Source organism: Ancylomarina euxina (assembly GCF_003863355.1).
Taxonomy (GTDB): Bacteria; Bacteroidota; Bacteroidia; order Bacteroidales; family Marinifilaceae; genus Ancylomarina; species Ancylomarina euxinus.
On sequence record NZ_QQWG01000004.1, the window covers coordinates 1 to 115,343 of the forward strand.

Annotated in this window: 93 protein-coding genes, 1 CRISPR repeat array and 1 riboswitch; of the genes, 48 read left to right on the forward strand and 45 right to left on the reverse strand. The window is 36.2% G+C overall.

Translation table 11 applies throughout. From position 1 onward, the window contains the following. From DWB61_RS05330 to cas2, 4 genes are all read left to right on the forward strand, one after another. A partial coding sequence (locus tag DWB61_RS05330) for a hypothetical protein (RefSeq protein ID WP_225423357.1) occupies positions 1-241 on the forward strand: 241 nt, incomplete at its 5' end. Positions 242-870: 629 nt separating this feature from the next. Then, positions 871-5,535, forward strand: a complete 4,665-nt coding sequence (gene cas9, locus DWB61_RS05335; RefSeq protein WP_125029863.1) for a type II CRISPR RNA-guided endonuclease Cas9 — start codon at positions 871-873, stop codon at positions 5,533-5,535. A gap of 14 nt (positions 5,536-5,549) precedes the next feature. After that, a complete protein-coding gene (gene cas1, locus DWB61_RS05340) occupies positions 5,550-6,476 on the forward strand; it encodes a type II CRISPR-associated endonuclease Cas1 (protein WP_125029864.1) in 927 nt (308 codons plus the stop codon). After that, positions 6,445-6,783 carry a CRISPR-associated endonuclease Cas2 gene (gene cas2 / locus DWB61_RS05345; protein ID WP_125029865.1) on the forward strand — a complete coding sequence of 113 codons (339 nt, stop codon included), beginning with the start codon at positions 6,445-6,447 and terminating at the stop codon, positions 6,781-6,783. The genes cas1 and cas2 overlap by 32 nt, the downstream gene beginning before the upstream one ends. A gap of 168 nt (positions 6,784-6,951) precedes the next feature. Next, positions 6,952-8,615: direct repeats of the CRISPR family, unit length 47 nt; unit sequence CTTGTGATTCCACACATCAAAGATACATTCTGTAAGCAAATCACAAC. Between the two features lie 65 nt (positions 8,616-8,680). Here the strand turns inward: cas2 and DWB61_RS05350 are convergent. Further along, on the reverse strand, positions 8,681-9,265 hold the full coding sequence (locus DWB61_RS05350) for a transposase (protein ID WP_125029866.1): 585 nt from the start codon (positions 9,263-9,265) through the stop codon (positions 8,681-8,683). A gap of 290 nt (positions 9,266-9,555) precedes the next feature. Between DWB61_RS05350 and DWB61_RS05355 the strand changes: the two genes are divergently transcribed. Beyond that, positions 9,556-9,972: a hypothetical protein gene (locus DWB61_RS05355; RefSeq protein ID WP_125029867.1), complete on the forward strand. Its 417-nt coding sequence runs from the start codon at positions 9,556-9,558 to the stop codon at positions 9,970-9,972. A gap of 400 nt (positions 9,973-10,372) precedes the next feature. Beyond that, entirely contained in the window at positions 10,373-12,499 is a 2,127-nt protein-coding gene (locus DWB61_RS05360) for a hypothetical protein (RefSeq protein ID WP_125029868.1), read from the forward strand. A gap of 236 nt (positions 12,500-12,735) precedes the next feature. Here DWB61_RS05360 and DWB61_RS05365 read toward each other — a convergent pair whose 3' ends face one another. The 11 genes from DWB61_RS05365 to DWB61_RS05415 all read right to left on the reverse strand — a co-directional run bounded on the left by DWB61_RS05365 (position 12,736) and on the right by DWB61_RS05415 (position 26,617). After that, on the reverse strand, positions 12,736-13,482 hold the full coding sequence (locus tag DWB61_RS05365) for an AAA family ATPase (RefSeq protein ID WP_125029869.1): 747 nt from the start codon (positions 13,480-13,482) through the stop codon (positions 12,736-12,738). A 360-nt stretch (positions 13,483-13,842) separates the two neighbouring features. Then, a complete protein-coding gene (gene bioD / locus DWB61_RS05370; RefSeq protein WP_125029870.1) occupies positions 13,843-14,523 on the reverse strand; it encodes a dethiobiotin synthase in 681 nt (226 codons plus the stop codon). A gap of 44 nt (positions 14,524-14,567) precedes the next feature. Beyond that, complete coding sequence (bioC, locus tag DWB61_RS05375; protein WP_156190157.1) at positions 14,568-15,338, reverse strand: malonyl-ACP O-methyltransferase BioC; 771 nt, start codon at positions 15,336-15,338, stop codon at positions 14,568-14,570. A gap of 35 nt (positions 15,339-15,373) precedes the next feature. Beyond that, positions 15,374-16,048: a pimeloyl-ACP methyl esterase BioG family protein gene (locus DWB61_RS05380; protein WP_125029872.1), complete on the reverse strand. Its 675-nt coding sequence runs from the start codon at positions 16,046-16,048 to the stop codon at positions 15,374-15,376. Positions 16,049-16,142: 94 nt separating this feature from the next. Next, the gene (locus tag DWB61_RS05385) at positions 16,143-17,267 is read right to left on the reverse strand and encodes an aminotransferase class I/II-fold pyridoxal phosphate-dependent enzyme (RefSeq protein ID WP_125029873.1); all 1,125 of its coding nucleotides are present in this window, start codon (positions 17,265-17,267) and stop codon (positions 16,143-16,145) included. A gap of 256 nt (positions 17,268-17,523) precedes the next feature. Further along, positions 17,524-18,810 carry an adenosylmethionine--8-amino-7-oxononanoate transaminase gene (bioA, locus tag DWB61_RS05390; protein WP_125029874.1) on the reverse strand — a complete coding sequence of 429 codons (1,287 nt, stop codon included), beginning with the start codon at positions 18,808-18,810 and terminating at the stop codon, positions 17,524-17,526. 91 nt (positions 18,811-18,901) lie between these two features. Next, positions 18,902-20,191, reverse strand: coding sequence for a dicarboxylate/amino acid:cation symporter (locus DWB61_RS05395; protein ID WP_125029875.1), 1,290 nt, complete (start codon positions 20,189-20,191; stop codon positions 18,902-18,904). Between the two features lie 147 nt (positions 20,192-20,338). After that, complete coding sequence (locus tag DWB61_RS05400; protein WP_125029876.1) at positions 20,339-21,067, reverse strand: pseudouridine synthase; 729 nt, start codon at positions 21,065-21,067, stop codon at positions 20,339-20,341. 480 nt (positions 21,068-21,547) lie between these two features. Beyond that, on the reverse strand, positions 21,548-23,464 hold the full coding sequence (locus DWB61_RS05405) for an LTA synthase family protein (RefSeq protein WP_125029877.1): 1,917 nt from the start codon (positions 23,462-23,464) through the stop codon (positions 21,548-21,550). A 407-nt stretch (positions 23,465-23,871) separates the two neighbouring features. Continuing rightward, positions 23,872-24,846 (reverse strand): cation diffusion facilitator family transporter, encoded by a 975-nt coding sequence (locus DWB61_RS05410; RefSeq protein WP_125029878.1) that lies wholly within the window; start codon positions 24,844-24,846, stop codon positions 23,872-23,874. A 157-nt stretch (positions 24,847-25,003) separates the two neighbouring features. Next, on the reverse strand, positions 25,004-26,617 hold the full coding sequence (locus tag DWB61_RS05415) for an ABC-F family ATP-binding cassette domain-containing protein (RefSeq protein WP_125029879.1): 1,614 nt from the start codon (positions 26,615-26,617) through the stop codon (positions 25,004-25,006). A 563-nt stretch (positions 26,618-27,180) separates the two neighbouring features. Here DWB61_RS05415 and fabG point away from each other — a divergent pair. Both fabG and DWB61_RS05425 read left to right on the forward strand, forming a co-directional pair. Beyond that, positions 27,181-27,927 (forward strand): 3-oxoacyl-[acyl-carrier-protein] reductase, encoded by a 747-nt coding sequence (gene fabG, locus DWB61_RS05420; protein WP_125029880.1) that lies wholly within the window; start codon positions 27,181-27,183, stop codon positions 27,925-27,927. A 97-nt stretch (positions 27,928-28,024) separates the two neighbouring features. Further along, positions 28,025-28,429 carry an acyl-CoA thioesterase gene (locus tag DWB61_RS05425; protein ID WP_125029881.1) on the forward strand — a complete coding sequence of 135 codons (405 nt, stop codon included), beginning with the start codon at positions 28,025-28,027 and terminating at the stop codon, positions 28,427-28,429. On the opposite strand, the gene DWB61_RS05430 is transcribed toward DWB61_RS05425, so the two are convergent. Continuing rightward, positions 28,426-28,968: a class I SAM-dependent methyltransferase gene (locus DWB61_RS05430; RefSeq protein ID WP_125029882.1), complete on the reverse strand. Its 543-nt coding sequence runs from the start codon at positions 28,966-28,968 to the stop codon at positions 28,426-28,428. The two genes, DWB61_RS05425 and DWB61_RS05430, sit on opposite strands and share 4 nt — an antisense overlap. Positions 28,969-29,164: 196 nt before the next feature. On the opposite strand from DWB61_RS05430, the gene DWB61_RS05435 reads away from it, so the two are divergent. The 11 genes from DWB61_RS05435 to DWB61_RS05485 all read left to right on the forward strand — a co-directional run bounded on the left by DWB61_RS05435 (position 29,165) and on the right by DWB61_RS05485 (position 44,914). Continuing rightward, positions 29,165-31,213, forward strand: a complete 2,049-nt coding sequence (locus DWB61_RS05435) for a TonB-dependent receptor plug domain-containing protein (protein ID WP_125029883.1) — start codon at positions 29,165-29,167, stop codon at positions 31,211-31,213. 177 nt (positions 31,214-31,390) lie between these two features. Beyond that, positions 31,391-32,617 carry an ABC transporter permease gene (locus tag DWB61_RS05440; RefSeq protein WP_125029884.1) on the forward strand — a complete coding sequence of 409 codons (1,227 nt, stop codon included), beginning with the start codon at positions 31,391-31,393 and terminating at the stop codon, positions 32,615-32,617. A 46-nt stretch (positions 32,618-32,663) separates the two neighbouring features. Then, on the forward strand, positions 32,664-33,923 hold the full coding sequence (locus DWB61_RS05445; protein WP_125029885.1) for an ABC transporter permease: 1,260 nt from the start codon (positions 32,664-32,666) through the stop codon (positions 33,921-33,923). Positions 33,924-35,488: 1,565 nt separating this feature from the next. Next, positions 35,489-35,923, forward strand: a complete 435-nt coding sequence (locus DWB61_RS05450; protein WP_125029886.1) for a helix-turn-helix transcriptional regulator — start codon at positions 35,489-35,491, stop codon at positions 35,921-35,923. 235 nt (positions 35,924-36,158) lie between these two features. Then, complete coding sequence (locus tag DWB61_RS05455) at positions 36,159-36,923, forward strand: dihydroorotate dehydrogenase electron transfer subunit (protein ID WP_125029887.1); 765 nt, start codon at positions 36,159-36,161, stop codon at positions 36,921-36,923. Continuing rightward, positions 36,917-37,831, forward strand: a complete 915-nt coding sequence (locus DWB61_RS05460) for a dihydroorotate dehydrogenase (RefSeq protein WP_125029888.1) — start codon at positions 36,917-36,919, stop codon at positions 37,829-37,831. The genes DWB61_RS05455 and DWB61_RS05460 overlap by 7 nt, the downstream gene beginning before the upstream one ends. 192 nt (positions 37,832-38,023) lie before the next feature. Next, positions 38,024-39,052 (forward strand): pyridoxal phosphate-dependent aminotransferase, encoded by a 1,029-nt coding sequence (locus DWB61_RS05465; protein ID WP_125029889.1) that lies wholly within the window; start codon positions 38,024-38,026, stop codon positions 39,050-39,052. Further along, complete coding sequence (cbiB, locus tag DWB61_RS05470) at positions 39,031-39,981, forward strand: adenosylcobinamide-phosphate synthase CbiB (RefSeq protein ID WP_125029890.1); 951 nt, start codon at positions 39,031-39,033, stop codon at positions 39,979-39,981. The genes DWB61_RS05465 and cbiB overlap by 22 nt, the downstream gene beginning before the upstream one ends. 67 nt (positions 39,982-40,048) lie before the next feature. Next, positions 40,049-40,558 (forward strand): bifunctional adenosylcobinamide kinase/adenosylcobinamide-phosphate guanylyltransferase, encoded by a 510-nt coding sequence (locus tag DWB61_RS05475; protein ID WP_125029891.1) that lies wholly within the window; start codon positions 40,049-40,051, stop codon positions 40,556-40,558. A gap of 137 nt (positions 40,559-40,695) precedes the next feature. Next, positions 40,696-43,590, forward strand: coding sequence for a VIT domain-containing protein (locus tag DWB61_RS05480; RefSeq protein ID WP_125029892.1), 2,895 nt, complete (start codon positions 40,696-40,698; stop codon positions 43,588-43,590). 166 nt (positions 43,591-43,756) lie between these two features. Further along, on the forward strand, positions 43,757-44,914 hold the full coding sequence (locus DWB61_RS05485; protein ID WP_125029893.1) for a BPL-N domain-containing protein: 1,158 nt from the start codon (positions 43,757-43,759) through the stop codon (positions 44,912-44,914). A gap of 148 nt (positions 44,915-45,062) precedes the next feature. Here DWB61_RS05485 and DWB61_RS05490 read toward each other — a convergent pair whose 3' ends face one another. Both DWB61_RS05490 and DWB61_RS05495 read right to left on the reverse strand, forming a co-directional pair. After that, positions 45,063-45,728, reverse strand: coding sequence for a S41 family peptidase (locus tag DWB61_RS05490; protein WP_262701603.1), 666 nt, complete (start codon positions 45,726-45,728; stop codon positions 45,063-45,065). After that, entirely contained in the window at positions 45,694-46,707 is a 1,014-nt protein-coding gene (locus tag DWB61_RS05495) for a hypothetical protein (RefSeq protein ID WP_125029895.1), read from the reverse strand. Before DWB61_RS05495 ends, DWB61_RS05490 begins: the two co-directional genes overlap by 35 nt. Positions 46,708-46,777: 70 nt before the next feature. Between DWB61_RS05495 and DWB61_RS05500 the strand changes: the two genes are divergently transcribed. From DWB61_RS05500 to DWB61_RS05510, 3 genes are all read left to right on the forward strand, one after another. Then, complete coding sequence (locus DWB61_RS05500; protein WP_125029896.1) at positions 46,778-47,062, forward strand: hypothetical protein; 285 nt, start codon at positions 46,778-46,780, stop codon at positions 47,060-47,062. Positions 47,063-47,315: 253 nt separating this feature from the next. After that, a complete protein-coding gene (locus tag DWB61_RS05505; protein WP_125029897.1) occupies positions 47,316-48,485 on the forward strand; it encodes a tetratricopeptide repeat protein in 1,170 nt (389 codons plus the stop codon). A 146-nt stretch (positions 48,486-48,631) separates the two neighbouring features. Beyond that, complete coding sequence (locus tag DWB61_RS05510) at positions 48,632-48,871, forward strand: hypothetical protein (protein ID WP_125029898.1); 240 nt, start codon at positions 48,632-48,634, stop codon at positions 48,869-48,871. Here the strand turns inward: DWB61_RS05510 and DWB61_RS05515 are convergent. Further along, a complete protein-coding gene (locus tag DWB61_RS05515; RefSeq protein WP_125029899.1) occupies positions 48,866-49,582 on the reverse strand; it encodes a pirin family protein in 717 nt (238 codons plus the stop codon). The two genes, DWB61_RS05510 and DWB61_RS05515, sit on opposite strands and share 6 nt — an antisense overlap. A gap of 334 nt (positions 49,583-49,916) precedes the next feature. Here DWB61_RS05515 and DWB61_RS05520 point away from each other — a divergent pair, with 334 nt between their 5' ends. From DWB61_RS05520 to DWB61_RS05540, 5 genes are all read left to right on the forward strand, one after another. After that, on the forward strand, positions 49,917-50,669 hold the full coding sequence (locus DWB61_RS05520) for a hypothetical protein (RefSeq protein WP_125029900.1): 753 nt from the start codon (positions 49,917-49,919) through the stop codon (positions 50,667-50,669). A gap of 595 nt (positions 50,670-51,264) precedes the next feature. Then, positions 51,265-51,891, forward strand: coding sequence for a transposase (locus DWB61_RS05525; RefSeq protein WP_125029901.1), 627 nt, complete (start codon positions 51,265-51,267; stop codon positions 51,889-51,891). A 144-nt stretch (positions 51,892-52,035) separates the two neighbouring features. Further along, on the forward strand, positions 52,036-53,088 hold the full coding sequence (gene cobT, locus DWB61_RS05530) for a nicotinate-nucleotide--dimethylbenzimidazole phosphoribosyltransferase (RefSeq protein WP_125029902.1): 1,053 nt from the start codon (positions 52,036-52,038) through the stop codon (positions 53,086-53,088). A 209-nt stretch (positions 53,089-53,297) separates the two neighbouring features. Next, positions 53,298-54,335 carry a nicotinate-nucleotide--dimethylbenzimidazole phosphoribosyltransferase gene (gene cobT / locus DWB61_RS05535; protein ID WP_125029903.1) on the forward strand — a complete coding sequence of 346 codons (1,038 nt, stop codon included), beginning with the start codon at positions 53,298-53,300 and terminating at the stop codon, positions 54,333-54,335. 91 nt (positions 54,336-54,426) lie between these two features. Further along, entirely contained in the window at positions 54,427-55,185 is a 759-nt protein-coding gene (locus tag DWB61_RS05540) for an adenosylcobinamide-GDP ribazoletransferase (RefSeq protein WP_125029904.1), read from the forward strand. 79 nt (positions 55,186-55,264) lie between these two features. Here the strand turns inward: DWB61_RS05540 and DWB61_RS05545 are convergent, their stop codons facing one another. Further along, positions 55,265-55,657, reverse strand: coding sequence for a hypothetical protein (locus DWB61_RS05545; RefSeq protein ID WP_125029905.1), 393 nt, complete (start codon positions 55,655-55,657; stop codon positions 55,265-55,267). Positions 55,658-55,667: 10 nt separating this feature from the next. Then, positions 55,668-56,426, reverse strand: coding sequence for a hypothetical protein (locus tag DWB61_RS05550; RefSeq protein ID WP_125029906.1), 759 nt, complete (start codon positions 56,424-56,426; stop codon positions 55,668-55,670). A 340-nt stretch (positions 56,427-56,766) separates the two neighbouring features. Between DWB61_RS05550 and cobC the strand changes: the two genes are divergently transcribed. Together cobC and DWB61_RS05560 are read left to right on the forward strand one after the other, a co-directional pair. Further along, positions 56,767-57,297, forward strand: coding sequence for an alpha-ribazole phosphatase (cobC, locus tag DWB61_RS05555; protein ID WP_125029907.1), 531 nt, complete (start codon positions 56,767-56,769; stop codon positions 57,295-57,297). Between the two features lie 256 nt (positions 57,298-57,553). After that, positions 57,554-58,285: a hypothetical protein gene (locus DWB61_RS05560; RefSeq protein ID WP_125029908.1), complete on the forward strand. Its 732-nt coding sequence runs from the start codon at positions 57,554-57,556 to the stop codon at positions 58,283-58,285. A gap of 97 nt (positions 58,286-58,382) precedes the next feature. On the opposite strand, the gene DWB61_RS05565 is transcribed toward DWB61_RS05560, so the two are convergent. Beyond that, a complete protein-coding gene (locus DWB61_RS05565; RefSeq protein ID WP_125029909.1) occupies positions 58,383-59,036 on the reverse strand; it encodes an aspartate kinase in 654 nt (217 codons plus the stop codon). 134 nt (positions 59,037-59,170) lie between these two features. Beyond that, positions 59,171-59,267: riboswitch (TPP riboswitch) on the forward strand. Positions 59,268-59,385: 118 nt separating this feature from the next. Between DWB61_RS05565 and thiD the strand changes: the two genes are divergently transcribed. After that, complete coding sequence (thiD, locus tag DWB61_RS05570) at positions 59,386-60,192, forward strand: bifunctional hydroxymethylpyrimidine kinase/phosphomethylpyrimidine kinase (RefSeq protein WP_125029910.1); 807 nt, start codon at positions 59,386-59,388, stop codon at positions 60,190-60,192. A 62-nt stretch (positions 60,193-60,254) separates the two neighbouring features. Next, positions 60,255-60,740, forward strand: coding sequence for a YciI family protein (locus DWB61_RS05575; protein WP_125029911.1), 486 nt, complete (start codon positions 60,255-60,257; stop codon positions 60,738-60,740). Between the two features lie 72 nt (positions 60,741-60,812). On the opposite strand, the gene DWB61_RS05580 is transcribed toward DWB61_RS05575, so the two are convergent. After that, positions 60,813-61,286 carry a superoxide dismutase [Ni] gene (locus DWB61_RS05580; protein WP_125029912.1) on the reverse strand — a complete coding sequence of 158 codons (474 nt, stop codon included), beginning with the start codon at positions 61,284-61,286 and terminating at the stop codon, positions 60,813-60,815. Positions 61,287-61,456: 170 nt separating this feature from the next. On the opposite strand from DWB61_RS05580, the gene DWB61_RS05585 reads away from it, so the two are divergent. Beyond that, complete coding sequence (locus DWB61_RS05585) at positions 61,457-62,629, forward strand: twitch domain-containing radical SAM protein (protein WP_125029913.1); 1,173 nt, start codon at positions 61,457-61,459, stop codon at positions 62,627-62,629. A gap of 238 nt (positions 62,630-62,867) precedes the next feature. Here the strand turns inward: DWB61_RS05585 and DWB61_RS05590 are convergent, their stop codons facing one another. The 8 genes from DWB61_RS05590 to DWB61_RS05625 all read right to left on the reverse strand — a co-directional run bounded on the left by DWB61_RS05590 (position 62,868) and on the right by DWB61_RS05625 (position 69,583). Continuing rightward, on the reverse strand, positions 62,868-63,881 hold the full coding sequence (locus DWB61_RS05590; RefSeq protein WP_125029914.1) for a tRNA dihydrouridine synthase: 1,014 nt from the start codon (positions 63,879-63,881) through the stop codon (positions 62,868-62,870). Positions 63,882-64,021: 140 nt separating this feature from the next. Further along, a complete protein-coding gene (locus DWB61_RS05595) occupies positions 64,022-64,618 on the reverse strand; it encodes a hypothetical protein (RefSeq protein ID WP_125029915.1) in 597 nt (198 codons plus the stop codon). Between the two features lie 37 nt (positions 64,619-64,655). Further along, the gene (locus tag DWB61_RS05600; protein WP_125029916.1) at positions 64,656-65,471 is read right to left on the reverse strand and encodes a metallophosphoesterase family protein; all 816 of its coding nucleotides are present in this window, start codon (positions 65,469-65,471) and stop codon (positions 64,656-64,658) included. A 220-nt stretch (positions 65,472-65,691) separates the two neighbouring features. After that, positions 65,692-65,892, reverse strand: coding sequence for a helix-turn-helix transcriptional regulator (locus DWB61_RS05605; protein WP_125029917.1), 201 nt, complete (start codon positions 65,890-65,892; stop codon positions 65,692-65,694). A 2-nt stretch (positions 65,893-65,894) separates the two neighbouring features. Then, positions 65,895-66,392 carry a hypothetical protein gene (locus DWB61_RS05610; RefSeq protein WP_125029918.1) on the reverse strand — a complete coding sequence of 166 codons (498 nt, stop codon included), beginning with the start codon at positions 66,390-66,392 and terminating at the stop codon, positions 65,895-65,897. Between the two features lie 146 nt (positions 66,393-66,538). Then, complete coding sequence (locus DWB61_RS05615) at positions 66,539-66,895, reverse strand: arsenate reductase family protein (RefSeq protein ID WP_125029919.1); 357 nt, start codon at positions 66,893-66,895, stop codon at positions 66,539-66,541. A gap of 116 nt (positions 66,896-67,011) precedes the next feature. Beyond that, positions 67,012-69,198: a M56 family metallopeptidase gene (locus DWB61_RS05620; protein ID WP_125029920.1), complete on the reverse strand. Its 2,187-nt coding sequence runs from the start codon at positions 69,196-69,198 to the stop codon at positions 67,012-67,014. Further along, positions 69,185-69,583, reverse strand: coding sequence for a BlaI/MecI/CopY family transcriptional regulator (locus tag DWB61_RS05625; protein ID WP_125029921.1), 399 nt, complete (start codon positions 69,581-69,583; stop codon positions 69,185-69,187). Before DWB61_RS05625 ends, DWB61_RS05620 begins: the two co-directional genes overlap by 14 nt. A 655-nt stretch (positions 69,584-70,238) precedes the next feature. Here DWB61_RS05625 and DWB61_RS05630 point away from each other — a divergent pair. After that, complete coding sequence (locus DWB61_RS05630; RefSeq protein WP_125029922.1) at positions 70,239-70,694, forward strand: hypothetical protein; 456 nt, start codon at positions 70,239-70,241, stop codon at positions 70,692-70,694. 429 nt (positions 70,695-71,123) lie between these two features. Here DWB61_RS05630 and DWB61_RS05635 read toward each other — a convergent pair whose 3' ends face one another. Next, positions 71,124-72,293, reverse strand: a complete 1,170-nt coding sequence (locus tag DWB61_RS05635; RefSeq protein WP_125029923.1) for a tetratricopeptide repeat protein — start codon at positions 72,291-72,293, stop codon at positions 71,124-71,126. Positions 72,294-72,452: 159 nt separating this feature from the next. Next, positions 72,453-75,062: a DNA gyrase subunit A gene (gene gyrA, locus DWB61_RS05640; RefSeq protein WP_125029924.1), complete on the reverse strand. Its 2,610-nt coding sequence runs from the start codon at positions 75,060-75,062 to the stop codon at positions 72,453-72,455. Between the two features lie 334 nt (positions 75,063-75,396). Here gyrA and DWB61_RS05645 point away from each other — a divergent pair, with 334 nt between their 5' ends. Together DWB61_RS05645 and tpx are read left to right on the forward strand one after the other, a co-directional pair. Further along, positions 75,397-77,895, forward strand: a complete 2,499-nt coding sequence (locus DWB61_RS05645; protein WP_125029925.1) for an ATP-dependent Clp protease ATP-binding subunit — start codon at positions 75,397-75,399, stop codon at positions 77,893-77,895. A 177-nt stretch (positions 77,896-78,072) separates the two neighbouring features. Further along, complete coding sequence (gene tpx, locus DWB61_RS05650; RefSeq protein WP_125029926.1) at positions 78,073-78,588, forward strand: thiol peroxidase; 516 nt, start codon at positions 78,073-78,075, stop codon at positions 78,586-78,588. Between the two features lie 135 nt (positions 78,589-78,723). On the opposite strand, the gene DWB61_RS05655 is transcribed toward tpx, so the two are convergent. From DWB61_RS05655 to DWB61_RS05690, 8 genes are all read right to left on the reverse strand, one after another. Next, positions 78,724-79,629: a bifunctional enoyl-CoA hydratase/phosphate acetyltransferase gene (locus DWB61_RS05655; protein ID WP_125029927.1), complete on the reverse strand. Its 906-nt coding sequence runs from the start codon at positions 79,627-79,629 to the stop codon at positions 78,724-78,726. Positions 79,630-79,910: 281 nt separating this feature from the next. Continuing rightward, positions 79,911-80,783 carry a formate/nitrite transporter family protein gene (locus DWB61_RS05660; protein ID WP_125029928.1) on the reverse strand — a complete coding sequence of 291 codons (873 nt, stop codon included), beginning with the start codon at positions 80,781-80,783 and terminating at the stop codon, positions 79,911-79,913. A 33-nt stretch (positions 80,784-80,816) separates the two neighbouring features. Beyond that, on the reverse strand, positions 80,817-81,542 hold the full coding sequence (gene pflA, locus DWB61_RS05665; RefSeq protein ID WP_125029929.1) for a pyruvate formate-lyase-activating protein: 726 nt from the start codon (positions 81,540-81,542) through the stop codon (positions 80,817-80,819). Positions 81,543-81,640: 98 nt separating this feature from the next. Further along, the gene (gene pflB, locus DWB61_RS05670; protein WP_191984766.1) at positions 81,641-83,866 is read right to left on the reverse strand and encodes a formate C-acetyltransferase; all 2,226 of its coding nucleotides are present in this window, start codon (positions 83,864-83,866) and stop codon (positions 81,641-81,643) included. A gap of 438 nt (positions 83,867-84,304) precedes the next feature. Continuing rightward, positions 84,305-87,340 carry a sensor histidine kinase gene (locus DWB61_RS05675; RefSeq protein WP_125029931.1) on the reverse strand — a complete coding sequence of 1,012 codons (3,036 nt, stop codon included), beginning with the start codon at positions 87,338-87,340 and terminating at the stop codon, positions 84,305-84,307. A 432-nt stretch (positions 87,341-87,772) separates the two neighbouring features. Continuing rightward, positions 87,773-89,272: an alpha/beta hydrolase family protein gene (locus DWB61_RS05680; protein WP_125029932.1), complete on the reverse strand. Its 1,500-nt coding sequence runs from the start codon at positions 89,270-89,272 to the stop codon at positions 87,773-87,775. 512 nt (positions 89,273-89,784) lie between these two features. Then, the gene (locus tag DWB61_RS05685) at positions 89,785-89,943 is read right to left on the reverse strand and encodes a lipocalin family protein (protein WP_125029933.1); all 159 of its coding nucleotides are present in this window, start codon (positions 89,941-89,943) and stop codon (positions 89,785-89,787) included. A 93-nt stretch (positions 89,944-90,036) separates the two neighbouring features. Next, positions 90,037-90,465, reverse strand: a complete 429-nt coding sequence (locus DWB61_RS05690; RefSeq protein ID WP_125029934.1) for a pyrimidine dimer DNA glycosylase/endonuclease V — start codon at positions 90,463-90,465, stop codon at positions 90,037-90,039. 227 nt (positions 90,466-90,692) lie between these two features. Here DWB61_RS05690 and DWB61_RS05695 point away from each other — a divergent pair, with 227 nt between their 5' ends. Then, positions 90,693-91,787 carry a gamma-glutamyl-gamma-aminobutyrate hydrolase family protein gene (locus tag DWB61_RS05695; protein ID WP_125029935.1) on the forward strand — a complete coding sequence of 365 codons (1,095 nt, stop codon included), beginning with the start codon at positions 90,693-90,695 and terminating at the stop codon, positions 91,785-91,787. Positions 91,788-91,884: 97 nt separating this feature from the next. Here DWB61_RS05695 and DWB61_RS05700 read toward each other — a convergent pair whose 3' ends face one another. Further along, positions 91,885-92,268 carry an ABC transporter permease gene (locus DWB61_RS05700; protein WP_125029936.1) on the reverse strand — a complete coding sequence of 128 codons (384 nt, stop codon included), beginning with the start codon at positions 92,266-92,268 and terminating at the stop codon, positions 91,885-91,887. 81 nt (positions 92,269-92,349) lie between these two features. Further along, on the reverse strand, positions 92,350-94,257 hold the full coding sequence (locus DWB61_RS05705) for an ABC transporter permease (protein ID WP_125029937.1): 1,908 nt from the start codon (positions 94,255-94,257) through the stop codon (positions 92,350-92,352). 418 nt (positions 94,258-94,675) lie between these two features. Between DWB61_RS05705 and DWB61_RS05710 the strand changes: the two genes are divergently transcribed. From DWB61_RS05710 to DWB61_RS05730, 5 genes are all read left to right on the forward strand, one after another. Continuing rightward, entirely contained in the window at positions 94,676-95,083 is a 408-nt protein-coding gene (locus DWB61_RS05710) for a hypothetical protein (RefSeq protein WP_125029938.1), read from the forward strand. Positions 95,084-95,381: 298 nt separating this feature from the next. Further along, positions 95,382-95,696 (forward strand): hypothetical protein, encoded by a 315-nt coding sequence (locus tag DWB61_RS05715; protein ID WP_125029939.1) that lies wholly within the window; start codon positions 95,382-95,384, stop codon positions 95,694-95,696. 148 nt (positions 95,697-95,844) lie between these two features. After that, complete coding sequence (locus DWB61_RS05720; protein ID WP_125029940.1) at positions 95,845-97,371, forward strand: efflux RND transporter periplasmic adaptor subunit; 1,527 nt, start codon at positions 95,845-95,847, stop codon at positions 97,369-97,371. Positions 97,372-97,472: 101 nt separating this feature from the next. Continuing rightward, on the forward strand, positions 97,473-100,562 hold the full coding sequence (locus DWB61_RS05725; RefSeq protein WP_125029941.1) for an efflux RND transporter permease subunit: 3,090 nt from the start codon (positions 97,473-97,475) through the stop codon (positions 100,560-100,562). Continuing rightward, a complete protein-coding gene (locus DWB61_RS05730) occupies positions 100,559-101,734 on the forward strand; it encodes a TolC family protein (RefSeq protein ID WP_125029942.1) in 1,176 nt (391 codons plus the stop codon). Before DWB61_RS05725 ends, DWB61_RS05730 begins: the two co-directional genes overlap by 4 nt. 227 nt (positions 101,735-101,961) lie before the next feature. On the opposite strand, the gene DWB61_RS05735 is transcribed toward DWB61_RS05730, so the two are convergent. The 5 genes from DWB61_RS05735 to DWB61_RS05755 form a co-directional block, all read right to left on the reverse strand. Then, the gene (locus tag DWB61_RS05735; RefSeq protein ID WP_125029943.1) at positions 101,962-102,681 is read right to left on the reverse strand and encodes a protein-L-isoaspartate(D-aspartate) O-methyltransferase; all 720 of its coding nucleotides are present in this window, start codon (positions 102,679-102,681) and stop codon (positions 101,962-101,964) included. Positions 102,682-102,944: 263 nt separating this feature from the next. Continuing rightward, positions 102,945-106,424: a hypothetical protein gene (locus DWB61_RS05740; protein WP_125029944.1), complete on the reverse strand. Its 3,480-nt coding sequence runs from the start codon at positions 106,422-106,424 to the stop codon at positions 102,945-102,947. A gap of 286 nt (positions 106,425-106,710) precedes the next feature. Beyond that, positions 106,711-107,097, reverse strand: coding sequence for a hypothetical protein (locus tag DWB61_RS05745; RefSeq protein WP_125029945.1), 387 nt, complete (start codon positions 107,095-107,097; stop codon positions 106,711-106,713). Positions 107,098-107,123: 26 nt separating this feature from the next. Next, on the reverse strand, positions 107,124-107,843 hold the full coding sequence (locus DWB61_RS05750) for a M48 family metallopeptidase (protein ID WP_125029946.1): 720 nt from the start codon (positions 107,841-107,843) through the stop codon (positions 107,124-107,126). Between the two features lie 60 nt (positions 107,844-107,903). Further along, positions 107,904-108,188: a hypothetical protein gene (locus tag DWB61_RS05755; protein ID WP_125029947.1), complete on the reverse strand. Its 285-nt coding sequence runs from the start codon at positions 108,186-108,188 to the stop codon at positions 107,904-107,906. Between the two features lie 639 nt (positions 108,189-108,827). On the opposite strand from DWB61_RS05755, the gene hisG reads away from it, so the two are divergent. Genes hisG through hisF form a run of 7 tightly spaced genes read left to right on the forward strand, consistent with a single transcriptional unit; the run spans position 108,828 to position 115,325 of the window. Further along, a complete protein-coding gene (hisG, locus tag DWB61_RS05760) occupies positions 108,828-109,688 on the forward strand; it encodes an ATP phosphoribosyltransferase (protein ID WP_125029948.1) in 861 nt (286 codons plus the stop codon). 18 nt (positions 109,689-109,706) lie between these two features. After that, positions 109,707-110,990 carry a histidinol dehydrogenase gene (hisD, locus tag DWB61_RS05765; protein ID WP_125029949.1) on the forward strand — a complete coding sequence of 428 codons (1,284 nt, stop codon included), beginning with the start codon at positions 109,707-109,709 and terminating at the stop codon, positions 110,988-110,990. A gap of 24 nt (positions 110,991-111,014) precedes the next feature. After that, on the forward strand, positions 111,015-112,058 hold the full coding sequence (gene hisC / locus DWB61_RS05770) for a histidinol-phosphate transaminase (protein WP_125029950.1): 1,044 nt from the start codon (positions 111,015-111,017) through the stop codon (positions 112,056-112,058). 33 nt (positions 112,059-112,091) lie between these two features. After that, on the forward strand, positions 112,092-113,231 hold the full coding sequence (hisB, locus tag DWB61_RS05775) for a bifunctional histidinol-phosphatase/imidazoleglycerol-phosphate dehydratase HisB (protein WP_125029951.1): 1,140 nt from the start codon (positions 112,092-112,094) through the stop codon (positions 113,229-113,231). A gap of 9 nt (positions 113,232-113,240) precedes the next feature. Continuing rightward, positions 113,241-113,831: an imidazole glycerol phosphate synthase subunit HisH gene (gene hisH, locus DWB61_RS05780; protein ID WP_125029952.1), complete on the forward strand. Its 591-nt coding sequence runs from the start codon at positions 113,241-113,243 to the stop codon at positions 113,829-113,831. A 3-nt stretch (positions 113,832-113,834) separates the two neighbouring features. Further along, positions 113,835-114,566: a 1-(5-phosphoribosyl)-5-[(5-phosphoribosylamino)methylideneamino]imidazole-4-carboxamide isomerase gene (gene hisA, locus DWB61_RS05785; RefSeq protein ID WP_125029953.1), complete on the forward strand. Its 732-nt coding sequence runs from the start codon at positions 113,835-113,837 to the stop codon at positions 114,564-114,566. A gap of 3 nt (positions 114,567-114,569) precedes the next feature. Next, complete coding sequence (gene hisF / locus DWB61_RS05790; protein WP_125029954.1) at positions 114,570-115,325, forward strand: imidazole glycerol phosphate synthase subunit HisF; 756 nt, start codon at positions 114,570-114,572, stop codon at positions 115,323-115,325. Positions 115,326-115,343: the final 18 nt, after the last annotated feature.

A 115,343-nucleotide genomic window follows, 5' to 3' on the forward strand; every position in this document is an offset into this window, starting at 1 on the left:
TTCAGATTGTAAAGCTGTGTCTTCAGATTGTAAAGCTATGTCTTCAGATTGTAAAGCTGTGTCTTCAGATTGTAAAGCTGTGTCTCCAGATTGTAAAGCTGTGTCTTCAGATTGTAAAGCTGTGTCTCCAGATTGTAAAGCTGTGTCTTCAGATTGTAAAGCTGTGTCTTCAGATTGTAAAGCTATGTCTCCAGATTGTAAAGGTTTTATTCCAGATCGTAAGATCTTGCAAATAGGGTAATTAAATAAGACCCTGATTGTAAGCTAAACAAAAACAATTCTTCTACTTGAAGAGTCGGCTATGTCGACTCTTTTTTATGCCCTGGTTTTAACAATTTTTTCTTATAAGGAAACAAAAAATATCAGGGCTGAGCTCAACCCCAAAGACTAGTGAGTGTGGCACTAAAAGACTAGAAGATCCCAAGTACAAAAAGGAGTGAGCTCCATTCTTGGTGATTCTAGTCTCTAATAGTGAGGCCTTAGAGTTTTTGGGAGAGAGTGATTAGGCTCTTTGGGATTTACATATTCCGGTCTTATATGTAAGTTAAAAATTTAAATCATCTTAGATTGAATCTAGATAGTAAGATACTTTTATTTTACTTAAGAATTAGAAACTGTTTGTAAGTTAGTTTTCATAAATTAGTCTTTGCTACATGACTAGTTCTTATGATATAGATTTATTAATGCTTTTTTTTAAGTTTTAATAGGGATGTGTGATTTTAAAAGGAGGAGTTCATGAAACATTCAGAGATGAAGAAAGCGACTGATTAGAGCCGCTTTAAATGTTTTCACAACGGAATAATCCTTATTGTGATTTGCTTACTGAATGTGATTCAAACTTAATAACAAAATATATAATATACAAGTGTTATGAAAAAGATTTTAGGACTTGATTTGGGAACCAACTCAATTGGTTGGGCTTTAGTAGAAAGTAATTTTGAAAATAAAGAAGGCCAAATACTCGGTATGGGATCTCGTATTATACCTATGTCGCAGGATATAATGGACAAGTTTGGTTCTGGTCAATCTATTTCACAAACAGCCGAACGCACTAGATATCGTGGTGTGCGGCGTTTAGTAGAAAGGGGTTTGTTGAGGAGAGAACGCTTACATCGTGTTTTAAATAGATTAAAATTCTTGCCTGAGCATTATGCTGATTCAATTGATTTCGAGAAGCATTTTGGACAATTTAAAAATGGTGTGGAAGTCAAGTTAAATTATAGAAAGAATAAAGATGGTAAGCATGAGTTTCTGTTTATGGATTCTTTTAAAGAGATGATTAATGAGTTTGGTGCAAGAGGACTGCAGACAAAAGTACCTTTGGATTGGACACTTTATTACCTTAGAAAAAAGGCATTAAGGGAAAAAATATCGAAAGAAGAATTGGCGTGGTTGCTTTTAAACTTTAACCAAAAGCGAGGATATTATCAGTTAAGAGGTGAGGAGGAAGAAGTCGCTGAAGGAAAGATAAAAGAGTTTGTTTCATTAAAAGTTAAAGAGGTTATAGATTCTGGGGACGTTATTAAGAAGACAGGAGATAAGCTTTATGATGTTGTTTTTGAAAATGGTTGGCAATACGATAGGCAAATAACCAAAACAGAGAATTGGATAGGAAAGACAAAAGAGTTTATTGTTACAACAACTACAACTAAAAATGGGGACTTAAAATATTCCTTTAAAGCTGTTGATTCAGAAAAAGACTGGATTGCTATAAAAACTAAAACGGAACAGGATATTCAGAAATCAGACAAAACAGTTGGTGAATATATTTTTGATACCTTACTAGAAAATCCTTCTCAAAAATTGAGGGGGAAGCTTGTGAAAACCATCGAACGTAAGTTTTACAAAGCAGAGTTAAATGCGATACTAAGTAAGCAAATAGAATGTCATCCCGAATTGCAAGACAGAGATTTATATAAGGCTTGTGTTGAAGAGTTGTATCCAATTAACGAATCGCATAGAAATGGGATTATGGAAAAAGGGTTTGGGTACTTATTTGTTGAGGATATTCTCTTTTATCAGCGCCCTTTAAAAAGTAAAAAATCGAGTATTGCAAATTGTCCTTACGAGAAAAAAACATTTGTTAAAGACGATGTTAGGCAAGAGGTTCCCATAAAATGTATTCCAAAATCAAATCCGTTGTTTCAGGAATTTCGATTATGGCAGTTCCTGAAAAATTTAAAAATATATCAGCGCGAAGCAATTGTAGGAAGTAAAAGTGAGATTGATGTTGACGTAACTTGTCAGTTTATAAAAACTGAAGATGACTGGGGTGATTTGTTTGATTTTCTTAATAACAGGAAGGAAATCGATCAGAAAGCTTTTTTGAGAAAATATAAACTAAATGAGAATGCATATAGATGGAACAATGTTGAGGATAGAAAATACCCCTGCAATGAAACACGAGCACAATTTATATCGCGATTAAAAAAAGTTAAAGACTCAAGTTATGAGGAATTTTTAACAACAAAGAATGAACAAGAACTTTGGCATTTGATTTATTCGGTAAAAGACAAGTTGGAGTATGCAAAGGCCTTGGGAACATTTGCCAATAGAAAAGAACTTGACGAAGCTACTTTTGTTGAAAGCTTTATTAAGTTTCCACCTTTTGATAGTGACTATGGTGCTTATTCCGAAAAAGCAATAAAAAAACTATTGCCACTCATGCGCAAAGGAAAGTATTGGAGTGATAGTTTAATAAACAAGGAGGTAAAAGGCCGAATTTTAAGTATTCAGGAACGCTTGGAAAGTATTGATTACGACGAAGAGGTTTTTGCAAAGGATAAAAACAATAAATTACAAACTATTGTAGATGACGATATTCCTAAACAATTATTGAAAAGCTTTCTCGATTATCCTAAAAACACAGCATTAAAGGGGTTAAACACCTATCAGGCTTGTTATGCCGTTTATCAACGTCACTCGGAGATAGGCGATATCCTTTGTTGGAAAAATCCCAAGGATATTGATGTTTATTTGCACGAGTTTAAACAACACAGTCTGCGGAATCCAATTGTAGAACAGGTGGTTACAGAAACACTGCGTGTTGTAAGGGATATCTGGCAATATCATGGTAGTGGTCAAGTTAATTTTTTTAATGAAATACATGTAGAGCTTGGACGGGATATGAAAAGCTCAAGCGATAAAAGAAAGTCTATTGCTGCCATTCAAAGTGAAAATGAGAATACCAATCAGCGAATTAAAGCTTTGTTGCAAGAGCTTAAAGAGGATAGTACTGTAAAAGATGATGTTCGGCCTTACTCACCATCGCACCAGGAGATATTAAAGATTTATGAAGAGGGTATTTTTAATCAATTTGAAGCGGATGATGATATTTTAAAGATTAGAAAAAATACATCACCAAGTAAAAAGGATATCGAACGCTATAAAATATGGCTCGAACAAGGTTATATTTCGCCTTATACAGGTAACCCGATACCCCTAAGTGGTCTTTTCTCTGAGCGTTACCAAATTGAACACATTATACCTCAATCGCGCTATTTCGATAATTCGTTGAGCAATAAAGTCATCTGTGAAAGCGAAGTGAATGAAGATAAAAGCAATAAAACAGCTTATGAATACATTAAAGAGAACAGTGGTAAAATACTAAATGGTTCTATTAAGTTGCTTACGATTAAAGCTTACGAAGACCATTGTAATAGAAGCTTTAAGAAATCGAGAACAAAACTAAAATATCTGTTAAGTGAAGATATTCCCGAAGGTTTTATTAACCGTCAATTAAACGATAGTCGCTACATCAGTAAAATAGTGAAAGCCTTGTTGAGTAATGTCGTGAGAGAAGAGGGTGAAAAAGAAGCGACTGCCAAAGGCTTAGTGCCTGTAACAGGTGCTATTACTTCGAAACTGAAACAAGATTGGGGATTGAATGATAAGTGGAACGAATTAATTACACCACGATTTAAACGACTGAACGAAATGACCAAGTCTAATGACTTTGGTTATTGGGACAAAGACATGAATAGGTTCCGCACGATGGTTCCGGACGAAATTGCAAAAGGCTTTAGTAAAAAACGAATTGATCATCGTCATCATGCTCTTGATGCTCTGATTATTGCTTGTGTAACGAAAGATCATACGAATTATATTACATCGTTAAATACCGAAAGGAAGAACCATAGTTTGGTTGCAAAGTTAAGGCAAATAGAGAAAAAACAAATTACAGATAAGCATACCCAAAAGCCAAAAACAATAGAGGTGGCAAAAGCATATCATCAGCCATGGTCTGGTTTTACCAGCGATGCAAAAACAGCACTAGAAAATATACTCATTAGTTTTAAACAGAACACAAGGGTTATTAATAAAACCAACAACAAATACCTCTCCTATAAAGACGAAGACGGGCAAATACGATTAGGTAAAGATGGTAAGCCTAAAAAAGAATTAACGAAGCAAGTAAAAGGAGACAGTTGGGCCATAAGAAAAGCGATGCATAAAGATACCGTTTCGGGTGCTGTTACCATTAAAAGAAAGAAAAAAGGCTTGGCAAACTTAACGGCGTATTTAGAGCAATGGCAACTGATTGTTGATAAGCCAATACGTAGAAAAGTACGTAACCTAAACGATTTGTTTAATGGTGATGTAAAGGCAATGCAGAAACACCTAAAATCGCACCCCATTACGATTAATGATGAAGCTGTTGTAAAAATTGAAGTATACGAAACGGTTGAAGCAACTGCAACAAGAGGAATAAGCACAGCCTTAACCGGGAATTTTACACGTAAGCAGTTGGAGGCTGTCACCGATTCGGGTATTCAGTTGATCTTTGAGAATCATATAAAGAACTATACCGAAGAGGATGGTAAAGAACGTTTTGATTTGGCTTTTAACACTGAAGGCTTAGAAGATTTAAATAATAATATAGCAAGTCTAAACAGAGGTAAGTTTCATAAGCCTATCTATAAAGTGCGTTTATACGAAGTTGGCAATCGTTTTGCTGTGGGGGAAACAGGCAATAAACAAGATAAGTTTGTGGAAGCCGCAAAAGGAACAAATCTCTTTTTTGCCATTTACTGGGATGAGGAAAAGCAAAAGAGAGTGTACGATACTGTGCCTTTAAATGAGGTGATTACGCATCAAAAACAAACAGCTCATGTTAAAGCTAAAGATAATACACCTATTGCCGTAAAAGCAGAAAAAGGACAATTCCTTTTCACTTTATCGCCCAACGATCTTGTTTATATTCCTACTAATGAGGAATTAGAAGATACCAGTTTAGTCGATTTTAATTGTTTGAATAAAGATCAGTTAGAGAGGGTTTATAAAATGGTTAGCACAACTCAAAATAAATTGCAATGCCAACCTGTTTATTATGCAAGTTCAATAATTGAAAAAGAAAATGGTAGTGGTAATAAAACTGAACGAATACTCAAATATTTTAATTCGAATGATGTTTTGGATCAAGGAGGTGAAGCTGTAATGATTAAAGAACGTTGTTGGAAATTAAAGGTTGATCGCTTAGGAAATGTAATAGAAGTGAAGAAACATGTCTCTGCACAATTGCAGACAGCATATTAACTAAATTTCGTGTTATGATTAAACGCACACTGTATTTTGGTAATCCAGCCTATTTGCGTCGGCAAGATGGGCAGTTGAAGGTTTTGCTGCCCAAAGAAAAAACCGAATTGGCTAGTATTCCCATTGAGGATATAGGAGTGATGGTTCTCGATCATCCTCAGGTAACGCTTAGCCAAGCGTTGTTGTCTTATCTTATATCAAGCAATGTGGCACTAATCTCTTGTAACGAAAAGCACCATCCGGTCGGTTTATTTTTACCACTGGATGGTAACTCGGTACAATCGGAGCGTTTTAAAGTACAGTTAGATGCCAGCGAACCTCTAAAAAAACAGCTTTGGGCACAAACCGTAGGGGCTAAGGTCGAAAACCAGGCTCGTTTGCTTGAGCGATTTGGACTGGATGCCAAACGCCTGCATGTCTTGATTCCCCAGATAAAATCGGGCGATAGCGAGAATGTGGAGGCTCGGGCGGCTAAGATCTATTGGGGAGCTTTGTTCGAGAATCACGATTTTGTACGCGAGCGATTTGGGGATGTGCCCAATCCGCAACTCAATTATGCTTATGCCATTATGCGGGCCTGTGTGGCTCGTGCTTTGGTCAGTTCGGGATTGCTGCCAACTCTGGGTATTTTTCATCGTAATAAGTACAACGCCTACTGTTTGGCTGACGATATTATGGAACCCTATCGCCCGTACTGCGACGAGGTGGTGATGCAAATGTTTTACGATGGAGAATTGGAAGATGACAAGTTGACTAAGGAACAAAAAGCGAAGATTTTATCAGTATTAACTACTGATGTGGTGTTTACTGGTAAAAAAAGCCCGCTTATGGTGGGTATAAGCCGAACCACCTCTTCGCTTTACGAATGTTTTGCAGGTGAGAGACGGAAAATAGTATATCCCGAGTTTTATGACACAGTATGCACGCAGTCAATACCGTAATATGTGGGTTTTGGTTTTTTTCGATTTACCTACCGAAACCAAGAAAGAGCGAAAGGAAGCATCGCGCTTTCGGAAAGAACTAATGAAAGATGGCTTTACCATGTTTCAGTTCTCTATTTATATGCGCACTTGCCCCAGTCGTGAAAATGCTGATGTGCATGCCAAACGAGTCAAATATTTATTGCCCGAACATGGGCATGTGGGCATACTTAAAATTACCGATAAACAGTTTGCCATGATGGAACTCTTCTATAGTCAGGAAGCTGCGGATAAACCCGGTGTGGTTCAGCAATTGCAACTGTTTTAATTATCCCTGTCATTGCGAGGAGGCACGACGAAGCAATCTCACGAAAGACTTATTGACTAGAATTAGAAATATGAACTTAAAGAATAAAAACGAAGCCCTGAGGCTTCGTTTTTTTTATTTCTGTTGTTTGGTACAAGTTGTTGACTGCTAGCTTGTAGTAGCCGACACCTTGTGATTCCACACATCAAAGATACATTCTGTAAGCAAATCACAACGGCTCTCTGCTTTTTAATTCTTTTTCAATACTTGTGATTCCACACATCAAAGATACATTCTGTAAGCAAATCACAACTCTACTAATGTAAAGATAGTATTTGTTTTGCTTGTGATTCCACACATCAAAGATACATTCTGTAAGCAAATCACAACACTCCTGCAAAAGCATTCGAGAAGCTTTCGCTTGTGATTCCACACATCAAAGATACATTCTGTAAGCAAATCACAACACAGTGGGAAGCTATTACCACCAAAGCTTACTTGTGATTCCACACATCAAAGATACATTCTGTAAGCAAATCACAACCCCCAAAAGCAGTCAACCCTACAAATTTACCTTGTGATTCCACACATCAAAGATACATTCTGTAAGCAAATCACAACTCCCACAACTCTTCATCGTGCATTCGGAGTCTTGTGATTCCACACATCAAAGATACATTCTGTAAGCAAATCACAACTCTCTTCGTTGAAATAGTATTTAAACAACACTTGTGATTCCACACATCAAAGATACATTCTGTAAGCAAATCACAACAAATTGTCATCGTTTAATCTTTTATTTGGGCTTGTGATTCCACACATCAAAGATACATTCTGTAAGCAAATCACAACAATGTGTAGGCCATTTTTGTTTTGGTTGTACTTGTGATTCCACACATCAAAGATACATTCTGTAAGCAAATCACAACAGCTGCTTTAATTAAAGGCTTTGCGGCTTTCTTGTGATTCCACACATCAAAGATACATTCTGTAAGCAAATCACAACTAGACCCGCCTCCGAGCTTTTTAACTTCGGCTTGTGATTCCACACATCAAAGATACATTCTGTAAGCAAATCACAACATTGAAAGGTTAATGATGTCACCTTCTTTACTTGTGATTCCACACATCAAAGATACATTCTGTAAGCAAATCACAACCCGTCAGGCTGGAGGCTTAATTTGTATGCCCTTGTGATTCCACACATCAAAGATACATTCTGTAAGCAAATCACAACAATAAATGGGGCTTCTTTTTTGAGTCAGGACTTGTGATTCCACACATCAAAGATACATTCTGTAAGCAAATCACAACAAAGCTACCCTTTATACAAGATTAGAGCGTCTTGTGATTCCACACATCAAAGATACATTCTGTAAGCAAATCACAACACAATTCTATCATCCATATAAAAAGGATGACTTGTGATTCCACACATCAAAGATACATTCTGTAAGCAAATCACAACAATGACGCCACGCGTAACGGGTGAACTTCCCTTGTGATTCCACACATCAAAGATACATTCTGTAAGCAAATCACAACTAGGTTACAGCCTAAGATATTTGGCGGACTCTTGTGATTCCACACATCAAAGATACATTCTGTAAGCAAATCACAACTCTTAATTGAATTAAACGCCCATGCGCCCACTTGTGATTCCACACATCAAAGATACATTCTGTAAGCAAATCACAACATTGAAATGGGGATTACTTTTTGATTGTAACTTGTGATTCCACACATCAAAGATACATTCTGTAAGCAAATCACAACGCATTTCCTCAGCTGATGCAGCTAAAGGAGCTTGTGATTCCACACATCAAAGATACATTCTGTAAGCAAATCACAACACTTAAAAAAATAGAGAGCTAAATTGTTGGATAATTTGTTCTATCATGTTTCTTAAAAAGCTTATTTATTCAATTTCCAACCATTTCTCTAATTGCATCGTTTCAACAGCTTTGTTGTGCATATATTTAAAGTTGGCTTCATCGTTGAACCAGTCTATTGTTTCATTGCGCTTCAATTTCGTTGGCTTATGACTAAGGCAAGTCAAATAGGAACTCCATCCATATTCAATAGGGTGAGAACAGAACCCATGGTGCACTGGGTTGTTGTGAATATAGAGAACCAATTGTTTAAAATAGCTTTCATCTTCAATCAGCTTTCGCTTAAAGGGACGCTCGAATAAAGCACCGTGGCGGTTGTTGCGTTTGTTATAAGCCTTGGTGTAAGCATTAAATAAGTTTGAAAAATATTGATGTGGTGGTTTCAGACCTGACAGGTCTATTTCATTAACATCCTTTAGCCTGACCAACAAATGAAAATGGTTTGGCATCAGTACCCACGCAAAGGTATCTGCTATCGGATCGATATACTTTTCGTACAAGTTTATGAAATAGTTGTAGTTATCTTCTTCAGTGAACAAATCGCAGCTATTTATTCCACGATTGTAGATGTGATAATATCTGCCGGTTTCAAGAGGATATATGGCTTGCATTTTAACAGGTCTTGCAGTATAAGTTTCGTTTTTTTTCTGATCGTAATACTCTTAAAATTAAATAATTATTATAGAATTCTGTTGATGCTCACTATTTATTCTATAAGCTTAATCCAGTTAAATAGCTTTATTGAAAAATATAAAGAGAATGCTTTAAGGAGATACTATTCTGTTAGTTTTGGTTTAACACTGATTTTTATTGCAGACTGAGGGTTGTTTACTTAGATGGGAATAAGGTGTAACTGGTATTGAATCGAAAGGTTTGATAAAATATATAAATGAAGAGTCAAATGAATTACAGCGAAATAGAAAACGGGTTAAAAGTGTCTAAAGACAGGTATTATACCTTATTAAAGGGGAGTCCTTCGGTATACCGCATGCGCTTGCTACTATTCTTTTTAAGGCTGCTCTTTGGTTCGGTGGCCATTGCTTCGGGCCTACTGCTTTTGTTTTCCTTATTTATGAATATTGGGCAGAGCATCGCCAATGTCTTTAATCTAACTGATGTGCCACTTTACGAAGAAGGGAAATTGAGTTTTTTAAGTATTACCTTAGGTATACTTATGGCTGTGTCACTATTTAGTTTGTGGCTAATTAAGCTGGTTCGTCGCAGAAACGATCACATGTCTGATTTGTATGAGCTATTGGATACCCACTTTGCAGAGGGCAAAAAGCTCTTGGATGAATACAGGCATACGATAAGCTAAAAGGGCGTTCTAACAGGTTCACAAGGAGACTAAAAATAAAGAGAGAAGAAAGACTTATGACTTATAGAGTAGGCCTACTGTTAATAATAAATGTTATCGAGCTTGTACAATAGATGTGATGGTGCTTGAATAAAAGGAGTGAATTATGTGCAATTTTTTATGAAGGAATGGCAGCTTGGACAATTTTGATCGGTTTAATAAGGCTAGTAAGGAATTATCTGATTTGTATTGTACTTATTAGGGTGGTGAGATTATAAATGTATGACAAATAGGTGTATAGTTATTTTTTTTCAAGTTGATAAGATCACACAAGCAAGCTCTTTTTGTCCTTGTAATTTGAAATAGATCTGTTTTTTTTGCTAAATTGGTATGTGTATTCATACATTTTAAAAAAGAGATTATGGACTTAGAAGAAATTCAATTAGTTGACATAAGAGATATGCTTTCAAATAGTGTATATAATATTTTGATTGATAATAATATCTTAACTGTTGGTGATGTTATGAATTTTTCTATTTCCTCCTTTGAAGCTATTGATGGTGTTGGACCACATAAGGGACACGATTATGAGCTATTTAAACTGTTGTTAAAGAAAAAGCCTGAAAAAGTAATTAAAAGATATAAAGAAACATTGCCTCGGGTAATACCTGATAATCTTTGTGCTATTGATATTGAATGCGTAGAACATTTAATGCACAAGTCTGTTTTTAAATTGCTTATTAGCAATGAATATAAAAAGCTGGGAGATCTTACTGGTCTGTCTGTTGAAAAGTTTTTGCATTTTAAGTCTTCATGTAGTATCAAGGCTGAAAAATATGCTGATTTTCTTGTTGTTGCTCTTAAAAAACCAGACTTGATAATTCAGGCTTATCAAGAGAGTTTACCTGTGATTATTCCATCTGAGTTTCATGTCGACGATTTTTTTAATGGATTTTCAATGTTTATTAATGAGTGCTACAAATTAAGAATTCGTCATGCTGTTTCATCTAAACAAAAGGGTATTATAGAAAGAAGTAAACGTATCGTTCAAAATCATTTTGCTGTCGCAAATGATAAGGCACAAAGTTGTATAGAAATATCTAAGCTGTTGAATGATTTATCTGTAGAGAGGGTAAGACAGCTTCTACATATTGAAATAGATTATTTTAAAAAACTATTTGCTGAAGGAAAAGATTCAGACAGTCGTATAATTATCTCAGAAGCTTTATTATCATTTTACACAGATTTAAAGGCGTGCTTATTTTCAAAGGTTTATGCAGAGGATCTGTTGTATAAAATAGTGAGCGATAATTTTTTTAATCTTAATTCGGATTCAAAACAGCATGGTTATTTGATGTTTATGCTGCGAATTTTAGGGTTTTATCTAGAAAGAAGCTGTCATGCTCTCTTAAGCCATGAATCTGTTTTCCTAAAATTATCAGAACTTAGAGATCCATTTAAAAAAAGATATTTTAATCTATCTGCACAAGTCTGTCGATTTTTAAATAACTATGTTTTATCTATTGATATTAATTCTCTTTTTGTAGAGATAAGTAAGACGCTTGATTGTTCTTTAGATGAGATTTTGTTGGTTTGTGAGAACAGTTCTTTTATTGATAATTTGTCTGTTAATGATGCTTACTTTTTTCAAATGAAATTCTCACGTTTATCCTCTTTAGAAAAAATGGCATATCGGGTATTAAAAGAAGGTGAAGAGAAGCCTATTTCCAGATATGAGCTTGCAAGAAAGATTAATGAAAGACTAGTTGAGACAGATAGACATGTAACAGCAGATAACTTAGTTGCTCAGTTAACTAGTCATAAAAGATTTAAGTGTCAGGGGAGAGAATATTGGGTGCTTAAAGAGTGGGATGTGAATGTTGATAAAATAAAAGATGTGTTGGCTAAGTGTTTTCGAATAGAAAAAAAGCCATTAAGTATTATTGAAATTCATGATATTCTATTACATGTCTTTAAAAGAGACAATATTAGTATTAAAACTGTGCGCCAGTACATGTATCGACCTCTTTTTTTTTCAATTACTAGTGATGATGAAAGGAAGTATATTTCTAAAGAATATGCTAATGTTTATTCTGCCTTTTCAGTTATAAAAAATAGCAATAAGCTTAATTGGAGATTAGTTTTAGATATTTTAAATAAATATCCAGACTTAAGTTTAAGGAATCTATTTACACATTGTCAGCGTGTTAATATAAACGTTAGTATGAGGATGTTATCAGAATATCTATCTAAAAAAGATTGGGTTAAAATAAGCTATGGACGTCCTAGAAAATACGCTGTTGTTTCTAATTATATTGAAATGTTTGAGGCTGAAGAACAAGCTAAACCAGTCAATAAGATAAAGTTTTCTATTTTGGAAAAATTAGATAGAAATGATAAAAAACCATTGTCTGATATAATTAAATTCTGTGAGCTAAAGCATAATATGAACAAGCCATCTGCATATAAGTTGGTAAGTAAAATGGAGGATGATATGGAGATTATTAAAAACGTTATTGACCATAAAACTTATGTGAGAAAATATTAAAGCTTAGTTTAATCAACAGAATCCAAATGTTTTTTAATGAAATTACAATTAAAAGACTGCATTAACAGATAAAGACACATGCATGGTTGATAAAATCGTAGACAGTGTTACTGTAAGCAAATCACAAGGCTATAAATTGGTCTAACTCATGCTTTTGAAATTATTGAATGATTGATCTGAAAAAAAAGTCGCTCCCGTGGGAAGCGACTTTTTATATTCGAGATTGCCTTTATCTATTAGTTAAGGCAAGGATCCGTTTCTTGCTTCTCTTTAAGCAAGTTCTCCTTTTTCTTAAGCTCCGATACGATGATGTTGTTCTTAACCGTTCTAAAGACAATATCCTGGGCTTCAGCAAAAGAAATATCGTAGATGCGATCCACCTGGCGATACTCTTCAGGGTATTTTGCCAGTAATTTATCGTAAAAACCATCCAGTAAATCATTGCTCGGGTTTCTGAATTCCAATTTCAACTCGAAACGACGAAGCAGAGCCGAATCAATCATATCAATTTGATTGGTCGCCGCAATGATAATGGAATGTTTCGGCAAGGTGTCAATCAGTTGAAGCATGGTGTTGACCACACGTTTCATCTCATTACTATCCGTGTTATCGTAGTCACGCTCTTTACCCAAAGAATCAAATTCATCGAAGAAAAGAACAGCCTCTTGAGATTCGACCAAGCGGAAAGCCGAAGCAATATTCGCAGAGGTTTCTCCCAGTTTTGAGGAAACAATACCACCCAGGTTAATCACCTTAATTTTCTTACCCAGCTTACGAGCAATGGCACGGGCTGTCATGGTTTTCCCACAACCACTTTTACCGTGGAGCAGGAGTTTATTACTAAGCGGGAGATTGTATTTTGATAAGATATCGCAATGCTCATACTCTCTTAAGAATTGATTGATTTCAGCACCTAGCTTTTCATCAAAAACGACATCTTCGAAAACGACATGACCCCTGTTGGGAACATATAATCTTTCCATTTCTTTAAAAATTTTGTGTTGTTGTGTTTAGACTGCAAACCTACATTTTTTTTGGAACAGATTTTCAGTTTAACAACATATTTTAACTTAAGGCTATTCCTATAGTCGGAAAAGTCAAAGGTCATAAGAGTTAAAAGGTCGAAAAGGTTATGAATTTAGACTCTGGCAACACTTTTGATTAATGCTGACTAATCAGATTATGACTTGTGCAGTTTGTTTATAGTCATAGCCTAATAGAGATATTATTCTGCGTCAATCTGCCTTATCAGCGGGAAACCATCGCTGATGTAAATCAGACCATGACATGTGCAGCAGCTTATAGTCATAGTCTGATGGGGTTGCGCTATCAGCGGGAATAATTTAAAGCTTAAAAAGAGGAGAGAAGTCTACTTCAGGTGATTCCCCAATCTTGAATTCTGGAATTTCTACCACAGGGCAGTCGTAGCCATACTTTTTCAGGTAGGTTTTAAAGACCTGAATGGAATCTTCAAGAATCACATCGCTATTGTTAGGATAATGGTTATAAATCAGACCATGAATAGGCAGTTTGCGGTTTGCTGCCAGTTCCAGAGTCATTAAAGTGTGGTTAATACTCCCCAGCTTGGATGATGTGATGAGAATAAGCGGGTGTTTTTTTTCTTCCAGATAATCCAAAAGAGAATAATCTAGAGTGATAGGTACATGAATACCGCCTACACCTTCAATTAAAAGGGTATCGTAAGCTGATTCCAGCTTCTCTGTTGAATCATTAATCACATTCACATCTATTTCCTCACCATCTATCTTAGCGGCTAAATGGGGCGAAGCCGGATAGGTGAAGACATAAGGACAAGTTGTTCCATCTTTGTCAACCTCATAGGGCTCTACACCCATAATCTCACGATGAGCAAGTATATCTTCTGAAATGCCGACACAGCCCGTTTGAGCAAACTTCTGTGTCATCACGTTCACATCCTTATCAAGAAGGTATTTAGCCATTAAACCTGTAGCAAAGGTTTTTCCAGCGTCTGTGTCAATTCCGCTTATAAAGTAAGTACTCATATATAATTAGTGATTTACGATTGATAATTAATAATTCTTCATTACTAATCGTTAATTGATTTAGGTTTCGCAATAAAGTAAATGGGCTGATAGCTTAAAGGAACTCCAAGTTCTGTTCCATACAAATCTTTATAGCGCTCTTCGAAGTTCTTTAGGTCTGATTTTGTCCACACCTTACCTGGTAAGCCGTTTACGCCTGTTTGTTTCATATGATGCAAGACACCAATGGGCTCAGGGAAATGGCGGGTGATAATTTCTTTTTCGCTCCAAACAACATCAAAATACTTATCCAGAAGTCGTAAGTGTGCGTTATAAGTGAGGTAATCTAAGCCAGTGCCGTTTACCGAACGAATCTCACGGTAATTTTCAGGACCAAAGCTGCTAAAAGCGAGAAAGCCTGTTGGAGATAAAGCTTTAGCACATTTTTCAAGAAAAGCATCCAGATTATGAAACCATTGAAATGTGGAGCCCGATAGAATCAAATCCAAATTCTGTGGCAAAGCCTTAGCTTCAATATCACCACCCATGAATTGAATCTTCGGGTTGAGAGCTTCCAGTATAGGCGCGTATTCTTCTACAATATCATTAGCCAGATACTTGTTTGCATCGAAGAACTGAAAAAACTTATCGGTAAGCACAGCAGGACCACAACCAATCTCTAAAACGGAATTGTGATGTTCAGGACAACGCCATCTCATCTCAGCAATCAGCCGAGAAGCAATAGCTTCCTGAACAATAGCATGCTTGCGATAAGTGGTGATGCTCTTCACAAACCCTTTTTGTACCTTATCCTTATCTATCTTTTGTTGATTCACTATCTATTTATCTCTGTGTATTGCCTTTTTGACCTTTAAGACATATCGACTTCTAATATCTCATCCCAACTTCTCCATTCTGAGAAACAGAAATGAGGTAGATTGAAAATAAGTTTTTGAGATTTATTTTCCCAGGCCTTTTCCAGGTTCTTAAAAGGGAAAATCATATCTCGAGACGAAAGTAATACCTTATCGAAGATATCCCAAGTAATTGCTTCTTTCAAAATCATGTTTTGCAAACAGATCAATTCTTCTTTTTGATCTTCTACCAGGCGTTGTGGTTGATGCTCAACAAAGTCAGCATAGCCAGATCTGCCACCACACATGCGCATAAAGAATTTATCCCGACCTTTTTCGTTTAAGCCATTAATGGTGCCTTGAAATATAGCAGAAGGAATTCCTTTTTCATCATCAATGGGAGATAGACTACCATTGATTGCAAGACAAGTCTGGAATAGCTCTTGATCATCTTTAAAAAGAATCGAACTGATGAATACGCCTAATGACCAGGCAATCAGATGACATTCCTGATAAGCCTTCAAGGCTTCCTTTAATTCCTGAATTTGGCTCAAATCACGATAATCGTAACACATCAGGACGTCGTAATCATCCGAATTAATTCTCATGAAAGGCATTTCGTCACAGCCCCAGCCACTCATAAAGAGGATAAGCTTAGTTGACTTATTTTTGTGTAAGTACTTTATCTTCATTTTTTCAATTTGCAATTAATGATTAACAATTATCGATAAAGGATGGAGTTAGTAATAAGCAATAACTCACGTTTTAATTACTAATCGATAATCACTAATTGTATTTTGATTGTAAATTGTTAATTATCTCGGGTAGTTTTTTCAAGTCTTCCCACTGCATATCAGCTGAAAGGGATAAGCGCAGTCTGGATGTGTTTGGTGGAACCGATGGCGGACGAATAGGAAAAACCAGGTAGCCTAGTTTTTGCATCTGTTCAGCGATTTGTGTGCATTTCTCACTATCACCAATCATGATAGGGATAATATTGGAATCACCTCCTGTTTTTATTCCTAGATTCTGTAATGCCGTTCTGAATTGGTTTGAAAGCTCTTGTAAATGCAAGCGTTCTTTTTGCATGCCGAGGCTTTGTTTCAGAATTTGAAGGTTCCAGGCGATACTAATAGGAGGCAAAGCCGTTGTAAAAATCAGCGAACGCATCTTATTAATCAGGTAAGCCTTGATAATCGCATTGCAAATGAGATAAGCACCTACCGAATTCATGGCTTTTCCAAAGGTGCCCACCAAAAGATCAATTTGTGAAAGGCAATTTTGTTCTTCGGCTATGCCCAGACCTTTTTCGCCGCGTGTTCCCAGGGCATGTGCTTCATCCACATAAAGGAAACATTCATATTTGTTTTTTATCTTGATGAGTTCGTGTAAATCGGCCACATCGCCATCCATGCTAAAGATGGACTCGCTCACAATAAAGACTCGCTTGTAATTGCTTCTGTATTTTTTAAGTAATCGCTTTAGGTGCTGGTAATCGAGGTGCTTATAACGGTGATAATCGGCATCAGATAGCTTGATGCCATCAATAATACTGGCATGATTCAGTTTATCTGAAAGAATCAGATCACCTTTCGAAGCTAAAGCGGGCAAGATTCCAATATTGGCATGATAACCCGAATTGAAAAAGAGAGCAGGAGAACCAAATTGGAGTTCAAGTTCATCTTCCAGGAGTTGATAGGCTTGAAAATTACCCGTCAGTAGGCGAGAAGAGCCAGAGCCCATGCCTTTTTCTTCAGGAATAGAAAGACCCAGCTTAGCTATGCCCATATAGTCGTTTGAGGATAGGTTGAGCTTAAACTGATTCTCATCAATCTGTTTTAAAGAACGAAGATTACCCGTCTGGTTTAGCTTTTCCAGCTCGTCTTGATAGGATTTTAAAATATCAATCATTGTTTCAAGGAAAAAGGTGATAAGGAGTAAAAAAGGATTTGACTTTTCTTATTGAATCATTCATATAAAATCACAATAAATTTAGGAGTATCAGCGTCAATAATTTTAATTTTGTCCTATAACTCATAACTCATAACTCATAACTCATAACTCATAACTCATAACTCATAACTCATAACTCATAACTCATAACTCATAACTCATAACTCATAACTCATAACTCATAACTCATAACTCATAACTCATAACTGATAACTCATTGCAGAGAGACAACTTCAATCATGCTCTGACACAAAGTTCGCAAATCCTTTTCAGAAATAACAAAGGAAGGCATGATATAAACCAGCTTTCCAAAAGGACGAACCCAAACGCCTGCATCCACAAATTGTTTTTGGATTTGAGCCATATTAACGGCTTCCTTCATTTCAATGACACCAATGGCGCCAAGTATTCTCACATCACTCACTTGTGACAGTTTTTCTGCGCGAATCAATTCTTCTCGAAGAATGCCTTCAATAGTATCAACTTTTTTCTTCCAGTTTGATTCCAGTAATAAATTGATACTAGCTACTCCCACAGCGCAAGCTAAAGGATTGCCCATGAAAGTGGGACCATGCATAAAACAACCAGGTGCTCCTTGCGAAATACCATCGCTAACCTTTTTGTTGGCGAGAGTTGCTGCAAAACTCATATACCCACCTGTTATGGCTTTTCCTACGCACATAATATCGGGTGAGATATCGGCATGTTCACAAGCGAAGAGTTTTCCTGATCGGCCAAAGCCTGTGGCAATCTCATCTACAATGAGAAGGATATTATATTGATCGCAAAGTTGACGAACTTCTTTTAAATACTGAGGGTGATAGAATCGCATGCCTCCTGCACCCTGAACAATGGGCTCTAATATAATGGCCGCTAATTCATTTTGATACTGCTCTATGGCATCTTTCATTGGGAGAATATCCTTCTCATCCCAATCTTCATAGAAGCCACATTGAGGAGCTTTTACAAAATGATTGATGGGCAAAACGCCTGTGAAGATATCGTGCATACCCGTCACAGGATCGCAAACCGACATGGCATTGAAGGTATCGCCATGATAACCTGAACGGATGCTTAAAAATTTATTCTTCCTTTGTTCCCCTTTGGTGAACCAATATTGCATGGCCATTTTCATAGCCACTTCAACAGAAACAGAGCCTGAATCAGCAAAGAAAACCTTATCTAATCCCTCAGGGCTAAGTTCAACCAAAAGTTTGGCTAGTTCAATGGCTGGTTTGTGAGTGATCCCCCCAAACATCACATGCGACATGCCTTTAATTTGATTCTCAACGGCTGTATTTAGAACCGGATGATTGTAACCATGTACGGCGCACCACCATGAGGACATCCCATCGATAATCTCACGACCATCCTCTAGTTTCAAACGGACACCATTGGCTGATGTAACCGGATAAACGGGTAGTGGGTTTTCCATTGAGGTATAAGGGTGCCAAATATGCTCCCTATCGAATTTAAGATCTTCCTGTGTGATTGTGCTCATTTCTATGGTTCAATAATTTCGCCATAAAGCTAGGATTTATAGCCCTATTTGATGCAAATTGAAGAATGTTTTTGAGAAGTTTTTCTTGTCTTTATGATTCTTCAGGTCTAATAGATTCCCAACGTTCTACAACAGCAGCACCTACGCTATCTCCCCAAACATTAATGCTGGTTCTAAAACGGTCGAGTAGCCAGTCAATGCTTAATAGAAGGCCAATTCCTTCGATGGGTAGGTTAACGGCTCGCAATACAATAAGCATGGTGACCAATCCAGCTTCTGGAATTCCTGCAGCACCAATGGCAGCAAGCGTTGCCGTGAGAATGACAATGATTTGTTGTACCCAATTGAGATCGATACCATAGAGCTGTGCGATAAAAATGGCAGCTACGGCTTCGTAGAGAGCTGTCCCATCCATATTGACGGTGGCACCCAGAGGTAGAACAAAGTTGCTGACCTTTTCTGAAATTTGATTCTCTTCGTGCACGGCTTGTAGTGTTAAGGGGAGTGTGGCTGTGCTCGAAGCCGTAGAAAAGGCATTGAGAAGAGCTGGTCCCATACCCTTTAAATAATTTGTGATGGATCGTTTACCCAAAAATCGAAGTAGCAAGCTCAGAAAAAGAAAGCCATGCAGGGCCAGTCCCAGGAGGACAGTCAGAGCATAAAGCCCCAATGACATGAGTTCAGGAATGAAAGCCTTAAATCCACCAGAATGGGCAATACGGTCAGCAACTAAGCCTAAGATACCTATAGGAGCAAGATACATGACCCAATGTACGAGTTTGAGTATGGCATCGTTCATGACAGAAAGAACACGAATGCTTTTTTTTGCTTTTCTCCCAAGAGATGAAAGTGCTGCACCAAAAAAGATAGAGAATAGGATTAATGGAAGAATATCCATTTTTTCCATGGCAAGAAAGAGGTTATAGCCTACCAAACCTTGTTGTTCTTTTTCCGGATTACCCACTAGAAGTTCTCTCAGGGCTGTAGAGATATCAGTAGCGATAAATTCCCTTTGATTGGGAAGTTCATTAATAGCGATACTCTGATTGATACCAGGTTGAATAATATTGACTAGTATAATACCCAATGTGGCTGCAACTGCAGTTGTGAGCACATAAAAGACCAGGGTTTTACTACCCAGTGTGCCCAATTGACTTAAGTTTTGAATGCGAGATATCCCTACAATCATTGAGAGTACAACAATAGGCACAACCAGTAGCATCAGGATATTGAGGAACATTTGTCCGAAAATCCCCAGCTTTATGCCGACGGAAGGGAAGAAGCCCCCCAGAATAAACCCCAATACTATTGCCGAGATAATGGCAATCAGTAGAATCAAACTCTCTTTCGAGGCTTTGGGTTTTTCGGTAGGCTCATTCATAGAGGAAATCATTGGTTTCCTTTAGAAGTTACGAAATTTTGTTTTTATACCTGCCAGCTTTGTATCCTAAAAAGAGAATCCTGATGAATAGAATCTCTTAAGAGTCACTATTATCAGGATTTAATATCTATGAATACTTTAAAAGTTCTATAAAGAAGCTTCCTCAGTTTTACTTGAATCTTCGATAAGTGCTTTTAGTTCTCTCAGCTCAGATCCGGTGAATGAACGGTATTTTCCTCGTTTCAGACTGCCCAATTTTATATTCATAATACGGACGCGTTGCAACTCTCTGACTTCATAACCTAGATAGTCGCACATACGACGAATCTGACGGTTTAAGCCTTGTGTTAAAACGATATTAAAGGTGTAAGCATCGATTTGAGTCACTTTACATTTTTCAGTCACAGTGTCCAGAATCGGAATACCATCAGCCATTAGTCTAATAAAATCAGGTGTGATTCTTTTATCAACCTTAACCACATATTCCTTTTCGTGATTGTTCTTGGCACGAAGTATTTTATTGACAATATCGCCATCATTGGTTAAGAATATAAGACCCTCACTGGGTTTGTCGATACGTCCAATAGGGAAAATACGTTCAGGATAACCAATAAAGTCAATAATATTGCCTTTAATGTCTGTGTCAGTTGTGCAGGTGATACCTACAGGTTTGTTGAAAATCAAATAGATATGACCTACCTCTTTGGTAATGATTTTTCCATCCACAGTGATTTGATCGTCAGCTGTAACCTTTTGTCCCATTTCTACAGGCTGTCCGTTTACTTGTACCTTACCTTCTTCAATCAGTCTATCAGCAGCTCTACGAGAACAATAACCTGTTTCGGATATGGCTTTATTTAGTCGTTTGTATTCCATTATTCTTATTTCCCTCTAATTTTTTACAAAAAACGGACTAATGTAGCATCTATGCAATTTATTCATCCATTATTTCTATTTAATAGACGACAAAATCTACGAAACACAAAATTATGAGATTTGTAAAAAAGATGGAAGCGGGTGGAAAAGTTAATTTATTCCGTATTTAGATCTAATTTTTCAGAATGGACATGTAGATTGAATACCTATATAGATAAAAATTCATGACTCAAAAAGAAGTGGTCAACTTGTATTTATCACAAATCAGTTCAAAATTTACGATTAATGCTATATCATTGACTATTAGGATTACTTAAGAGGATTAAGGACCTTTTTCAAGAGGCCTTTCGTACTTGCTTTCATCGGGTTTTGCCAAAGTATAAGGCCATTTAATGACGAGACATTAAACCTAAAAAAACGCCCAACTAACAAGTCGTTAGTTGGGCGTTTTTATGTCGTCTGATTTCGAAGATCAATGCTCTATTTCTCAGTGTAATTATAAAGCTTGTGATGAAAAAGATAACTAGCCGTCTGGTAGTAGGTGATAGCATCCTTTAATTCCTCTGGATTCAATTTTGTAGCACTTGGCTCTTGGTCATTTATCAAGTATGCCTCAGTTCTCTTGGTTGGTAACTGAACGGTTAATTGATCATTGCGCAATAAACCAATCTTCTGATAAGTTCCCAATAAGGCACGATTCGGTTTATCCAATAGAATATCTTTACCAAAAAACTTAGAGGTATAGTCCATATTTAATAATCCCAGAATGGTTGGGGCAAAATCAATCTGCGATGATAGTGTATTGATTTCAGCTGCAGGAATGATCTCAGGAGCATAGATAAATAGTGGAATATGATATTTTTTGACAGGCAGTGATGTTTTTCCTGCACTCGAAGCACAATGGTCAGCAACAACTACAAAAATAGTGTTCTTAAACCAAGGATGTTTCTTGGCATCGCGGAAGAACTTTGCAATAGCGTAATCGGTATATTTTACAGCACCTTTTCTACCTGAATGCGAAGGAATATCAATCTTACCTTCAGGATAAGTATAGGGGCGATGATTTGATGTGGTCATGATAAAATTATGAAAGGGTTTCCCATCTTTATAAGCGCTATCGGCTACCTGAATGGCCTTGGTAAATAGGTCTTCATCACAAACGCCCCAGGCATTTTCAAAGGTGATCTCATCATCTGAGAAATTCTTGTGATCGATAATATCGTAACCACTATTACCAAAGAAATAGTTCATATTATCGAAATAGCCATTCCCTGCATAAATAAAATTGGTTGCATAGCCCTTCGACTTTAAAACATTCCCAAGGGTGAACATGTTCTCGTTATTAGGACGCTTTACTATGGAAAAACCAGGTGTAGGTGGTAAGGAAAGGGTTAAGGCTTCCATACCGCGAACGGTACGCGTTCCTGTCGCATAAAAATTAGTAAAGAATAAGGATTGCTGAGCAATAGTATCCAAATTTGGTGTGATGTTGGTCTCGGTGTTACCAAAATGCGTTAAAAAGGAAGCACTCAAGCTTTCAACCGTTATTAGCATCACATTATACTTCTTGTCCACGCCAGGATAAGTAATCTGACGAGTCACGTCGAAAACATCATCGCTCACAAACTCACTGTTTGAAGTTTTTAGCAAACTGCGCAAATTGGTAAAGGCCTCTTTCTCATCCATGTCTTGATAAAAAGCTTTATAATCCAATTCATTATTGATAAAGGCAGCAAAAATCTGATAAATACCATTATGTGCCAGTTCGTTTGAATAGCTGTTGTCTGCAACTTCTGCCGTACTTTTATCAATAGAATAAAAGGCAAGAATTGGCAGCAAGCATAGGATTAAACTGTATTTTAATCGTGAAACAAAACGTGTTTCAGAATTAATAGTTTTATCAAAATGCTTTTTAACAATGGCAAAAATACCAGCTGAAAGCAATAGCATACCCAAAATAATAATTGGCATTGGGTAAGATTCGCGTATGTTTGCAATTACCTCGTGAGTATAGACCAGATAGTCAACGGCTATGAAATTATAGCGAACGCTAAATTCCTCCCAGAAGAACCATTCTCCAATACCTGAAAACACCAGGATTCCGATCGTAATAATAAAGAAGACATAGGAAACCCATTTATGAATCTTTGTTCTATATATGCGGCTAGGAACTAGTAATAGATAAAAAACAAAAGGTACAATAAAGTAAGAGATGGTTACCAAATCGTAAAACAAACCATAGGCGTATATCTGCAAGAAATGGACGAAACTAGGATCCGCATTTTGAAAATCGGTAATCAGTAGGATAGTCCTGATAAGAAAAGAAAGCGATAGAAATATAAGGCTGAATAGGATAAGACCACCATAGCGCGTCTGCAGAATATTTTTGATTTTCATTTCTGTAAATTTTGAATTTGAATTTTAGATGTGACAAAATAACTTAACAAATCTAACAATAATCTAACATGCATAGAAATGAAACGCGAATAAGTGTATAAAATTGTTATTTGATTTTGTGAAGTTCTTCTTTATGTACTCTTAAGTCTTAGGTATAATATTGTGGAGGTGAGCTGCTTAAGTCGTGCTGTGTGTGAGACGTTTAGATCGAATATCATTTCGTTTAAATATATAGGAAATACTTAAGAGAGTCTCTGACTCCTGCCAACCAATGGCCTTATTTACCAATGTGTGAGAATGACTCGTTTGTCTTCTGAGATTTACAATTCAAATGGATCGTTATGTTTAATTAGTCCTTGTCAGTCAGATCGTGAGACCCTCTAATAATTCCACTTTAACGATAGTAATCAACGTTTGGTAATTTTCTCAAGAGTCCATTTTATATCATTTATGAACGGATATTTACGGTATGGACATGAATTTATACGGCAATTGGGACACAAATCAGAATAACAGGCATCGGTATGAATTGTAAAATCAATTTTGTCCTTAAAGTGTTCTGAAATTGCTGCTATGACTAGATCACTCTCCTTATGAGCAGTGGCAATATTTATATACCAGGGCAGTGTTAAATCACAGTCGATATGATAGGCATCGCCATATTTCACTAATTTCAGGTTATGAATGTCAATCCATTTATCTGACTTATTTTCCCATAAAATATCTCTGACCTTTTCGAGTATTCTAAAATCGGCTTGATCCATTAAATTCGATGTAGTTTCTTTTAATATCTTATATCCGGTATAGATGATGATTGAACCGAAGGATATGGCTATGGCACTATCAAGCCATGCCCTTTTAGTTATTAATAGAAGGATTAACCCAACAACTAAACCAATGCTTGAATAGGTGTCAGACTGCAAATGTTTACCTCCTGAAATTAAGGCTATTGAATTGAGTTTTCGTCCAATTTTGATACTGTAATATCCCAGAATGTAATTTATAAGTCCCGCTATAGCAACAATAAGAATTCCAATATCTAATTGTTGTATTTCGCCAGGGTAGAATAAACGTTTTAAAGCCTCGAAAATAATTATTAAACCAGCAATAATAATTAATATACCTTCGATAGAAGCCGAAATAGCTTCTATTTTTCCATGCCCAAATGGATGATCTTCATCCCGGGGTTTTAAAGCAACACTGATACTATATAGACTAATAAAACCTGTTAAAACATTAACTGTACTTTCCATCGCATCCGTTAATATTCCTACCGAATTAGTCAGGTAATAGGCTATGAATTTACCTACAAAAAGAATCACCGTAACAAAAACAATTCTTCTTTGAGTAGTTAATTTTATTTTATCCTGATTTAATTCCATCATATCATGATTAAGTCTTCCATACAGATCAATTAATTTATGTATAGACCGGTAAAGGTTTGCCTATCCATAATATAAGCTTGATGCACTTATTTAAAGGTAATAAAAATCCCCCTCAGCAATTAAGCTAAGGGGGATAAATCTATATGTTGTGGGTTTACTTATACATTTCTTCGCGAAGGGCTTTAATCTTATCGCTAGAAACATAGTCATCGTAATCCATCAATTTATCTATGGTTCCGTTAGGTGTTAACTCAATAATACGAGTACTAACTGTTTGAATGAATTCGTGGTCATGAGATGACATCATAATTGTACCACCATAGTTGATTAAGGCATTATTAAATGACTGAATCGATTCAAGATCCAAGTGGTTAGTTGGTGTATCTAAAACCAAAAGGTTGGCATTTTTCAACATCATTCGTGAAATCATACAACGAACTTTTTCACCTCCTGAAAGAACATTCGATTTTTTGAAGATATCCTCACCTGAGAATAACATTTTACCTAAATAACTTCTTAAGAAGATCTCAGAAGTATCTGGTGAGTATTGAGCTAACCAGTCTTTAAGAGTGATTTCACCATTAAAGAACGAGTTGTGATCAACAGGTAAATAAGCAGGAGTAATTGTCACACCCCATTCGAATGAACCAGAATCTGCTTTGGCTTCGTTATTGATGATATCAAACAATGAAGTCATAGCACGTGGGTCACGAGAAAGGAAAATGACCTTTTCACCCTTTTCTATTGTGAATTCAACATCCTTAAATAGAATATCGCCGTCAATTTGCTTACTTAATCCCATGCAAGAGAAGATCTTATCTCCAGCTTCACGTTCCTGAGGGAATATGATACCAGGGTAACGACGAGTCGAAGGTTGAATATCATCAATATTCAATTTTTCAATCATCTTCTTACGAGAAGTCGTTTGCTTAGATTTGGCCACGTTAGCAGAAAATCGCGCAATAAATTCCTGAAGTTCTTTCTTTTTTTCTTCAGCCTTTTTGTTTTGGTTAGCCTGTTGACGTGCAGCCAATTGAGAAGACTCGTACCAGAAAGTATAGTTACCCGAGAACATCTTCACCTTACCAAAGTCGATATCTACAATATCAGTACAAACTGAATCTAAGAAGTGACGGTCGTGAGAGACTACAATTACGGTATTATTGAAATTAGCAAGGTAGTTTTCTAACCACATCACTGTTTCAAGGTCAAGATCATTGGTCGGCTCATCCAGAAGCAAGTTATCAGGATTACCAAAAAGAGCTTGAGCCAAAAGCACACGCACCTTTTCTTTACCACTCAATTCCGACATCATTTTGTAATGAAGTGCCTCCTTTATACCCAAACCACTCAATAGTTCAGCAGCATCACTTTCAGCATTCCATCCGCCCATTTCGGCAAACTCTTCTTCAAGCTCAGAAGCTTTAATACCATCTGCTTCAGAAAAATCTGGTTTAGCATATAGGTCATTCTTTTCTTGCATAATTGCCCACAGCTCAGTGTGTCCCGCAACTACAGAATCAAGTACCGTGAATTCGTCGAATCCATAGTGATCCTGTTTTAATACAGCCAGACGTTCGCCTGGTTCCATAGCAACGCGACCCGATGTAGAATCTAGGTCACCTGAAAGAAGTTTTAAAAAAGTTGATTTACCGGCACCGTTGGCACCTATGATACCGTAACAGTTTCCTGGAGTAAACTTTAAGTTAACATCCTGAAAAAGTGTACGCTTACCAAACTGAATGGATAGATTTGAAACTGTGATCATTAAACGAAAATCTTTTATTTTAGCTCTTATGTCTCCAAATAAGTAGGAGAGAGGCAATTAAAAACATATATGCCAGTCCTCTGCGAATGAAAGAACTGTCAAAATAGAATTGTGTTTCTGCTTTAAAATCACCCTTTTACGGGATATTGTCAACTCACAGAAAATCATCAATTATCAGTTTGCGAAATTAATAATAATAGATTAAAATACAGCATATCTGAAAAAAGAATTTTGATAAGCTTATTAGAGATAAAAATAGGTATTTGAATCATCATCCAAACTAACTTGTTTTTAAAGTACTAAGGGCTATTTAGCTGTATGTTCGAATTAAGTAAGGTTATTTTTGGTTAAAATATTCTATATTTGTTGGTCAAATTTTGAGAAATCAAAGGACATGCACGATCTTTAGGTTTTAATTAAGAACTGGCAGATCAACTTATTAAACTGTAATTATTTTTAATTGTTGAGATAGACGATATCACGATTGTGGTGATTACTTGATTTAGTCTGAGAAAATCACACTGAATATCAATAAACTATCTCATAGCTAAAATATTCTGAAAATGAAGTTATTAGAAGGAAAAACAGCGATTATTACCGGAGCTTCTCGCGGTATTGGTAAAGCAGTAGCAATTGAGTTTGCAAAGCAAGGTGCTAATGTAGCATTCACCGATTTATTTTATAATGAAGCAGCTCAGGAAACTGAAAAAGAAATCGCTTCATATGGTGTTAAGGCCAAAGGTTATGCTTCAGATGCAAGTAATTTTGCTGACACAGATAAAGTTGTTGCTGAAATTGTTGCTGAGTTTGGTGCTGTAGATATTTTGGTTAACAATGCGGGTATCACTAAGGATACTCTATTGATGAGAATGACTGAAGAGCAGTGGGATATGGTTATTAATGTAAACCTTAAGTCTGTATTCAACTTCACTAAAGCCGTTCAGCGTACCATGTTGAAGCAGCGTAGCGGATCTATCATCAATATGAGTTCTGTAGTAGGTGTTAGCGGAAACGCTGGTCAGTCTAACTACTCGGCTTCTAAGGCTGGTATCATTGGATTCACTAAATCTGTTGCTAAAGAATTGGGTTCTCGAGGAATTCGTTCTAATGCTATTGCTCCAGGATTCATCATTACTGAGATGACAGGACAGCTTCCTGAGGATGTGGTAAAAGAGTGGGCAGGTAAAATTCCTTTGAAAAGAGGTGGTACACCTGAAGAAATTGCACAAACTTGTGTGTATTTAGGTTCTGATCTTTCTTCATATGTTACTGGTCAGACTATTCACGTTTGTGGTGGTATGAACATGTAAATCTTAGGATTGACAAAATATTAAGGAGGGTTGTCGATTGGCAATCCTTTTTTTTATGAACTTGCATTTCTATAATGGAATACATAAAACACATAGAATGAAAAACTATATTTACGAATTAAAGCTAAAAGTTCGCGACTACGAATGCGATTTGCAGGGTGTTGTGAATAATTCTGTTTATCAGAATTATTTAGAGCATGCCCGTCATGAATTCCTAGAATCTGCCGGAAATAATTTCAAAGCCTTGCATGAAGAAGGTTTGGATGCTATGGTTGCTCGGGTTGAAATAGATTTCAAAACCTCATTGAGTTCGGGTGATGAGTTTGTTGTGAAATTGAATATCGACAGGGATGGACCAAAGCTGATTTTCCATGAAGATATTTATCGATTATCAGACAATAAACTTTGTGCAAAAGGTAAAGTGTTTACGATTTGTTTAAAGAATGGTAGACTGACCAAGGGTGAAATCTTTGATAAAATATTTGCTAAGCATTTAAACTAGACTGCATTTTTTTTTTGCATAAAGGCATAGTAAGCTCTGTGATTACCATTCTTTCCTGGGATGGCAATATTTTTCAGATCCAGAATATGGAACAAGGGCGAGAAAAGTTTTTGAATTTCATTCGGATTTGAGAAATAAAGAACCGATCCCGTTGGAGTTTCACGGAATTTCCCTTTGCCTTCAAAATAATCATCTTCTTCGTTAAAAGCGATAGTAAAGTAATAAGCATTATCATTAAGTAATTTCGCTACATTCCTGATATACATCTCAATTGATAGTAGTTCTTTATCTGCAAGCTTTTGAGCTTTTTCAGTAGCAACACTAGAAAAATCGATTCCTGTCATTTTAAAGCCCATTTTTGACAATATTCGCGAGTAATTTCCTAAGCCACACCCAATATCTATGGCACGACATGCTTTAATTTGTTTATTTTTTATTAGATCATAAATCGAAGTAGGTAGTTCTAGGGAATTCCATGGAATACTCTCGGGAGCTTGCTCACCATATATTTGATCGAATCGTTTGCTTGATTTATTCATTTTATAAGAATTTGATTATCTGTTTCCTATTTGATTTAAGCATTTGTAATAGCTAAATCCTTCAAATTACGAATTTGATTACTTGTTAATGTTAAGAGATATTATCTATATTTGTTCGGTTTGATGATTTTTATTAAGACTTGATAAAATCAACTGCTAAATAGCTATACCTTAAAAATATTTTAGACTAAAACAGATGAAAAAACTAATTATAAATACAGAATTGTCCTATTTCAGGAAGTGGACAAGACAATCCTACTACATTTTTAGGAGCATTAGTAAAGAGTGTGTTATTTCTTCACTACTTGTGACTTATTTTTTGGTCGCAATGCCAAAAGAATCTTTTGCTCAGGCTGATACTGTGCTAGTAAATAACAATCAAAAGCTTGATGAAGTCGTCGTCAGTGCTCAACGAGCCTCAGTGACTTATTCTCAGATGGCTCGTGTCGTCACGATTATGGACAAGGCTACTATTGAGTCTGCTCCGGTTCAAAGTTTACAAGATTTATTGGAGTATGTTTTAAATGTGGATGTGCGCCAAAGAGGTAATCATGGGGTTCAGGCCGATGTGAGTATTAGAGGGGGTAGTTTTGACCAAACCATGATTCTGCTCAATGGTGTGAATATCACCGATCCACAGACGGGTCATTTGAGTTTAAATCTTCCTGTGGATATCGAAAGTATAGAGCGAGTGGAGGTTTTGCAAGGACCTGGTGCTCGAGTATATGGTCCCAATGCTTTTAGTGGAGCCATCAATTTTATTACAGGGACTGAAAACAAAAATAAACTAAAGGCAAATATCTCAGCCGGTGAAAATGGCTTTTATTCTGGATCAGTCAATACAACTCTAATTACGGGGAAATTGAAGTCATATGTAGCCTTAGCTCATAAGACAAGCGATGGCTATATTGAAAATACTGATTTTAGAAATTCAAATGTCTTTTATCAAGGACAACTCTCAACAGAGGTCGGACTTTTAGATCTGCAGTTGGGATACAATGAAAAAGCTTATGGTGCCAACTCATTTTACACGGCATCTTTCCCAAATCAATTTGAAGAAAACAAAACCTCTTTTGCCAGTTTGAGATTAACGACAAATGGTAAAGTAAAAATGACTCCTAATATTTATTGGAGACGTAGTCAGGATAGATTTGAGTTATTTCGAAATAATCCAGCTTCTTGGTACCAAAATCACAACTATCACTTGACCGATGTTTATGGAACAAGCATGAATTTTGCTTTTTCATCGAGTCTGGGAAAAACAGCAGCAGGCTTTGAGTTCAGATCTGAAAATGTGTGGAGTAATGTTTTAGGCGAGTTGATGGAAAAACCGATGAAAGTGCCTGGTGAATCAGGTGCTTTATTCACTAAAAATCACACACGAACCAATTTGAGTTACTTTTTAGAGCACAATGTTTATCTTGATCGATTCACATTCACGGCAGGAGTACTGGCTAACTGGAATTCGGATTTAGATAGAAGTTTCAGCTTCTATCCAGGTATGGATGTCAGCTATCAGTTGACTGAGACTAGTAAATTATATGCCTCTGTGAATAAGTCATTGCGTATGCCAACCTTCACCGATTTGTATTATGTAGGACCAACCAATATTGGAAACACAGACTTGGATCCTGAAAAAGCAACCACTTACGAAACTGGACTGAAATTTAATAAAGCATGGCTAAAAGCGCATGCTGGAATATTTAGAAGAGAAGGACGAAACATGATTGATTGGGTTAAAGCCAATTCAGAAGACAAGTGGCAAGCTCAAAATATTACGGAGCTGGATACTTGGGGAATCGAATTTTCTTCGAATATCAATATCCAATATCTCGTAAATGAAGATTTCTTTATTAACGATCTTTCCATCAAATATGCTTATTTGGAAATGGATAAGTCGTCTAGTGAATTTATCTCTCGTTATGTACTCGATCAGTTGAAACATAAATTGAATATATCTCTGAATCATAAAATTTATAAATCATTGGGTGCATCCTGGCAATTTGCCTGGCAGGATAGGAATGGTTCTTATACCTGGTATAATAAAAAGGATCTAAGTCAATTCGAAGAACGATCATATCGTCCATTCTGGTTGGTGGATTCAAAACTGTACTGGCAAAAGCCAACATATACGGTCTATCTTGAAGCAAGTAATTTATTAAATCAGGATTATTACGATATGGGAAATATTACCCAGCCTGGTCGATGGATTCGAGCTGGTGTGAAACTAAATATCGATTTATAAGTCATTATTTGAGCTTCAAAAAAAAAGTTAAAAGTCACCTTCGGGTGACTTTTTTTTATTTTGCTAATTTCCAAACTTTGCTTATCTTGAGTGCAGAAAACCACCACCTTAGCTATTGAAACCTCCAATTGGGCACTATTCATAGTCATATGAATAATTTGAACCAATACATAGCCCATGTTTGATCTTGATAAATGGCAAGAAATTTACGAAACTATCCGTAAGAATAAACTTCGCACCATACTGACCGGATTCAGTGTATCGTGGGGGATTTTTATGCTCATTATTTTGCTAGGTTCAGGTAATGGTCTTCAAAATGGGGTGGTGAATCAATTTAAGGCTGATGCTGAAAATAGTCTTTGGCTTTATAGTGGACAAACCAGTATGGCCTTCGCTGGCATGCAACCAGGTAGGCGTGTTCAGTTTACAAACGAGGATTATTCCCGAACCAAACAATCGGGCTTGGATGTGGATAAGATTAGTTCTCGTTTTACCATTAGAGGAAATAATCTAATAAGCTATAAAACAGAGTTTGTCAATTACACCATTGTGGCTGTTCATCCCGATACGGAAACACTCGAAAATACAACTAGTTTAAAAGGTCGATTTCTTAATGATATTGATGTTAAGCAGTACCGAAAAGTGGTTTCTATTTCTACTGTTGTTGAAGATGCCTTGTTTAAAAAAGAAGAGCCTGTTGGAAAATATGTCAAAATCAATAATATTCCTTTTCAGGTTATTGGAACCTTTACGGATCATTCCGAAAGAGATCTTCAGCGTGTTTATATTCCCATCTCTACAGCCCAACGTGTTTTTGACGGTTCCAATAGAATTTCCAATATGTCTTTTACGACACAAACACATGATATTGAAGAGTTAAAGCAAATGGAGAAGCATTTGATTAACACCTTTGCCGCTCGCCATAAGTTTGATCCCAAAGATAAACGTGCCATGTTCATTAATAATAATATGGAGAATTATCAGCGAACTATGGCTTTATTTGCCGGAATTCGTCTGTTCGTTTGGATTATCGGCTTAGGGACAATTATTGCTGGTATTGTGGGAGTTAGTAATATCATGATTATTGTCGTTAGGGAGCGTACCCGCGAGATTGGTATTCGAAAAGCCTTGGGTGCAACACCATTTTCTATTATTTCATTGGTTTTGACCGAATCCATATTAATCACTTCCGTTGCAGGATATGTTGGTCTTGCAATGGGAGTCATCCTATTGGAGATCTTGGCTCCGCATACTCAGATTGAATTTTTCATGAACCCTTCGGTAGATCTTCGGGTGGCTTTTAGCGCAACCGTCTTATTGGTTGTGTCAGGAGCAATAGCTGGATTTTTCCCTGCAAGAAAAGCGGCTTCGATTTTACCGATTGAAGCTTTGGCCGATGAATAGGATGATTTAAAGTTAGATAAACGCAATACTCATAAATACAATCACAATGTTTGATAAAGATAGGTGGACTGAAGTTTATATGGCTCTCAAAAGTAATAAGTTGAGAACTTTCTTGACAGCCTTTGGTGTTTTTTGGGGTATTTTCATGCTCATCATTATGTTGGGCTCAGGTAAAGGGCTTGAGAATGGTGTTTATTATGGGATGGGAGATTTCGCCACAAATTCTGTTTTTATCTGGGCACAACCAACCAGCAAGGCCTATAAGGGTTTTAAGCAGGGTAGAAGCTATCATTTCAATAATGAGGATACCAAGGCTATTCTGGATAATATACCCGAAATCAAGCTTCTGGCACCTAGAATTGAGGCCAGAGGAGGTAATGCTAATAATAATGTTGTAAGAGGGCTTAAAACAGGTGCCTTTAGTATTCTGGGAGACGTACCAGATGTAGATAAGATTGATCCTGTCAATATGTATGATGGTCGTTTTTTGAATGATATTGATCTTTTAAAAAACAGAAAGGTGGCTGTGATAGGCAAACGTGTGAATGAGGTGCTTTTTGAAGATGATGATGCAGTTGGTCAGTATATCAAAATCAATGGTATTTTCTTTCAAGTTATTGGTGTATTTCATTCCATGCACTCACAAGGCTGGGGCGAATGGCAGGATCAATGCGTGTTTATTCCATTTACGACTCTTCAAAAAACTTACAATTATGGCACACGAGTCGGTCATTATTCAATTACATCCAAAGATAATTACACGGCCAGTTATGTGGAAGATAAAGTTAAAGCCTTATTGAAGCGACGTCATAAAATTCATCCTGATGATGAAAGGGCCATTGGTTCTCACAATGTTGAAAAGGAGTTTGTCAAGATCAATCAACTCTTTATGGGCATTTCTGGTTTGATCTGGATTGTGGGAATTGGCACTCTAATGGCGGGTATTATTGGTGTTAGTAATATCATGCTTTTTATTGTGAAAAAGCGAACCAAAGAAATAGGAATTCAAAGAGCTATTGGTGCATCACCATCCATGATCATCAGTTCGGTGATAACTGAATCTGTGGTGTTGACTGGCTTGGCAGGCTGGGTTGGCTTGGTGATAGGGGTAGCCTTATTGGAGATGTTGAGTTTGGCTATTGAAAAAAGTGGAGGTGATCAGCCTATGTTCACACATCCCGAGGTTGATTTCAAATTAGCAATCATGGCTCTGGGTATTTTAATTCTGTCCGGCATATTAGCTGGAATTATTCCTGCCAAACGAGCCGTCAGTATTAAACCGATTGATGCCATAAGAGATGAGTAATGGAAACTGCTCTTGATATTTGATTTTTTTTTAAAGGAATGAAACGGGTGTAGATGCGAAAATGACTTTCGTGATTTGCATCCGTTTATTTTTTTTCTCATTCGTAGTCGAAATTCACTCAAAATTTTAAATTAGGCAGGAAAATTCGAATTCCCATCTGCTTGTTTAAGCATGGTGAACTTAACAGAAAGCCAATAAATACTTGATTAGCTAGACTTAGGCTATCTTTTCAAAGCCATTTAACTGCTGGAGAATTTCATATTTTTACAGAACCGAACATTAGGCCAGGTTTATCTCTATATAAATCCAACAAACTTCACACAAGAAAAGATTTTTCTGCCAATTAAGAATTGAATGAAAATTCTGCTCCAGCCTCTTTTTATCCTTTTGCTTATTTTGGAGGAGCGAGTTTTTTTTTATTTCAGTATGATTTTCTAGGGGTGATGATAATTCATTTTTTGGATACAAATGAACGTCCCCTTTCCTAATTGAAGGGAAATTAAGCTTGAAATGGCCATTTCCTACTGATTTTATCTAGATGAGACTAATTCGCAGGGCTAATCTAATAAAAGAATTCTCGATTAATACATTGATTTATAATGGTTCTGTGTTTTTTTATTGCTTAAGAAGCCTTCTGAGATTCACATATTTAATTAGTGATGTCCAGCAGGGCATATTTTTTACAATTGTCAATGGATTTTAAACTGGATAGGACAGATATTTGTGAATTTGACAGTTTACAAATTGTAATTAAAAAAATAAATTTAAAAAAAACACGCCCATCACAAATGTAAACAATAAGAAATAGGTAATTTTATTGGTGGTTTACAGAAGTTATCTGTTAGCAGGTGCACAGGTTAATACATTTGTGAATATTTACAATTTATTTCCAAAACTAAACACGGGCGTCTGTTTACTTATGGAACGTAAAACCACAGTTTCTAAATACGCTATAAACACTAAAACTTAAATCACAAAACCAGTTATTTAAAAGCTTTATATTAAGTAATACTTTAATCAAAACTTCACATAGGTAACATATGTTTACAATCCAGACTATTTGGGATATCAACAACCTAGTAGATAGTTTTATAATCAGACATTTATGCCTATTTTCGTGTAATTTACTTCAATGTAGTTAAATGCAGCTGTAATATCTGTTTACAGAGCCTATAATCCCCTATATATTCATAGTCTAAAGGACTAGTTAATGAATTGTTTAGCTCGTAGATCCATAGAGCCTATTCATACTGATTTCTCTATCTTGTTTACATACTCATCTGTAAACATCTCTAATAAATAGGGCGTATCTGAATAGAATGATCTCTATACTAAACACCTTTCACTGTAAGTGCAATTTTAGGATCAATAATTGGTAACATTTGTAATAAACATGACTGGTAAACAAAGTTACTTATGTGTATTCAATCCATTGTGAAATGTAAATTATTCGTTTTGATTTTTGTAAATTTTAAATTACATTTGTACTGAAGCAAGAATTAACAATTGTAACAAAACTATAAAGAAGAATATTCTGCTCTTCTTTGATTTATAATCGCTTATATATGAAAGATAGAATCAATCAATTACTCAACTCTGAAGGGCTTAGTGCTTCTAGATTCGCCGATATCATTGGTGTACAGCGCTCTAGTATGTCTCATATCTTATCCGGCCGCAACAACCCTAGTCTAGACTTTATACAGAAGATTATGCGCTCTTTCCCTAATATAAATGGGGATTGGTTAATATCTGGCAGTGGTGAGATGACTAAAAACCAAGATTCACCTTCCTTATTCCAGGAGGTGATCAAAGAGGAAGATCCTGCCCCCTATCAGAGCAGTCAGCCGCCTAAACTCAAAAAGGAAAGCCCTGAAGTCACTCAAAATAAGGCCGATCAGATACCAGATCTAGATATGTCTGCTTTTTTATCGGGCAAAAAGATTGAAAAGGTTGTCGTATTCTATAGCGATAAGACCTTTAAAGAATACAATCCGGCTTAAACAGACTCCCAATATGTTACTTTGTAAGTGCCTTTAGCCTTAGATTTCCTTCTAGGGCTTCTTTCTTTGTCTGCGATTAAGCTTCGCTTGTTTTGAATCACTTTAAAGTCTCTTTATGGGCTTATTTCGCTTTGTGCAAGCGATTTTTTCACTTATCTTTGAGCTCGATTTACTATTAAACAGCATTTGATGCCTCTAAAGCTCTTATGCTTCCATTTTATACCCTTAAAAAAGTATGAAGAAACTAATTCAGGACTTTGAACTTGTTAAGTACGAAGAACTCAATTGTGAGCATTTTGTGCTCGACATCAAGGCTAACGAGCCTTTACCGGAGATTCTGCCAGGTCAGTTTGTTAATGTGAGGGTCGATAATAATAACTCGGTTTTCTTACGACGTCCGCTTTCTATTCACAATGTAGATTACGATAGAAATGTGATTCAGCTCTTTGTGAAGCGCATTGGTGAAGGAACCAAGTCCTTAGGTAAGCTTAAAATTGGCGATAAGTTGAGTGTGGTTTACCCTTTGGGAAACTCTTATTCTATCCCTAAAAACGCTAAAACACTCCTGATTGGTGGTGGTTGCGGAGTCGCTCCCTTACTTTATCTATCTAAATTCTTACATGAAGCGGGTAATGAGGTCACCACCATTTTGGGTGTTCGTTCCTCTTACGATGCTGTAGGTTTAAAGGCTTATGAGCCCTATGGACGTATTTTAGTGACTACTGAGGACGGTTCTCAGGGTGAGAAAGGTTATCCAACCCAACATTCTGTTTTAGAGAACGAGAGCTTTGATTATAGCTTCACTTGTGGTCCAGAGCCAATGATGAAGGCTGTAGCGGCTTATTCTGAGTCTAAAGGTATTTCCTGCGAGGTTTCTCTTGAGAATACTATGGCCTGTGGCTTTGGAGCTTGTTTGTGCTGTGTGACAGACACAAAGAAAGGTAATAAATGTGTATGTACTGAGGGCCCTGTCTTCAATATAAAGGACTTGAAATGGTAAATTTAGAAGTAAAACTTAAGGACCTGGTTTTAAAGAACCCGGTCATGACAGCATCAGGAACCTTCGGCTTTGGTGAAGAATTCGCTGATTTTATCGATTTAAGCGATTTAGGGGGCATTATCGTTAAGGGAACCACCAGACATCACCGTGAGGGAAATCCTTACCCTAGAATGGCTGAAACGCCTTCAGGCATGTTAAATGCGGTGGGACTTCAGAATAAGGGGGTTGAAAACTTCTGTCAGGACATTTACCCTCGAATTAAGGACTACCAGACCAATGTGATGGTGAATGTTTCGGGTTCGGTGATAGAGGATTATGTGGAAACAGCCGCTATGATCAATGAACTGGAGCATATTCCGGGCATTGAGCTTAATATCTCTTGTCCCAATGTGAAAGAAGGTGGTATGGCCTTCGGAACCTCATGTGCTTCGGCTGAGGAGGTTGTTCGTGCGGTCCGTCAAGTTTATAAGAAGCATCTTATGGTGAAATTATCACCTAATGTAACCGATATTGCTTCCATTGCTAAGGCTGTTGAGGGACAAGGAGCTGATTCAGTTTCCCTAATCAACACGCTTTTGGGTATGGCAATCGATGCTGAGACTCGTAAACCTCTCTTATCAACGGTGACAGGTGGTCTTTCAGGCCCTTGTGTGAAGCCCGTAGCCCTTAGAATGGTCTGGCAGGTGGCTCAGGCGGTTAAGATCCCTGTGGTTGGCCTGGGTGGTATCATGAATGCCAAGGATGCTATCGAGTTCATTCTGGCAGGTGCAACAGCCATTCAAATTGGTACAGCCAACTTTATCGACCCTCAGGTGAGTGTGAAGATTGTCGAAGGGATAAAAGAGTATATGATTCGTCATCAGGTGAGTGATATCAATGATTTAATTGGTGCTATCAACCTGAAATAAAGCAACATGATTGATTAGGGAATTATTTCTTTAATCAAAAGAAGTATTAAAGATTTATTTCTCTATTGAATGATTAATAGGTTTACAGATGTGATTACAGCTGTAAACCTATTGTTTTTATTGGCTTTATTCGCTTAATTTGACTCTTCTAAGAAATTAGAATACTGATTTTAAACTCGACTCATATTCAATATGTTACACGGTCATGGCGACGACGCCTACCTTTATAAACACATTATTAAAGCCAATTTCTCGACGAATATCTGGTATGGTGGCAGATCTGAGGATCTAAAGGCCTTTATTCAAGCGAATTGGGATAAGATACATGCTTACCCTGAGCCTGCAGCTGAGAGTCTTTGCGACTTAATTGCTCAGGATCTGGCTATTGATACCGATCAGGTACTAGCATGCAACGGGGCCACTGAAGCCTTTTACTTGATTGCACAGGCTTATCATTCAAAGACTTCGACGATTATCATCCCGACTTTTGCTGAGTATGAGGATGCTTGCTTGGTCAATAAGCATCAGCTTAAATACCTTAATTGGGCCGACCTGAAAGCTACCACCCTCTTTTCAGAAGGTCTGGTTTGGCTTTGCAACCCTAATAATCCGGATGGTCGCGTTATTGAGAAGGCTTTTCTTGAATCTCTTCTTATAAACAACCCTAAGAGCACTTTTGTGGTGGATGAAGCCTATATCGACTTTACTGATGCGATTTCATCAGCAATCGATTTGATTGATGAGCACCCCAATTTGATTTTGGTGAAGTCATTGACCAAAAATTTCTCCATACCCGGCCTGAGATTGGGCTATTTGATCGCAAACAGGGCTAGGGTACAGAATATCCGATTTTTCAAGCCTCCCTGGACGGTTAATTCCATCGCAATTGAGGCTGGAAAGTACATTTTACAAAGGAAACAGACTTTTCTGCCTCCTGTAAAACAGTACAAGTCAGACCAGAAGGATTTTGCCGAAAAATTGGCTCAAATTCCCGGTCTTAAAATATGGCCTTCAAAAACCTCCTATTTTTTGATCGAACTAGAGAAATCGAGCGCTTCGGAGCTTAAAAAGCACCTCATTTCTGAATTTGGCTTGCTGATTCGTGATGCAAGTAACTTTCGAGGACTTAGCGACCAATTTATTCGTGTCGCCACCTTATCCGAAGACAAAAACCAACTTTTAATAGACGCACTGACTCAATGGAGCAAATCGAACTCATAATACTACCCCTTATTATAGGCTATATCTTGGATCTCATATTGGGAGATCCTCGTAATTTACCACACCCCATTGTGGGTTTTGGCAATATGATCAGTTTGGGAACTGAAAAACTCAATCATGGGAAGTATTGCATATTAAAGGGTGCTTTTATGAGCTTGAGTTTAATTCTGATGATTTACTCATCCTTTTACTTTCTTTCCATTCTGATCTTGGGCTGGGAAAAATGGGCTTTCATCCTATTTACCTCTGTTTTTGTCTTTTATGGCCTGGCCAATCGCAGTCTTCTTCAAGAAGGCTATGAGGTCTTTAAACAGCTTGAGGAGAAAGGCCTGGAGGCTGGTCGTAAACGCTTGTCGTGGATTGTTGGTCGTGATACCAAAGGGCTTAGCGAGCAGGAGATCCGCCTGGCTGTATTCGAAACCCTGTCAGAAAACCTTTCGGATGGTGTGGTGGCACCTCTCTTTTATTATGCGGTGGGTGGTTTACCGGCCATGATGGCCTATAAGATGATCAATACCCTGGATTCCATGATTGGTTATAAAAATGAGAAATACCTGTACTTTGGTCGGGTTGCGGCTCGTATCGATGATGCCGCTAACTTTATTCCTGCCCGTATCACGGCCTTTTTGATGGTGCTTGTGAGCCTGAGTTACAGAGGCTTTATCTTCATATTCCGATACGGTCGATCACATACCAGTCCCAATGCAGGTTATCCGGAATCGGCACTGGCTGGCATTCTGAATTGCCAATTTGGTGGCGCCCACGATTATGGTGGCGAATCGGTTAATAAACCTTTTATTGGTGAGTTGAATCGAAAGATTGAGAATTCGGAGATCAAACGTATTGCTTATATCAATCATGCGGTTTGTTTGGCAACGATTATCCTGATCACCGCTTTTTACATGGGCATCAATCTGCTAGTCAAATAGATTGATTAGCTTTAAGACTCTAAATCATTTGCTTCTCTTTACAGACTAGCAAGCTAAGCATATTATTATGATTCATCTTATTACAGGCGGTCAACGTTGTGGAAAAAGCGAATACGCTGAGCAATTGACCCTTGAACAATCAAATAATCCCATCTATCTGGCAACATCTCGAGTTTGGGATGATGGACATCGTGCCCGTATAGAGGCTCATAAGGCCCGTCGTGGTCCACAGTGGGAAAGCATAGAGGAAGAAAAAGCATTAAGTTCTCACGATTTTTCGGGAAGATTGGTTCTTCTAGACTGTATCACCCTTTGGTTAACCAATATCTTCTTTGATAATGGTGAGCAGGATGAGAAGAGCCTGGAAGAAGCTAAAGCAATATTGGATCAAATTCTTTCTCAGGATTGTGATTGGATCATTGTCAGTAATGAGGTTGGTCTGGGTGGACATCCGGGTAATGAAGTGGCCATGCGATTCAATGATTTACAGGGGCGAATCAATCAATATATTGCAAAAAAAGCGGATCGGGTGAGCCTGGTGATTTCGGGCATTCCAATAGAAATCAAGTCAATTTAACATTATTTAGTATAATAATATCTAATTAGATGCTTATTAAAGTTCGTTCTGACCTAGAATTCATTATTTTGTTGGATTAAACAAAATAACAAGAACGTGTTAATCGTTTCTTTCATAGTCCACTTAAATAGACGCATATGAGAATTCTAATCACCCTAATTGCCCTCTTGCTTGGGCAGCTCTGTTTGGCACAAATCCCTAGTCTAAGCATAGAGAACTCAGGAGAAAAACAGCAATTGGAATTATCCCAATTGAAAGTCGATGTGACAGTTGTAGGCAATATTGCAAGGACGACATACGATATGGTCTTCACCAATCCACTATCTCGCGATTTACAAGGGGAATTATCAATGCCTCTGGCAAATGGTCAGGAAATTTGTCGTTACGCTTTGGAGATTAATGGTAAACTTAGAGAAGGTGTTATCATAGAAAAGATTAAAGCCAGGCAGGCATTCGAAGCTGTCGTACGTCAGAAAATTGATCCAGGAATTGTTAGCAAAACCAAGGGCAATTTCTTTAAAACGAAACTGTACCCTATACCCGCGAATGGGAAAAAGCGCGTTGTTTTAGCATTTTCGGAAACCCTGCAAGGTGATCGTCATAATCTTTTTTATTCATTACCCGTGGAGGCATCTAAACCTATTGGTAAATTTAAACTTGATGTAAAGGTTTTTAAATCAGATATTAAAGGAGAAGAACTGAAGTCAGAGTTTGAAAATATTCAGTTCGATAACAAGGACAATGCATATTGTCTAAATTTTGAGAGAACAAACTATACAGCTAAAAAGCCTATAAAATTCACAATCCCTAGATTTAATCAGTCGGATTACCAGTTGTTTACCAGCGAATTCAATGGAGAAACCTATTTCTATCTAAATGTTAAGCCTCCAAAATTGGGCAGCACTATAAAAGGTAACCTCCAAAAAATCAGTATTTATTGGGATCAATCCTTTACAGCATCAAAGCGCAATATTGAAAAAGAACTGAATTTACTTCAGAACTACCTTACTGGAATAAAAGGAGAAAAGGAAATCAATCTGATTGCATTCAATCTCCAAGTCAATACAACTAAAAGTTTTAAAATCAAGAGAGATGCGTCCGCACTTATTCAGCATATCCGGAGTTTAAAATATGATGGGGCAAGCTGTTTCGATAATTTAAATTTTGATACGTCTTGCGACGAGATTCTTTTGTTTTCGGATGGCATCAATACTATAGGAAAGACTGAGATATTAAATTCTAAGATCCCTCTTTATGCCATCACTTCAAGTACGGGTAGTCATTATGCTTTTCTAAAAAGACTTTCAGTAGAAAGTAATGGCGAATTCATCGATTTAAACCGTATTAGCATAGCAAAGGCTTTAAACGTCATGCAAAGCGACGAGGAAAAGTTTATATCCTGTAGCTATAACACCTCTCATATTAAGGAACTTTACCCCAATAGAGCCACTTCAGTTGGAGACTATTTTGAGATTGCAGGTATTTTGCTGACTAATAAGACCCAGTTAAGGGTAAATTATGGTAAAAAAGGTGAAATCAAACAAAGTCAGTCTTTTGAAATCAACAAAAAGAATCAGGCTGATGTGGCCCGTATTTGGGCAAGCAAAAAGATCGCATCTCTTGAATTTGATGAAGAAATAAATCAGAAAGATATTCTCACATTGGGACAAAAATTCAATATCGTAACGAGCAATAGCTCTTTTATTGTTCTCGATAGAGTTGAAGACTATGTGGCTCATAAAATTCTACCTCCTGAAGAACTGAGGGAAGCCTATTACAATTTATTGGCAAAGACAAAAGGTAGGGATGAATTGATGCCCGAAGAGATTGAGAGATTGAACATACAGCGAGTGACTAGTCTAGCAACTTGGTATGAGAATTCCATAAAGCCTGTAATCAAGAAAAAAGGTGAGACAGGTGGTGTTTGGGAAGATGGTGAAGCCCTTGAGGAAATCATTCCCATTACACGACAAGAAGCAACACCACCTCCGCCACCACCTAGAGTGGCAAACGTGTTGAATATAGTTGAAAGTGAAGATGAACTTGAAATTATGGATTCAGATTGTGATATGCAGGAAATTGTTGTTGTAAGTGAACTTTCTTCAGCAAAAAATATTGAGAAAAAGTCTGCTATCAAAGTATTGGCATGGTTACCCGATGCCCCTTATCTGACAGCTCTGCGTAATGCGGATGATAAAGATCTTGAAAGTCTCTATTTTAAGCTGAAAGCAGAGAATATGAATCGTCCTGCTTTCTATATTCAGGTTGCTGATTTTTTCTTTGCAAAAGATCTGCAAGAATTGGCAATTCGTATTCTTTCAAATGTATTGGAACTTGACCTGGAAAACCCCGAACTCTTAAAGGTGGTTGCTCGTCGTTTACTTGATGAAAACCAGAGTGAGATGGCCATTAAAATATTTGAAGAAATAAAGAACCTGCGTCCCGAAGAGCCCCAGTCTTATAGAGATTTGGCTTTGGCTTATGAGGAAAACAAACAATATCAAAAAGCTTTAGATCTTTACATCGAAATCCTTAATCGAAATTGGAACCGTTTTGAGGCAATCAAGGATGTTGTCTTAAATGAGATTAATGCATTGATTGACTTGCACAAATCGAAATTAAACCTCAAAAATGTAAATACTAAATACATTAAAGCCATGCCACTGGATATAAGAATTACATTGGAATGGAGTAGTAACGAGAATGATATCGACTTGTGGGTAATCGATCCTAATGGAGAAAAGTGTTTTTATTCGCATCCACGTACGCAAATAGGTGGAAAAATCAGCTCTGATTTCACCAGAGGCTACGGTCCTGAGGAATTTTCGTTGAAAACTGCCAAGAGAGGTACATATACGGTGTATGTCAAGTATTTTAGTGAATCACGCCAAAGTATTACGGGACCGGTTACGGTTTATGCCACTTTGTACACCAATTACGGAAAAGACAATCAGGAAGTCAAGCACATTGCTTTGCAACTAGTTGACAATAAAGAAACAAGACAAATCGGTCAATTGGAGTTTGATAATTAAGGTCAATCACCTGAATCATTTATATAATTCCGATCACGATATGTGGTCGGGATTTTTTTTTAGGATTAATCCAATATGTAAGCACAACATAAAAATTCATGATTTATATAGCCAATCGTTTTATTATCTTTATCAGCTAACAACATAACCGACAAATAACACTAAAATGACCAAACTAACAATCAAACTTTTACTGATTTCTTGCATGAGCTTTTGCTTATTAAGTGCTTGCAAGCGAGTTGAAAAAAGACAAACTCAGACAAAGGAAATCATCCGGGTAGGTGTTTTCGATAAAAACGGAGATAGTCCCTGGTGTATTACAGATGCTCTGGAAGCTTTGCGTATTGATCCCAATATGCAAGCCGAAGTGGTTCGTGCTTCTCAAATCATGTCAGGTGAACTCGATGCCTTCGATGCTATTGTATTTCCTGGCGGAAGTGGTCGTGGTGAAACCCAAAGTTTGGGAGATGCTGGTATGGAAAAGCTGGTGAAGATGGTGAAAGAAAAAGGCAAAGCTGTTGTAGGTATTTGCGCGGGTGCTTATATCATGACTGAAACACCTGATTATCCAAGTTTAGATTTGAATGGCTGTGAAGCCATTGACATTGAACACGATAATCGTGGACATGGTTTATCGAAATTCTCATTGACCAAGGAAGGGAAAGAGATCTTCCCAGAGTTGAAGGATAGAAAAATTTCATTTTGCCAGTATTACGAAGGACCTGTATTGGTTCCTGCTAAGTCGGGTGCTAAGTTTATGGAACTGGCGACTATGCTTAGCGACGTGCATACGGTTGAAGGGACACCTGCAAACATGACTAATAACCGTCCTTTTGTTGTTGCTGCTGAAGTGGGTAAAGGTAGAGTGGCTTCATTTGTTGGTCACCCAGAGTGCACACCAGGTATGCGTTGGATGTTACCTCGCATGGTACGTTGGACTTGCAACAAGGAATTAATCTCATACCCTAAGAATGTGGTTCGTCCTGATTTCTTCAAGTATGAGATTATCTACACCAAAGAGGTTAACGATTTACAAACGAAATATCACAATCAATTGACTGGTACAAGAGCTGAGAAATTAGAAGGTATTGAGAAAGTGATCGAATTGGCTTGCTGGTCGTCTAAAAAATGGATTCCCGGTCTGCTTCGCGATAAGGATGCTAAGGTAAGAGTGAAAGCTTCCTGGGCGTTGATTCAATTGGAGAGAACAGATGCCATTCCTGATTTGGAAGCAGCGGTTATGACTGAAACCGATAAAAATATTAAAATTCAATTGAAAAAGAACTTGAAAGCTCTAAAAGGTCTTTTGGGTTCAAATAGCTAGCGAATAGCCTGCTATAAAAAATACAAAGCGGTCATCTCTACGGAAATGACCGCTTTTTGTATTTAAAAACTGTCATGCTCTGAGCAAGCTGAAAATGTCAGGGTATGACTAGGATTTATCTAAAATTATTGAGACTCTCATCCTCAGATTAAAAATGACTATTATCTTTCTTAGATTTACGAATCAACTCGAGTGCATAATTCAAAATTTTGTCATTCCCATTTAAGTAGCTGCTATCCTGAACAACTTTATGATCTCTGCGCACACCAACTTGCTGGGTCAGATCACCATTGGGATAATAAACACCACAACCTGAAAAACAAGATTTAAGTCCGAAAGGCATAGGTACATAACTTACGTCTCCATCAGCACCAGCAGTTTGCCCTCCAATTGTAATTACATTATCAGCAGCTTGTAAAGCCATAACTGTAAATTCAGATAGACTCTTACTTGTATTATCAACCAACAGATAGATGTTCCCTTTGTAATAATTCTTATTCTTTTTACCTGTTTGTATCGTTTTTTTCATAATACTTCCTGGGTAATCTAAATTCATATAGGTCCATATGCAAAAATCTCTAGGTTCATTTAATAATATTTCGCTGAGAGATTTATAGATGAAATTTGGGTAGTTTCTGGAATCAATAATCAAATTCTTAGTATTGAGAATAGTCTTTTTAAATTGCTTATCTAAATCTTTCTTTTCCAACCTGCCCATATAAATATAGCCAGTTGTCAGACTGCTATCCCTTGGCAGAATGTAATAAGAGGCTTTCCTTTTAATATTTATTTTTTTGCTTTTTTGAACTGTCAAACTTTATTGGAGAAGTTTTTAATCTATCTGTAATTAGAGTGTCACCGCGCTTCACTGTAATTTCTATATTATCATTTTGCGTTAAGAGGAGACAATATGATATTTTTTTTAGATAGTAATTATTTGATGAAGCAAAAACATCAGATAATTCTTTATATCTATCATCAATACTCATGTTATCGATAGCAACAATTCGATCGGATTTCTTAAATTGTGTTGTACAGGTCGGTTCGATATCGTCTATATAAATACGGCCCTCTAGGTCTTGGCACGAAAGAGATGGTGTAGTATATCTGCCAAATAGATTTTTTTGAGAAACTGTGGCAGCATGTCCATCACTAATTTTAGCATTCAAGCGTCTAACTGCCAAATAATAATCATCCATGTCTGTCAGATTCACAAATTCAGGCACAAGCTTAAGATAAATTGAATCCCAATTGTGCTTAATGATTCTTCTATATGGAAAGTAGTAATTGATAACATTCCAATAGCGGGTGATACCCAAATAACAAATGGCGTTTGTGAAAAGTGAATCGGGATAATTCACCTCATTGCTTATGATTGGATTAAATGCACTTCTGTTTATTTGAACATACTTGTTCTTAAACTTGGCTTTCTTCGTTTTTAATTCTCTTAAGTATGCCCTGTTCACCTTTGAAAACAAAGCGCCATTCATCCATTCGAAACTTTCTGTAAACAAAAGAGAATCTGCCAACTGCCTTTCTTTTTTTTTATAATCGCCACATTGGGAAATAAGTTCAGAGAGGATCTCATTAAAGGCCTTATCTGTCGAACAGTTTTTAAGTTTATCGTAGTCGTTCAACAAGGTATTGTCCCAATTGACTGAACTTGGATGCGGATGAAAGTACTTTAAGAAACCCCAGGCTTGCCCATAAGCAACCAGATATTCGTTTTTATTCTGAGAATAAAGAGGGTTTATGCAATATAAAAATGCAAGGAATAAGATTAGTTTTTTCATTCGCCAAATCTAACCATAATATGATTTTCATATTCCGTCTAAGACTTAATAAATCATAAAAATTAAATACATGTTCATTAAAGGAGTGGAATATGTGAATCACATGCCTTATAAATTGAATCCTTGGATTCATATCTTTATAGCATGGCAGATTCAGCAAAAGTACGACCCCGAGGGGGGCGGATGTACTATTTCAAAATCATTCTCTATAAACATGTTATCCCTACAGGATAAATATGAGATGATTAAATCCATCAGACCCCGAGGCAAGCCTCGAGGAATTCTATTGATTAAATCCATTAATAATAACCTCTTGAGAGGGAAGATAAAAGGGCGAATTACAAATAAACTATAAATCAAACATCGGTACCTACTGATAATAAGCTGGTAACAAGGATGATGATCAACAAGATTCTACTAAAGATGGTGAACAAACAAATCTATCCTAGTATTTAGAGTAATTATAAAGAATATATTGTTTGGTTTGTCAAATTATGGGTTAAATTTGGACAAGATTCTATATTACAAAATAAACTATAAAATGAAGCTTTCTTACTGACAATAAATGTTTAAGAAAGCTCCATAAGCAAAACAAAAACTATTTACTGATGAGAAAATTATCATTCATTATGATTCTTATTTTGTGTGTTTCAATGGTAAACGCTCAAAAGAGTAAAGTTACAGGAGCTAGTAATTATCTAACTTCGGGTAAACTTGATAAAGCAAAAGAAGCAATTGATGCTGGTATTGGACATGAAAAATGTGTTGCATGGCCAAAGGCATACTTAATTCAGGGTAAAGTTTATCAAGCTATTTACGAAAGCCCACTCCCAGCTTATAAAAACCTGGCAGAAGCTCCATTAAAAATAGCTTACGAGGCGTATTTAAAGTGTATGGAGTTAGATGTTAAGAATAAATATTCAAAAGCTATTAAAGCTCAGATGACTAATCTTATTCCTGACTATACAAACAGAGGTGTTCAGTTTTTTAATGTTGAAGACTATGCTGGTGCACTAGGTGCTTTTGAAAGAGTATTAGAGATTCAAGAATTAGAGATGTTCAAAGCTGATAACTTTGCTGTTGATACGGCTGTTATTTTTAATGCAGGTTTAGCTGCTCAAAAAGCTAGTAATTTTGAAGCTGCTATTAAGTATTATAAGAAAACGATCGAATATGGTTATGAAGGCGCTAAAACTTACGCATACCTTTCTAAAGTACTAAAGGATGCTGAAAAAGCTGAGGAGTCATTAACATACCTTCATAAAGGTTTCGAATTGTACCCAGACGATGCTTATATGATTGTAGAGTTAATCAACCATTATTTATTAGGACCTAATCCTAATGAAGCAGTTGAATATCTTGATAAAGCACTTGCTTTAGATCCTGAAAATGCATCTTATTATAGAGCAAAAGGAACTGTTTATGAGAAAATAAACGAGCTTGAGAAAGCTAAGGAGATGTACAAAATAGCTATTTCTAAGGATCCTAAGGATTATATCACTCAATTCAACCTAGGGGTAATGCAATTGAATAAAGCAGGAACAGCTCATAAGGTAGTTAACGATATTGAGGATCAGAAGAAATACGATGCTGCTCTTAAGGACATACCGAAATTATACGAAGAAGCACTTCCATATTTCACTAAAGTGCTTGAAATAAAGCCTGATGAGCAGAATTCAATCACATATCTTAAGGAGATTTATTTCAGACTTAGAAATGAAAAACCTGAGTACATGAAAAAGTACGAAGAGTTCAAAGCGAAGCTGGAAAAAATGTAGGATATTCTAATCATGCATCAAAAGCCTCCAAGAGTTTTGACTTTTGGAGGCTTTTTTAGTTGTAATTATCTCGTCCTGATATAGGCTTAGGAAATATGATCTTTCATATCCTGTCTAAGACTTAATAAATCATAAAAATTAAATTCATGTTCATTAAAGGAGTGGAATATGTGAATCACATGCCTTATAAATTGAATCCTTGGATTCATATCTTTAAAGCATGGCAGATTCAGCAAAAGTACGACCCCGAGGGGGTCGGATGTACTATTTCAAAATCATTCTCTATAAACATGTTATCCCTACAGGATAAATATGAGATGATTAAATCCATTAATAATACCCTCTTGAGAGGGAAGATAAAAGGGCGAATTACAAATAAACTATAAATCGAACATCGGCACATCTATCAGCAAGACTTTGGTTTTTGCGCTCACCTTAAATTCAACTATCTGGGTCTCCGTGATGGCAAGACCATCTCTTTTTTCCAACTTATAATCCTTAATAAAAACTTGACCTTCCACGACAAAAAGATAGAGTCCATTGCCTTTTTGCTTTATGGTATAAGTACTTGCACTGGCCTTATCGAATTCACCCAAATGAAACCACGCGTTTTGATATATCCAAACACCCTCATCATCAGCATCAGGAGAAAGGATTTGTTTTAGACCATTTTTAGATTTTATATCGCTGATTGAAAGCTGGTCATATCGAGGTTCGACATCTTTTAAATGTGGAAATATCCAAATTTGAAGCAAATTGACTTCCTGATCATCATTGGGGTTAAACTCCGAATGAAGAATGCCAGTTCCCGCACTCATGACCTGAATCTCACCTGCTTTAATAACAGATGAATTGCCCATACTATCCTTATGTTCAAGTTCACCTTTAAGTGGAATGGATATGATTTCCATATTGTTGTGAGGGTGTGTCCCGAATCCCTTACCGGCAGCTATTCTATCATCATTCAAGACTCGCAAAACACCAAAATGCATGCGATCGGTATGGTAATAATCGGCAAAAGAAAAGGTGTGATGAGCATCTAACCAGCCATGATTGGCGTGCCCTCGGGTATTGGCTTTGTGAACAACGGTTTTCATATAAGTCCCTCCAAATTTATAGATGATGGATAAGTGCTTTCTGATACCTAAGTTACAGTTTTTTTCTTTTTCAGAAGAATGATCTAAATAAGTCTGCTCTTTCTAATTAGAGTCGATATTATAAAGATTGATGACCTAATATTAAAACAGTATAGATCATAAAAATTTAACACTCGTTAACTATTATTTAAATAATATTTACATAACTTAGATAGTCATTTATTAATTGATGGCTAATAATGATGCTCTTACAGGTAAAACTAAGAGGAGAAATAATTTTAATGTGAAGAACGATTTGTGATGTTGGTTTTATAAACACTTAAAATCTAGACTCATGTCAGATCAACAAAAATTATTAGATCTCTTACCAGAGATTAAGGCTGTTCCTAAAGAGCAGATTAAGCAATGCGATATGCCAATTGGTATTTATTTGCAAGAATCGGAAAACTTGCACACCCGCGCAAGTGCCGATTTGGCTTTCCTTACCACAGTGGGAATGACAGCTGAACTTCTCGACAAACTATTATCGCGCATAGGTGCTTTATCTACGGCTGAAAGCAATTGGGCAGAACTAAACACCGTTCGCGAGGATGCCAAGGAAATTTGGAAGGCTGAATGGCCTGCTTTTCTAGAATTCCGTGAAGATTTAATCGATCATATGGATTTCGCTTATCGCAACAACGAAGCTTTAATTAGCAAAGTAGCTGCCATTAAGGAAGGCGACTCTCAGGCTGATGCCATTCAAGATATGTCTAACCTATCGGTATTGGGTAAGGCCAATTTGGCCCCACTTGATGCCATTAACTATGACACGACCTTATTGGATAAAGCTGGAGAGGATGCTAATAAAATGAGAACCTTACTAGGTGACGTAAACGGTCATATGTATGTGGCAGACGAAACCAAGGTGGTTCGCGACCAAGCTTTCACCTTATTAAAGGTGGCGGTTGACGAGGTTCGCAATTACGGACGTTTCGTATTCCGTAAAAATGTGGAGCATGTTAGATCTTATTCTAGCAAACATGCTCGAGATAAGGGTAGTGCTTACAGAAGAAGGCAAGCAGAAGAGGCTGAGAAAGAAGCCTAGTTTAAATAGAAAAGAGAAGCTCATCACTTCTCTTTTTTTATGCGCTCTTGCCTTAGTTATATATTCAGATCGCTAGGCTCATTAAGTTTTGTATTAAAAAACAGCTTCAGTTCGCTCTTTCACCTGTTCCGTTTGCGAACTGAAGGGTATGCACCCCGAACTGAACACCTCCCTTTGCAAACTGAGACACAAAACTCCCGAACTGAGAGGGTACTCTTGCGAACTGACGCCTACTTTACCGAACTGAAGGGCTCACCCAGCGAACTGAGATACCAAATTTTCGAACGGGAGGGCTTGTACAGATCAATTTTGGTTATTAAAAACCTTCGTTGGTTTAATTAATTCATCAGTATTAAGATCCATACCGCAGACCTTTAGGCATTGAAATACCCATATTTTAAATCGATCAATACGTGTCCCAATATATTTTACGGAATATTATAAATAATGCACATAGTAATATTTGTATATCGCAGAGACACACGGCCGTGTGTCTGTACCATGTATTTGTAAATTATTGTTTATCGTAGCCGTGGGTATGTACATAATTGTATTATAATCTGTATATTGAATAGGTTTATAATCTAAATGTATCATGACAAAATTTCAAAATAGATATCGAATTGAATCCCATCGTAAACCAGGATGGAATTATGCTGATGCAGGCGATTATTTTATCACCATTTGCATAGATCAAATGCAATGTATTTTAGGAGCAGTAAAGCATTCTAAAATGGAATTGAATCGTTTTGGTGAAATTGTTCAAGCAGAATTAATCAAATCCGTTGATATCCGTAAGGAATTGCAATTGGGCGAATTTGTGATAATGCCCAATCATATTCATGCCATTATAATATTAATTGATGATACTGCAGAGACGCACGGCCATGCGTCTGTAAATAGCCCCAATAGTAATACTGCAGAGACACACGGCCGTGCGTCTGTAAATGATGATGAGCAAAAGCCGTTTCGTAGGCCCAAGTCGATTTCGTCGTTTGTAGCAGGGTTTAAATCGGCAGTGGTTTCAGCCGTTGATGATTATATTGATGAGCAGTCTTTGGATATTCCTAAATACAATAGAAAGAATAAATTCTGGCAAAGTAACTATCACGATCATATTATACGTGATTGGGAAGAGTATCATCGAATAGTTCAGTATATTAAAAATAACCCCAGTAAATGGGATCAAGAAAATAATCCCCAATGCCTTGTAAATCTTTAGGATTTTCTTTCACACAAAAATATAAATACTTAAGCCTACTCAGGTTTTAAATTCACAAAAAAAGATATTCTCTAGCATCAATATTCCTAAAGCGAATTTTGGCTTTTTGTGTAAATTGCCGCTCTTACAAAATGAAGAAACCCTATGCAAAATTTTAAAATAGAAAGCCTGTCTAACGCGCTAGACGAAAAAATATTAAATAAAACCAATACCAAGACCAAGCCTTTGGGTTCATTGGGAGTCTTAGAGCGTATTGCTTGCAAAATTGCAAAAATACAAGGCACACTAAAACCTGAAATAAAGGCACCAACGGTGGTTGTCTTTGCTGGCGATCATGGTATTGCTGACGATGGGGTGAGCTTTTACCCAAAATCGGTGAGTTACCAAATGCTCTACAATTATATGGGCGGTGGAGCGGCTATCAATGTTTTTTCGCGTCAGCATGGTATCAAGTTCAAGGTGGTTGATGCGGGTATCGATCACGATTTTGAGCCTGAATTGAATATCATCAACCGTAAGGTGGCCTATGGGACAAAAAATTACCGTTTTGAGTCAGCCATGAGCAAAGAGCAATGCCTTGAGGCCATTGAAAAAGGCGCTGGTATTATTGAAGATTGTCATAGCGAAGGTTGCAATTTTATTGCCTTTGGAGAAAAAGGAATAGGAAATACTTCTTCGGCAGCTCTAATTCTTAGTCTATTGGCAGATATCCCTTTGGAAGATTGCGTAGGACGTGGTACCGGACTCGATCAGGCTGGTGTGAAGAGCAAATACGAGCTTCTGAACGAAGGCTTATCAAAATACACAGGAAATACGAAGGATGCCCTTGAAGTGATGACCTATTTTGGAGGTTTCGAGATAGCTATGATTATGGGAGGGATGCTTAAGGCTGCCGAACTGAAAATGACCCTATTGATTGATGGTTTTATCATCACATCGGCACTCTTGGCGGCATCTAAAATCAACCCGAAGGTTTTAGAATACTGTCTGTATGCCCACAAATCGAATGAAAAAGCACACATCAGCATGCTCAACCATTTAGGTGCTGAGCCTATTATGGATATCGGTATGCGATTGGGTGAAGGCACCGGCGCTATGGTTTGTTATCCACTTGTAAAATCTGCTGTGCAGTATTTCAACGAGATGGCATCCTTTGAGGAAGCTGGTGTTAGTGAAACTGCTGCGCTAGAAGTTTAAAGGAAAAAAAGGTTAAAGGATAAAGCCAAATTAAGTTAGGAATCGTTCGTTGAGCGGAGTCGAAACGGAGTAAGGCAAAAATAAATATAAGGTTAAAGGATAAAGTAAATAAAGGTGAAAAATGGACTTGCTGCAAAGTTCAATTTTAAAGCAAAATAACTACCTTAGATACTGACTTAACCAAATATTCACACATAAACATACAAGATATGATTCAATACAATATAAAAGCTCTTAATACAGAGAAAGCTGAAGCGCTTCAGCAGAAAATTGATTTAAAAACCAAGCCACTTGGCTCGCTGGGAAAGTTGGAAGAAATGGCCAAGCATATTGGTTGCATACAAAACACCCTCAGCCCGGAGCTTAAAAAACCTGTTATTATGGTTTTTGCGGCGGATCATGGTATTGCACTTGATGGGGTGAGTCCTTATCCACAGGAAGTAACCTGGCAGATGGTTGCTAATTTCATGAATGGTGGTGCCGCAATTAATGTCTTTGCTAAGCAACACGATATCGATATTCGTATTATCGATGCGGGTGTCAACTACGATTTTGACAAGAGCTCAGGCGTTTTAAATGCCAAGATTGCTCATGGTACCAGATCATACCTGAATGAGTCGGCTATGACGACCGAGGAGTTCGAAAAAGCGATGAAAAGAGGTTCTGATTTGGTGGAGCGTATTCACTCTGAGGGCTCTAATATTATCGGATTTGGTGAGATGGGAATCGCGAATACTTCCTCGGCAGCTATTATTCTTCATCTTCTCAGCAATATTGAGCTAAGTGCCTGTGTGGGGCGTGGTACCGGATGGGATGATGAAGGCCTGCAACGCAAGTATGAAATCCTGGGTCGTGCCCTGTCAAAATACAGAGGTACGAATTCAGCTGAAGAGGTGTTGACTTACTTTGGTGGATTCGAAATTGTGATGATAGCAGGTGCCATGCTTAAGGCTGCAGAACTAAAAATGTGCATCATGGTAGATGGCTTCATTATTACTTCGGCTCTTTTAGCGGCTTCTAAAATAAATTCTAATATTTTGGATTATTGTATTTTCACGCATAAGTCGCAAGAAAAAGGTCATCAACTAATGCTTGATCAGCTTAAGGCAAAACCTCTATTGGATATGGGCATGCGTTTGGGCGAGGGTACAGGTGCTGCTGTTGCTTTTCCATTGATTCAATCGGCGGTCAATTTCCTTAACGAAATGGCTAGTTTCGAAGATGCTGGCGTGAGTAATGCCGACTAATTGATTTACAATGAGTGATTAATGATTAACAATTAGCGATGATTCTATCTTTATCACTAATTGTTAATTGCTAATTACCAATCTACTTTCTATGTTTAGAGAACTTAATATCTTTTTTACTGCTCTTTCCTTTTTCACAAGAATTCCTTTCCCCAAGTGGGCCAAGTTCGAAAAGGCCTATCAACACGAAGCGGTCAAGTACTTTTCCATAGCAGGCTTTATTATTGGTGGCCTTAGTGGTTTAGTTTTTGCCTTTTGTCATTGGGTCTTACCTTTTAATATTTCACTGGTTTTGTGCATGGTGTTTACCACCTTACTGACGGGTGCCTTGCACGAAGATGGGTTTATGGATGTTTGCGACGGTTTTGGTGGCGGTTGGACCAAAGAACGTATTCTTGAGATCATGAAGGATTCTCTGGTGGGCGCTTTCGGTATTTCGGGTATTCTCTTTGTTGTTCTGGCTCGTTTCTTTGGTATGGAGGCTATTTCGGCAAGTTCATTACCCGTGGTTCTAATCGTAGCTCATTCACTTAGCAGAACTCTAGCGGGTAGTTTGGTAAATAGCCACGATTACGCCCGAGTGGATCATTCCAAGGCTAAGGATTACGCTCATAAGCTTAGTCGAGGCAACCAAGTCTTTTTATGGCTGACTGGTCTGTTGCCTATTCTACTTTTTCAGGATATCAAATACTTCCTAATCATCATTCCTGCTTTTATAGCCAAGTATCTTCTGGGACGATACTTCCAGAAATGGATAGGTGGTTATACTGGCGACTGTATTGGTGCCACCCAACAAGTAGTTGAGATTGTGATTTATTTGAGTTTTTATATCATCTCAGTTCACTTATAATTGCAGTAAGAGATAAAAATTACAACAAAAGCCGCCTGAAAGGGTGGCTTTTGTATTTCTTCTGGTTTCAATAGAAGTATTAATTTTTCTTTTTGCTTCTGCCAATTGTGAAATGATCAAAACTATCTTTCGATGGCTTTTTATATGTGTACTTATAGCGAGGATGAGAGACAAACTCATACCACCTCCAATATTTTAAAGGGTTTCGCCTAAATGTGCGATAGAGTTGAGTATTTTCATATTGAGGATTCTTCTCGCAAAAGCTAGCAAATCTTCTTTCCATCGTTTTTATATCAGTTCCCTTACTTGGCATAGTTAAGAATTGATGCTTACCATCGAAGGTTTCAAATTTGTAACGATTTGAAATACCCCCATCGATTAAACCAATATATAAGTAAGAATAATAGTTACTAGTTATGATAAAACTAAGAAGTAGTCCAATACCTATAATTTTTTTGAGCGCTTTCTTCATAAAGAAATATTTAATTAGTACAAGTATTAATATTATTTGGAGCATCTTGACCATTGGTAGTTCTTGTTGAACCTGATGGAAGTTGCATATTGCGTATATCTTGACCTAAACTACCAGGCTTTGAACCACCTCCTTCAGGCCAAGAATTATAAGAATCAGGGAGTCCTATTCCTGCTCTATTACCAACATTTATTCCGAAATCGGTACAATTAAAATCGTTTAAATCATAAGTAGAATTTCTGAAATTATATACGTAAGTAAGAATTGAATTAAGTTCACTGCGACTTATGTTTTTAGTGATTGGTACATCAAACCAATGTTCTTGATCATTTCCAAGTGCACTACCGTGAGTTGTATTGGTAGGTTTAGCCAATCCTTCTGGATAAAATCCAAATATTGATGTATTACCATTTTGAGATATACCTATAAAAGTATGACCTACATCATCAATACCCATATTAGGTATATTTTCATTTGGAACAGGTTGATCAACAAATATAGTTAATGTTGCTGGTAAATTAGAATCAATACATTTTAGATATTCTTCAATAGATTCAATTGGGACTTCCACAATATTTTGAAGTTCGGAGCAGGTAACTACAGCATTCTTCCAATCTAATCTTTCTGTATATTCCAATAAAGAATGATTGTTTTCAATTGAGCTTTGTAAATACCAATTTCTTGCACTAGCGACTTCTTCAGTTAAAGGACTTATTATTTCTTCAATTTCTAATCTCTCCAATTTATCGCAAAAATAAATGATTGTCATAAAGAAAGTTAGAGTCAGTGAATAAAACAAATACTTTTTTCATAAAAGTTAATTTAAATGATGATTATACCCCTTTATTCCTGAAAAACAAAAAATGTAACCCAAGAAACAACTTGTTTTTAAAAAAAAAATGCATCAACTGTAAATTACATAACAAAAATGGGACTTTGAGGGTTAAAAAAAATCATATCTGATCTAATTTTTATTGCTTGTTTTATGATTTACACCTGTATTTTAGTAAGTGGATAATAAAAAATAGTGAATTTGGAGAAGGGTATAGTCTGTAAATTCCCCTCAGAATACTATTTTTGTCTATTCATTCAAAAAAAATAAAAACGATATGATACTTCACCTGATAAGACACACCAAGGTTAATGTAGAACCAGGTATTTGTTACGGTCAAAAAGATGTTGAATTACTAGAAACTTACCCCGAAGAGCTTGAACTAGTAAGAAATAATATTGCTGATTTAAAATTCGATGCCTATTATTCCAGTCCACTAACACGCGCGAAAACTCTTGCTACAGACTTGTTTGGTGATGTTGTCGTTTTCGATGATCGACTAATGGAACTAAACTTTGGTGATTGGGAAGGTAAAGCCTGGGATGAGATTAAAGACCCTTTTTTGGATACATGGATGGAAGACTTCGTGAATAAGAAATGTTCCAATGGAGAGTCTTTCGTGATGCTTCACAAACGTGTGCTACAGTTTTTAGGAGAACTAAAGAGTTTGGAGCATAATCATATCGCTATTGTAACCCATGGAGGTGTCATCAGAACGCTACAGGCCATTCATAAGAATATCGAATTAAAAGAAGCTTTTAACGAAGCTCCAGCTGGTTTTGGTGAGCTTGTTCAACTCGAATTTTAAATTTTATTTTAGCCTTAGAGTCTGATTATGTGGGAATACTCACTAGGCAATAGGCTAGTCTCATCAATTTTTTAGTCAATTCTATTTGATTATTTAATGAAATCGTTATTTTTAGGCTTGTTTTTGAGAAACAGGAACAAGAAATAGAAACATAAGATTACATTGATCGGAAAACAAAACACTTTTAATTCCTTCTAAAAATTGAGTTAATATTGTATTGTGGCCCAGATCTAAAAATTTAAACCAATTGAAAAATATGAAAAAATTACTTCTTACCCTAGTTGTTTGCATGAGTGTTTTAGGTGCATTTGCTCAGGATGCTGTGCAATTGAAAAATGACGGAAACGCCGCCCTAAAAGCGAAAGATTACAAAGCAGCTATCGTTCACCTTGAAAACTACTTAAGAACTCCTGAAGCAGCAGAAGATATTAAGACAGTCTATAATGTTGGATATGCAGCTTCCAAGGTTAAAGATTACGCTAAAGCTGTTATCTATTTTGACAAAACTATTGCAGCTAAATATAAATTGTCTAGTTCATTCTTAAGCAAAGCAACTGCTCTTAAGAAACTTAAGAAGTATGACGAAATGGTTGCTACTTTAAAAGCTGGTATAATCGCAGTTCCTGCTAAGAATGCTAAATTAACTAAAACTCTTGCTAAGCATTATCTAATCGAAGGACAGAAAGCTCAGAAAGCTTCTCAGTTTGATTCTGCTGAAGCATCTTACAAAGAGGCTATTGAATTGAAATCTGCTATGAAAACTGATGCTATCGTTAGCCTTGGTTCTCTATACTTCGGAGAAGGTGCTAAAATTCAAGCAGCTGCTAATCCTTTAGCTAATACTGAAAAAGAGAAATTTGCTGCTGAAATTACGAAAGCAAAAGCTTTCTACCAGAAAGCTGTTGCTCAGTACACAAAAGCTAAGACTCTTGCTCCTGCTAGAGAAGATATTGATTCTCTATTGAAAACAGTAAAAGCTGTATTGTAATTCACAATCGCTTAAAAATATGAAAGGGATGCCAATGGCATCCCTTTTTTGTATCTAATTTTTTGAAGCATCATCTTCAAACCATAATATGTATTTCTTAATTCTGCCCCAAATTTTTAAGAACTGAGAAAGTCTTATCAATGGCATCATCATTCACCACAATGGTAAATTCGTTGGTTGTTGAAATCACCTCACGAATATTAATTCCAGCCCATGCAATACTCTTAAGAATATGATAATAGAAGCCGGCTTGTTGTGAATTCACATCTGGTAGCTTAAGAGTAACAGCGGATAAATGCCCACTTTTGCTCAACAAACTTTCTTCTTTGAAAATCGCTTCAACCTGTTCCGATAAGGATTGACTCACGACTAAATTTGATTCAAAAACACCTTGAACCATGGTATAAAAGAACTCCTGGTTTGGTCCAATGGCTCTAAGTAGATCGGTATGTCTCTCAATAAGCATACTTGAGTTCTTGTAAGTGTAATCTATCAATTGTGAACGAACAATGATATCTCTTACAACGACTTCAGAACCAAGATGAGAAATTTTACCTTTCATTTTTGGAATCAACCTATTAATTGACATCACGATGGCACCACTTTTCACCTCGTCTCCGAAATATTGCTCCACTTCAGGTTGAATTTTACGAGCTAAAGAGGAAACATTGATTAATCCTTCGACCAAAGCCTCAGCAAGAAAAGGCTGGTGGGCAATAATTTTTTCTACTATTTGAGAGATACTTAGCATATGTATATATTTTTCTCAAAAATAGACAAATTGTTTAATTTTTCACACTAAATCAGCTATAAGAATTGATCTAAGCTGCAATTAAATGAAAAACCTTACATTTTATTGATCTAATCATAAATTGAATATCTTTATCACATCGTTAGGGGTGCTTGATAATTATCAGGCTGAGATAAAACCCTAGAACCTGATAGGCATAATTGCAGCGTAGGAAAACGAATCTTTATAGATCTGGTGTATTTAGATACTCTTGTTCTGACCGTTTCGTATTCTACGAGTCGGTTTTTTTGTTCTAGAAAAGTTTGAATGAAGAAGCCAGTAAAATATGAAAAATGAAAAGTAGAACAAGATGCACTATAAAAAAGTACTAACTATAGCAGGAAGTGATTCGAGTGGCGGAGCGGGTATTCAAGCCGACATCAAAAGTATTTCAGCTTGCCAATGTTATGCAAGCTCTGCCATAACGGCCATCACAGCACAAAATACAATTGGCGTTCGCGATGTTCACGCTATTCCATCTGAAATATTACGATCACAGATCGAAGCGGTTCTTGATGATATTGGAACAGATGCCATTAAAATAGGCATGTTGCATTCTACTGAAAACATTCAGGTTATTGCCGATTGCCTGGATAAATATCAAATTAAGCATGTCGTTCTGGATCCTGTAATGGTAGCGACTTCAGGAGATAAATTGTTATTAGATGACGCGATCAATCATTTAAAAAAAGTATTGTTTCCCAAGGTTAGAATCATCACACCTAATCTACCTGAAGCTGAAATATTACTAGGTAGAAAAATTGAGAAACAGTCAGAGTTTCGTGGGATTGCAAAAGAATTGGCCGACAGATACCAGGTTTCAGTTTTATTAAAAGCGGGACACTTGGATGAAGAAGACTTAATAGACGTTTTGTATGATTTAGAGGTTTCAGAAAGTATCGATTTGGCTTCTAAACGTATTGACACAAAGAACACACATGGTACAGGTTGCTCTTTATCATCAGCCTTAGCTGCATTTCTGGCAAGGGGATTTAGTATCACAGAATCAGCTCAACGTGCTAAAACTTATATTACAGAATCGATAAAAGCTGGAATAGATTATGAAATTGGCAAAGGTCATGGGCCAGTTCATCACTTTCATCAATATTGGGAATAATGATTCTAAAATGAATTAAAAATTTTTGCTTACATTTCAAATACAATTCAAAATTTGGAGTTATGAAGGCATTTAAGTTCTTATTCACATTCGTATCTATACTAATTCTTTTAAGCTCTTGTCAAGAGCAAAGCCAAAAAGGAAGAACTAATACAAAGGCTTATAATCAAGAATTGGCTCTTAAATTAGAGGCTGATCAATACGGAATGAGTTCTTATGTAATGGCTTTTCTAAAGAGAGGACCTAACAGAGGTCAGGACTCACTCACAGCTGCTAACTTGCAAAAGGCACATTTAGAGAATATCATGAAAATGGCCGAGGAAGGTACTTTAGTACTTGCCGGGCCCTTTATGGATGATGGAGATATTCGGGGTATTTATATTTTTAATGTGGCCACAGTAGAAGAAGCTAAAAAGCTGACAGAAAGTGATCCTGCCATTAAAGCGGGACGATTGGTTATGGAATTACATCCTTGGTATGGCTCTGCTGCAATCAAAGAGATCAATTCCATTCACAATCAACTAACAAAGCAATCTATTGCAGAATAAGTTCCTAATACCTATAAATAGAACACCTCTTCGTGAATACGAAGAGGTGTTTTTTTAAGATATACATTTGGATTAATGCTTATGCTCTTCTTTGATAAAATAAGCATGATCAAAACCATGAACGGTATTGTTCAATTTCTTAATCATCTCCATATCGGTACTCTGCTTGGCTTTCATCGCATACACGCAAATTTTATGCAGAAGCTCAAGTTGTTTCATACTTTTAGCCTTCATTACTGGATCATCACTCAATTTAACACGCTGGAACATGAAATACTGAGTCGCAATAGCCTGTAATTTATTGGCATGTTCTTCCTTATTATTAACCCAGCGTATCAGCTGATTGTAATCTGGCTTTTCGACAGCAGACAGTTCAATAATTAGTTTCATACTCTTCTCAATGGTTTGAATATGCTCATACATCATTTTTACACGAGCTTCATCATTATAGATTCCACATGGAATTTCACAGTGAGCATATGATTTGATTGATCCAAATCCCATAAACATTAGGCAAACAAGAGCCAATACTTTTATCTCTTTCATAATCGATGGTTTTATTTTAAAAATTAATTGAAATTAATCCAATTAAGCGAGATCTGAAAATATAGTGAAGCCTAAATAAAGACAAGGCTGTATTTATTTAGCTTATCCAATAAAAACAAATAGGGCCTTAAAATATGAATTGAAATAGGCAATTCGTTTATATTTGCAATATGAATTCAGAACGTCCTTTTTGTTTAATGCCCTTTATTCATTACCACGTGGGTAATGCAGGATATGTCAAAGCTTGTTGTGTATCCAATATCACATACGGTAATTGTAACACGCAAGCCTTCAGTGATATTTGGCGGGGTGATGCCATAAATGCCTTAAGGAATAAATTTAAAAATGGGGAATTTGACCCGCGTTGTGCCGTTTGTTTAAAACTCGAAGAAGCAGGAGGTAAATCTATTAGACAAGAGACTCACGAGCGATTTGTATGGAGAAATGAGAGCGAAGTAAATCCCTTGCCTATCTATTTTGACATTCGCTTTTCGAATGCCTGCAATTTTGCTTGTCGAACCTGTTGGCACGGTGCCAGTTCAGCCTGGTTTCCTGAGGCAAATAAACTGAAAAGAAACGCAGGCAATACAGCTTTAATTCAAAATATTACGGATTTTAAGAATTTCATCTCTCAAACTGGGGAGGCACTTCTAAAAGCAGAAGAAATATACTTTGCTGGTGGAGAACCACTATTAAGCGAGGAGCATTATGCTCTTTTAAATTACCTAATTGATAATAAGCACACTAAACTTCGCCTACGATATAATACCAACTTTTCGGTACTTGAGTTTAAAGGGCATCAAATTCTTGATTATTGGAAACAGTTCGAGCATGTGGAAATTTTAGCCAGTTTGGATGCCCATAAAAACCTAGGTGAGTATATTCGAAAGGGTTTTAATTGGAATATTTTTGTAGAGAACAGAAATGCCATTAGAGAATTGTCACACATCAGGTTCAAAATTGCACCCACCATTTCCGTTCTATCTATTGCCAACCTACCTGATTTATACAAAACCTGTCTGGATCTGGAGATTATTGGAAAAGATGATTTCTATATCAATATATTGGAGCGACCTCATTTTTATAATATCAAAGCTATTCCTGAGCAATTAAAAAGTAAAATTGAAAAGTCCTTCGATGAATTTTATAGCTGGGCTAATCAAAATGAGATGCCTCAATCTGTCTTGAAACAATTTGAAGAATGCATAGCTTATATGCAAGCTGAAGACTTAAGTAAGCATTGGAAAAAGTTCATCGAAGAAACAGAACTCTTCGATAAAATGCGTGGGGAGTCATCAACTGACTTAAAAAACACCTTCGGAACTTTCTATACAAATAAATAATTATAATCCAGATCTATTTTCAGAATATTTAAGGTGAGATCCCCTTATTTTGATAACTAAATCTAGTTGCAAGCAGATTTTGAAGCTTAAAAAGTAGGAATAAAAAACCGATAAACAGGTGCTTACACGATTCTAACCCTACTCAGACGGCCCTATTTTAGGGCTATTCTGACATAGGATGCTTCTTCGATTTAAATATGCCATTCTCAGAAGGGTCAGTCCAGAATAAAAGTCGCAATTAGACCAAGTCTTTCATTTCAACATTCGTTTTGTGGAATTCCAGAGCATTTTTCACCTCATTTGCTGAAGAAGTTTGCATAAGTTCGTGGCATAATTTGGCTGCTCCGTAAAATTCCTTGCAATAGATTTTGAAGAAACGTTTCAGAATGGCAAAATTCTTATTGCCCTGCCAAGTTTGTTCATAAAGTTCTGTATGTTCCCAAAGCATTTTCAAACGAGTTCTTTCGTCCACCTCGGATAGGTTTGGATTAAACAACCAGGGATCTTTGAAAATACCTCGACCAATCATCACACCATCAACTCCAAACTGATTTACCTTATCCAGACCATCTTGATAAGACAAGACATCACCATTTCCGATAATCTTAATATGAGGAGCAATCTCATTTCTTAAGGTTACCGCTTTGTTAATTTCGTTCCAATCAGCTAAACCTTCTGACATCTGCTTTTGAATACGTCCATGAAGAATAAGCGCATCAATAGGCATACCTAATAAATGGGATACCCATGAGTCAGTCACAACTTCATTAAATCCAATTCTAGTCTTCACACTTAAAGGTAGGTTTGAACCTTCTCGAGTTGCCAATATGATTTCCTTAGCGAGTTCAGGTTCTTGTATGAGAGCAGAGCAACAACCCGATTTTACGACATTCTTTACAGGACAGCCCATATTGATATCAATGCCATCAAAATCAGTTTCTTGAGCAATATACTGAGCGGTCTTGTAATATTTTTCGGGATTTTTACCCCAGATTTGAGCAATTAGCTTAACAGACTTATCTTTCAATAGTTTTTGCTCACTTGCACTAATTTGTAGGCGATGCTTGACCTTATCATGGCCAATTTCGTGACACAAACCATCCGTTGAGGTAAACTCAGAAAATAAAAGATGTAACTTATCTTTCTCTGAATTCCTCAAAACCATTTCACGGAAAACGGTATCAGTAACATCTTCCATAGGTGCCAATGAAAAGGAGGGACTCGTTTGTATCTGCCAAAAATTAGATTGCATTGCTTTTATTTAGAATTAATAAACATTGCAAATCTAAAGTTTTTTTAACGAAAGGCAAAAGTAAAAAAGCCTTATCTCATGTTTAATTTGCTAACTAAACGTGAAATAAGGCTAAATGTCTTAATAATAGGGCTTATCCCCTAAAAATACAGGCTTAATCCCAATGATAAATTCCAGATATCGCTATACTTAACGTAATCCGTTCTTATGGCTTCAAGCAAATAATTATCCATTGTGCCAACCTCAGCATAAAAATCGATTCCTTTTATCGTTTTATTAGGAAGTGGATAATAAATCATTCCTCCAACAAAGGGAGCAAAGTGAATTTTATTTTGAAAATAATATTGATCAGGAAAATGATCTGGGAATTTTCGATACGTATTATGAGTAGAGGCAAGGTTTACACTTAATCCGGCTGTTGGACTAAATGTGATGTTTTTATAATGAAATTTTTTAATCAAGAAAGTGTTCTTAAGTGCTAAGGTGTTTAGTCGGTCTGTATCAGAATGACTAGAAGTTATGCCATACATGAGAGACATTTGATACCAATCATCTACGATATAATAAGTGGCACCTATAGCCATGAAGCCAATATTTCCTGCATATTGAATCTTAGCTGCCCTTGGAACATACCATTTTCTCTTTACACTATCCTGTTCAGTCATGCTCCCGTTTGCAAGAACAGATGTCGATAACATTATAATCGCAATAATTGTATATATAAATCTTTGAATCATATCAGTATTTAATCTTTTAGCTTTATTAAATGAAATATTAGAAGATAATTTTTTCAACACTGTAATTATCTTCATCAACTGTAATGATTGCATAATTTCGATCTGGAGTATCACCAACAACTAAATAATCAATCTCATCATATCTTTTATCGAAATAATATTTGTGGGTATGACCATGAATAGAAAGTTCTATGTTTTTTTCAAGCATCATTTCATTAAAAATAGATTCGTTTTGATTGATGAATTGATCTGCCCAAGGTGGAATGTGTGAAACAGGAAAAACATGATTGTAATTATCATCATTTTTAAGGTTCTCTTTAAACCAATCGAAATCAGGATTTTTATTTCCATTTTCCCATATGACATTATCAAACATCACGAATTTTACACCTCTAAATGTGAATGTATAGTTGGTAGGACCAAAGGATTTTTCATAAATAGCTTTCCCATTTGATAAATGATCATGATTACCAATAACGGTAAGAAAGGGTACGTCTAATTTTCCAATAATCTCGTTAAACCAAGTAAACTCCTTATGCAGTGAACTCAATGTGATATCCCCACCATGAATAACAAAATCAATATCATCTCTGGAATTGATATCTTTTATTTGATCTTCGAAATCATCATAAAATGTATGATTATCAGAAATAAAGGCGAATCTAAAAGATGATTTGTTATTGTCAATCGCCATTAGTTTGTCCAGGTTTCTCTGAGTTAAATTCCGAAACTCAGATTTAACCTTTATATCATGTGGACCATATTCAAAGGGCAGGCTGCAGCCTGTCAATAAGCCTGAAACAGTTATTAGACTAAGTAATCCTGTTTGTTTTATAAATTTTCTTCTTTGCATTGTCAATTTATTGTTTGGTCGGATATCAATCCATTTTCTTTTGAAAAAGACTATAAAATTAACGAATTAAAGAGTTTTACCTCTTTTTATAACATTTATTAACTTCTATTATTATGGAAAACAATTGTATAGAAGAATGAAATGATTTAGAGATCTAAATAAAACGATCTTGTAACTAATTTAGCACAAGATCGTTTAAAATACAATTATAAAAACTGGACTAATCCTCTGTTGTTAAAGAAAAAAAATCGTTGACGGGTTTATTGAAAAGTTTTGACATTTTGAGAGCCAAAACTGTCGAGGGAACATACCTGTTTTTTTCGATAGAGCTAATGGTCTGACGAGAAACGCCTATTTTCTGAGCTAACTCTTCTTGTGTCAGATCAAGAATGGCGCGTTCTACTTTTATGGTGTTTTTCATGATTAATAGTCCATTGAATTAAGAGTTTTCAATCTTTTTTTTGCTGAATAAAACGTTCCAATATAGACTCCTAACATCCATCCAATTACATAAATTGAAGAATATTCTTTAATAGGACCACCAATCCAATGATTCAAGAATAGAAGTATAAGGTGAATTAATATTCCAATAAAAAAGGCGGAAAAAATTGAATTAGCACGTATCTGTTTTAATAATTCATCCTCAGATTTCTCTGAAGATAAAGCAAATATTAATAAGCCAAAAACCATAGTAAATATTAAGTATTCGCGTTCAATATTTGGATAATTAATATCAACAACAAAATTTAAAACAAAACCAATAACAGCTACGATCATTCCAATGTATTTAAACCAATAGGGAAGCAGCTTTATCTTATTTTCAACTGCAGGTTCTCTTATATCTTTCTTTGGCTTAATTACAATAAATATCGCAATTATAAATAGAATAACTAAAGGGCTAATAATTTCATGTATTTCCATAATGTAATATTTAAATATTTTTACTTTAAGACAAATATACTTTACATTATGGAAAAAGCAAATATCAATCAGTTATTTTTATATGATAAATCATTCGATGAGTTAATAAACAATTCTATATATTCATCGAATGACCGGGAAATTGTTTATTTATTCAATTTGATTTTGGCAGCCTCAACGATTTTCTTAGAATTACCAACAAAAGCTTCACCATCGATAAGAATAAAAGGGCGCTTAAGGAAAGTATATTCATCCAGCATCAATTGTTTATAATCCTCTTCAGAAAGATTCTTTTCTTTTAAGCCCATTGATTTATACTTCATAGCTCTTTTACTGAATAGAGCTTCATAAGAACCTGCTTGTTTGGCAAAAGTTTTTAAGTCCGCTTCATTAATATTTTCTGTTTTTATATCTTGCTGATTAAACGTCTCATCTATGCCAAGTTCTTTCATAATTCGTTGGCAGGTAGAGCAGGTAGATAGGTAGTAGATTTTATTTGTCATGATTGAATTTATTTTAAAACTCAAAGCTAATACATTTTATATTTTGCATCGAAATATTCAGGACATAAAAAACGACCCATAAGGGTCGTTAAATTTATTTAAGAGGAGATAAAACTCTATTTATTTTTCATATACTCATTAAAAGAAGGTGCTTTCCTGTGTGTCTTAGTTGTTATTTCAATAACACCATGTTTTGCTTTCTTGCCATATTTATCAATAGCTGACGCATCTTTAAGTAAATTCATCGATTCAATTTCATTTGGATCAATATCATCAATAGACTGAACACATGAAAGTTCAACACCATTAATAATATAGAGAGGAGTCTTCGTTTTTCCTTTAAACTTAAAAGCTTTATTCTTTGGAGAATCAATACTAACTGTATTCTTAGTTCTTATAAGGATTACACCATCTTTGGCTTTAGCTCCATAAGTTTTCTTGCAAGCTTCATCTTTTAATACTGTAACTGAATCTATTGAAGCAGGATCGAGTTTCTCTATGACTTTCTTACTGATTTCAAAGCCATTAAGGAGGCATAAGGGTGTTTTATTGGAATCAAATTTGATCTTCGTCTTTATATTTTTCTTCTTAGATTTCTTGATCTTTTCTTTTTGAATCTCGATATTCTTTTGAAATTCACCAGAATTGATCTTCTCCATTTGTCTCATTAAGCTTTCTCTGCCACGTTCCAGGTTCTCACGAATCTGTTGACGAAACTCTTCAGAATTAACCTTCTCTAAAGAAGTTTTAATTTTAGCTTTTAGTTCTTTCTTTTCCTTTTCGCTTAAATCAGTATTGTCATCAATTTCTATCAAAGAATCATGTTCATTAATCTCTTCCAAATCTTTGAGTTCAATTTCCATCTCAGCTTCAGCCTTAATAAGCTCTTTTTCAATATTAATGTCGACTGATTCCAATTCCTTCAAACTCTCTTTAAGCTCTTTTATGGTTTCTTCATTTATTTGAACATTAACTTCTTCTAATTCATTAAGAGCTTCCTCTAAAGCTTCTTTCTGAATTTCAATTACTTCTTTAACTTCCTTTATCGTATCTGAAACAGTAACAGCTTTTTCCGTAACTTCTGGTAACTCAGGTAAGGCTGGTAATTCAGATGCACTTACTATAGCAGGTTTTGCAGGAGCTACCATAGTATTTTTCGTTAACTTCTTTTTCTTTTGAGGAGCATGAATAATCGGTGAGGCATGTGACATTTCAACACCATCAAACTCACCAATTGATAGGTTTGTTGAGTTTTTTGACTCAACTTGAACTTGATTTTTAGAATTTGCCAGATTTGAAAATAGGATCATTCCAGATAGCGCAAACACAAATAAGGCACTCAATAAACCACGTTCTAGTTTGGGATGTTTGACCGTTACTGGATTTAATATTCGACGAACTCTATGTAAAAGGTTCGCTTTCTTTCCTGAAAAACTCAAAACTAATTCAGGTTTTTTTCTTCTGATACTTTCCATATTATTTAAGGCTTTAATTAGGGTTAACGATTCACCACAAACCTTCACCGCCAGATCATCACAAATGTGTTCTCTTTCGGTGTTAACCACAGAAGACAGCCACCAAACCATAGGATGGTAGAAAAATAGTATTTCGATGATGCCCTGTATAAATTGAACCAAATAGTCGTGACGACTGATATGAGCCAACTCATGAGCAATTATAATTTCTAATTGATTTTTTGGAATACCACTTAACAAATTAATAGGTAGGAGTATAACTGGTTTAAAATATCCTATTAAGGATGGAGAATCGATATAAGATGATTCTCTAAACAAAACTTTTTTTCTGATATCAAAACGCTCCAATACATGATACGCTAAAGCCATATGCTTTTCATTAAGAGTAAATGCTTTATGCTTTTTTAATCGAAGCGCAGTTGTATAATTAATCACCATTCTGAATGAAAGCAGAAAAATGCCAATTATCCAGATTCTTAAAAGAATAGGGAATAAAATGTGAGTGGGCAAGAGGCTTTTAAGCGAGGCCCATGAGAAACCTGAATTCGTTGTATTTATAATTACATTCGAACTTAAACCAGACAGATTTAGAATATGGGGCCGTGTTTCTGCCGGTAAGGATAAAAAGAAAGTAAAACTTGCCGAAACAAATATTAACAGCAGACTTAAACTAGCCATTGTATATCTTATTCGCGCGTTGTTTTTATTAATAAATCGAAAAGTAAGGGCTAAAAGTCCTGCGATTAATGCAGCTTGCCAAATAGAATGGAAAATAGTCCATGCCAAAGCTTCTGACAAGCTGTGCATGCTTATACTACTTAGGTTCATGATCTGTTTGTTTTTCTATACTTTCAATTAATTTCTTTATTTCGTCTAATTCTTCAGTACTACATTTATGATTTCCAAGAGCTTGTAAGACCATTCCCGAGGCTGATCCACCAAAAAGGGTACTCACGAATTTATTCATAAGTTGAATTTTGGTCGCTTTTTCTTCTACTAATGCAGAGTAAATATGAGTTCGAGACTCTTTATATCGATCCAACATGCCTTTCTCAGTCATTATTTGCATCACTTTAAGACTTGTTGTATAACCGACGTTACGTTCGCCTTTAAGCTTTTCATTAACAAATCGAACGGTTGATGGACCATAGGTCCATAAGACTTGTAATATTTCTAATTCGGCTTCGGTTGGTTTAATCTTCTGTGGTCTCATATTGTGGTGAATCTGTACTACGATTAATTTCGTATCAAATATATACGATAGAATTCGTATTTCAAAACTTAACTACGATTATTTTCGTAATTAGGAGCGAAGAATTCATTGTAATGAAAAATAAACCAAAGAGTGAATTCAATAGATTTAAACTATTTATTGTGAATAATATCTAATCGATGAGCACAATAAACTCAAAATAAAGGATAGTTATTAATAATAGCCTATCAAATTTTTAAGGTCGATTGGAATCTTCAGAATATACTCTATTGATCATAATATGAATTATAAGACTTTACTGTACGTTCATTAAATAGTTGGATTTTAAAATATAAATCAAAATCTTTGATATTCTAAAACTACAAATCTTGCGAAACCTTGCTGAGAATTGAATATTCACATTAACTATTGCCTTTTGATGCTCTAGGATTAAATGAATTAGTTTTGAAAGATACAATTTTATAAAAGATTCCCCAGAGAATTCTATCCATTAGCTTGTATAAAAATTGCACGCCAGGTAAAGTTGGTATCATTTTTGATATGCACCAAAGTAATTGTTAATATTGGTATCTATTTTAACAAAAATGAAGAAATTCGGACTAATGCAATACACACAATTTAAATAATCAATCTAATAATTTAATTAAAATTTCACATGAGAAAATTATTACTTCTAGCTCTGCTAGCAATGGCTTTTGTTTTTGAATCAAACGCACAATCATTACAGTATAAAGTAATTACTTCGGTTGAGTCAATTGTTCCTATGGGAATCGGTCGTTCTAGAATTATTGAGGAAAAGTCTCCTATTGATGCTAAGGATTTTACAACAGAACGTACTGATGGTAAGAAAAGTAAACAAAGTGATGTAAAAAGAAAAGATGCTAAAGTAAGTTTATTTGCAGAGACCAAACTATTAAACTTTTATAGTATTGCAGGTATCAACTTTCAAAATATTGCCTCAAATGATGCTCTTATTTCTTCAAAAATTAATGCTTTAGTTACCGAAGGTTGGGAATTAGCCTTTGTTACATCTGCTGTTGAAAGTGATAGCGGCAAAGGTGATGGAAAAGGTATTTTTATTACTCGTTATATATTTAAGAAAGTCAATTAGGATTGTTTTTGGAGTGCTACCACTCCCCTTACATTATCATAGCCAAGGCTTGTCAAATCGACAAGCCTTTTTTTTGACTGTAAACTACTAACTTTTCGTTAATATGGTTGTTTTTAACATTGAATATTTGAATGGAAATTTCTTCTAAAAGATGTTGATACATGATGCCTTATTAAAAGAAAAAACGTACTAAATAAATTCAATCATTAACTTTACGACACCCCTGCTCTTTACGGTACACTGCTCATAAATAACTATTTATGAGCGTCTTATAATTCATATTATGATCAATAGAGTGCATTCTGAAGACTCCAAATAAAGGCTCGCTTGAAATAAAGTTCTTTATTAAGTTCACAGCAATTTCGAATAATAAAAAAACCTCCAAAAGATAATCTCTTGGAGGTTTTAAAATATTTTGATTAGATCATCTTACATGTTATCTAACTTTGCTTTAAACTCTTCATACTTCTGCATGTACTCAGGCTTTTCGTTTCTAAGTTTGAAATAAAGTTCTTTCAAAGTAGAAACTGAGTTTTGCTCATCAGGTTTGATTTCAACAACCTTAGTGAAATATGGAAGTGCTTCTTCGTATAACTTGTATAAGTTCTTAATAGCTGCATCATACTTCTTTTGATCGATAATGTCATTAGCAACCTTACGAGCTTCTTCAGCAACATTTAGTTGTAGAACACCTAAATTGTATTGAGAAATATAATCTGTAGAATCTTTGGCAAAAGCAACTTCGTACATCTCTTTAGCCTTAGCAGGTTCGTTTGTTTTCTCATATAAATTTCCTTTTGCTCTATAATAAGAACCATTTTCTGGATCTAAAGCAATTGCTTTATCTAGATATTCTGCAGCTTTATTTGGCACACCTCCTAATAGATAGTGGTTAATTAGCTCAACTAGCATATAGGCATCGTTAGGAAATAATTCAAATCCTTTATGTAGATAAGTTAATGATTCCTCATCATTCCCATTATCTTTCAACACCTTTGAAAGGTATGCATAAGCCTTAGCCTCACCATAGTTATAACTAATCGTCTGCTTATAATACTTAATAGCAGCTTCAAGTTTATTCGCTTTCTGAGCAGCTAGACCTGCGTTAAAAATAATAGCAGTATCAACAGCCAGATTATCGGCTTTAAACATTTCTAAGTTCTCGATTTCCAAAACCTTCTCAAAAGCATTTAATGCTCCACTGTAATCTTCGCTATTATAGAATTGAACAGCTCTATTCGTATAGTCAGGAATTAGATTGGTCATTTGAGCTTTGACAGCTTTGCCATACTTATTCTTAACATCTAGTTCTAAACATTTCATATAAGCTTCATAAGCTATATCCAACGGTGTTTCTGACAACTTCGTATAAGCAGGAAGTGGACTTTCAAAAATAGCTTGATACACTTTCCCTTGAATTAGATAGGCTTTTGGCCAGGCAGCGCATTTCTCATCCCCAATACCTGCATCAATAGCTTCTTTTGCCTTATCCAGTTTACCTGAAGTTAGATAATTACTAGCTCCTGTAACTTTACTCTTTTGAGCGTTTACCATTGAAACACACAAAAGAAGAACCATAATGAATGATAATTTTTTCATCAGTAAATAGTTTTTGTTTTGCTTATGAAGCTTTCTTACGTACTTATTATCAGCAAGAAAGCTTCATTCTATAGTTTGTTTGTATAAGAATCTCGTACAAATTTAATCCATAAATCGACAATTTAAACAAGATCATTTTCTTTATAATTAATCTAAGTATTAAAACAGACTTGTTTGCTCACCATCTATGCTCTTATTTGGCTGATCATCGTCTTTCTTTTCAACTTGTTCATCCACTTGATTCTCGATTGGTGTTTCAAGCTGAGTTTCGGTTTGCTCAACAATTGCTTCTACAGCATCTTCATCAATTATCAATTCTTCTTCTCCAGCAGCATTTACTTTAGCTACAGCAGCAATAGAGTCATCTTTTTTACTCAAATTAATTAGACGAACACCTTGAGTTGCACGCCCCATTACTCTTAATCCAGCCACTGCTAATCGAATTGTAATACCTGATTTGTTGATAATCATTAAATCATCAGTATCACATACCGATTTTAATGCAATTAATTCGCCAGTTTTTTCAGTAATATTGATGGTTTTAACACCTTTACCACCACGATTAGTCATACGATAGTCATCAACCTTGGAACGTTTTCCATAACCGTTTTCAGAAACAACCATGATGTCTTGATCAGCATTCTCCACACAAACCATGCCAACGACCTCGTCAGACTCGTCACGTAAGGTTATACCTCTTACTCCGGATGCAGTTCTTCCCATTGCTCGAACTTGATCTTCAGCAAATCGAATCGCCTTTCCTGAACGAGCAGCAATCAGAATTTCTTTTGTGCCATTCGTTAATCTAGCCTCTAATAATTGATCACCTTCACGCACGGTAATAGCGTTTACACCATTAACACGAGGACGAGAATAAGCCTCAAGTGACGTTTTCTTAACAACACCCTTCTTAGTACATAAAATGATGTTATTGTTATTAATATATTCTTCTTCTTTAAGGTTCAAAACATTGATATAAGCTTTCACTTTATCATCAGGCTCGATATTTAATAGATTTTGAATTGCTCTACCCTTCGACTGTTTTGATCCTTCCGGAATTTCGTATACTTTCAACCAGAAACACTTACCTTTTTCTGTAAAGAACAGCATGGTATTGTGCATGCTCGCGGTAATCATATGCTCAAGGAAATCTTCATCTCTTGTAGTAGATCCCTTCGCTCCTACACCGCCTCTATTTTGAGTTTTAAACTCAGATAATGGTGTGCGTTTGATATAACCCATATGAGAAATAGTAATCACCATTTCTTCATCTGCGTAGAAATCTTCTGGATTAAAGTCTTCTGAAGCATAAACAATTTCAGTTCTTCTTTCATCGCCATACTTCGCTTTGATTTCCAGAAGTTCATTGGTTATAATTTCCATACGCAAATCATGGTTTTCAAGAATAGCCTTTAAGTGACTAATGAATTTCATGATTTCATCGTACTCTCCTCTTAATTTGTCTTGCTCAAGTCCAGTTAAATGACGTAAGCGCATTTCAACAATTGCTTTTGCCTGAATGTCAGTTAAGTCAAAACGTTCCATTAAGGCAATACGAGCTAGATCGGGGCTCTTAGAACCTCTAATAATCTTAATTACTTCATCTATATTATCTGAAGCAATAATCAAACCTTCAAGAATATGAGCTCTAGCTTCAGCTTGTCTTAATTCGAATTCTGTACGACGAACAACCACATCATGACGATGCTCAACAAAGTAATGAATCAATTCTTTTAGATTCAATAATCTTGGTCGTCCTTTCACCAATGCAATATTATTCACGGAAAATGAAGATTGCATTTGAGTGTACTTGAATAGCTTATTTAAAACGACGTTGGCAATTGCGTCACGCTTCAAGTCAAATACAATACGCATACCGTTTCTGTCCGACTCATCATTGACGTTAGAAATACCATCAATCTTCTTATCGTTAATCAAATCAGCCGCTTTCATAATCATTTCGGCCTTATTAACCATATAAGGAATTTCCGACACGATAATTTTCTCGCGACCTGTATCAGTAATTTCGATATTGGTTTTGGCACGAACAACGACTCTTCCTCTACCCGTTTCGTATGATTCTTTTACGCCTTGATAACCATAAATAATACCTCCTGTTGGAAAATCTGGAGCCTTAATTATATCAACCAATTCATCGATTGAAACATCGTTATTGTTGATATAAGCGATGGTCGCATCAATGGTATCCGTTAAATTATGAGGAGGCATATTAGTTGCCATACCGACAGCAATACCCGAAGCTCCATTTACTAGAAGGTTGGGAATACGAGTAGGAAGAACAGTAGGTTCTTTCAAGGTTTCATCGAAGTTAGGAGACATATCAACCGTATCCTTATCCAAATCTGCAAGTATTTCTTCCGCAATTTTATTCATACGAGCCTCAGTATAACGCATAGCCGCAGGACTATCACCATCAACCGAACCAAAGTTACCTTGTCCATCAACCAAAGGATAACGCAAAGACCAGTACTGAGCCATTCTAACCATGGCCATATAAACTGAACTATCACCATGTGGATGATACTTACCCAATACCTCACCAACGATTCTAGCTGATTTCTTGTGAGGTTTATTAGCTGCAATACCCAACTCATTCATTCCGAATAATACTCGGCGGTGAACAGGCTTAAGTCCATCTCTAACATCTGGTAAAGCTCGGGAAACAATAACTGACATCGAATAGTCGATGTAAGCTGATTTCATTTCCTCTTCAATATTAATGCGTATGATTCTTTCTCCCGTGGTCATATATTTATTCTTTTAGATTCTATTCTTAAATGGGAAATATAATTTCTATGTTCTGATCAGATAAAGTATTCTTTTAACAGTTCAAATCACAGAAAGACAAAAGTAAAAAAATATGTGCAATTTTGACAATAATTGAGGTGGAATTAAAGTCCAATTAAGATAAATATTTTACCTATATTAAAATCGATGATGTTAACCCCTTTAATCTTCGTTATTTAGTCTAAAAGGCTATTAAAATCGATATAATTTTAAGTCAAGTTTACTTCGAATAAAAATATTCTTATTAAATTCACCAAAGACGAATAAGATAAATACACAACTAAAACAGATATATATGGACTCAAAATTTTCACCACGTGTTAAAGATGTCCTCTCTTTTAGCAAAGATGAAGCTGAAAGATTAGGTAATAGTGCGATCGGAACTGAACATCTATTTCTAGGAATACTACGTGAAGGTGAAGGCGTTGCCATTAGCATTCTTAATTCCCTCGGAATTAGCCTACTTGATATCAAACATGATTTAGAATTTAAGCTTCAAAATACAAGCTTAGACCGATTGGATCAGGAAGAGATTCCATTGCAAAAGTCAGCAGAACGTGTTTTAAAACTCATATATCTTGAAGCTAAAGCTTTAAAAAACCAAACGATAGATACCAGCCATCTGTTACTGGCTATCCTTAAGGATGAAAAATGTTTGGTAACACGCTATTTAGATGCTAAAAACATAGACTATAATGTTGTGAAAAATAGTATTAATGCCAACTCTCCCAAAGCTCAAGCTGATTTTCCATCGGAAGAAAGAGAAGGTGCTAGTGGTGGCATGCACGGTAACAACCCCAAAGCTGGTACAGGTAAGTCAAACACTCCAGTTCTCGATAATTTTGGTGTAGATATTACTCAAGCTGCAGAAGAAGGTACACTCGACCCCATTGTTGGTCGTGAGATTGAGATTGAGCGCTTGGCTCAAATCCTAAGTCGACGTAAGAAAAACAACCCAATTCTAATTGGTGAACCAGGTGTTGGTAAATCTGCAATTGTGGAAGGTCTTGCTCTGAGAATCATTCAAAGAAAGGTTTCCAGAGTCCTTTTCGATAAGCGCGTAGTCACGCTCGACTTGGCCTCTATTGTAGCTGGGACTAAGTATCGTGGTCAGTTTGAAGAAAGAATGAAAGCGATTCTTAATGAATTGGCTAAAACAACTGATATAATCCTCTTTATAGATGAGATACACACCATAGTGGGTGCTGGTGGTGCAACAGGCTCATTGGATGCGGCTAATATGCTTAAACCAGCCTTAGCTCGCGGCGAAATACAATGTATTGGAGCAACAACTCTTGATGAATATCGTCAGAACATTGAAAAAGATGGTGCCTTAGAGCGTCGATTCCAGAAAATTTTGGTTGAGCCAACCTCTGTTGAAGAAACCATCTCAATTCTAAATAATATTAAGGAGAAATATGAAGATCATCACAATGTATTTTATACACCTGATGCTATTGAAGCTTGTGTGAAATTGACCACTCGCTATATCAGTGATCGTCATTTGCCAGATAAAGCGATTGATGCTCTTGATGAAGCTGGCTCTCGAGTACACATCTCTAACATCCTGGTTCCAAAAATTATTGAAGAACTTGAAGCGAATATCGAAGAGACACGCCAGAATAAGATTAAGTCGGTTAAAGCTCAAAAATTCGAACTAGCTGCTAGTTTCCGAGATAAGGAAAAACAATTGATGGATGAGCTAGAAAATGAAAAAGAAAAGTGGGAGAAAGATTTGAGTATGCAGAAAGAAAAGGTCTCAGAAGATAATATTGCTGAGGTTGTAGCCATGATGACTGGTGTTCCTGTTAGACGTATTGCTCAAGCCGAAGGTACTCGCCTACTTCAAATGAACTCTGAAATTACGAACAGAGTTATTGGTCAGGATGATGCCATTGCAAAAATTGTAAAGGCCATTCAAAGAAACCGTGCAGGCTTGAAAGATCCGAATAAGCCTATTGGCTCATTTATATTCCTGGGTCCAACCGGTGTTGGTAAAACTCACTTAGCCAAAGTTCTTTCCGAATATCTATTCGACAGTACAGATGCCCTTATTCGAATCGATATGAGCGAATACATGGAAAAATTTGCTGTTTCGCGTTTAATTGGAGCCCCTCCAGGATATGTGGGTTACGAAGAAGGTGGACAATTGACTGAGAAAGTGAGACGTAAGCCTTATTCCGTGCTCCTCCTCGATGAAATAGAGAAGGCACACCCTGATGTATTTAACATCTTACTACAATTGTTGGATGACGGACAATTAACTGACTCTCTGGGACGAAAAGTTGATTTTAAAAATTGTATCGTAATCATGACTTCGAACATTGGTTCACGAGAGCTTAAAGATTTTGGTAAGGGAATAGGATTCCAATCGAAAGGCAGTGGAGATAACGACTATTCGACCAATATTATACAGAAGGCTCTTCGCAAGGCTTTTGCACCAGAATTTATCAATCGTGTGGATGATTTAATTATGTTCAACTCATTGAGCGAAGAACATATTCATCAGATAATTGATATTGAATTGAAAGGTTTATACCGCCGTGTTGAAGATTTAGGCTTTAATGTTAAGATATCAACTGCAGCAAAAGATTTTATTGCTAAAAAAGGATACGATGTGCAATTTGGTGCTCGCCCTCTAAAAAGAGCCATTCAAAAATATTTGGAAGACGAAATGGCCGAGGTTATTATTCGAGCTTCTTTAACAGAGGGAGATACGATATCAGTCGGTTTGGATAAGACTAAAGAAAAAATAACAACTAAGATTCTAAAACAAAACAAGGAAGTCGAGTAACAGTAAAAATGCCAGCGTTGCTGGCATTTTTTCTTTCATATTATTCAATAAAAACCCTATTCGTATTTAGTTTAAATAATGAATATTACTATCTTTGATACTCAATTGAGTTAAAAAGGGAGATTATAATCCCTATTTCTTATTTAAACGATTTAATAACATTAAAATACAAATCAAATGAACAAAGACAACACTAAAGTTACTTTTGCCGGTGGTGCAATTACACTTGTAGGAAACCCAGTAAAAATAGGTGACAAGGCAGAGAATTTCACTGCTATTAACCAAGGTTTAGCTCCTGTTTCTTTATCTGATTTTGACGGGAAGGTAAAGATTCTTTCTATTTTCCCTTCTGTTGATACTGGGGTTTGTTCTGCACAAGCTCACCGTTTCAATAAAGAAGCTTCTAATTTAGGCGATAATGTACAAATCATTACTTTATCAAATGACCTTCCATTTGCATTAGGGCGTTTTTGTGGTGCGGAAGGAATCGAAAACCTAATCACTCTTTCTGATCACAAAGAGATGGATTTTGGCTATAAGTTTGGTTTTGCTATCGAAGAATTACGTTTGCTTACTCGTGGTGTGGTTGTTATCGACAAAGAGAATATCGTTCAGTATGTTGAATATGTACCCGAAGTAACTGATGCTCCGAACTTTGATGCAGCACTTGAAGCAGCTAAAGCTCTAGTGTAAATAATTACCACTAAGATGTTAAAGGTCAGTTCTTTGAACTGATCTTTTTTTTATAAAAAAAAGACAATTGACCAGATATTAATCTAGTCAATTGTCTTTTATCAATCTCTTAGAGAGAGAGATCTAATTGCATTACTATTTTGAAGCTACAAGAGCTGCCATTGCAATAGAATATAATTTAGTCTTCACACTATCACCACGAGAAGAAAGAATAGCAGGCACCTTCGCTCCCATTACCATTGCTCCCAATTCAGCCTTAGCCAACTTTGTGTTAACCTTATAGAAAACATTTCCACTTTCAATATTTGGGAAAACCATACAATCAGCATCACCAGCAACCATCGAATCTAATTTCTTAATCTCAGCTGACTCTTTGTCAATGGCAACATCAATAGCTAAAGGACCATCAACGTAAGCACCTTTAATCTGTCCACGATCTGCCATCTTTGAGATAATTGCAGCATCAACACAAGCATCCATCTTTGGTAACACCTGCTCCGAAGCAGCAATCATAGCTACTTTTGGCTTTTCAATACCTAAAGCTTGTGCCACTTTAATTACATAGTTCGTGATCGCAATTTTTTGGTTCAAGTCTGGCTGAGGGATAACAGCAACATCACTTACAACCAAAAGCTTGTGGTAATTAGGGTTTTCCATCACTGTTACATGACTTAAAACAGCCTTAGGAGGCATCAAACCTTTTTCTTTATCAAGAATGGCTTTCATGTACTTATCCGTACTTACAAGACCTTTCATGATCATATCACCTTCACCATTATTGATCAACTCGACAGCTTTTTGTGCTGCTTTAAGTTCATTGGGCTCATGAACAATTGTAAAACGAGACATATCGAAATTATGCTCTTTACATGTTTTTGCAATCTCGGCTTGGTCACCTACCAAAGTTGCATCAACAATACCTAATTCTACAGCATCGTTTACAGCTCCAATAGTATGAGAATCGTTAGCATAGGCAGCTATCAATCTCTTCTTTTCATTGTTCTTAAGAGTGTCAATGACTTGATCTAAACGTGTAATCATTTTGAATTATTTTGGTGTTTGTATTTGTTGTTGTTTGATGAATGAATTCAAAAGTAAGCCTTCTAAAGATATTCATCTTTACTGTAAGGCAAAAATATAAAATAATGTATGATTTGTATTAAAAATCAATCTAAAAATTAATATTTATCGTAAATAAGAAGATTTCCCTTATAATATGTAAGTACTCATTAATTGGAATGATAAAACTTTCTAAATCTGTTGCCATAAAAAAAAGCAGCAACCTTAAAGGTTACTGCTTTTGAAACAATGCAAGCTTGTTTTTATTTTTTGTCGTAAGTATACCAATAAGCCGTTCCTACAAATAAAGCTCCTCCTACAATATTACCCAAAGTCGCTGGAATTAAGTTTTTCACAATAAAATCCATCCAGGTGATATCCGCACCATGAAAAATGGCAACCGGAATAAAGAACATATTGGCTACACAGTGTTCAAACCCCATAGCAACAAAGGCCATTACAGGAAACCAAATACCTAAAATCTTACCGGTTACATCTTTTGCTGCATAAGCTAACCACATGGCTAAAGCCACCATCCAGTTACAGGCTATTCCTTTTAAGAAAGTCTTGTAGAAAGGGTTAGATGTTTTAGCAATAGCAATGTTAATAGCCGAATCCATCGAAGGTGAATGCATAATTACCTCAGTAAGGTATACTAGGAAGTAGGCAACTATGAGTGAGCCTACAAAATTACCAAAATAAACAATAGCCCAGTTCTTTAAAGGAACTTTAACAGACATACGTTTTGATAAAACTGAAGGAATGAAATATGCCGTATTACCTGTAAACAATTCAGCACCTGCAATAGCACATAAAATAAGCCCTAATGGGAAAACTGCACCAAAAAAGAATTTCTGCAAACCAGGGTTTGATTGAGCTAGTCCTGGCATTGCGCCACCTATGACTAAAGCTAAAAGACTTCCCATAGCGATATATCCACCAGCTAAAACTGCAAGTACAAATACCTTTTTAGATGCTGTATCTCTTTTTGCTTCTGCTGTATGATTAACAACTTCTACGGTTTCTTTTGGAGAATTAAATCCCGTATAAGCTACTGTGGGAATAGGCTCCTTTGATGTAACAAATGCATTACGTTCTACTGTCTCAACAGTTTCTTCAAATGTATTAAAAGACATGACTTAAATCTTTAACAAAGAGTTGAACTCTATTTAATTAATAATTACCTCTTTAAAATACTGACTTAAAACCTCTTCAGCTCGAGTCAATTGTTCAGATGTATTCTCTAGAACTCCTTCAAGTTCATATTTCATACCCAAGAGCTCATATTTATGAACCCCTAGTTTATGGTATGGCTGAATTTCTAACTTCTCAATATTTGAATAGTCCTTGAAATACTGCCCCATTTCATGCAAATAATCCTCCTGATCAGAATAACCTGGAACTAGTACATAACGTAACCAGACTGGTGTATTTGTATCCTTTAAGTATTTTGCAAACTTTAAGGTTGTTTCGTTGGTTTTACCTGTAATGGTTTTATGCCAATCTGGATTAATATGTTTAATATCCAAAAGCACTAAGTCTGTATTTTTAAGCAGATTTTTCACATCATCGTTAAATACATTACCATTGGTATCTATACAGGTATTAAAACCATCATCCTTTAACTCCTGAAAAAGAACAGACAAATCTTTAGCTTGCCACAAAGGTTCTCCTCCTGAAAAGGTCACCCCCCCTTTTTTACCGAAAAAAGGTCTTTGATTGCGAGCCTTACGCATAATTTCTGAATTTGGAACTGGAGTTCCTCCTTTGAAAGTAATGGTATCTGGGTTCGCACAGTATAAACATTTAAATGCACAGCCCTGTAAAAAAACGACGAGTCTAATACCTGGTCCGTCATAGGTTCCAAGTGATTCGAATGAGTGAACGTTTAGCATTTGTATGTTTTTGTTGTAAGTAAAAAACTTATCTTATTATAAAAAGATTCCGGAACCCCATAGGAGTCCCGGAATTATCTTATTTCCAATGGAAATTATTACATTCTCTCAAAGAAAGAACGAGAAATAACCTCTAGCTGCTGCTCGCGAGTCAATCTTACGAAATTTACTGCGTAACCTGATACTCGGATAGTCAACTGTGGGTACTCTTCAGGATGCTCCATTGCATCGATCAATAGTTCACGGTTCAATACATTTACGTTCAAATGGTGAGCACCTTTGATGAAATAAGCATCCATCATCGTTACTAAGTTCTCTGAACGAGATTCTGGAGTTGCACCTAATGATTTAGGAACAATTGAGAATGTATTTGAAATACCATCCAATGAATCTTCATAGTTAATTTTAGCTACTGAATTCAAAGAAGCTACAGCACCATGAGAATCACGCCCGTGCATTGGGTTTGCACCTGGAGCGAAAGGTACACCAGCTGCTCTACCATCAGGAGTTGCACCTGTTTTCAGACCATATACTACATTAGATGTAATAGTAAGAATTGACATAGTTGCTTCAGCATTCTTATATGTTGGTAAATCTTTCAACATGCTGTTGAAGATATTTGGAATTTCAACAGCGAAACAATCTACTGCATCATCATCGTTACCATAGAATGGGAAATCACCTTCGATTTTGAAATCCGTTGTTAAACCTTCTTCGTTACGAATAGAAGTCACTTTAGCATTCTTAATTGCAGACATAGAATCGGCAACAATAGAAAGACCAGCAATACCGTAAGCAAGGTTAATAGCAGGATTTGTATCAACTAGAGACATTTGAGCTTTCTCATAGTAATACTTGTCGTGCATGTAGTGGATGATGTTCATTGAATCGCTATAAACACGAGCCATTTCTTTCATCGCAATCATATAGTTACTCATTACTTCTTCGTAGTCCAATACGTCGCTAGACATAGCTGGAATACCTTCGATAAGTAGAGTACCAGTTTTCTCACAACGACCACCGTTCAATGCTAACAATAAAGTTTTAGCAAGATTACAACGAGCACCGAAGAACTGAATTTGCTTTCCAATCTCCTGATAAGAAACACAACATGCGATACCATAGTCATCAGACTTACGAGTATCACGCATCAATTTATCATTCTCGTACTGAATAGAAGATGTATCGATAGAAACCTGTGCACAGAATTTCTTGAATCCTTCTGGTAATTCATCTGACCAAAGAACAGTCATGTTTGGCTCTGGAGAAGCTCCTAGAGTATAAAGTGTATTAAGGAAACGGAAAGAAGTTTTAGTTACCTTACTTCTTCCATCCATCGTTTTACCACCGATTGACTCAGTTACCCAAGTTGGGTCACCTGCGAAAATTTCATCGTAAGCATTCATACGAAGGTGACGAACCATACGTAGTTTCATTACGAATTGGTCAAGCATTTCCTGAGCAAATTCTTCAGTAATTACACCCGCTTTAAGATCTTGATCGATATAGATATCAAGGAAAGTAGAAACGTTACCCAAAGACATAGCAGCACCATCTTGCTCCTTTACAGCAGCTAGGTAACCCATATATACCCACTGAATAGCTTCTTGAGCTGTTTCTGCTGGACGATTTAATTCTAAGCCGTACTTTTCTCCCAATTTCTTGATTTCACCAAGAGCTTTGATTTGTTCAGCTACTTCTTCACGAAGGCGAATCAACTCATCAGTCATGGTTCCAACTAAACCATTGTAATCTTCCTTTTTAGCTTCAATCAAACGATCGATACCATAAAGAGCTACACGACGGTAATCACCAATAATACGACCACGAGCGTAATTGTCAGGAAGACCCGTAAGGAATCCTAAAGAACGAAATTTACGAATCTCGTCAGTATATGCGTCAAAAACACCATCATTGTGAGTCTTTGCGAAGTTGCGGAAAATATCTTTAACACGATCTGAAACCTCAAGACCTTGCTCAGTACATGCTTTCTCAACAACAGCAATACCACCATAAGGCTTCATTGCTCTACGAAGAAGTTCGTCAGCCTGAAGACCTACGATCAACTCCAATGATTTGTCGATATATCCTGCTCCGTGAGAAGCAATGGTTGATACAGTTTCTGTATCTATAGAACGAACACCGTTGTTTGCGCGCTCTTCTTTAACTGCATCCTTGCAGATATCCCATAATTTTTTTGTGCGTTCTGTTGCTCCTGTTAAGAATGAAGCATCTCCTTCGTAAGAAGTTAGGTTATTACTAACGAAATCTCTTACGTTAATCGTTTTTTGCCACTCACCGGCCTTGAATTGCATCTTAGTCATGCTAACTTGTTTTAATTCTTTTGGTTGTGTAGATCGGACGTCCATTATAGATAATCCGGTAAGAAATTTCAGAAAACATTAGAGTTCCCCTCATTTTTACGGCCGCAAAGTAAAGCTTTTAATTATTGCTGTGCAAGCATTATTTAATAATTTTGCAATCTCTAGATTACAAAACATGTAAGATTCAATCATACAACAGTTTACTTATAATATTCTTGATTATGAGGAGTATCTTAGCTACTAAAAGCCCTGATAAGAAGTGGTTAAGTAGATTGTTAAACTAATCTCATTCTGCCTATAAACCATTAACAGACTTAGAAGTATGATAAGAATTTCCGCCTTATTTAGAATAAATAAACACAGCATTCATAAGCTTATAATAAAATCATGGTCGAGGACTAAAATAAAGCGTTAATAAAGAAAGTGAAAATGGCTTTATTATTTATCTAAAGGAATATACACTGAAAAAACGGTGCCCATATCTTTCTCACTTGAGACTTCAATTCTACCACCATTTAAGTCAATAAATTCTTTGGATAACATCAGACCAAAACCCGAACCTGTCTCATCGGAAGTTCCAGCTGTTGAGCTGATAGCATCTATGCGAAAAAGCTGATCTATTCTTTCTTGACTCATTCCTACTCCATGATCCATTATTTTAATCATTGCCATATCACTCATTTCTTCAATTTCCAGATTAATGGTATCTTCAGAATTAGAATATTTAATGGCATTAGATATTAAATTTCGAATTACGGTATCAAGCATATACCTGTCTGCTTTTACAAACAAATCCTGGAATTCTCCCCGAATCGTTATTTTTTTTACAGCAGCCAGTTTCTGATGAAGCTCCAAATTATTCTGCATAAGAATTCTCAAGTTGAATGATTCAGGATTTGCTTTTAAATTCCCCTTCTGAACATTAGCCCATTCAAGCAAATTCTCAAGTAACTTAAAAGTATCATCTGAACTTTTATAGATCATCTCTATCAATTCTGTTTTTTCATCATCATCTAAATCCATAGAATGATCAACTAGAATTTGAGAGAAGCCCCTAATGGCATTAAAAGGATTGCGCAGATCATGAGCTAATATTGAAATAAATTTATCCTTAGCAAGGTTAGCCGTCTCCAACTCCTGATTAACTAGTTCTAAATCTCGAGTCTTTTCATTAATCATTCGTTTTAAAGTAAGCATCCTTAAATAGGTTCTGTTCTTACTGGTTACATATGTTAGGAAAATCAAGCCAATCAAGAACAAAAATAAAACAAACAGACTGTACCATCTCAAATACCAAACTTCATTTACTCGGATAGGTAAGATCGTTTCTTCACTCCAACAATAATTACCGTCATGCTTGGTACGCAGATTAAGCTGATAATCGCCTACTTTCAAATCAGATATAAGGATTTGATTTTTCTCCGTCAATGGCAACCATTCCTTTTTATTATTCACCCTAGATTGGATGCAATACTCAAATTGATTCTTTGATTGAGGATAAATCACACTGCTCACATCCAATAGGATGGTGGTATTCTTTATCACCTCATATTCCTTATTTAAAAGCGAAACATACTCATCCTCCAGGATACCATAAATTAGAGGTTTTGGACTGCGCCTAGGCTTTTGTTTGGTGTCAGAATAAGTTAAACCATTACTAGTACCAAGCCAAATTTTTTCTCTAGAATCAATTAGCATGTTCCCAACAAGAGAAATCGTAGATGGTAATCCGTCATCATTTGTGAATAGGGTGATATCATTCCCTTGTTTTCTTAGAACTCCTTTACTTCCATTAACCCATAAATCTCCTCTTTTATCTTTTACTACAGAAACCACCCCTTTCTTAGTATATTCCCCTAAGCTTAGGCGCTCAACTTCTCCACCATGATATTTAATAAGACCGATTGAACTACCAATAAAAACACTATCCCCATCAATTTCTATATCTGTGGTCCAAAACTCCTCACCCTTCATAAAATCGGCTTCGACACTGATATTCATTACATTATCATCCTCTTTTTTATATTGGTACAAATAAGATCCTGACTTAGCTCCAGAAATAACTAAATCGGTCTCATTAAAATACTCTACATCTAACACGATACGCTCTCCACCAAATTGCTGTAAATATGACTTTTGATTTCCATTTAAAAGATCAAGCTTAAATAGTTCTGAATTACTGACGGCCCATGCTTCATATTTTGAATTGATGACAATATCGGTCACATCCATATCCGACAACTTGAAATGAAACATAAGTTTATGATCCTTATAACAATCTATCTCTCCTTTATCATTCCCTACAAGTATCAAATTGTTCCAAATACCCAACTTTGTTGAATTGTTTGTTTTTAATTCTAGATAAGTCTCAACACTGTTGTTTGGATTAACCCGAAACACGTCTTTACCATTTAAGAAGTAGACATATTTCCTATCCTTAACGATATCATTCACATAGTCAGCATTGCTATTAAGTAGCTGTGTCGAAAAGAATTTCTTTTCCAGAAGAACAACCCCAGAGTTGGTAGCAGCCCAAACTGTTCCAAAACAATCCCTGTGCATATTATTAATAGTAAACGTGGGGAAACCACCAACAGGATAAATTTTTAGTTGAGTTTGTAGGTGAATTTCGATTAAACCCTGAAACCAAGTACCTAGCAAAAATCGATCATTTTCTATGGGAATAATGGAGGAAGCGATAATATAAGGGTCGAGCAATTTTTTCTCAACAATACGTCCATCAGAAGAGCATTTGTAATTCATTAGACCTTTAGAAGTTCCCAAAAGAAACTCATTACTTTTATGCACGAATAAAGAATGAACATTGAACTCAGATACTTCATTTATCTCTTCAAAGGAATTTGTTTCGTCGTTTAACTTATAAAACCACCCCTTTTGAGAGACAACTATAATTTGTCCTTGATCTAGCTCCACAAATTGATAAGAACGCGTAAACGACGTCGTTTTATTTTTCTCATCCATCTTATATTTATGCAGCTTTCCTCCCTTATAAGAAAACACATCTTCGTGATCGGCTATCCAAATCTGACTCTTACTATCCTCATATATATTCTTAGGATATTTGGGGACTTCATCTCCATTATTACAATCGATAAAAAGTTCCAAATGATTATTTTCTTCTCCATGAATTAGCTTGTAAATTGCATCATCAGTAACAACAAGAATTGTCTGATCTTGAAGAATATAAAAGGCTTTAAAGAAAAAAGACTTGTTTTCGGGTTGACTAATGCGGTGATATTCATCATGAATAAGGGCATACAAACCATTATCTGTTGCGAAATGAGGCATCCCATATCCATCAATCACAATATCTTTAACTAACTCTTCAGGTAAATTATTCGCTTTATTATATTCGCTCAGACTAAAAACCGTACGTTGAGATTTGGAAGACACTATAGATAGAGGAAGTATCAATAGGCAAATAATCGATATCCGAATTAGAAATGAATTCATTTAAGCCATAGATTAATAGTGTTACTAGCTAAAATAAGAATAAAACTTTCCAGAAAAAAATATTTTAATTAAATACAGATATAAAGCTCTTCTTCTTCTCGTGCTTTCTAACAATAATTATATCAATCATTTGACAACCCTTCCAGTTTGTATATTTTATTCAAGGCTACTAGTAGTTTAAATTCATAAACAATAAATTAATTCTTATTCTTAAATAGAGTCCCATTTACATCTAAAAATCAGTTTTATAAAAAAACACCTTCTAGCTAAGTAAAACTTAGCTGAAAGGTGAATTATTCAAGAGTAAAGCTTAATTGGATTGCGAATAGCCCTATTGACGACATATTAATGAGCGATCGCAATACTTTTAATGTATATAGGTCATATTTTAGTCATTAGAAACATTCAAGCTTGAATGCTAAAAACAAATGATTAGCTCATCTGTTCTTCATACGTTTCAGATTTAACGTGTACCACATCTAATTCCTTACGCATAAGTAATTTTGCGTTTGAAAGATCGATTGTTCTTTGTTTCTCAAGCTCCCCATTCAAGTCGGCATTTTGTTTACCTATACCCTTAAATGTATTGGCTAAAGAATAAAAAAACTTCATGACTTGTGCCACAATTAAACCTAAGCTGTTCAATATCAAAAGACCCAACAGTTTCACTAATGAATAATCCTGTAAAGTTAAGTCTTCTTGATTAACACTTGCGACACTCAATTCGGCTTCCTCTCCTTGCTTAATGTAAGAAAGAAACTCTTTATAATTTGCTTCTTGCATGGCATCTATCATTAAATTATAATTTTTCAAACGAAACAGATCTTCAAGTCCTGCGTCCTGATACAAATTTAAAATCACTTCATCTTCTACCTTAAATAAGAGACTCAATTTATCAATATGACAAGATGTTATACTAAAACTTGAATTAATATGATTTTCTAATAAGCTATCGCCCACAGGGGTATTGTTATGCAGTATAAAACGGAACGTTCGTGCCACAAGTCGATCATCTATGATATCACAAACCAAATAGCCAACTTTGATATGACACACTAGAATAGGTAATAAAAGATTCCCCTTATAAATTTCAAAAGCTTTTATATGTCTTAGATTAAAACTCACAATATCGTTCAACGCTTGTTGATCGAAAATATCTAAACATTCTTGAATTTGGTTTAAAGCATGGGTCTGAATATACAAATTAAACTCATTGGTATTTCCCGAATAATGTGATTCAAGTTTTTCTCTAGGAACTTTTAGCCAATTAATATTAGTAGAAATTTGTGGGTTGGGCACTTTATAAACTGATCGAAAAGCTCGATGTATCATCATAGACTCTTGCCTTGCCCAATATATAGATAATACAGGAGTAAGTGTCATACTTAAATTACCTTGCCCATCGCTGTGCAACATTTCAAATGAGTAATATTGCTTACGAACATTATTCAAACGAGAGATGAGCATAGAAAAACAAGCTGTATACATATTGGGGACAGACTTCAGCATAGATACACCTTCTAGAATTGATATCGCGAAGTTTTCTTTTAAAAAACTAGTACGCTTTATATTCTTTATCCCATGATATATAACATGATAAAAGGCCGCCAATATATTATAATCTAGTAGAGCAATCTCTTTGCCTTCGTGAATGATCCTAAACTTGCGAATTATTTGATGATACTCCTCGCCTATGTTTTTTAGATCTGAATCGCTGATGGCATTTTCTAGTGCTCTTTGAGGCGAGCGAACATACCACAGTAAACTAAATATCATTTGCTTCTCCTCATGACTTAAAAGGTGTACCGGAGATGATTCGTATAAATGCGTTTCGAGAACACTAGATAAACGTTTCTCAAAATACTGAAAGGCATCAAAAGACTCAAGATCTTGAATCCCTAGTATTTCCTTATGTAGCGTTTGCCTTCTCATCGTCCTATTGTGGTATTAGGTCTACCCTTTATTAATCATCAAGCCTTAATTTTACTTAAGTATATGCAACTAATCAACTTGTAAATTATAATATTAATTTATAACGAACAAGTTTTATGACGATTATTTCTCTAGAAAAATGACATTCGTCATCAATTAGAGCTCATTAAGATATAGAATAAATCATTTTATCACAAAATAATCAAGCCAGAGTATTCACAAATAAAATCCATTTTATTTTAAATAATAATCATTACATGCAGTTTAAAACTTTCTTATATAGACATAAAAAAGAGTCAATAGATTAACTATCGACTCGTGTATACTCCCTAAATCAGAATGTAAGTTAAACGATTCTTCTGATCTTAGATTGTTTTTTGTTTAACTCTAATGAGTTTGCTGGGATCGTACCCTTTTTTTTTTTATTCTATTCAACAACTCTCTATATAAATTTTCTTATATGACCGATTGACGAGAATTGGCTCTGGAATCTTTGCTTTGCCTATAGCTTCTTATCTTTCCCCATCAAGCGTCTCTTTATTGGCACTATTCACGACTTTTATCATTCCATCTTCTTGGTATGAATAAGTTGCTCGTACTCCAAGCAAGTTTCTTTCGAAAAGATGATCAAAACGGGCAATCTCATACCAAGATTCCAGATATTTATTCATATTAAAGTCTTTCACAACTGATTTATTTGTTGTTGTTGTTGTTGTATCTTGCTTTACATGAACACAATGATAACACAAAGACAAAAAACGTACTTATATTTTTTCCCATTCTTCAATTCCTCCTTCAATTTGATTAAATAAAGGATGTATTTCAACACTTTCTAAAGACCACAGTTCAGCGTATTTTATCTCATCCCTAAGGCGTAATTTCTTAAGAAGATGCTCTTTTTCGAATTCGATTTGCCCTGTATTTAGCTTGATTTTTTTTATCAACTCAAGATTCTTATATTTTCGACTATCGAACTTATAGCCTCTTGCATTTGCTTCCTGCCAGACAACACCTAAGTAATAATGAATTGATCTTATGGGATCGTTCGACTTTTTAAATCGATCCAATTGTGGGTGATTACTATAAGCTTTTGTTTGCCCCTCCAATACATTTTTAGCCAATAGAGTCTCTCGCCAGAGTGCTACAAGCCCTTTAGCATCAAGATATTTTGGGTGTAAAGACCAAATTCTCATTCTCCTTTATTTAAGTCAGTCATCTAAAGTTATTAAAAAAAATAAGTTGACCGCCCTTTTCACGAATCAACTTAAATACTAGACTTGTAGGATCTTATAAACACCGTTTAGGCTGCATCAATACGATTGCTTACAGCTAGCTCTTTGGGCATATGTCGTTTTCAGATATAAAAGCTTATTTTTGAATAAGACTTAACAGACCTCAAACTAATTGAAAGAAAAACATCATGAAATTCAAGTTACTCTTACTCCTGCTTTTACCGGTTACTCTTTTGCAGGCACAGCTTCTAAAGCCACTACCCGACAATCTGAATAAACGCATTTTAATTGCCCACCCGACGGTTGGAAATATTGAAATCTTATCAATCCTATCAAACAAAGGCTTGCTTAATCTGGATTCAATCCAATTAATTGGTTTATACCATAGCGGTGAGCAATATGACTATACCAAATCTCAAGCTGTACTAGATACGCTTACTTCACTAAATATTTATCTGGTAGAACTAAAGGATAGCCTATACGCCAATCAGCTATACCAGCAAAATGAAGTCAGCGATGAGTTTAACGAACTATTTGCTAATAGCGATGCAATCTTTTTCTTTGGTGGACCAGATATTCCAGCAGAGCTTTATAATGAAGTGCAGAATCCATTAACTAAAGTTTATGATCCATATCGTCATTATTTTGAGGCTTCTTTCATCTTTCATCTACTGGGAGGTTCTCAAGATAAAAGCTATGAAGCTTTACTTAAACAAAAGCCCAATTATCTGATTCATGGCATCTGCCTGGGCATGCAAAGCATGAATATTGCCACGGGTGGCAGCTTAATTCAGGATATTCCATCAGAAATCTACAATGGTGTGGAAAGTGAAGGTCTGGCTAAACTGAGCCAAAATGAGATTCACAGAAACTATTACAGACAAATGCCCGAGAATGATGAGCTAGAACTCACTGGCTTTCATTTTCACCAGATCAACTTCAAAGGGGCTTTCTTTTCGAAACTAACGGGAATTAATAAAAAAGATAGTCCCCTGGTCAATTCATACCACCATCAAGCCATTGAGAAGCTAGGTAAAGGCTTTAAGGTTTCGGCATTATCTACCGATGGAAAGATTATTGAAGCCATATACCATAAGAAATATCCAAACGTCTTTGGTATTCAGTTCCATCCTGAACGATCTGGCTTCTACAAACCTAAGGATAAGGTGCAATTCACACCTCAAGGTGAAGCAAAATTCTTCCCTGAGTGGATAGATGATGAAAGTATGGACTTCCACAAAGCCTATTGGAGAGCCATTAACGAAAGGTTGCAGGAATTATAAATCAAAATACCTTATAGAACAACAAAGCTCTAAGAATACACTGAGAGCTTTGTTGTTATTATTGATATGGCATTTTATGACATCCTTTAGAAAGAACCTACTCGCATTTAATCGCGTCGACTGGATTCAATTTAGCAGCACGATAGGATTGTATTATAACGGTGAAACTAACAACCAATGCTGCAATTAGAAATGCTACAACAAAGAACCACCACTGTATTTCAACTCTTACAGAATAATTGCTTAACCATTCCGACATGGCATAAATGGTTATTGGAATTGAAATAAGAACCGCAAGGATGACATAAATCATATTCAATCGTAAAAAAGAATAAATAATCGTTGAATTCGAACAGCCCATAACCTTTTTGATACCAATCTCTTTTGTTCGACTCTGTGCTAAGAATAGCGTTAGACCGAAAAGTCCAAATGAAGCTATCAGCATGGTAAATAAGGCTGAAATGGTGACCACTGTACTCATATTCCTTTCTTCAGAATACAATTCCTTAATCGTTTCTTCAATTCTGGTATAGGCGAAGGCTTGATCTTTGCAGATCCTCTGCTATGAATGCTTAAGTTTAGGCAAAAGCATATCGAGTGTCCCTTCCTTATAGTGTACAGCAATTTGTCTGAGATACTTATCAGTTATCCTAATCATTAATGGCGGTGTCTCAGAATGAAAAGAATGCAGGTTAAAATCTTTGACAACGCCAATAATATCATATTGAGAAGCCATCTGCTTACCAACTGGATCGACTATTCCAAATTGCTTCACTGCGCTCTCATTCAGAATACAGGCTTTTTTCGAATCGCCTCCAAATTCATGAGAAAAATAACGCCCTTCCTTAAGGGAAACTCCCATTGTTTTCAGAAAGTCGAAGTCGACAGCCATTCCTTCCACTTTCACCTGTTTTTCCTTGTCCTGAAAATGAGGCATCATCATCACCATTGATGATAGTACAGGTAAACTATTCATCGATCCAGCCGCACCAATCACGTTAGGAATCGCTTTAATTTCATTCAGCAAAGGCTTGTAGGCTGTTTTATCTTTGACATCAATTAGTAAGACATTCGTATTATTAAAGCCAGGATTTTTCTTTATTGAATAGTGATACTGCGATCGAATCGTAAAGGCCGAAGCCAAAAAGAAACAGAAAATAACCAACTGCAGAACGATAAGCGAGGAACGAAAAACATGCTTCTTTCTACCCGTAAAATTCTGAGATTTCAGAATACTCACTACCTTCAATCTTGATAAACCAAGTGAGGTGTAGAATCCCGATACCAATCCAATAAGTGCTGTTAATATGAGATAAACCAACAAATAGGTAGCAATATTGGATCTCATAATCGATAAGTTTGCACCAAACAATTCTCTCGCATAGGGTAAAACAATAAACATGAGAAGGATAGCAATGGGCAAAACAATACTGCTTAGTAAAACAGATTCTGCAAGAAATTGATATTTGATTTGTTTGTTGTTGGCACCATATGTTTTTCTAACGCCTATTTCCTTGGCCCTTCGGGATGAAACGGCGGTTGAAAGAATGATATAATTGAATGCTGCAACCAAAATGATTAATAAAGCGATACCTGAAAATAGTTTGAGAGTCCTGCGATTCCTCGTCATGCCGGCATTATTAATATCAGATGAGGCAAGATACACGTCATTCAAGCTCTGCAAAGAAAAAGCCGTATTGGCCTCAGAACCCAGGTATTTAGTCTCTAAACTCCTAAGCTGATTGTTTACGGCTATTAGATCACTACCATCAACCAAACGAACCCATGTTCTCCAAAACTCATGTTCCCAGCTACTTTCAACATGATCAATCCCAAATGCTTTATTTAAAGGAGCTAAATTCCATTCAGAATTCACAAAACATTCAGCTTTAAATGTTGAATTCTCAGGAAGGTCTTCAAAAACGGCATTGACGGTTAAAACTTCTTCCTTTTTATTAATAGTAGCCGTGATTTGTTTTCCGACCACATTAATATCAGAAAATAATTTCTCAGCCAGGTTTCTGGATAAACATATGGCATGTTTATCTTTAAGCAATTCACCCGTATTGGCACCATTTAATAAAGGCAGTGTAAAAATATCAAAAACATCAGAATTTGTTGCTACGACACTTCTAATCCTGATATTCTCTTCCTTATGCTTTATATTAAAGCCTCTAACATTTCGCACATTAATCGCCTTCTCCACTTGTGGAAACTCTTCCTTTAAAGTAGAAGCTAAAACATAAGGCGTTCCCGCCCATAAGCTTTTATAATCCTTTTTATACTCTACAAGCCGGTAAACCGAATCTTTATGCTTATGGCAAGAATTATAAGAGAGCTCATTAATAACAAAGAGTAGAATAATAAAAGAGACAGCCAATGCTATAGAAAGCCCCAGAATATTAATACTCGTAAAAACAAAGTTTTGTTTTAGATTTTGAAGTGCTGTTTTTAAATAATTTCTAAACATGTAAGCGCCTTAGGTTAGTAAAATTCTAATTATTTCTAAATAGATATCAGAACATGTCAGTAGCTTAAGTTTTACATTCACTTAAAACAATACTCTCCCTTCAATCCAACCTCACGCTACCATGTAATCATCTACACACTAATTATTAACAGAATTTGTATTTTGGCAAGATTAATCTACTACCAATACTGATACTACAAATATAGTAGATCGTATTTAAAACACATTCTATTTTACAAAATTCTTATCCTTGAATACTTCTAAATAAGCACTCAAAGTGTCAACAACATCATCCTGCAAAAAGACACAAGCTTTGCAGGAGTGCAACTCTCTCTTAATCTAAAAATTAACATTATTTTTTATCCGAGAATTTGCATATCGAGAATAAAAACTTAGTTTTGATGCAGAAATATGTTTTATGAGGAAATTGAATAAACAAATAGTGAGTCTTATTTTAGTTTTACCGATACTGGTAATGCTGGCTCATGATATTATTCCTCACCATCATCATGATACGAATACTTCGGCAAACTTTGTAAAAGGTAGTCATTCACATCCCGAAGCCATTCATACGTCAGATTGCCATTCACACGAGAGCCCACAGCACCTTTCCCATTCTCACAAAGAGACTGAAAGTGACTGTTGTTCCTTTGTCAATTTGCGTTTTTTCAAGAATTTTAAGTTTCAGGTTTATCTCAGCCATATCATTCTCGATATACTGGCTCCAGATGAAGACATACCTGTAAGACACTACGTATCCAATCATATCAGCATACCCGAACCCTATCGGGAAGCCAGCGGTTTACGTGGACCTCCACTAGTTTAATTAGATTCTTTTTCTTTTAGAAAGTGATCTGTGCCTTCTATGCCCATCGGTTTATACGAATTGAGCATGCATTCGTTTTGGTGTCAATTCATCTATCATTCAAGCTAAACGATTTAGTCAGGTTCTTTCTAGAAGCTATCAAACTGTAGTACACGGTATAATACAATCGTATTATATTTTTATTGATAATTATTTACTAACCAAATCTGATTCTTCTCATAATACATTCTTTGTAATGGCTGATTTAAGTCAACAGATTGTGTGATATGGGAAAATTCAAAAAAACAAAGAATTAAACATGAAGAAAGTATTGTTTGCTTTGGCAATTTGTGGATTGGCATTCACTTCGTGCAATAGCACAGCTAAAAAAGCCAAAAAAGAAGAAGCACACCAACATGAAGGACATGATCATGAAGGACACGAGCATGGTACTGAAGGACATGAACACCATCAGGAGGAATTCAAAGTAGATTCAACTACAAAAACGGGTTGTTCTGCCAGCCAAACAGGTTGTACTGTTGAGGAAAAGAAATCTTGCTGCGATTCTAAAAAAGTAGAAGATGAGCATGCAGGTCATGACCACGATCACGCTGATGGCGATCACAAACATTAAAAATTAGAATAGGGTTGGCCATTCGCCTTCCCTACTCTTCCCCCTTTACCGTACTAATTATCAATAGTCAATAATAAAAATAATGGCTTTTATCTGTCTTACAAAATCTGTAATAGAAGCCATCACAGCATTATAAATATCTCACACAATGAATAAAATATATTTGGTAGCTCTTGGCTTATCTCTATCCATAATTAGCTGCAAACCGGCCACTTCGGGTCATGAAGGTCATTCTCATGATGAAGTCACAGGTGGAGCAAGTCATGAAGAACACACGAACCAAACCCTGACCCTTTTTTCTGACAAAACTGAAATCTTTGCAGAATTCCATCCCTTGGTTGCCGGTCAGGTCTCAATATTCTTAACGCATTTAACGCGTTTGGAGACTTATAAACCTTATAGCGAAGGGAAAGTGACAGTCACTTTAATTGACAAAGAGGGTAATGGCATCCGTAATACAGCTGAAAAGCCAAGTTCTTTGGGAATATTCACACCTAGCTTAAAGCCTAAAACGACTGGTTTATATACTTTAATTATTGAAGTCGATTCAAAATTTGGTAAGGAACGCTTCGAAGCTCAAAACATTGAAGTTTATGCCTCTGAAGAAAAAGCGACTAAAGCACTAGCAGCTCAGCAGAAAGAGAATCAGACTGCCTTCTTAAAGGAACAAGCCTGGAAAATAGATTTCGGAACGGAAGATGTGAAGCATGGTATTTTTCACAAGATTATTAAAACCACTGGAGAATTGATTGCCTCGAGCAATAGTGAGATTCGTATTTCAGCTCAGTCTAGCGGAATTATTCATATGCCATCATCGGATATTGTTAATGGGAAACCAGTCAAGAAGAATGAAGCCATATTCTATATCACGGGAAATGGTCTTTCTGATAATTCTTTAACCAGTCGTTTTATCTCTGCTCGTTCAGAGTTTGAAAAAACACGAGCTAATTACAAAAGAGCTGAAGCTTTACGTGCCGATCAAATCATCTCGGAAAGGGAGTTTGATGAAGCTAAATCGAACTTTGAAAAAGCTGATATTAATTTTCAATTGATATCTAAAGATTACAGCACAAAGGGAATCAAAGTAGCTTCACCGGCAACCGGTTACGTGTGTAACATTTTTGTGAAAGAAGGCGAATATGTTGAAAAAGGTCAAGTGATTGGCATTGTTGATAGAAACTCAACGCTAATTCTAAAGGCTGATTTATACCAGAAACACTTAACACAGTTATCAAAAATTCATTCAGCAAACTTTAAACTACCCTATCGCGATGAAATCTATAATACGGATGCATTAGATGGTAAATTAATCGCCTATGGACGTGATATTCATCAAGACGATTATACGACTCCTATTTTCTTCGAAATCAACAAGATTCCTGAGCTTTATATGGGCTCTTATGTCGAAGTCTATTTAAAGTCGGAAAGTACTCGCAAGGTTTTAAGCATTAGTAAGTCTGCTGTTTTAGAAGATCAATCTATCTTCTTCGTCTTCGTTCAAACCGAAGGAGAAAGCTATGAGAAGCGTTTTGTGACCATAGGATCGGATAATGGTAAGGAAATTGAAATTCTAAGTGGTTTAAAAGCTGGAGAACGTGTGGTAAGCAAGGGCGTCTATTTTGTGAAATTAGCTTCAATGGCTGGTGCACTGCCTTCTCATGGACACGAACACTAGATTTCGATTTAGGATTTTTGATTTAAGAATTAAAGAACATTTAAAGGATTTTGGATTGTAATCATCAATCTAAAATCATCAATCATTAAATACAAGAAACTGTGTTAAATAAAATCATACAATACGCACTACACAATCGTATATTGGTGATGTTTGGGGCTTTTCTCCTGATTATTGGAGGTAGCTACACAACGGCCAATATGGATGTAGATGTGTTTCCAGATCTGACTGCCCCTACTGTGGTTGTGATGACTGAAGCACATGGCATGGCACCTGAAGAGGTGGAAAAACTAGTCACATTTCAAATAGAAACTGCCGTAAATGGCGCAACCAATATTAGACGTCTACGTTCATCTTCCTCAGCTGGATTTTCTATCGTTTGGGTAGAGTTTGAATGGGGAACCGACATTTATCTGGCTCGCCAAATTGTGAGTGAGAAGCTGATGGCGATTTCAGATCTTCTTCCTAAAGGAACGGGTAGTCCGACATTAGCACCACAGTCATCCATTATGGGTGAAGTGATGATGATTGGTCTTCAGGCAGACCAAACATCCAGCATGGATCTTAGAACATTGGCTGACTGGAATATTCGTCCGCAGTTATTGGCTCTCAATGGGGTGGCACAGGTTGTTGTGACGGGTGGAGATTTCAAGCAATACCAGATTCTAGCCAACCCTCAGAAGATGCGGCATTATAATATTAGTCTGGATGAATTGATGAAAGCGGCTAATGCAACAAACGAAAACTCTGCAGGTGGCTTCATCAACGAATTTGGTAATCAATATAATATTCGTGGCATTGCTCGTACTTCTAATATAAGTGAACTAGGGAATTCGGTTGTTAAGGTTTATAAAAAATCTCCTATACGAATTAGCGATATCGCTGAGCTTGTTGAGGCTCCTGCTCCCAGAATTGGTTTAGCCAGTGTTAATGCCAATTCAGCCGTTCTTTTAACGGTAAAGAAACAGCCAGGTGTCAATACGTTAAAACTAACTGAAAAACTAGATCTGGCAATTGCTGATATCAAAAAAGGCTTGCCTGAAGATGTTTCGGTCAATACGCATATTTTCCGTCAAGCCGATTTCATTGAAAACTCAATTGGTAATGTAAAGAAAGCCTTATACGAAGGCTCAATCTTCGTGATTATCATTCTATTGGTTTTTCTAATGAATTACCGCACAACACTTATCTCATTATTGGCTATCCCCTTATCACTACTCTTCACGATCATTACACTGAAGCTATTGGGAATTACTATTAATACAATGACTCTGGGAGGTATGGCTATTGCTATTGGTGATCTCGTAGATGATGCGATTATCGATGTTGAGAATGTTTATAAACGGCTTCGACAGAATTTCAAGCTGCCTAAAGAAAAACGAGAGAAGTCACTTGTTGTGATTTATAGTGCCTCCTGCGAAATTCGGTCTTCAATTATAAATGCAACCTTTATTATTATTGCGGCATTTATACCCCTTTTCTTCCTTACTGGTATGGAAGGTCGAATGCTTCAACCACTTGGGATTGCCTTTATTGTTTCGCTATTTGCATCTTTAATTACAGCGCTTACCGTAACTCCTGTTCTTTGTAGCTTTATGCTGACGAACGACAAAATGTTAGATCGTAAGGGTAAAGAAAGTTGGTTGGTTACCAATTTGAATAAACTTTACGAAAAGTCATTAAATAAGGCCTTAGAGTTTAAATACTTTATTCTAGGATCAGCAAGCGTCCTGTTTATTGCTTCACTTATTATCATGAGTAGCTTGGGACGTAACTTTCTTCCTGATTTTAATGAAGGATCGCTTACCATTACTGCAATTACAAAGCCAGGCATATCTCTTGAAGAATCGAACAAAATAAAGAACCTTGCAGAAAGAGCACTCATAACAATTCCTGAAGCTAGACTAACGGCTCGTCGTACAGGTCGTGCTGAATTGGATGAACACTCTTTTGGTGTGAATACATCGGAGATTGAAGTACCATTCACACTAACGGATAGAACAAAGGCTGAATTTCTTGCTGATGTCCGTAGTAAATTGGGTGAGATTGCAGGTGTTAACTTTGCAATAGGACAACCCTTGAGTCACCGAATCGACCATATTCTATCGGGAACCAAAGCAAATATTGCCATTAAAATTTTTGGTAGCGATCTTTCCAAGATGTTTCAAATGGCCAATGAGATAAAGGGCTCTATAGAATCAATAGAAGGCGTTGTGGATATAAATGTGGAGCAGCAAGTTGAGATTCCGCAGATTCAGATTCGCCCTAAACGCGACATGTTAGCTAAGTATGGTATCTCCATCTCGAATTTCTCTGACTTTATCGATATCGCCTTTGCAGGTGAAAAGGTTTCAGATGTATTCGAAGGTGTTAAGGCTTTCGACTTGGTTGTTCGATATAATGAAGAAAATCGTGGTAATATTGACGCACTTCGTAATGCTTTAATCGACACTTGGGATGGCAAGAAAATTCCTTTTAGCTATGTGGCGGATATTCAATCTCTATCGGGTCCAAACACAGTAAGTCGTGAAAATGTACAACGTAAGTTGGTTGTATCTGCCAATGTTGCAGAAAGAGATTTACGCTCTGTAGTAACAGATATTAAAGCAGCGGTTGATCAGGATATCAAAATTCCTGAAGAGTATCGGATTGAATTTGGAGGACAGTTTGAAAGTGAAGCAAAGGCATCGAAGACTTTAGCCTTGACTTCTATCATCTCATTCTTGATTATCTTTTTATTATTGTTTCAGGAATTTCGTTCATTCCAATTAGCTAGTATTATTTTATTAAATTTACCTTTAGCATTAATTGGAGGTGTTTTTACCATTTACTTTACCTCTGGAATGCTTAGTATTCCTGCTATTATTGGTTTCATTACCCTCTTTGGTATTGCCACACGTAATGGTATTCTACTCATCTCAAATTACCTGAGTATGTTAGATAAAGGCCTAGAGATAAAAGAAATTATTGTTCAAGGATCGATCCACCGTTTGAGCCCGATTTTAATGACAGCCTTAACTGCTGCCTTAGCCTTGGTTCCGATGGCTCTTGGGGGTGATGAACCAGGTAACGAAATTCAGAGCCCAATGGCTGTTGTGATTTTAGGTGGTCTATTAACGTCTACCCTACTAAATATGTATATTATTCCTATTGTATATCTATTATTAAACTCTAAAAAGAAATCAATATGAGATCAATATTAATGGGTCTATTTGCTATAGGATTGAGTCTGAATGTTCAGGCTCAATCAGACCTAAAAGAGATTCTTCAGGCTGTGGAGACTAATAATTTGAGTTTAAAAGCTCAGAATAACTATATCGAATCGCAAAAGATAGGTTTCAAAACAGAGATGAATTTAGCCAATCCTGAGATTGAGTATGAAAAAAACTTCTCCGATTCAGATGGAAATCCTTATGAGATTCTTATCAGCCAGGATTTCGATTTCCCTACGGTTTATTTGTACAAGAATAAGATTAGGAAAGCAAAAACGGCTAATCTTAGCAATCTCATGCAGCAAAGTCGACAGGATATTCTCCTAAGTGCTAAAAAAACATGTTTGAATTTGATTTATCAGAATAAACAAAAAGAGCAATTAAGCATTCGTTACGAGAACGCTCAGAAATTAGTTTCTTTCTTTCAGAAGAAGCTTGAAAAAGGTGATGCCAATATTTTAGAGATGAATAAGGTGAAGATTGTTTTATTGAATATCAAGAATCAACTTCAGCTTTGCAATACGCAAATCATCAACCTAAAACAAGAGTTGAAACAACTGAATGGTGGCCAACCAATTGAATTCAAAACAATTCTTTACCCTAAGGTTTCACTTGAAGAAGACTTATCAAAGCTTGAAATGGATGTTCTAAGCAATAGCCCTGGCTTGAATCAAATGAAAGCCAATATGGATATTGCATCAAAACAGACCCGTTTGGCAAAGAATCAGGTCTTACCTAAGCTAAGTTTGGGTTACCGTTACCTGAACTCTGATATCAACAAGTCTTACAATGGTATAAATGTGGGTATTAGTATTCCTCTGTGGGAAAGTCGCAATAAGGTTAAATTTGCTAAGTTGAACCAACTGTCACAGGAAAGTCAGTTTCTATCACAGGAGAAGATGGTTCTTTCAGACATTCAGAAAAACTATCAGAACTATCAGGGTTTAAAAGCTTCTCTTGATGAATACCGCTTAATTCTTGATGGCAGTAATATGAATGAACTTTTGAAAAAGGCACTTGATTTTGGGCAGATATCGAGCATTGAGTACTTTATGGAAAGTATCTATTTCTACGAAAGTTACGATACCTACCTACAAGTTGAGAAAGAATACCATTTGGCTGTTGCTGATTTGTTAAAACACCAGCTATAAACTTCGTCCCCTTTAGTGGTAATAGAACTTAGCTAAAGAAATACCTTTAATAAACCAGTTGAATTATTTCAGCTGGTTTTTTTGTTTCACAATCTCATTACAAGTCTGAATATAAAAGACAATAGCAAAAAAAATCACAGCAAACTTTAGTCTGTTGTGATCTGATTTTCCTTATATGCTATAAGCAATAATCGATCCGATTAATATAGAATCTTGCTACCTAAATTTTAATATTCTTTCCCTCGTTCATCAATCATAGGAACAAAACGAACAGGAATAACATCCTTTCTAACCAATTCTCCATCTATCTTTTTCAGTAGAACCAGACTTTTCACATTCTTTTCTCCTATTGGGATAACGAGACGACCATTTTCATCCAATTGATCAATCAGAGCCTGTGGTATTTTACTCGGTGAACAAGTGACTATAATGGCATCATAGGGCGCATGTTCTTCCCATCCTATATAACCATCGCCCCATTTTAGGTGCAGATTATCGTAATTTAATGACTCAATTGTTGTTTTAGCTTTTAAAGCGAGCCCCTCCACAATTTCAATGCTATATACTTCTTTGCATAGTTCTCCCAGAATAGCAGCCTGATAACCTGAACCTGTTCCAATTTCAAGAACCCTACTCTTCGAATTGATATCCAAAAGTTGGGTCATAATACCAACGATATAAGGCTGAGATATGGTTTGCCCAAATCCAATAGGCAAAGGAGAATCTGAATAGGCTAAATGACGGAACTGACTGGGAACAAATAAATGTCTCTCAACTTTTTGCATCGCTTTAATTACAGCCCTTTCTTTAATACCCCGGGCGGCAATCTGCTCCTTAACCATTTTATAACGCAATTCCTTATAATTCATATCTTGAGCTCTAGCTTCTCCATTCTGGCCACACAAAAACCCCAAAAAGAAGAAACTTATTATTAGGTATCTATTCATTATTCTCTTTTTTGTACAAAATAAAGTTACGATAATATCTTTAATATTATGGCCATTCAAGGGCATTCTTTATGTTTTAAACAAATCCTCACAAAGCATAAAATAGGATCGTTAGAGAGTAATTAACAAGTGACTGGTAATTAGGCTTGTGAAGTGTAAAAAAACAGATCCTGTCAAACTTAAGTTTAACAGGATCTGATGATACCATACTCCTAATTAGTTTAATAATCTTTTAAGAATATATCGACCTAATTAAATGAGAACTATTTTTTGAACAAAGGATCTGCTCCAATTGTTCCAACCAGGCTTTCAAGATAAGCTTCAGTTTTCACGTGCTCAAGCTCTGATTTTGCTTTAGCTAAACGATCTTCAAGATCCATCGTTTCATTCCATTCTGAATTATTCTTATCAGCCATGAAATTATTCAAATAATCAATTTGTTTCACGAAGTATTGAATATCGATATCTTGCTTACGCTTCAATCGAGCTTTATACCAATCAGAATTGATCACCACATCACGATCAAACATCTTACGCAACTCAGGATCACTAATCTCTTTGCCATCGTACTGACCAAAGGCCATGATGCTCAATAAGACTTGTAATGGTGGAATTGCAGCAGATATACTATCGTCCTTAAAGTAATTGATAGCCACTTTCTCTTGTGCTTCAACAATATTCTTGATACCATCAGCAAAAGCTTCCATATCTTGAATCTCAGGCTTCAACATTCTTTCGTTGAATACATTCTGAGGCTCATCAAAAATTCTGTTCAAATAACGGAAAAGGAAACCTTCAGTAATACGGTAACCCAAACGACTTGCGTGAATCTTTTCACCATTATATTCGAAGTCATTCATTTTCTCAAGAGAACCTTCTTCAATTAAATGTTTAGGATCACGGCTATCTTCACTTAAACGACACCAAAGTTCAGGAATCAATAAAGAAACATCATGATCGAAACGGTTCTCAGTTCCTACATGTCCTGCAGCTGATGAAAATCCTTGGTATCCAGTGATAATATAAGATAATAAGGCATTATTCAAGTCAGTTGTTGGACTCAACATATTGAAAGGTCCTTTGGTCAATGCTCCTTCTGTACCAGCACCTGTTGTAGATGGTGATTTACCTGTTAGAGAACAAATAAAGTCCATAAACAATTCAGGTAACTCTTGATAATGAATTGGATTGTAAACACTCAAAGCGCGAATGCCTGCTTTCTTATCGGCAGGGTTATTACGACGTCCTGGTAATACAGCATTTACAGGATGATGAACAGGCTGATCCATAGGAATTTTTCTAGCCAAACGAACACCAACCTCTGCCAACTTATCGTCGATTGGGTTTACCAAATCTGGACGAATTTGCAAGTAACGTGGGTTTTGAGAAGGTGCACCATTTACAATTCGTGTATGAGATGGCGTGATAAAGTAATTGCCTTTTTCACTGTTAGCACCTTTACGTATCAAATCCTGAATAGGCTTGGTATATAGATCAAAACCAATGGCATCAGCCATTAACTCCTGACCGTCTTCTGTAGTCATTGGTTCGTAGTTCGATGTAAAATTACCTCTCATCGAAAGATCTGCCTCTGCTTCCTTATCGTATCCTCTATGAACGGCTTCATCAGGGCGTTGGAAGAAACGACGCTCACAGTTGGTTGTAATCTTAACCGACTTGTTGTCGTAAGCCTCATTCAAATATGAAAGACTGCTTGTAGGTAAAACTACTGAAGCGGTGATATCATCCTCCATTTGGATTTTTGCAGAAGCGATAAAGTCCTGACGTAATTTATGAAGGAACCATGAATTATCTGTTGCAAAACCAACACGTAAATAACTTGCTACAATCTTACGGTTATTATAAAGTAATTCGTGCCCTTTCTTACCATTCACCATATCCACAGAGAAATAATTTCTCCAATCACGACCTGTGCGACCTTCGCGGTAGAATCGTTTGATGAAAAGAACCAATCCTTTTACATGGTCTGGTATAGATTGTAAGTAATTGTTATACTCTTCGGTATAATATTTCGAAGGCGTTAGCAGTTTAACAACTGACCCTAAAGAACGTTTTGAATTCAATAATGGACGTGAAGGCTGAGAGCGATCAGAATGATCTTTCCAACGATTTGAATAGTCGTAATTAAACACTTCATCTGCCATATCAAAATCATTATCCATATCCTGAATGTAGAATGAACTGTAGATAATGGCATTTAATAGTGACTTCGAAATTTCAGACTTACCTCCACCAGATACCGTACATGGCTTATGGCAGAAAGTTCCCTCCGCATAAGTACTCACCAAGCGCCATGATGGAGCTGATGGATGTTTTTCCATATGTAATTTATAGCCTGATGGATGCACGTAATAATGCCCAGGCATTAAACGAATCGTTTGATCTTGACCGTCCTTTACCCAACTTACTGTACTTTTATATAAATCAATCTTGGCATGTCCATCGATATAAATAATATTCTCATATTCTTTATCAACTGCATATCCTTCAGATTTTACATCAACAGTATCGCCTAATTGCTTCATCACTTCGTCGAAAACATATTGCTTCTTAAGAATGTTATTCATAAAAAGTGTTCCGTCGAAATTATCACCTAAATTCTTACGTGGAAACGCAATGGCGCCACCTGAATGCTCTTCCTCTGCCAAACCATATAGGTTAGCCGAGAAACTGATCTGGGTTTTAATTTCTTTTTTAGAGTATCCAAAGTAGTTATCGGCAATAAGTGTAATAACCACACCTTCCTCGCTTCTACAAGTTACCTTAAAGGGTTGTCCGCCGTTATAAAGTTCATTCTCTTCTTTCCAACAAACACCATCGTTACGCTGACGTTCTGTAGCCTTGTCGTAATGAGGTAAACCAAGCTCTTTCTTAGTCAATTCCAACAATTGTGGAGCCAACACAACACAACCCGTATGACCGGTCCAATGTTCAATATCCAAACCAGCATCATTCGAAGGCAAGTGAGGATCACCCGCATTACCAAAAATAGATTCAACAAAATCGAGGTTACTAACGAAAGCTCCTGGCACAAAGAAACGCACTTCCATTGATTTCTGAGAAATAACACCTTTCACCTCAGGACATACAACAGGACGCAATAACAATGAAACCATCATTTTGGCTTTCTCGTCTTGAGTTGCTGTAAAAGGAAGTGTTTTAAATTTATCTGATGGATTAAAAGCAGAATCCAAAAACTTCAGGAATGCATACTTTGGTAATTCTATCTTATCTAGTGGTGCAGGTAAGTTTCCTTCTACAATATGAAATGAACCTTTGGTCGTTCTTCTATCGTGCTTAGGATTGTGCAGGACACCTTGTTTTATACGGTATGAACTTAAATAATCAGTTATATATTCATTCTTATGTGGTGGTAAACTTAGCTCACGAGCAATCCCTTCCTGATCTAAAGTAAACGTTGAAGTCGGTAACTGAGGGACTTCCTGATTCAATTCTTTAAAATATTCATTCAGAAAGTTCTGAATACGCTGGTCTGAAGGACAGTGATGATCCGCAAGTAAACGAGATTTCACACGATAATTTTGAATCAAACTATCTGTCAACGCAATAAATTTAGCATCAGACAATTCGTCATCTTCTTCATTAAAGATTGGTTGTCCCATAGCTGCTAATTGCAGATTAATATAACGAATCAGATCCTTCTGAGCGACCTCTCCATTTTTCGATTGGATTTCGCGATAAGTTGTTTTAATATTCTCCATATCTTGAGTTTTTAATAGCTTTTTAAGACTGTGTCCGTATCAAATTTACAGAAAATATCTATCCTAAAAAATGCATTAAAAGACTCTTATATGCTGTTTATCATTTAAAAATTCAATAATTTTTCATATACTATAAGAGCGCTCTCCGAAAACGATTTAAGACTGAATAAAATATATCACAATAATGGCCTATTTATATCAAAAAAGAGCTTTATTCATCTAAATCGATAAATAAAACTCTTTCAAATAGCCCCAGATGAGCTAAAAATATATGTTATAAATCAGTTTACCACTTCCCTTTCTTCTTAAAAAGCTTATTTAGGCCAATAAACAGGGTGTAAGCAGCAAAAGCAACAATCAAAATCCGCAGAATAAGCTTCTGATCGTAGTTGCCTTCTGCTAGCATAATATCGCGTGACAATGCAGGCATCATAAAAACGATGATAAAAAATAAGACCACAACTTGAAGCCAAAGAAAAAAGCTTTTGATTTTAGGGTGTTTGCTTGGCTTCTTTCCAGGAATTTCCTGTGATTGCTTGGCCATTTTAGAGCGTTGATTTTTAAGAATCTTTGGCTCTTCGACTGCTTTCTTTGAAAATTTCTTTTTTAACTGAGTCCCTAACAAAAATGCAAAAACACTCAGCCCAACCAGAATATATAGTTCTTTATTCATTTTCTTTGTATTAATCCTTTTCTCACCTAAAAATACGTTGTATAAGCTTTCATTTCCTTACGTTTTGCAGGCACATTATCACAAACTTTATCCAACAAATCCCAAAATGATTTTGAATGATTTTTCTCAATGGTATGACATAATTCGTGAAGTAAGACCATATCAATTAAATGTTCAGGCAAACGCATTAAATGAAGATTTAAACTGATATTATTATCTCCAGAACAAGATCCCCAACGGGTACTGGCATTTCGAACTGAAACTTTATTGAATTTAAAACCAAAGGATTGAGCTAGCTCTTCTAAACGTTTAGGCAAAACATATTGGGCTTCCTTTCTTAGTGTTTCGATTATCATCTTTTTGATAAAATCCTGAAAGCCTTCCGTTTTAAGATCGAAATTCTCTGGATAATTGATTTGAATCAAGCACTGTTTGACACTTGCACTAACTCGATTTTCATTGCAAGGATTCATTCTCAATTCATGATACTTAGTTTTAAAAACAGTATCCAAATCGAAAAATAAATTTTGGTTTTCCTTCGCTTGAATTTTTAAATTTTGTTTAGCAATCCAATCTTTATGACTTTGTGCAAAATCGATAGCGGTCTGCCAATCCAAAAGAGTAGGAACATTAATCCAGATGCCCTTATTGGGTGCCATCCGTAAGGATAAACGTTTAAAACGTGAATCCTTTTTAAGAGTTACTTCCCCTAAACCATCAAGTCTTATCTTCTTCTCAATCTTCATAAATAAAAAATAGCTTTACCCAGGAGGCAAAGCTATCAGAATTATTCCGTTTAGGAAAACTTATGCTTTAATCAATTCACTTAATTTTGTAAAAGAAGTGTCTGTATTATTAATTAAATCAGTAAAAACTGCTTTGTAATGTGCTTTCACCAATTTAGGGTTATCCTTACCATCAGGATGATTGGCACGAGCAACTAAGTTATTACGGTTTGCAACCGTTTCCTTAACAATCTCCATAACCTTATCTTGATTGCCTGGATGCAAATAAATATAATTGTAGCAATCAGAAATAACTTCAAAAGTCAAAAAGTCAATATCTTTTTTTAATTTTCTTCTACTCGCCATAGCTTCTTAATATTAATTGTTCTTATTCAAAATTCTTTGCAAATATACTAAAATTGCCAAAATATGCATCACACTATAGAGCGATAAAAATATACAGTTTAGTCGATGCAATAATTTTATTTGAAAAAACCTTACAATCCTAAGACTCAATATCCATGGGACTTCCAGCATCAAATAGAACCAGGAATAAAAATAAATTCAATCAGATCTACTTGTTTCTTAAATTTTTATTCTAATCTTTGTCGCAGATAAAACGCAAAAACTATGATTTTTATAGCACTACATCACCATCATCATTTTTTCTTACCTCAGGTGAGCCGATGATGTTATGCAAAAATCTCAAGTGATAAATTCATAACTATTAACGCCAACCTGATTTCAGGTTGGCGTTTTTGTTTACAAGCAATTCTGAAATCAAATTTTATTACAAAAACAGAATAATTACAGGACTTAAAACACAAAACAATGATTTTTAAAACACAGTCTCATCATTATCATCATTTATACTTACTTCAGGTGAGCTGATACTGTTATGCAAAAAATTTAAGTGATAAATTCATAACTATTAACGCCAACCTGATTTCAGATTGGCGTTTTTGTTTGTGCCCATTTCTGGAATTAGGTTTTATAAAAACAAAAATGAGTACAAGACTAAAAATTGCCATTCAAAAATCAGGAAGACTGCAAGAAGATTCATTAAGAATTTTAAAAGAATGTGGTATTTACATCGACAATGGAAAAGATCAACTCAAAGCGCGAGCTCAAAACTTTCCCTTGGAAGTTCTTTATCTGAGGAACTCAGACATTCCGGAATATGTTCAGGATGGGATTGCAGATATCGCCATTGTTGGAGAAAATGTTGTTGTGGAAAAACAAAAAAAGGTTCAAATACTTCAAAAGCTTGGTTTCTCGAAATGCCGACTTGCCATGGCGATTCCTAAGGATGATGAATACAATGGCCTTGAATACTTCCAGGGAAAAAAACTGGCAACCTCCTACCCTAATTCATTAAAAGCCTTTCTCGATGAGAATAATTTAAACTCTGAGATCCACGTTATTTCTGGTTCTGTTGAAATTGCGCCTAATATTGGTTTATCCGATGGCATATGCGATTTGGTTAGCTCGGGAAGCACGCTTTTCAAAAATGGACTTAAAGAAGTTGTTGAAATTCTTTCATCACAGGCCTGCCTGGTTTGTAACGAGAATATATCTGAAGAAAAGCAGGCTATTTTGAATGATTTGTTATTCAGAATGAGAGCGGTATTGGCTGCCAAGAACAACAAATACGTTTTGCTAAATGCTCCTACTGATAAGATTGAAGCAATAAGCAATATTCTACCTGGCATGAAAAGTCCAACAGTAATGCCTCTGTTGAAAGAAGGATGGAGCTCCATTCACACTGTTATCAATGAAAATGACTTTTGGACTGTCATAGATCAGCTTAAAGCCAATGGTGCTGAAGGTATCCTCACTATTCCAATCGGTAAAATGATTCTTTAATTTTTAAATATCAAGACAATGCAAACTATAAAATACCCACAAAAAAACAATTGGAATACTATTCTATCACGTCCTACTATTGAATTAGAGGAAATGGAGGAAGTTGTCAACCAAATTTTCAAAGAAATTAAAGCTGATGGTGACGCTGCTCTCAGAAAATACACTTGGTTTTACGACAGAGTTAAAATTGATAAATTGTCAGTAAGTCAAGCTGAGATTGATGATTCAGAACAGTTTATCTCTGATGAATTGAAAAATGCAATTCAAGTTGCGGCCCAGAATATTGAGAAGTTTCACAAAGCTCAAATGCCTGAATCCAGAACTATTGAAACCACTGAAGGCGTAACTTGTTGGAGAAAGTTTACTCCAATTGATAAGGTCGGTTTGTATATTCCCGGAGGGTCTGCGCCCTTATTTTCTACAGTTCTGATGTTGGGGATTCCAGCACGAATAGCAAACTGTCAGGAAGTTGTCTTGTGTACTCCTCCGGATAAGAAAGGAAAAATTAATCCAGCTATTCTTTATGCATGTAAGCTAGTTGGTATTTCTAAGGTCTTCCGAATTGGAGGCATTCAGGCTATAGGGGCCATGGCTTTAGGGACAGAATCAATTCCTGGTGTTTATAAGATTTTTGGTCCAGGTAACCAATTTGTAACAGCAGCTAAACAAACAGCCAGCAAACTAGGCATTGCAATCGATATGCCAGCAGGTCCATCAGAGGTTTTAGTTATGGCTGATGAAAGTGCCGTTCCTGAATTTGTAGCAGCCGATCTTTTATCTCAAGCCGAGCACGGTCCCGATAGTCAAGTGATTCTTCTTTCCTGGAACGAGGCATTGGTTGAGAAAGTTCAGGTTGAATTAGCCAAACAACTTAAGAATCTTTCGAGAGAAGCTATTGCAACAAAAGCGCTGAATAATTCCAAGATAATTTTGGTGAAATCAGCGGAAGAAGCACTTGAGATCAGCAATCTGTATGGCCCAGAACACTTAATTGTTTCTGTTAAGAACGAAGATGAGATATTGAATAGTATCCAAAATGCAGGATCCGTCTTTATTGGCAATTACACACCCGAAAGTGCCGGCGATTATGCATCGGGAACCAATCACACCTTACCAACCAATGGTTACGCCAAGTCGTATTCAGGTGTTGGACTAGGCTCTTTTATGAAGAGTATAACCTTTCAGAAAATTACACGCAAAGGTTTAGAAAACTTAGGACCTAGCATCGAAATAATGGCTGAAGCTGAACAGTTAGCCGCTCACAAAAATGCCGTTAGTATTCGTTTAAATAGAACTTGTTAAGAATACGCTTAAACCGTAAATAAGATGAATACAAAATTTAAACTGGAAAATCTAATTCGTACAAATGTGAAAACTCTCAATCCCTACTCTTCTGCCAGGGACGAGTTTTCTGGTACAAGTTCTATCTTTCTGGACGCTAACGAAAATCCTTTTGATAATGGAATCAATCGTTATCCTGATCCACAACAATGGGCTCTAAAGAAACGCTTGTCCGAAATTAAAGGGCTAGCCAAGGAGAATATGATTTTAGGTAATGGCAGTGACGAGATTATTGATTTGTTATTGAGAGCATTTTGTGAGCCATCGAAAGATAAAGTCATTATTTGCAATCCGACCTATGGCATGTATCAGGTTGCCGCGCAAATCAATGATTTGAAGATTTGTGACTTAAAGCTTGATTCGAACTTTCAACCTGACGTAAAAGGCATTTTAGATAATAATGACAGTAAACTCCTTTTTCTTTGTTCACCCAATAATCCGACAGGTAATCTCATTGAGAAAAAGATTCTAACTGAATTATTGAATCGATTTAAGGGACTAATTGTTCTGGATGAAGCTTATATCGATTTTGCTGCTGATGCAAGTATGATTAAGGAACTTTATAAGTATCCAAACCTGATCATCTTACAAACCCTGTCAAAAGCCTGGGGGATGGCAGGTATTCGTTTGGGTATAGGAATGGCCTCTCGTGAAATCATTGAAGTATTGAACAAGATTAAGCCGCCATATAATGTCAATACGCTAACCCAGGAGAAAGCACTTGAACTATTAGGCGATGAAAAAAGAAGTCAGGATGAAATAAAACTCTTACTTAAAGAAAAGGAATGGATGTTAAAAGAACTGAGACGCCTTTCTTTTGTTGAAAAAGTGTTCCCTTCTCAAGCAAATTTCATACTTATTCTAGTTAAGGATGCCAATGCGCTTTATCAGTTTTTAATTGAAAAAGGTATCGTTATCCGAAATAGAACCACTATTTCACAGCTTCAGAATTGTCTTAGAATAAGTATTGGAACCATTATTGAAAACCAAAGTTTATTCATGGCTCTCAAAGAGTTTGATAAGAAATAAAATGCGAACTATTCAACCAAAATAAACCACCTCATGCAAAATACATCACAAAAAAAGAAAGTTCTCTTTATCGATAGAGATGGGACGCTCATTATTGAGCCACCTTTAGATTTTCAAGTTGACAGTTTGGAAAAACTGGAGTTTTACCCTGGCGTTTTTCAAGGTTTGGGCAAAATTGCTTCTCAGCTCAATTTCGAATTGGCAATGGTAACCAATCAGGATGGTTTGGGAACGGATTCATTTCCCGAAGCTGATTTTTGGCCTGCCCAAAACAAAATGATGCAAGCATTAGAAAATGAGGGAATCTCATTTAATGAGATTATCATAGATAAAACTTTTCCTGAAGACAATGCTCCTACTCGCAAGCCAGGTACTGCACTTTTAGAGCAATATTTATCAGATGAATACGATTTAGAAAACTCCTTTGTTATAGGCGATAGATGGACCGATGTTGAATTAGCTAAGAACCTGAATGCAAAAGCCATCTTTATTAATGCCGAACAATCTGAATCAGAAGATCAAAATGATTTAAAGAAACAAATCGCTTTGCGAACCACATCCTGGGACCAGATATTTGAATTTTTGCGCTTAAGTGAAAGGACGGCTTTAATTGAACGCAACACCCTTGAAACACAAATCAGAATTGAATTGGATTTAGATGGCAGTAGCCAAGGAAAAATCAACACAGGCTTGGGATTCTTCGATCACATGCTGGAACAAATTCTAAAACACTCAGGCATCAATCTCTCAATTTTAACGGTAGCCGATTTAAATGTAGACGAACACCACTGCATTGAAGACACAGGCATTGCCTTGGGCGAGGCCTTCAAAAAAGCATTAGGTGATAAACTGGGAATAGAACGTTATGGCTTTTGTTTGCCTATGGATGATTGCCTTGCACAGGTTGCTCTCGATTTTGGCGGACGAAACGAACTAGTTTGGGAAGCGGACTTTAAAAGAGAAATGATTGGTGATGTTCCAACCGAGATGTTTTCACACTTTTTCAAATCCTTTTCCAATGGCGCCTTATGCAACCTGAATATAAAGGCCGAAGGTAGAAATGAGCATCACAAAATTGAAGGCATTTTTAAAGCCTTTGCCCGTGCTATTCGTATGGCCATCAAACGCGATGTAAATAATTTACAAGTGCCCTCAACCAAGGGACTTCTATAAGAGAAAGACATGAGCAAACAAAATATAGTGATTATCGACTATAAAGCAGGTAACGTTCAATCGGTAAAATATGCACTCGAACGTCTAGGCGTTTATGCAAAAGTTTCGAATTGTGAAGAAACAATACGCCAAGCAGACAAGGTGATATTCCCTGGAGTTGGAGAAGCAGCCTGGGCGATGAAAAAGCTAAAAGAAACAGGTTTGGATCAATTGATTCCTCAACTTAAACAACCTGTATTGGGTATTTGTCTGGGGATGCAACTCATGTGCACCAGTTCGGAAGAAGGCGATACCAAAGGACTGGGTCTTTTTCCTGTCAAGACTCTTAAGTTTCCCGCTGAAGATAAGGTGCCACATATGGGTTGGAATCAGATCAGGCAACAGAAAGCTGAGCTATTCAATGGGATTAAAGAGAATAGCTTTGTCTACTTTGTTCACTCCTACTATGTTCCTTTAAACGAACACACAACTTCTGAAACACATTATATCAGAAGTTTTTCTGCCAGTCTTCAAAAGGCCAACTTTTACGCTTGTCAGTTTCACCCTGAAAAATCAGGAGATATTGGACAAGAGATATTAAACAACTTTATTAAGCTATAAAGCATGAACAATATAGAAATCATTCCTGCTATCGACATTATTGGAGGACAGTGTGTTCGATTGACCAAGGGAAATTACGAGACTAAAATCATATACGACTCCAACCCTCTGAATGTCGCCCGCACTTTTGAGAAAGCTGGTATCAAACAATTGCATCTGGTTGATTTGGAGGGAGCCCGGTCGAAAAATATTTGCAACGCTCTTATTCTGAAAAAGATTAGTGAGAATACCAATTTGAAGCTTGATTTTGGCGGCGGTCTGAAATCTAAGGCTGATATCGATTTGGCTTTTGAGTCGGGTGCATCACAGATTACACTTGGAAGCTTAGCGGTAAGTGATCCTGATCTATTTGACCTTTGTTTGGAAGAATATGGTGCAGAACGAATTATTCTAGGGGCAGATGTTAAGAATGGATTCATCGCTACATCAGGATGGGAAAAAGATTCGGGTATTGAACTCTTCGATTTTCTTGAAACGTTTCTGAAAAAAGGAATTCGCAGAGTCATTTGTACCGATATTTCCAAAGATGGGATGTTAGAAGGACCAGCTATTGAGCTCTATCAATCGATTTTAAAGCAATTCCCCGAAATACAGCTTATTGCCAGTGGTGGAGTATCCTGTATCGAAGATGTGAGAGCTTTGAATCACACCCATTGCACGGGTGTGATTATTGGGAAAGCTATCTATGAAAATCGAATTAAACTTGAAGATTTAGTAAATGAATTTATACTCTAATCGATGCTAGCAAAACGAATTATACCCTGTCTGGATATAAAGGATGGACGAACCGTTAAGGGAATCAACTTTGTCGATTTAAAGGATGCAGGTGATCCTGTTGAATTAGCTAAAGCTTATGCAGAGCAAGGTGCCGACGAATTGATTTTTCTGGATATAACGGCCACTCATGAAAAGCGTAAAACCTTACTTGAACTGGTTGAGAAGGTAGCCCAGGTGCTCAATATCCCCTTCACCGTGGGAGGTGGTATCAGTAGTTGTGAAGATGTGGCGCAGATACTAAAGGCTGGTGCAGATAAAATAGCCATCAATTCATCAGCAGTTCGTCGTCCCGAATTGATTACTGAATTAGCTAATCGCTTTGGCTCGCAATGTGTGGTTTTGGCCGTAGATGCTCGCGAGACGGAAGATGCTTGGGAAGTTTACTTGAATGGTGGACGAATTCCAACTGGAATCAAACTCTTCGACTGGCTGAAGGAAGCTGAAAGACGCGGTGCCGGAGAAATACTCTTTACGTCCATGAATCATGACGGAACAAAAAATGGTTTTGCCAACAAAGCGCTGGCTGAAATTTCTGAAATGCTTAGTATTCCATTGATAGCATCGGGAGGAGCCGGCAACATGCAACACTTTGCTGATGCTTTTGCCAAAGGAAAGGCTGATGCGGCTTTAGCGGCCAGTGTTTTTCACTATAAAGAAATTGAGATTCCCAAATTGAAAAACTATCTAAAATCAGAAAGTATTCCTGTTCGATTATAAATAATGTAAGAGTGAAGA

Bases quoted from the DNA above. Each gene is read 5' to 3' on its own strand.
- DWB61_RS05595 (WP_125029915.1), bottom strand. From the start codon at position 64,618: ATGATTCAAAGATTTATATATACAATTATTGCGATTATAATGTTATCG.
- DWB61_RS05500 (WP_125029896.1), top strand. From the start codon at position 46,778: ATGTTCATTAAAGGAGTGGAATATGTGAATCACATGCCTTATAAATTG.
- DWB61_RS05495 (WP_125029895.1), bottom strand. From the start codon at position 46,707: ATGAAAAAACTAATCTTATTCCTTGCATTTTTATATTGCATAAACCCT.
- DWB61_RS05750 (WP_125029946.1), bottom strand. From the start codon at position 107,843: ATGAAGATTGAGAAGAAGATAAGACTTGATGGTTTAGGGGAAGTAACT.
- DWB61_RS05455 (WP_125029887.1), top strand. From the start codon at position 36,159: ATGAAGAAACTAATTCAGGACTTTGAACTTGTTAAGTACGAAGAACTC.
- cas1 (WP_125029864.1), top strand. From the start codon at position 5,550: ATGATTAAACGCACACTGTATTTTGGTAATCCAGCCTATTTGCGTCGG.
- cobT (WP_125029903.1), top strand. From the start codon at position 53,298: ATGATTCAATACAATATAAAAGCTCTTAATACAGAGAAAGCTGAAGCG.
- DWB61_RS05690 (WP_125029934.1), bottom strand. From the start codon at position 90,465: ATGAGAATTTGGTCTTTACACCCAAAATATCTTGATGCTAAAGGGCTT.
- DWB61_RS05400 (WP_125029876.1), bottom strand. From the start codon at position 21,067: ATGGAATACAAACGACTAAATAAAGCCATATCCGAAACAGGTTATTGT.
- DWB61_RS05735 (WP_125029943.1), bottom strand. From the start codon at position 102,681: ATGAATAGATACCTAATAATAAGTTTCTTCTTTTTGGGGTTTTTGTGT.
- DWB61_RS05715 (WP_125029939.1), top strand. From the start codon at position 95,382: ATGAAGAAAGTATTGTTTGCTTTGGCAATTTGTGGATTGGCATTCACT.
- hisH (WP_125029952.1), top strand. From the start codon at position 113,241: ATGAGCAAACAAAATATAGTGATTATCGACTATAAAGCAGGTAACGTT.
- DWB61_RS05450 (WP_125029886.1), top strand. From the start codon at position 35,489: ATGAAAGATAGAATCAATCAATTACTCAACTCTGAAGGGCTTAGTGCT.
- cobT (WP_125029902.1), top strand. From the start codon at position 52,036: ATGCAAAATTTTAAAATAGAAAGCCTGTCTAACGCGCTAGACGAAAAA.
- DWB61_RS05710 (WP_125029938.1), top strand. From the start codon at position 94,676: ATGAGGAAATTGAATAAACAAATAGTGAGTCTTATTTTAGTTTTACCG.
- cas2 (WP_125029865.1), top strand. From the start codon at position 6,445: ATGACACAGTATGCACGCAGTCAATACCGTAATATGTGGGTTTTGGTT.
- DWB61_RS05605 (WP_125029917.1), bottom strand. From the start codon at position 65,892: ATGAAAAACACCATAAAAGTAGAACGCGCCATTCTTGATCTGACACAA.
- DWB61_RS05600 (WP_125029916.1), bottom strand. From the start codon at position 65,471: ATGCAAAGAAGAAAATTTATAAAACAAACAGGATTACTTAGTCTAATA.
- DWB61_RS05445 (WP_125029885.1), top strand. From the start codon at position 32,664: ATGTTTGATAAAGATAGGTGGACTGAAGTTTATATGGCTCTCAAAAGT.
- hisD (WP_125029949.1), top strand. From the start codon at position 109,707: ATGCAAACTATAAAATACCCACAAAAAAACAATTGGAATACTATTCTA.
- DWB61_RS05355 (WP_125029867.1), top strand. From the start codon at position 9,556: ATGAATTACAGCGAAATAGAAAACGGGTTAAAAGTGTCTAAAGACAGG.
- pflA (WP_125029929.1), bottom strand. From the start codon at position 81,542: ATGCTAAACGTTCACTCATTCGAATCACTTGGAACCTATGACGGACCA.
- hisC (WP_125029950.1), top strand. From the start codon at position 111,015: ATGAATACAAAATTTAAACTGGAAAATCTAATTCGTACAAATGTGAAA.
- tpx (WP_125029926.1), top strand. From the start codon at position 78,073: ATGAACAAAGACAACACTAAAGTTACTTTTGCCGGTGGTGCAATTACA.
- pflB (WP_191984766.1), bottom strand. From the start codon at position 83,866: ATGACTAAGATGCAATTCAAGGCCGGTGAGTGGCAAAAAACGATTAAC.
- DWB61_RS05645 (WP_125029925.1), top strand. From the start codon at position 75,397: ATGGACTCAAAATTTTCACCACGTGTTAAAGATGTCCTCTCTTTTAGC.
- DWB61_RS05655 (WP_125029927.1), bottom strand. From the start codon at position 79,629: ATGATTACACGTTTAGATCAAGTCATTGACACTCTTAAGAACAATGAA.
- DWB61_RS05625 (WP_125029921.1), bottom strand. From the start codon at position 69,583: ATGAGACCACAGAAGATTAAACCAACCGAAGCCGAATTAGAAATATTA.
- DWB61_RS05510 (WP_125029898.1), top strand. From the start codon at position 48,632: ATGTTCATTAAAGGAGTGGAATATGTGAATCACATGCCTTATAAATTG.
- cas9 (WP_125029863.1), top strand. From the start codon at position 871: ATGAAAAAGATTTTAGGACTTGATTTGGGAACCAACTCAATTGGTTGG.
- DWB61_RS05610 (WP_125029918.1), bottom strand. From the start codon at position 66,392: ATGGAAATACATGAAATTATTAGCCCTTTAGTTATTCTATTTATAATT.
- DWB61_RS05575 (WP_125029911.1), top strand. From the start codon at position 60,255: ATGAAGGCATTTAAGTTCTTATTCACATTCGTATCTATACTAATTCTT.
- DWB61_RS05465 (WP_125029889.1), top strand. From the start codon at position 38,024: ATGTTACACGGTCATGGCGACGACGCCTACCTTTATAAACACATTATT.
- DWB61_RS05675 (WP_125029931.1), bottom strand. From the start codon at position 87,340: ATGAATTCATTTCTAATTCGGATATCGATTATTTGCCTATTGATACTT.
- DWB61_RS05565 (WP_125029909.1), bottom strand. From the start codon at position 59,036: ATGCTAAGTATCTCTCAAATAGTAGAAAAAATTATTGCCCACCAGCCT.
- DWB61_RS05460 (WP_125029888.1), top strand. From the start codon at position 36,917: ATGGTAAATTTAGAAGTAAAACTTAAGGACCTGGTTTTAAAGAACCCG.
- DWB61_RS05705 (WP_125029937.1), bottom strand. From the start codon at position 94,257: ATGTTTAGAAATTATTTAAAAACAGCACTTCAAAATCTAAAACAAAAC.
- DWB61_RS05435 (WP_125029883.1), top strand. From the start codon at position 29,165: ATGAAAAAACTAATTATAAATACAGAATTGTCCTATTTCAGGAAGTGG.
- DWB61_RS05415 (WP_125029879.1), bottom strand. From the start codon at position 26,617: ATGATCACAGTTTCAAATCTATCCATTCAGTTTGGTAAGCGTACACTT.
- DWB61_RS05480 (WP_125029892.1), top strand. From the start codon at position 40,696: ATGAGAATTCTAATCACCCTAATTGCCCTCTTGCTTGGGCAGCTCTGT.
- DWB61_RS05485 (WP_125029893.1), top strand. From the start codon at position 43,757: ATGACCAAACTAACAATCAAACTTTTACTGATTTCTTGCATGAGCTTT.
- DWB61_RS05580 (WP_125029912.1), bottom strand. From the start codon at position 61,286: ATGAAAGAGATAAAAGTATTGGCTCTTGTTTGCCTAATGTTTATGGGA.
- hisA (WP_125029953.1), top strand. From the start codon at position 113,835: ATGAACAATATAGAAATCATTCCTGCTATCGACATTATTGGAGGACAG.
- DWB61_RS05405 (WP_125029877.1), bottom strand. From the start codon at position 23,464: ATGAAAATCAAAAATATTCTGCAGACGCGCTATGGTGGTCTTATCCTA.
- bioD (WP_125029870.1), bottom strand. From the start codon at position 14,523: ATGAGTACTTACTTTATAAGCGGAATTGACACAGACGCTGGAAAAACC.
- hisB (WP_125029951.1), top strand. From the start codon at position 112,092: ATGCAAAATACATCACAAAAAAAGAAAGTTCTCTTTATCGATAGAGAT.
- DWB61_RS05685 (WP_125029933.1), bottom strand. From the start codon at position 89,943: ATGAATAAATATCTGGAATCTTGGTATGAGATTGCCCGTTTTGATCAT.
- bioA (WP_125029874.1), bottom strand. From the start codon at position 18,810: ATGAGCACAATCACACAGGAAGATCTTAAATTCGATAGGGAGCATATT.
- DWB61_RS05430 (WP_125029882.1), bottom strand. From the start codon at position 28,968: ATGAATAAATCAAGCAAACGATTCGATCAAATATATGGTGAGCAAGCT.
- hisG (WP_125029948.1), top strand. From the start codon at position 108,828: ATGAGTACAAGACTAAAAATTGCCATTCAAAAATCAGGAAGACTGCAA.
- DWB61_RS05550 (WP_125029906.1), bottom strand. From the start codon at position 56,426: ATGACAATCATTTATTTTTGCGATAAATTGGAGAGATTAGAAATTGAA.
- DWB61_RS05380 (WP_125029872.1), bottom strand. From the start codon at position 16,048: ATGAAGATAAAGTACTTACACAAAAATAAGTCAACTAAGCTTATCCTC.
- DWB61_RS05410 (WP_125029878.1), bottom strand. From the start codon at position 24,846: ATGGAATTAAATCAGGATAAAATAAAATTAACTACTCAAAGAAGAATT.
- DWB61_RS05635 (WP_125029923.1), bottom strand. From the start codon at position 72,293: ATGAAAAAATTATCATTCATTATGGTTCTTCTTTTGTGTGTTTCAATG.
- DWB61_RS05505 (WP_125029897.1), top strand. From the start codon at position 47,316: ATGAGAAAATTATCATTCATTATGATTCTTATTTTGTGTGTTTCAATG.
- DWB61_RS05525 (WP_125029901.1), top strand. From the start codon at position 51,265: ATGACAAAATTTCAAAATAGATATCGAATTGAATCCCATCGTAAACCA.
- DWB61_RS05740 (WP_125029944.1), bottom strand. From the start codon at position 106,424: ATGGAGAATATTAAAACAACTTATCGCGAAATCCAATCGAAAAATGGA.
- DWB61_RS05620 (WP_125029920.1), bottom strand. From the start codon at position 69,198: ATGAACCTAAGTAGTATAAGCATGCACAGCTTGTCAGAAGCTTTGGCA.
- DWB61_RS05585 (WP_125029913.1), top strand. From the start codon at position 61,457: ATGAATTCAGAACGTCCTTTTTGTTTAATGCCCTTTATTCATTACCAC.
- cobC (WP_125029907.1), top strand. From the start codon at position 56,767: ATGATACTTCACCTGATAAGACACACCAAGGTTAATGTAGAACCAGGT.
- DWB61_RS05520 (WP_125029900.1), top strand. From the start codon at position 49,917: ATGTCAGATCAACAAAAATTATTAGATCTCTTACCAGAGATTAAGGCT.
- DWB61_RS05560 (WP_125029908.1), top strand. From the start codon at position 57,554: ATGAAAAAATTACTTCTTACCCTAGTTGTTTGCATGAGTGTTTTAGGT.
- DWB61_RS05630 (WP_125029922.1), top strand. From the start codon at position 70,239: ATGAGAAAATTATTACTTCTAGCTCTGCTAGCAATGGCTTTTGTTTTT.
- DWB61_RS05590 (WP_125029914.1), bottom strand. From the start codon at position 63,881: ATGCAATCTAATTTTTGGCAGATACAAACGAGTCCCTCCTTTTCATTG.
- DWB61_RS05440 (WP_125029884.1), top strand. From the start codon at position 31,391: ATGTTTGATCTTGATAAATGGCAAGAAATTTACGAAACTATCCGTAAG.
- DWB61_RS05660 (WP_125029928.1), bottom strand. From the start codon at position 80,783: ATGTCTTTTAATACATTTGAAGAAACTGTTGAGACAGTAGAACGTAAT.
- DWB61_RS05720 (WP_125029940.1), top strand. From the start codon at position 95,845: ATGAATAAAATATATTTGGTAGCTCTTGGCTTATCTCTATCCATAATT.
- fabG (WP_125029880.1), top strand. From the start codon at position 27,181: ATGAAGTTATTAGAAGGAAAAACAGCGATTATTACCGGAGCTTCTCGC.
- gyrA (WP_125029924.1), bottom strand. From the start codon at position 75,062: ATGACCACGGGAGAAAGAATCATACGCATTAATATTGAAGAGGAAATG.
- DWB61_RS05545 (WP_125029905.1), bottom strand. From the start codon at position 55,657: ATGAAGAAAGCGCTCAAAAAAATTATAGGTATTGGACTACTTCTTAGT.
- DWB61_RS05360 (WP_125029868.1), top strand. From the start codon at position 10,373: ATGGACTTAGAAGAAATTCAATTAGTTGACATAAGAGATATGCTTTCA.
- DWB61_RS05515 (WP_125029899.1), bottom strand. From the start codon at position 49,582: ATGAAAACCGTTGTTCACAAAGCCAATACCCGAGGGCACGCCAATCAT.
- hisF (WP_125029954.1), top strand. From the start codon at position 114,570: ATGCTAGCAAAACGAATTATACCCTGTCTGGATATAAAGGATGGACGA.
- DWB61_RS05395 (WP_125029875.1), bottom strand. From the start codon at position 20,191: ATGAATGAGCCTACCGAAAAACCCAAAGCCTCGAAAGAGAGTTTGATT.
- DWB61_RS05695 (WP_125029935.1), top strand. From the start codon at position 90,693: ATGAAATTCAAGTTACTCTTACTCCTGCTTTTACCGGTTACTCTTTTG.
- DWB61_RS05425 (WP_125029881.1), top strand. From the start codon at position 28,025: ATGAAAAACTATATTTACGAATTAAAGCTAAAAGTTCGCGACTACGAA.
- DWB61_RS05385 (WP_125029873.1), bottom strand. From the start codon at position 17,267: ATGATTGATATTTTAAAATCCTATCAAGACGAGCTGGAAAAGCTAAAC.
- DWB61_RS05475 (WP_125029891.1), top strand. From the start codon at position 40,049: ATGATTCATCTTATTACAGGCGGTCAACGTTGTGGAAAAAGCGAATAC.
- DWB61_RS05745 (WP_125029945.1), bottom strand. From the start codon at position 107,097: ATGAATAAAGAACTATATATTCTGGTTGGGCTGAGTGTTTTTGCATTT.
- DWB61_RS05350 (WP_125029866.1), bottom strand. From the start codon at position 9,265: ATGCAAGCCATATATCCTCTTGAAACCGGCAGATATTATCACATCTAC.
- DWB61_RS05700 (WP_125029936.1), bottom strand. From the start codon at position 92,268: ATGAGTACAGTGGTCACCATTTCAGCCTTATTTACCATGCTGATAGCT.
- DWB61_RS05540 (WP_125029904.1), top strand. From the start codon at position 54,427: ATGTTTAGAGAACTTAATATCTTTTTTACTGCTCTTTCCTTTTTCACA.
- DWB61_RS05615 (WP_125029919.1), bottom strand. From the start codon at position 66,895: ATGACAAATAAAATCTACTACCTATCTACCTGCTCTACCTGCCAACGA.
- DWB61_RS05755 (WP_125029947.1), bottom strand. From the start codon at position 108,188: ATGGCGAGTAGAAGAAAATTAAAAAAAGATATTGACTTTTTGACTTTT.
- thiD (WP_125029910.1), top strand. From the start codon at position 59,386: ATGCACTATAAAAAAGTACTAACTATAGCAGGAAGTGATTCGAGTGGC.
- cbiB (WP_125029890.1), top strand. From the start codon at position 39,031: ATGGAGCAAATCGAACTCATAATACTACCCCTTATTATAGGCTATATC.
- DWB61_RS05730 (WP_125029942.1), top strand. From the start codon at position 100,559: ATGAGATCAATATTAATGGGTCTATTTGCTATAGGATTGAGTCTGAAT.
- DWB61_RS05680 (WP_125029932.1), bottom strand. From the start codon at position 89,272: ATGAGAAGGCAAACGCTACATAAGGAAATACTAGGGATTCAAGATCTT.
- DWB61_RS05365 (WP_125029869.1), bottom strand. From the start codon at position 13,482: ATGGAAAGATTATATGTTCCCAACAGGGGTCATGTCGTTTTCGAAGAT.